Origin of the sequence: Paenibacillus sp. V4I7 (genome assembly GCF_030817275.1) — a bacterium.
Taxonomy (GTDB): Bacteria; Bacillota; Bacilli; order Paenibacillales; family NBRC-103111; genus Paenibacillus_E.
Genome location: NZ_JAUSZD010000001.1, coordinates 57,672 through 173,014 on the forward strand (window position 1 = coordinate 57,672; position 115,343 = coordinate 173,014).

A 115,343-nucleotide genomic window follows, 5' to 3' on the forward strand; every position below is an offset into this window, starting at 1 on the left:
GATGTTGTTGTTGATGTTGTTGTTGATGATGTTGATGGTGACGATGTTGAATTTTTTTTAGTCGGTGATTTTAACTCTTCACTTTGTTTTTTACGAGCACTATCTATTGCTTCTCTCATTTTACGATCAAGATCGTCTTCTGTAAGGGTTGTGCTTTTAGGAGTTTCAACTGCAACCACGTTTGTGCTTTTAGGAGTTTCAACTGCAACCACATTTGAGCTTTGGGTGGTACCGCAACCGCTTAAAAAAAGAGTTGATACAAGTATGATAGCATAAATATTAGTTCTCATCATTGAACCTCATTAGCAGTTTATTATACTGCTTTCCATTACTTACGAGTAAATCATGAACAAGCATATACTGTTCATGCGCTTTTTTATGAGTCAATTTTCTTCCCATTCCATATTCCCCCATTTATCATTTAGGAGATTATTGTATATGTATAAGTAACCAATATCAACTTCTTATTTATAGCAAGACAACAAAAAGAGGGCCGACGATCCCCGCTCCGATCGTGCCGGCAGGTTTTCTGGGAAGTTTTAGATCACATTGATACAAATCAGTTGGTAGGAAAGAAAACAGATTGGGGATCATGGACTGCAAAGGCTAAACCAAATGCAATTCTACATTTTATTGATCAGTTCTATGCAACAAACGAAGGTGAAAATATAAGAGAATTTATAGCAACATTAGATAAAGACACTGAATATGGGCTGGTAGCAATAGAATTTGACTAATAACCGTACGGTTGTCATAAATGATATTTTAATGAATTTGGCTACATTGTCTTAGATGATAATAAAGTCTTAGACAGGACTGTTTGATATTACGGGTAGTTTGTCACTTCAAAACATATTTGTCATCCAATAAGAGCAATAGATAACTTTCTTATAAGCATGTTAGCAACAAAAATAAAGCGTCCCTCGGAATAAGATTTTAATCCGAGGAACGCTCTTTCTTTCTGTTCTCCTTCTGTAGCAGAAGCGGGCCATCATATGTTTAGACTATCTTCCGGTACAAAGCCATCCGGAGAAAGTTCAAGTAAGAACTCATATTTAGACAAAGGACTCTCAAACTTAGTCCAGCCAGCCATCTTCTGCTTGCGCATTTGCTTTTTTAATTCATGCAGCTGCTCTGCAATAAGAAGACCCTTTTCATGGAAGGAATCCGCCTCGATCCACTCCCCGTTGTATATGGCTACCTGCATCCAGTTTTTAATCTCCTGCAGTTCTTGCAGTAGAGACATTTCCTTAAATACGAGTCTTGCATTGGACTCGGTGAGCTGAAGCAGCAAAAGATTTCTTGATTTGCTTCTCCCAATTTCAATAAATCCACTTTTTTTATAACAGCACCCTTTATTCTGGGATTCGACATGGGCGTCGGATACATATGTAATAAATCCGTCCGGCGGCATTGCCCCCCATTGCTGAATCGTTGCAAAAACCGCCCACTTAATCATGGACGAGCTGAGGCGCTGTGATTCATTCCTAAATAGGGATGATTCATATGCCTCGTATCCGTCCTTCCTTGGAAATTTTGAACGCCACGAAATCCAGCATGTCCCCTTCTTTGGTTCTCATAGTTAAGTTATAGCCTGGGCGTTTAAATTGCGCTTTGCCAATGCTGGCTTTCGGACGTGAATAGTGACGATCATAAAGCTGTCTCACCACGTCCTCATTACCTTTCACGATCATCCATAAAAAAAAATTATTATATCATGGTCCATACTCCCGTATACCGGACTCGAGTAGCATTTGCATCATAATAATGTTGCCTCCCTTGTAAAAGAAAAGGCTACCTGGGCAGAGTACCCGGCAGCCATCATCCTTTTCGTTATAATTCTTCAGCCATATCTTTAACAATCTCCACAAAGGGCAACGGCATCTCTACGTTCTCGCCAGTCTTCTCATCCTTCAAAGCTGCTGCATCAAAGACATAGGTGGTGGAGGTCTCAGCAGTAAGCACACCTTCTACAATGAATCCCAAATATAGAAACTGGTAAGATTCACCGAGTTTTTTCATCGTATGGATACTCATAAGGGTATTCTTCACCTCCTAATGCATACATAATGGGCCTTAGCTCCATACGAAGCAAGTCATCTATTCCTTTCGCGATCCCATTCTTCTGAACAGGATGCCAGGATGCATAATAGAGTTCGATTCCTTTCGGAAGAAACAACTCCTTTGCTTCCTCTACACATTGCTCAACCGTCTTTCCTACATCCGCAACCTTCTCCTGAGCATCTGAATCAAATGCGATGATGACTCGCTTCGGATTGATCTGAAGAGTCGGTTCAAAGAGTTGCCGATAATTCCGTACACCAGCAGCCTGCAGATGAATGGCGTCGGTTAAGTCTGCGGAAATATCACCCTTGAGCGGACCCTCGCCCCACCATACCTCCGTAACATCACAAACGTTGCTCACTAAATCACCGGATTTCCATATCTCAAGCACTGCAGAGGGAACGGCAACATGGTATGGAGCGGGTGTCGGATGCCCAATACGAGCTCCTTGCATAACTCCCCTCTGAACATCTTTACTGGTGGAGAGCCATACATACTTGGCTCCAGGTTCCAGCACAGCGGTTCCCCGCTCTAGAGACACTGGAAAATCGTCCCTTACTCCCTTCCAGACAACGGATTCACTCTCTTTGTCGATGATATCCACCTCTCCGTTATTCAGACGCGCTGTATACCCAGGAGGTAGTTTGATCATTCTTGGGTCATCGACTCTAAGTTGAAAGCCGCAAATCTGGTTCCATAAGTTTCGGAAGGGGATGAGGAACCCGTTCCTTGCAACAAGTGTCCAATACCGCATATGGTCTTTTTGCATAAGGACAAAGCCTGGCACACCGACAGGGTCCTCCTTCAAAGAATTAATGAGTTCCTTTGTTAGCATATACCGACTTCGATAATTGTCGGTTACCGAACGATATCCTCGAATTTGAATCTCCTTTGGAGTAAAGCCCCGCTCCTGCTTAAGGTGATCTCTATGCATATCCCCGAGATCCAAAAGATCTAACATCCGCCGATAATAGAAATCGAGCCAATTATCTTCACGTTTAGCGTCTTCTTGGTCGTCTCTCTCAACAATTTGTGAATGAGAAACTCGCCTTTCTCCATCGGGTTCAAGAAACGTGCCATCCTGAAACTTCAATGGAATCCCTGCAATACCACAGACTTGTATACAGGCTTCCACGAATCGTTCTCGGTCTTTTAGGGAGGTTTCGTCATACAATCGATAGGCATAATAGGAAAGTACATCGTTTCCGCCAACACCCTGACGGGTAAAGTCCTGCCAATTACGTTGCGTTGGGTTGATTCCGACAGAAGGCGTGCGTTCTCCACCATTTCGATACGTCATATACCATTTTCCCACACGTCTGATCTCGTCTCCCATTGCAATGGCAAATTCCCTTAGGTCGAGTGATCGAATTTCCTCTACGGTTTCTTCTGAAATTCTCTTTTTAAGCAAACTAGTTAGATCTATAATTTGTTGGGTCATACTCCCTATTCCTCCTTCTTTCATAAGTGAAAAACGCAAAAAAGACCCCATGAGCAGATTTATGCGCACTTCGCACATAAATTCAACCCATAGGGTCTTCGACTTCACACAAACGCCCATCACTTAAGGGGCCAAAAATTCTTATTGCCATTGTATCATGAAATATTAGTCAATGACAACGGAGTTCTTACTCCTCCTCAAGCGTATTAATGCGTACTGAGCCTTTCGTTAAAAAGCGATCTGTTAAAACAAACTTGCCGTTTGTATCAACAAATACATTATTGCCGTTCTCTGATGCTAAATAAGTCGCAACTTTTTGAAATGCACCATAATCAATCAAGCACATTTGACCACATTCAATCTCGCTCATTATGTTCACGCTCGGGATTGTGGATATTAACGTCCTGTTTATAAAGGCCCTATCGTATGAGACAACAACTTCAGGTGCAGTAAAAATTGGCTCCCATGTCTGTTCATTAATAAAGGTCTCAGTCATAGGAGTTTTACCTTCCCTCTCCAGCTCGAAGTCGTAGGCATTTAAAGTACCCACGACGTATGCGTGAACTGAGCGAACCCGCTTCTCCAAGACTTTCGCTCTTCCGCTCTCTGAAACAAAAAAGCGAGCATCGGTTAGCCTCACCGTGTTACAGTACCCGGCCACCAATCCGGTCTTCGCACAACGAATGACAATGGAATCCTTATGCAGATTCCGATACACATGGACTTTGCTCCCGATCTCTACTATCCGATCCTTGTACCACTCCATAGAAATAATCCCTCCAATTTACGCCTTCTGTCTTCAACGACAATGGGGGAAGCCCCAGACGCTCAAGTGCCATATCTCGTCCATAAAAACGCCAATAATTTAAAAAAACAGCTCCAGCAATCTGAGAATCTAGCCGTTTCTCGTCCTTTGCCTTTTGGAAACCTTCACGTGACCAAAATTGTCCTTCACGATCTGCCTGAAATGTTCCCCCATACAATTTTTTGACTCTGTATTCAACCTTGTCCTTATCTTTGAGGTCCCATAGATGGGATTGGTACCATCGACCTTCATGAATATAGACCGCTGTGAAATAATGACAATAATCTCTTTCACCCGACTCAAAGAAAACAAGAAGTGCGTCGGCCGGAACTCTTAATCCAGCATGCACCTTTTTCCTCAGGTCTCGGGCAAAGCGCGGTCGGTAGACAGCAGGCTTTTGAGGTACGAAGTAAATATCCCTAAACACGTTTCCATTAATGGAAAGGCAATAAGTCTCAACAATGAGCTCCAGTATTTGCTTAATAAACTCATCGTGTGGTACAAGAGCCTTCTTTCTGGCTTTGTACAACTCTGCCCCAGCCGCATAGAGTCTATGTACTGCCGCTTCCCCACGATGATCACCGGCATACCCAGCCTCGCTCCTTCGAGTAGTGGTTATCGTCTGCAGCTCGTAAAAATATTCATAAGCTTCATTGTCCAGGTCAGACTGATACGTCAGCAAGTTCATTTGAATATGCATAAAGAGGAACCCCTTTCTTCGTAAAAATAAAATAGAGGATGCCGAAGCACCCTCATATCCTTACATCATACTTGAGCCGGTTCCAAGATCAGTTCCGCAACAGGGCATGAAGCAAACCCAGTGCGTACAGAAACTCCAGTCCGTTTTACAATCCCTGCTTCCTCTAATGCATCTAGGATACCTTCATTTTCCGCATAGTTTTTGATCACTACATGGCTTTCAGAAGGAAGCTCTAGTCCTGGCACACAAATGCTTGCTGTCGCAAACGGTGTACCGTCCTGCGCATCATAGAGTTGAATTGCGGCGCCGCCCTTAACATAGCGGGAAATTTCAACCGTGCACTCAAAGCCAAGAAATTGGACATTTTTCATATTGTGACGCCTCGCCATTACTTTTTTAGCGAGGCTCCCTCCCTTATCAGATAATAGTCGATTACTGTTCTACGCTGACGAACGACAAAATTTTGGCTTTCATCTCTTTAAAAATCGTGGTAATTTCGCTATCTCCTCTAAGGAGTAATTCCTCTTCATCCTTTACCCCGTACATATTGCAAAGGGCTTGAATAGCATCTTGAGCTTGGCTCAATGTAGGTTTTCCGGATTCAAGGAGAGCAAAGAAACGATTTAGTGAGAGAAATGAGCCGAATTGGTCAGCAGAAGATAGTTCGTTCTTTACAATTTCACCGTTAGTAGCCTTATTGTTGTTCATACAAGTATTCTCCCTATGCAGCCCCTATAAGTGGTGGGCTGTGAATGATAGCCCCCACTCTGGGCGATTAGATTTAATTTCGCTTTATGCCTTTGTAATATCTGGACGGATTACCCGTAAAATGAGAAACTTCCCCTTCTCTAAAGCTTCAGGGCAAACTTCGTAAATTCCCATTCCCATGCTGATAACCATGATCCCCATGCCTCCTTTGTTTCCATACATTAGAACTCGGTTGCCATGCTGCGCGCTTCGTTCCGATCGAAAGTCTCAAAGATACATACCGCTGTATCGGGGTCAATGAGAAATCTCCCGCTCCGGATATCTTCTACAAGACTCGGTTGTCGTACATTGCTGCAGCAGAACTTAATCATCGTTCCCTCGTCCTTCAGCCGAGCTTCAAATACCCTATAAATAGGATGGCCCTCCACTTTGTCGAAAGAAGACAGCGGAAGAAAAGATTCTTCCGTTTGTCCGCATTCTGGGCATTGAACCTTAACAGACGCCTTTACATCTACAATTTGAGATTGAGCACGTCCGCAGCATCTGCAAGATAGCTTAATGTTCTCAATGATCCCCATCATGTCGTTACACCTCACGAGAGCGAAGCGGTACAACAACTGCTCGCCTATTGGAGGATTCACCATCTTTTAAGACTGGGGCCAAAATGTAGGGCTTCAGGGGTTCCAACCAGCTAAAGTGGATTTGTTCATATGCTTCCAACGATTTAAGCGTATCCTTCATTACCTCAGCATCGACGCAGCCCTTCATATCACCGGTAGCATCAGTAACGAATATGGATTCTTCCCCGTTACCCAGCTCACCCTTAGCCGTAATATGAAACTCGCCGCTTACGAGTTTGAAGTTGACTCCTCGTTGTTCTTTTCCTGTAACCGACATTGCTCGTTTGAATGCATCTTCGAGCTCCTTGCGGTTAACGGTACATTCAGAGGCAAACGATCTGGGCAACTGCGTTTCAAGATCAATCACGTTGCCGGTGATCAGTTTACTCACAATCATGACACCGATGCCGGCTACCGTAATCAGACTCGGCCCAATTGAAACACGGACTGGCCCGTCTGTCTTATCGAAAACTTCCAGGATTAGCTTCGCGGTCTTGTGAGAGACAATGCCTTCGAAAGGAGTCACTTCAACCGCCAAAAGCTGTAACGAAGCTAGTTTCAGATTGGTGGACTGGAGTAGTACACCACTATCAGTACCTTTTAACTGTACGCCGCAGATTTGAGGTCTCGATTCATCCTTGGAAACCGCATATAGGGTTTCTTTGATAACCGAGCAGAATTCTTTGGAGCGGGTACTGAATGAAACCGCATCTGTTTCTGTCTGGATGTTCGGATACATACTGACATCTTGAGTTGCCAGCTGATACTTTGCTTTGCCTGCCTTTATGGTCAGTCGCTCTTCTTCAAGCTCTAACCTAAAATCACCGGCGGGAAGATTGCTGCAGATTTTAGAGAAGGTTACAGCGGGTATCAACACACTGATTTCTCTGTCTGCTTCAATTACGCTGTTTTCTGCCCCCTCGACGGCTGCCACAGCTTTCACAATGGTTATCGTTCCGTCGCTGCCAACTAGCGTCAAAGCATTACCAGGGACATTTTCCATTTCCCCACTGCCATCGGTCTTTCTTCTCGGTACGGACTTTTTGATCTCCATCTTGATCATCTCAAGAACAGGAATCGAATCCGAAGTGGCAGCTGCTTTAGCGACGTCTTCCACCATGGATAAGAATTGCTTCCTATCCTTGATTTTGACGATAACCGCATTTTTATCAGTACTGGCTTGTACTGATCCTTCGTCTTGTTGTAACAACAAATCCGTCATAGTACTCATCTCATCGCCCCTAATGCTATATGTATATGCTATAGGGGCTTCACCTCCTGAAAATAAAATACACACCCAAGCATCGATCGAGATTCCAATGGAATCAAGAATTACAATGATGCAAATAGGTGTGAGCCTTTTAATTGATACGGGTCGCTACATCCGCCAATAGAGTAGAAAACAAAAAGCCCTATGTGGGGTAGGAATCATTAGAAATGGCATAATACTCCCGTTTCTCATAAATTCCGCCACATAGGGCTTCTGACTTGCGACAAGGTGAAACTACTACTCTGATGAAAATATTACCACAGGGATTCATTAAGAACAAGATTCAAATTAAATCCTCATATAGTTATATAACCTATATAATATGACATCCTTTATAAAGAATTAAATAATAAAACCTTTATGGGAGACTGGGATCCCCTACGTAGTAAGGGATTTGAGTGATTTACGTTGTATAAAGCAAATTCATTTTTAAAGTATATCGACTCAAAATTGCAAAATGCAAAGAGTAAAAATGCACATATTTGTTTTTTTCATATCAGGTTATATGATAACTGAAACTGTTGATGATATATCAGCCTGGGCCTTACTATTACTATTCTCATTGTCGACTTATCCCCCTTTATCCTCAATATCAAGTTCATCCCCAATAATCAATTCGAAAAAAACAATTCATAAGTTTGGCTGGTACATTGATGGAATGTAGATTTTCCACAAGATCCCCATACTTCAGACAATCCACAATAAAAAATATGAAAAAAACAATTTTTTCAGATGAAAAGAGCGAGATTGTAATGTTAAACAATGTCTAAATTTCAGTCCTCCTGAACCTAGAATGGCTTACAGATGGCATGATCGTGAGGATCACCAGGATATGAATGATACGAAAACCTTATGTGGGCAGCACAAATACCCCAATCCTTTTACAGGTCAGGGGTTAGGCCGATTGAGCAGCCAACGCAAACAATTCGTTTTCAAGGCGGAAGTTCTCATCAACAGCTGGTACGAGAATTAGAGTAGGCAACTTATCTATATCTTCGAGGAAATCATCGACTAGACTCCGTACTTCTCTTTGATAAGAGAGAGATTCCAAACGATGATTTCCCCGTAATGATGTGTAACGGTGGCCGTATTCCTGCTCCAGTTTGAAGTAATCTTCCGGATCCTTGTACGATCGTTTAGCTTGTTTGCGAATTGCTTCAATTCCATTTAGCCATGTCAACCGTTCATCATACTGGTACCGGTGTGGCTTTGATGACGGTGGGACCATGAATCGCTCCCTTATCTTTGGAGCAAGTCGTTCGAATAAAAACTTTGCTTTCTCCTCAGATAGATGGCTAAGGGCATTTGCAAATTCGTTATGCCGTTTCTCTTTCTCGCTCTCATCCCACCCTGGCGAGATGAGTCTATACAGGCCGTGCTGGTCTGCAAGTGCCAAGAGGCGAGCTTTAGTCCGATCACGAACAGCATCATAAACAAGCGGAACTACCTGGTGTGGGTATGCTTCCTTCAGGACAAAGCGCTCGTAAATTGATTTCACCACATATTTTACAACGCCTACGCCCGCGTTACGTAGAACCCGAACCATCTTATTGAATTCAGCCCCCTGTTTGTAGGCAACTAGATCGCCGAGTCCAACACTCTCGAGTTCTCTTTGCAGCAGATTTGCTTTTCGTTTGTATGCGGTCTGTGGTTGGATCGGATCATGGCAGTCTTCATCAAGGGGATGTTCATGAAGTGCTGGATTCACCAAAATGAATACCTTACTGAACGTTTTCCCCTCTTTGCGATAAAAAGCTTTACTGAACAAAGGAGCCTTATCAAATAACTTCTCCTCCGCAAGCCGGCTAATTGCGCTTCGGACATATGAAGTATTTGTGTGTAGGAACCGCTGCAAGTCTTGGTATTGTACGTGCTCACTCTTTGTTGGTACGAAGCAACGGAATGTTGCTTCTACCTTATCTGGATTTACACCTTGTTGAATGTATAGGGACAAGAATAGTTTTTGCTCTCTCAGTGAAAGGCTTGTAAATGCTTTTGAGAAAATAAACGGGTGTGCCTTCATGTGGTTACCGATCCGATCCGTTTCTTCGTTCCGGTAATGATTTAATTCCATGCTATATGTATTAATGCCTTCATCATGTTCAACACGAAGAAGTCCTAGTGTTCTAAACTTTGCAAAAGATGCATAGAATTGTGACAAGCATACCGGTTCTTCAAAATACTCGGTAATCTTATCGTAAACATTGGAGAGTGCAGTGAGATCATGAAAGCGTCCCGCTGTGTTGCAGCACTTCTGCAGGATAATACCTAGTTGTAGATCGGATTGAGTTAGGTGATGAAGGTGATATTCACGAGTTTTTTCCCCACCAACGCGATAAGTGAGACCAGAATCATACTGGAGTTCAATATCAAATAGAGCCTGCATAAAGGTTACAGATAGTCTTATTGGAGTAGTTTGAAGCCCTTGTTCAAGACTGCGTTTATTGGCAAGAAAAAACCTCATGAAATTACACCTCCTTCCCCTTAAATCTATTGAATAGTAAGATCATTTATTGGTATAATAGGTATAGGCAATAAGAAAGCAGGCCCTCAACAATCGATTTTTTTCGAAAGTCGGAGCTTCTGTATAACTTATTCTCTTATTGAGATACCTGGTCCGCTAAACCGATCTCTAACACTCTAAGATCATTCGAGAGTTCGCCAAAACTTCTCGAAATCACCCGAAGCTTCCAATTCGCCAAATTGGAGGCTTTTTGCTTTCTATTTCCTTGAAATGGAAGAAGAAATCTCTTCCATATTTCTGCCTTCTTCGACAATAACAATAGTTTCTATGTGTGTCAAAATGGATGCGTTGTATGTATTTTCGTCCTATGTTGTATATTTCGTCGTATGTTGCATGAAAATTCGTCGTACGTTGTATTTTTCGTCCTATGTTGTATTTTTTTTCGTCCTACGTTGTATATATTCTCGTCTTATGTTGCATATAAATTCGGCATACGTTGTATTTTTTTTCGGCATACGTTGTATTTTTCGGCATACGTTGTATTTTTCGTCTTATGTTGTATGTATTTTCGGCATACGTTGTATATTTTCTCGGTATACGTTGTATTTTTCGTCTTATGTTTTATATTTTCGGTGTTACCATTTTTTTCAAAGTTTCTAACCATCCATAACAGTAGATTTAAGCAAAAATTTATTTTTAAAAAAATAAAAACATCGCTACCGTTGACCTTCTCGCAACATTGTAACGATGTTTGAATTCGTTGTTTCAGACAAGAGCAAGCTGATTGGGATGCGGCGTCACATAAAACATCCAATTTCCTACTTCAAGTTTAACATCGGTTACATTCGTAATGACATCAAGCTCTACTAATTGCTGCAGACCCTTCTTGATGACCTGATAGGCTCTTGATTGGTTATCTCGGCTTACATCAACATAACCTCGAAGAGTTGTAAATTCAAACGTGTAGACATCCTTACGTTCTTTCTTCATTTCATTTAAAACAAAACGATAAAGGCTTTTCGAAACACTTAAAGATAAATCGTTCAACAAATACATATTAATCATGGTGTATTCGCCATTGAGCAAAGATTCCTGAATGTAGTCGTGAAATCGAATTCGTGCGCTAGTGAATTTCTTACCTCTCACAGTTAATGATTGCAGCATTCGATGATAAGAGATCGTTGTCGGATCCTCAAAGCTCTCATCCTTAGCGTCCTCAAAAACTAGGGAAGTGCTATATATATCCATTAAACTTTCTCTGATGGACTCATAATCACCACCGCCTGGCATCGGGGTTTTCATGGCTTCCGCGATTTCACGAATCTCAATATCGAATTCAATTTGTCGTCCTTTCTCCTCCCACAACTTACATAGGCATGAGAATATTTTGGAATCCTGTTCCGTTAAATATGTGCCGCGCTCATTTTTAAAATAGATGGCTCTAAATCCATTGCCCCGCTTCTCGATGAGTACATTCCCAGATGAAATCAATTTATCGAGTGTTTTTTGTTTGGGTTTGTCTACGCTAAAGATTGGATAATCGATATGCTTAGTCAGTAAGGGATGTTCGCCTTTTTTCTGACGCGCTAATTTTTTCTGTACGATGGTGTGTTCAAGCAGCTTCATTTGATACTCAAGAAGCTGGAGATCGTGCAGGTGAATTGCGTCCGGATCTTCCTCAGCCCTTTTGGCGTCTAAAAGCTTATCGTTGAGTTTATTAATTTCTCGACCGATTTGAATATAGGCTTTATCTAGATCAGTAGATATGAAATTTAGAATTTTAGACGACTTCTCATCAATAACTCGTGTAACGAAATCATCAATAATATCTTGAGAACAGCCTTCATCCATTAAGGATTTTTGCTTATCAAAGATTTCAAGACTAAAATTTTCGATTGCATTTAGTAGTCTTTTACTCATTCGAACACGCTCCATACGAATTTTTGTTCCTCTCTCTATTTTATGTCTTGGACACAGATATAACAATGGCAAATGCATCGTTGAGAAAACGAAAAGGATCCAAAAAAAAAAAAATGACAAAATAACCTTTGAAACCAAACGTTTATGGAACTAAGTGGAAACCAAAAAAGGCCCACGAACTCTTTCTCCTAAACGTGGACATAGAAATCCCGTTTGAGATAAAGAGCCCATAGGGCCTTTGACTTGAACAATTAAATGCTAATCTGCTGGTAGTTTAGCATAAATTAGCTAATCTAGCAACCCGGCCCCACGTGGATACAAGTAAGGAGCTTTTATTATCGACATTATTACGAGGTTCTAAGTCGTGTACAAGCTAAAACTATTAGGAAGATTTCATTGATGGTATGCCTTCAGTGTTCAGTAACTTCTTGTAACAAAAATTGATTTCCGCATAAAAGGGGGAGTCATAAGAAATAGTAGCTGCCGCGAGAGAGCTACTACGCTACTTTCATATTCTTTTTCAGTTTAGACTTCAGCAATCTTTCCGTCAGGACTGTTGAAAAAGCGTTGTAAATTGCTGAGATCACTGGTAATAGGAAATCATCGAACAGATCAATTCTTATGTTGTTGAAGAAGTTTTTATCATCGTCAAGATTGATTTGGCAAAACCCTTTCATATTACCTTTCATTGTAGCAGTGAGCAGCCGGAACAATTCTTCTACCTGCCTATTTTTATCACTAAATGATATTTTAACGATGGAGTCGTCATCTATTTCCCCACCTAACGCACGGATTTCTTCTTTGCATTTTTCCAGTTGAGTATCATCAAGATCTTCTTTAATGTGAGCTGCTATTAGTCCGTCAACGTTTTGTTGAACAGTAGCAGACACACGGTATTCTGCATTCTGAAAAATGCTATCATCTATAAATTGTTTAATGTCGGGCATGTCTTCGCTAAATTTCTGAATGAAATGAATGACTTGCGAAAACGTTTCTCTTTCATAGATATCAACGCGAAGAAAAGTTCTGAAAACTGGAACCTCTACATTTGGGTGATCGTCATCTACTGAATAACTTACAGTTGAAAAATTAAGCGAGCAATCGACTGCTTCTCCTAATGTAGATTTAATTTGATGGGCGAATTTTTCAAGCCAACTAATTTGGTTGTATAATACACCAATGCCAACATAGGCATATTTAAAATGCTTAGAGTAAGGGTTTCCATTCTGTCCTTCACAAGAGCTGTCGGTCAAAAAAATGCTTGTCTTATTGATCGCTTCAACAACAGGGAGAATGGCAGGGTCAATTGGAAAATCGATTCCCTGTAGAAACTCAAGCTTGTCCTGATTAGTCACTACAATAGATTTTAGCGGGAAGTAGTTATTGTTTTTCATTTTCTTGCCCTCCTATTATTGTTTTAGCCTCTAAATCTTTCCTAAGAGCCATGACTTTGACCTTCTTTGACCTTTTAATCAAGTTTAACTCATGGCTTAGAATAATTCAAGGAGCGGGGAATATGATAAAAGTGGAGCTGACTTAGCCTTTTTCATTCCTGGTTTCAATTGAAGCTCTTTCCTATTCTGATCCAACCAGTTTCGAGGATCAACTTGCGGTACCACTCATAGCGCATCAACATATATTCACGCACCCTCCATTTTCATAATACGCTCATTCACGCAATATTAACTTCAGATATAAACGAACATACTTGTTCTTCCTCTACTTCTCTTTCCCTTGCCTTTATTCGTTCGATCGCTTTTACATCCTCTTCAGAAAAGACATCAACGCCATGTCCTATTGGATACCACAATGGCGAAAACGATGTTTCGCAGTATCCAGGATGAACAGGTAGGAAAGAGAACTACTCATCCCTAAAGCGATTCGTCAAAGAAATGCCGAGATAGGTAGACCAACTAGTCTACTAATTTCCGTTAGTAGTTTTTATTCCCCCGATGTTCGAAAGTGATTACTCATATTAAAAAGTGCGATAGCATCTTGTACATTGTCTAAAGTTATAAGATCTATAGATAAATTAGCCTGTGACGGTTCATCAAAATATGTGCCTATGTAATTAATACCAAAATAATTCTTGATGCGTCTTTCCATGTCTTCTTTGTATTTTGGTTTCCCAAATTTATAGATGATTCTGTTATGTTTAAGATCAATTGCAACATGACTTGTGCTTTTTCTCTTTTTGCGATATTCCATAGTACGTGGATCCGCTGTATTGTAAAATTCAGGATTGAATCCCTGTGAGATAAAATGATTATGCAAGCATCTAACGATCTCTTCTTTCATACCAAATCGTGCAAAAAATGATTCATGATCAGCTATTATACCGAGGGATTCTAACCTAGCGAATTCCAGGAAATTTTTTAGGAGATAATGATTCTTGCTCCCTTCAAACGCCATACTCATTTGATCCTGGAAGAAAGTTAAAACTTCATCCCAAGTTAGGGTTGCGTGGCTTTCTAGCTTTGATGCATTACATATCCCATAGTGACCAGTAAGTTGGTCCTCATCTAGAGTATTTGCAGCTATTTTCACTTCCAGAAGTATAACTTTTTTGATTTCTTTGAAGCAGAAATATGCATCAGGTCTTCCACCCGCTTTCTTCGAAGTGGAAGGATCAATCTTTCCGTCTCTACTTAATCCAATAACGATCGCTTGATCCACATCAAAAGGTAGCTTTTCACACTCCAGGCCCATTGTAACCGATTCATGAGAAAGTGATTGACTTTTCCAAATAAAATTAGCAAATTGTGAAGCGAGTGCGGTTTCTTCAAGGATATGAACCATTAGCTCAGTTATCCGATTTTCGCGTGCTCGAGCTTGCAACATGAATGGATTCGTACGTGATATATGAATACCCCCTTAAAAGGAAGATGGATTAATAACTCAGGCCGATTATTTGTCACCCGATAGTATTTGTTCTTAAAACATAAGGCATCATGTACACCGCCTATTCATTTTGATACATAATTGATAAACCATCTGCAAAAGGGAACACCAAAAAAAAGCAAAATCGATACGCCTATAATCATGTAAAGGATGAAATTTCCTATTTGTTCCCAATATACCGGAGTCATTTATGTACACCTCTTTCAAATTATACTAACGTCATCGTTCAGGTAGATTACTTAAAAAGTCAATTGCTCCCTGTAGCGTCTCCACTGGTACAATTATCATTTTCGAATGGATCCTTGCAGCTGTATCTATTGCTTCTTTCTCATTTGAGTTTTCATAGGTGATATCTTTCCAACGCGCAATCGGGTAATATTTCGGAACAAAAAAGATATCGACCTTTTCACGATCAGCGGTCTTAATTTTCAGATCTATTGAACCAATTGGACCGACCTTTCCATCAAGTTCCATCGTCCCTGTACCGGCAATTTTATATCCCTTTGTCAGACTTCTATCGCTGATCCTTTGAACTAGATTAAGAGCGTGCATGAGTCCCGCTGAATTACCGGCAGTATGATAATCATATTTAAACAACTCATTAATTAAATATGCATGATTTGTATCTGTAATAGAATCTCTAACGGAAATTCCAGTTATAAACTGGTCCCCGGTCTTTTCCGTATAAGTAAAGGGAATCTCTTGTTTATTCCCCTCTCTTAGAACAGTAAATACATGTCTATCCCCATACTGGAGATTCCATGTTTTTTTTAACGAAACATATTCGTGTAAACTGTTCACCTCAACACCGTCAATAGATAATATAATATCGTTAATATCAAATGAATTTTTGTTTTCGTGAAGCTTCGGATCATAAGATTGAATCGTAGGTTTGACTTCAATATCGAAAGAATACAACTCCCGTTTCGCAGAAACCAGGCTATGTAGCACCATTTCGGCATAAGTGTCATATTGATCCAATATATCCTCTTGCAGCCCCGGAGCGGTTAATGTGCTTGTTTTGAGTGATGGGGATCTGCCTTGAAGTTGAAACAACAATACTTCGCACAGTAAGCTCAGCACGTTTTTAGGATTAGTTGTGTAAACGCTCGTCGCATAAATGGGAGGAAGATTATTGTCAAATGGTTTGCCACTATATTTTTCCCAGCCCTGTCTGTCAAGATAACTATCCGTCTCAGATAGTTCACCTACTGCGTAAATGGTTTTATCGTTCGCAGGTACAAAGTACAATATAGTCATCGTTATTAGAATAAGAAAGACTGTGACTGCAACTCTAGTCATTACTTGAAACGCTGTTATTCTTATTAATTTATTAACTATCGCAACAAACACCCCCAAACACCTAATATTGCAAAAAAAGATAGTGATCGTAGAATTAGCGAAAAAAAGAACTCCCTGACCTCTCTCCCTAGTTGTTACTAAACAGGCATGATCCAAACAACTTGTTTATCCGGATACTCTGTATTAATAGCCTTTTTGGCGTCTTTAAGATCCCCACGTACACGAAAATCTATGATTACTATAGGAACATTCTCTGAATCTCTTAACCCTGCTTTATAATCTATAAAATCCGAAAACGTGTCTACTGAATTTTTTTTAATTGGTGTACGGTTCAGATATTGGTTAAGAGAAGGACGAGCAGCTGCTAACGGCTCCCTATAATCAAGATGTTCTTTGGCTGGCCACAGTTTATTCTGGACTGTAAGATAACCTGTCCCATTTTCAATGTTAACTATTCTGATTCTATCTGAAGGCTCGAGCGACATTCTGCTTCTGAACTTAGTTGGTATATATAGATTGCCGGCAGCTGTGATTTTGTATGAATCATTTATTTCATCTGTAAGTGCTTTACGTATACATGTATCGCCTTCTTCTGAATAAAAGAAAACAACACTGTCTAATCCTTTGATAAGACCTAACTGATGCAGAATTGCTTTAGTAAATGAAACCATCATGACGAAAATCTCCTTCTATCATATCGATATAGCAGTTGCTAATTTCAAGGATTTTGTTTTGATCTTTTTCTTCGCTTATAGGTATCACTGCCGTAATACATTCCGTAGACTCTTTCATGCACAATGTTATGAATGCCTGATTTTATGATCAGACCACAATCGATAAAAGACTGCAATTTGGCTGGCTGCCCTTCTTTAGAAAGACAATCTCGTTTAACAGTACCCCGAGACAACTTAAATTTGTTTTCAAAATCACTTGCGACAAGAAAACTGGTACTAAGGGATCTGCAGTTCGGACATACCTTCAACTCTCCCACTATCCGAACATCCTTTTCTGCATACTGCCGTTCACATAGACCACATCTATGCGGAAATTGAGTTTCTCCACCACGCAGGCTAAGAATTCTTTCTTCCAGGCCGGCTAGCTTTTTATCAAGTACGAAAACAAAGCCTTTAACTTCGTGATCCACTTGATCAAGCGTTAAAATAAATTCTTTTAACTCTTTCGTCTGTTGATAGCTAGTTACAAAATGGTCCAATACATTCATACTTTTAACACCACTCAATTCGATTTAAGGTAAAGTAGGATGGTATTTTCTCAATCAAGATGGAAATGTCGATACTAAGAAGCTCTCTACGCTCACAAACAACGCCAGGAATTGGGTGTAACTTCCCAACTGATGTCCCATGCTTATTCTATAATTAGGTTTGTTATCAACCATTCTGTTCTATTAACATTATTCCGACAATCACTTTCAAAAACATCGTCGTATTTTTCGAAAGATACATCCTTCCAACCTGCATACTTTCCACTATATTCCTGTAAGCCTTCATTCTTAATCCGCAAGAAAAAGTAGCCCCCCATCACACTTGACTGAGCAATGATTTTTCCATTCAGCAACTCTTTTTTAGCGTCTGGCCATTCCACAGTTATTTCATTTCCCTCATTATCATGAAGTGTTTCAAATGGATGTAAATCAAAAATCAATCCCTTTTTGGATCTTTTAAAGGTTTTCTCCATAGCATCTTCGCCTTTGTTAATTAATCTTTCCTTCATCGTTAATCCCCCCTGAGAAACACAATAGCGTATTCAACCATATTTTTCGAAGAGCCTTAATAGTCCAGCTCAATTATGCCTATTTCCCCATCCAGCGAACTCGAAGTAAGAACGACAATATTAATATGCTAACCCACCACACCACACCACACATATTTCCATTATACATTAATTAAATCGGGATTAAAAGATAAAAAACGGGATTAAACACCCCCGTGGAACATTGCTTATAACCCCCTAAATAAAAAGAGGGAGGTCGTGAAATACGCAAAGTGTTGATCTGACAAGGCTTATTTAGGGTTATCAGTACCTAAATTCTGAATTCTCGTGAAAATGTTCCACAGAATCACAAAATGACCAGATTTGAGATAGTTATCTGGCCCAAGAAAGTAATAAGACTGCCATCGTCAGTCTTTTCTAAATCAGCCAAGTTTTTATTTTTGGACTTACAAATATGCCTAATAATGATGATATCTTTGATAAATTGCTGTTGCTGCCTCGTTTCCTGACTGAACGAACCGGGGGATCCGAACAAGTTGTTTTGTTTTAAAATTTTATTGCAATAGACCAAGTTTTCTGATCATGCTATGCTTTTATTAGAGAATAATGGTATTGATGATTCCTGCTCGGCATTGGTTGGAGTTTGTAGAAACTGAAAGACAAATAAAAGTACAATAAAGCAATCAATAAAAATACTATGTTATGAGGATGCAATATGAAATTAATTGATTTAGAAAAGTTAGAGGTAGCTTTAGCAGAGGATAGAATCGGATTTCAAGAAGTTGCTGATCAATTATTTAATAAGAGTACAAAACCTTGGCAAACCGCAGAATGGAAGAAAAGAAGAGAAGAATTATTGAAGGATCATTGCGAACAATGCAACAAAAAAGAAGGAACAAAGGTTATTCAACACTTTTGGCATCCACAAGATTATTCAAGTATTCAATATCCGATTGTAGGTAGATATATAGATGAATATTTCGATAGATTTCTAATTGAAAATAATTTACTTATAAGTGAGTTGACTGAAAAACGTTGGGTTGAGGAAGCAGAAGAGAAACAACTGTGTCCTAATTGTTCTTCGATTAATTTTACCGAAAGAAAAACAAAGACACCGAGATACAGATGCAATAAATGTAAAGATGAATTTGATGAACCAGTTATCGGTAAACTTATAGGCTTATCAACCAAAGACGATTTTCAAAGTGGCTTTGCCAGGAAATTTATTAATGAGAAGATATGGCAGACATTCGAAGAAAAAATTAGAAAAGAAGCTATATTAGAAAGTATTAGCCAGCATAAGAAATATATTTCCTTTGAAGGGACTAAAACATATTGTAGTAAATGCGCTTTCTTATGGGATAAAAAAGGGATGAAACTTTGTGATAAGTGTAAAACCAAATACCACAACAAAGGTAGAACCGAGTGTTCAGAATGCAGATGAAAAGATTCTCTATAATGGGGAAAGCATGATTGTTAAATGCTTACTAGGACTAAAAGACTCATCCATTATGAGATTGGAGGAAACTAAAAATGTCGCATGAGGACGAAATTAATGAAGAACAAAAACTATTTTAAAACGGATTTTAAAATCAATTGCTTGACAAAGAGATTGCCCTATTGGAAAAATTTCTCGGTGAAACACAAGAGTTATTAGAATCACAAGGAAAACTATCTGAAACTAAATTAGCTAAGGCATTGGAATTTATGGAGTATACGTTTCTTCATGATCTACTGGACGAAATGGGTGAACGTAAGTTGAATTAAAGCTCTTTAGCCAATATGGTTAAAGGAAAGAAAGTTAGATTTCTGAGGGAGTGTAAATAGGATTGAAGACAGAAATGGGAGAATTAATTGTAGGTGCTTACCTTAAACAAATTGAAGGATGCGATTTTGTTGAATATAACGCACGACCAAGAGGCGGGGGAATTAAAGGTTTAGATGAATTAGACGTAATAGGCATGAATTTTGCCACTAATACAGCCTACTTGTGTGAAGTCACAACACATCTCCTAGGAGCTTTGTATGTTGATAATAAAACTACGGTTGAAAAGATATCTTCAAAACATCTAAAACAAAAGGAATACGCTGAAACATATTTAAAAAACTTTGAGAACATTCGCTTCATGTTCTGGAGTCCATATGTTCCAATTGGGTACATAACCAGAGGTTTGGAGACTTTGCCTGATTTAGAATTAATTATTAATAAAGAATATACTAGTAAAATTAATGAACTTAAGTTCTTGGCAAGAAAAACTACAAATGATTCAGGCAATGATTTCTTTAGAGCCTTACAGATTATTGAGCATTTAAAATAAAATAGCCGATTTCATCCCCAAGTAACATAGGAAGTTAAAGCGAAATTAAAGTAATAGGTCCTTCTTCGAAACAACATCATTGAAAAGGGTATTTGGCTTTTCGAATTTTTAAGCCTCAGACTTCGAAAAATATAATCGAAACAGAGGCAGCAGAATATGAAATAAAGTCATATAATGCCGTTGTTTTATTGAACTATCGTATCCGTTAGTTTAACGACAAGAGCAAGTTTCCGAGGCGTCCCTCTCTCAGGTATCTTTTCCGCTATCGACCCCAAGCCTTAGCTTTGCGATCAGCGAGTGAAACACCAATAAACGCCCCACAATGTTAAACAAAACCTATTTTTGCTTTGATTCTGTTATGTTAAAAGTCCCCGTTCCCTTATTAATATGGTTTCCTTCGAGCCAATCCACTTCTACCGATACAGGTATATTAATCGGCAGTTCTAATTCGGATAACGTTATCTTTTCATTCGGATCTAATTTTGAAACAACGGTTTTTGAATCGGCTTTTACAGTCTTACCTGAAAGCTTTTCTTTTGTATCCACTCGATAATATATAACTACACTTTCAACAGGAACACTCCCTGTATACATAAATTCAATATCGTAACCCTGTTGTCCTAGAGTATTGATTTTTGGAATCATCACTAATTTCCAATTTTCTAAGCCATTTTGATTCGTAAATGCTGTATCGACGGAGAGAATTTTAGAATCTTTATTATCATTATTTTTTGAACAACCCACAATAAATATGATACATGCCATTATGATCAAAGATTTTCTCATTACATCATCACCTCTTTTTTCTTATACGAAAAATAAGTAAAATTGTTTCATTTTTCCAAATTCAAATACGAGTTGAGAATGAGCAAATCTTCCCATTAGCTGAGAACAGTGCTACCACGTGGCAGCCCTTTCGGTGTTAAACTAACGTTCTTCGTTAGCTGAACGCCCCGCATGTATATCTAATGGTAAGGGTTAACAGTTTTTTGAGCAATCCATTATGGCTAAGTTGGCTTGGCACAATTAAAAAAACAACTAGGAGCGATGTAACAAAAAATACTATTTACTTACTGATGGTATCTTGTTAATCTATATACATAGAATTACAAAGTATATGGAGGTGGCATAATTGCAAAAAGAAATGCTTAAAGGTTACATAGATGCTATTATTCTTTCAGTTCTGAGTAATGGGGATGCTTACGGTTATGAAATTACTAAAATCGTAAACGAAAGAACCCAAGGTCTTTTTGAGTTGAAAGAAGGTACTCTTTATCCAGCATTGAAACGCTTAGAAGCTAATTCATATATTGATGGCTACTGGGACGAGAAAACTACTCCTAGAAGGAGATACTATAAGATTGGTGAAAAAGGCAAAAAAAAGTTGGATGAGAGCAGATTATCATGGCAACAAAATACAAGTATTATTAACATGTTCTTAGGAGGATTATCTGATGCAAAGAGTAAGACAATTCTTGGAACAAATTTTGCAATATAGTTTTTTATCAAAACGCGAAAAAGCAGAGTGGCAAGAAGAAATGGAATCTCATATAAACAGTTCAGCTTTATCTTTAAAGGAAAAAGAGGGCATGGGAGAAGAAGAAGCTGTAAAAAAGGCAATAACAAAATTCGGTGAGCCAGAGCAACTCAGAAAGCAAATAACTAAAGAGATGTTTGGATTAGATATCAAATTAATTGGTATTATATCTGCGTGCTTTCTCATTTTGTTTATATTTTCCGCAATCGCACTCCCTAGTCTAAGGGTATTATCACCCTCCTTGATGCTTGCACTGTTACTTAGTGTTGTTACCCTAATAAAAACAAGAAAACGGATTGACCGTATTCTCATACCTGTTGCATTTACCCCATTTATCATAGCTTATTTAACAAATATTTTATTTCCTCATGAAACATTCAATTGGTATTTATCATTTTCTATAACATATTGGTATCCAATGAACCTATTTGGAGCTATATTCCTAGCCTTGTTTGGTCTTGGATTGTATTTTGTAACAAGAAATCAGTTTATAAGTTTGCTACCGTTAATATTTTCTGTATGTTACAATGTATGGCACTTAGTCAGGCATTCCATAAAGTTTCTCTATTGGTCGGCAACGGATTCACCAATTATTGCGAAGTATGGATTTAGATTCCTATCTACTACAGCTGATAAGCAACTTATAGATTTGTTAATAAGACTTTTAATGATTGTATTCCTCATAACCATAATTCAAGTATTTAATAGATATGTCATAAGAAAGGCTTCACCTGTCACTTGAATAAGTTTCAACTTGGTTCATTCCTTTCATGTCATTAGTTAAGAGACGTCAAAGAATATTCTAACGTTATGCCCAAGACCGCCGCTTTATATGGCGGTCTCTTATTTAAGAAAACAATAACTATTATGTTAAACTGCCCGTTTACTTCAACAGACAAAGGCAGCCGATCGTGTGCCGGCTGCCTTCATGGCTTGATTGAACTATAGTTTCCCGTTAGCGTAACGCGGCTGCCATTCCACGATGACTGCCTGGACAAACATATCACATTTTTCTGACATTAGCTCGAACAAACAAACCGTAATCCGTTTTACTCGAGAGGATGCGATCTTTGACCGAAAGAAAGTTTTTGACGTTTAGAATCATTTTGTCCGAAGCTTTTCAATAACAGAGAATATCTTCTCCTCGATCCCTTCTCTACCGGTAATCGAAAGTAACTCAAATCGAGTAAACAATGTCTCCGTGAGCCACCAATACGTATTTTCAGGCTTCTCCTTACGCATTGTCCCCCGCGTGAAACCATCCTCGGTCTCTTCAAATATCATGTACTCTTTGTTTCGAGTCCCCAATGCTCATTTACCGCTGGCAGCTTCCCCCATCCAGTTAATGTCTTGTACACATATTTCACCACTGTAAGAGTGGGGAATGAATACCCTTCGTCGGACAATGTGACGTCTACACCATAGATCGGCCCGTTGTGTAACCCACCTGAGCCAGGAATCTCTGGATCCTCTTTTAGTTGGTACAGCTTAATAAACCCGCCGACCATCCATCCAGTAATATCGTTATCAGATTTATACCGGAGAAATCTCGGGGTAATAGTGACAAACCCCGCTCGGTTCGCGATTTCATCTAGGTCTTTAAACATCCGAGATAAATTTTCATACGTCCGCTGGATTACCTTGACTGCATTCGTTATATTCTCACCGGTATTCATACGCTTGTCCCTCCTGAATTGGTAAGGATAAATAACTATAACCTTTATTGTATTCATAATACTTGTTTGCATTTACGGATACCGAAACAGCATCGAAACCATTAAACATCTCGAACCCTTTTTTCCTCAGTAGGTCAATGATATCTTCAGTTGCCAAGCACTGATAACGATCCGCCGGCGGTTGTGCTTCTTCAAGTGCGTGTAATACATTTTCCCATGTAAGTAAACCAAAGAAGACTTCGTCCCGTATAAGTTTCCTTCGTACAACGTCTTGATACACTGTGACGCCAATATCAGCCGGTGCCACGAATAATAGCATGCTCCCTTTCCCCAATTTGGGGGCATCACCCAGGAGCGACTGGTACCTAGCCAACTGATTGTCGCTCTCCATCCATACCTCGCTGTCTGACAAATCCATATCGTCGTCTGAGGAAAGACCGCTCCTGTATTTTACCTCTATCCCAATCATAAGCTTCGGGGCTTCGATGATCAGGTCAATTTCTCCGTTTGCATGACGCGGCCAGAAGTAATAAATAAGCTTACAGTCATCAGAAATCTCTCCCAATGCCGATCGAACGGTATCACGATGTGATTCGTTTTCAAAATACGCTTGTGATAAGATCGGCTGCAGCCCCATTGTATATGGAACATACCTCAATGTTCCGAACACGTTCCCGGTGAGCTGATCCTCCAGTCTCTCGTGGAGATTACTACCGGTAGAAGATATCTTGTTGTGGATTTCAGCAATCATCATTTTGTCCCCCATCGGCAGTAGCCTAATATCTAACGAAGCTGATTATAGCAGAAATTCCCTGATGCCGGTTTTGTCAGGGGATAAATGTTCGTTTTACATTCTACTGGCGTTCCCCGTCTACCCTTTTCGCTTTTGCTCCACACTACTCACCCTTAATCTTGAACTAGGTATTCAACAAACATTTTCAAAATAAATTATTTATTCCATCCTTGTGAATCATTTCACACCTTAAATATATTAAAATAACTGTCTTGACATCTTGTAGTACCATATCGAAATCGTTAGGAACTTCTAACCAGAAACTAAGTTCATGTCATTTTGAGCTAGTCAATTACAACCACAAATTTAATTCCGGCCCATTTGCGAAGACCTTTCTTAAACAACTGCTTTTTTTTCATGGCAGTTCATTTAGCCAAGCAAACTCTCCAAAAAGCTCAATAGCCTTAGTGTTGTATGCTTTTGCAGCATCTATGTCAGTTTCAAATGTCCCTAAATTATAACGCTTATTATCTTTACCTATAGACGCGATCCATCTTCCTCGTCGCTTCGAAACCCCTTTGTAATTAGAATACCTTTTATTCTTGCTTACTTTTCGATTAAAAACAATTTGTTGTCTATTTGCAATTTTTAAATTCTTTTTTCTGTAATCATGCTTACCCTTTTCGATAAAAGACACGCACGTACCAACTGGTGGATGCATGATTAAATTATGCATTAATATTTCTGTTCTTTCCCCGTGAGTTATTATTGTTGTACTCGCATAGCCAGCACCATCAATACGCCAAGTATACTGCTTTAAAATATCATAATCATCGATATCTACTTTAGCATTAACTTCTAAACTCAAAGGAATCCATCTAAAATCAGATTCATTATTTGCGCTATTTAATTCATGCATAAGATTTTTCTTATCGTTCTCTTTTCTTGAGCAGCCACAACTAGCACTTATTCCAGACTTTAAATTACTCGATCTAACAGAAATTTTCATTCCGCAATCGCATTTGCACAACCACATAGGTTTTAGAGAATTTCTTTGCAATTGTGTTTCAAAATCCCTTTCCAAAACGGTGAGCTTTCCAAATTGTTTATTGGTTAAGTCTACAAGCTTTGGCATTAGAAACGCCCACTTTCGATTAAGTTCGTTTCATTTTATTAGATATTCTCAACCGATAGAGCAGGTTGAATTAGCTCTGTAACCACAACTGCGTATTTTGTGGGTAGTTTTATGTCGTTTGACTCTGATCCCTACAACAAAGCCAGATCAATAAGGGCCTTACGTAAATCATGTGGGATTGGATTTAGATTTCGATTTGGCCCCAGCACCATTCGAGCTTTTGCTCGAATCTGTTCAAGGGTGGGTTTTGTGATACTGGATTTCCTTGGGCTTAAAATTGAATGAATTCGCCTAGCTTCCGCAGCCGTCATCTCCAACGTTATCTTCTCGACCAAGGAAGCGATCTCCACAGCAGGCAAGCCAAAGACCTTGGTTGAGGCGGTTGTAACGGATCGGGGTTGTAAAGCAGTTGTAGGTACAGTTGTAGGAGCTCGTCGTGTAAGGTTAGCCGCAAGCTCCCTCTGACGTTTCATTCTCTCCTCATACTCAGCCGCCTCCTCCCTCTTTCGCTTTAAAGCTTCCAGTCGATCAGCCTCACGTTCTGCAATAGCCGCCTGTTCAGCCTCATACTGATGGGTTAGCCGCTCAAGACATGCCCTCATATCTTCTGTTTCATCTAACCCCCACCACTGGAATTCGTCCAACTTTTCGGAAAGGGATGTTGCTTTCTCCAAAGAGATAGACGCTCGGTGGATATGGTACCCAAATTTCTTGTTTGTCGGAATGAACCTTTCTATCCATGCGCGACCCTCACTCGGGTCTATATAAGCGAGGCTAAATACATCCTGCGCTTCCGGAGTGAGACGTTGCTCACCAAATGACTTTACCCCGAACATCTCACGGAGAACAAAGGATGCATCAAATGTTTCATAAAATTCCTTCACAAAAGCGCTCCACTGTTGGTCAACACTTGATTGAATTTTCATCTGAGATTCAGCTAAGTAGAGTGATACGATGGAACGATCAGGTACATCAGCGATCCAATCGGCATTTATAAAATAAAATGGCCTGAAGCCGGCTGCCTGGTACGTAGATGTACGTTTAGAAATGTAATTATTATACGTGTTGTCCTCACGTTTGCCAGTCACATAATCTACCGACCATTTGGTGCCATTCGGAAACGTCAATATGAAGTCAGGTACAATCTTAAGGGCCGAACGATACATATACCCTTCTTGAAGAATAACACCGCGAGGTTTCAATTGCCCCTCGAGATAGGCACGAAGGATGGTACGACCTACTCGATGCGTAAGAGTGTTCTCGCCACTTCGAATCCGGTGAATATATTTAGTGTAGTTCTCTGCACTGGGACACCGGTCTCCATGATGCCGAAAATGAGGGGATTCTTCTCGAAGAACAAGCCTTACAGGTTGATTGCAGCAAAGGCATACAAATGCATCCTTCTGGGAATGGATGCGGTATTTGTCTTCTAAGGAACGAACGATAGTTTCTCTGGAAGATCCATCTGTAGCCTGCTTAAACCATTCTTCTGCGATATTAATTTCCTGATAAACAAGTTTGGCGATCTCCATATGGTTCTCCCGAGATACTGATTATATTTTTTCTAAGTATTTATCAATTTCCCGTGTAAAACTGTCTCGTCCTTTGCATGTAAGAATAACTAAGTTCTCGGGATTTTTACTCTGGATATATTTTTGTATGCGATGCTGCGTGTACGTCCTAATATAAAATATGAGGTCAGCGCGCCGGATTGGTCCGGCAAGGAGATGAATATTGGTTTCATCGTCGGTAGCAGGAAAGAATTCACCAAACCCACCTCTCTTTGCTATCTCCTCTTCGTACATCTGCTTTTGATCGCGGTGTCCCACAACAAGTACATGCTTGCCAGCAAGAGGCTTCGGCTGCACAGCGAGAAGTGCTTTATATTCATCGGTAACCCGCTCCTGCTCTGATAAGAGACGCTGCAGCAGTTCGTTGTGTTCTTCAAGCTCCTTAATGCGCCGCAGAGCCTCTTCCAATTGCTCCTCTGCGGATTGATTGACCCGCTCCAGTTGTTGCTGCAACTCTTCAGTTTGTAGACGCTCGAATTCATAACGCTCTTCAAATTCTTTCGCTTTTTGGAGAGCCGTAAGATGAGAGGTCATTCCCTCCGCCTTGCCGCCAATACGGCCGCCATAGACGAAATAATATCCATTTAAGATCTCTGTTTCATAGACCGCCCAATCTAAGGGCGTGAATGAATCCATAAGAAGGGAGGCGTCTTCCTTACGATCAAGTATGACACACGATTCATAGACAGCTATCTTATTGACTGCCTGGGCATAAATCTTATGTTCAGGAGAGGTCTTCCCTTGTCGACGGAGAACTTCATAGAATTCAAGCTTCTGTTCGTTGCCAAGGTTATCTAAGAAACCCTTAAGATTACCAAACGCCCCTGTGAGACGGTCGACTACTCTTTTACTTGCGCCGGCTGCTAAGTGAAGCAGATATTCACGAATGACAGGCTTCGTTACGCGAAAGAGGACTTTCTCCAGTAGAATATTCTTCCAATCGGACTTCTTAAGCAGCTTGTCATGAATGGTTATTCCCGCACCGCGGGCTATATCGCTGAAAAGCTTCTTATCATCCAAGCTGATTAAATAACCGGCAATACACGAACATAGGAGCGGGTCAAATTCGCCAACCTCTTGAAGGGTAAAAGCAACGAATTTCCTTCGTTGCATGGCACGGTCCTCATCCTCGTTAATCATTGCTCTTAGGGATATCCCCATAGCGGATATGGACTCAAGGGTAGTAAAGTAATGTGCCACACTGGGGTCTACCTGTATATAGCGTTCAGGAATCATTGCGCTCTCCTTAAACTTTTTCAATATCGTTTCCGTCAATCATCATGAAAGTTTCACGGGAGAAATCAGTTTCATTCACGAGACGATGCGATTGTAACCGCAAAGATTTTTCATACAGGTTGCGGACATAACGTCCATTCCCGAACTGAGAATCATGGCGTACTTCATCAAAGATAGCTCTCATCTTTGAAATGGCTACCTCTGTTAATTGATAATCCGACTCTGTGTACATTCGAGACGCGATCTCTAGCAGCTCGTCCGTATTATAGTCTGGAAAATCAATGACGTTTGGAAATCGGGATTTTAATCCAGGATTAGTTTGTAGAAAATCATCCATTTCTTTACTATAGCCGGCTAAGATGACAACAATACGATCACGATTATCATCGATTTCCTTAACTAAGGTGTCAATGGCTTCCTTACCAAATCCATTCTTTGAGTCAGCATCTGATGCAAGAGAGTATGCTTCATCAATAAATAAAACGCCATCCAGCGCGCTTTGAACGGCCTCACGGGTTTGTATCGCCGTTTGCCCGACGTATCCGGCCACCAACTTAGATCGATCCATCTCCGTAAGTTTTACCTGTGGGAGATATCCGACACTGTGCAAGACCTCAGCTACAATTCGAGCAAAGGTTGTCTTCCCCGTACCCGGATTCCCTTTAAAAATCATGTGCACCGTTTGTGTACTCTGAGTTGCAAGACCCAACTCTTTCCGTTTCTTTTGCACAGTAAGAAAGGAATATAAACTGCGGATAAAATCTTTCACTGTTTTCAGACCGATAATACGATCCATTTTTTCAAAAATAACGACAGGATCTTCAGGAACAGAATTGGATATTTGACCATTCTTGTTAAGGTTAAGCTTGTCCGAAGGTAGTTCTATTGTCTCCTTACTCCTATTTGGAAAGACAATATCCTCGATCTGGATTGAAAAACGGGAAACAATCGCATGTTGGAAAACTCCATATTCTGTGTCGGTGTAAGAATAGTATTTATGCTCACCGTTAACCATTGCTAAGAGATCATCTCTATAGACACGCATTAATTCCGACAAGGCCATCCATTTGATAGATGGTAACTCATTAACAATGGATGTAGCTATTGAGATAAATTCATCATTAGATCCATTAAGATCTATAAAATAATCTGCGGCATTCATCAGACGCCCAAAGCATCGAAGGAGTTCAGGATCATTATCAACGGCTGCTAACGCTCTAAAATACTGAATTTTACTCATATTGAAGACTGCCTGATAAATGCTTCTGTTTTTCACAGAAGGCTCCTCGAGTTCAAGATGGGCCAACTCATCGAAGAGTGAAAATATATCTTTTGGAGAACAAATAGACTCAGTTCTTAAATAATACTCTTCTAAGGTTTGCCAATCATAGGACTCTAAGTTGTCAATGTTCTGTAAATGTACACTTCTATTGATTAATTCTTCCAGGTACTGTAGACGTCCCGAAACGATCTCATCACTAAGCAAATAACATGAATCTGCATTCTCCTCCTCTAGGAGCTTTTCGACGGCGCTTTGAGCATCTGCAAAATTTCTAATCATCATCCCCATTTATGCCGTCCCTTCGTCGATCTCGACTTCCTTATCATCTTGTGTAAACCAAGCCCCCATACGTTGCCATAAGCTACCTTTCTTCCGGGCCCGAAGCTTTTGCATGACTTCTTCACCAAGGATCAAGTCCGCTAGTTCATCCATGACCTCTTTCATGGCATTTCGCTTCTCATCTCGAATAAAGCTAGCTTTCCAGAAGGAGTCCCCTTCCATGTACAACTCAAATAGTTCAGTCATGGCCGGTACATGGGTAAGGTTGTTTACGCTGTAGATCGATTTAATCTCTCCAGAGTGTAAACGTTCCAGGCGAGGAGTACTCTTATTCATAACAACATGAAGCTTATCATAGTAACGGTGAAGGTGCTCCTTAAATTTAGAATGCTCCCTCTCCGTCCGGACCACATCATAGCCTCCTACCGCAATAATGTGGTCCGCGCTGCGAAGCAATATCTGTACGCTGGGATCATCATAATCTGTACTGACATCACATAATAAAACGGACAGATTACGGCTGTACGCCAGCAGGTGTGCTGTATCGGTTTCCGTCCAACCATTCAGATCGTCCTTCGGTCCACGAATGATATATTTGACGTGTTCATGAGTGAATACTTCCGACCACGCAGGGAGCTCCTCGTTTCGAAGCACGGTTTCGTGCCAACTCTCCCAAACAGGCAGATCGATCGGTTGTTTTTGTTTTTGCTTCACGATCGCTTCTTTACGGCTGATGTATCCTTTACTTCCGTCAAATAATCCCCAAGCATTGATAATCTCGAACCAAGCGGAAGGGGCGATTGGTGATTCTAGGACACCAACATCTACTTGCAGTTCTGAAACATACTCGGCCAACATGCGTGTCAACAGAGATGAACCCGCTCCTTCGAATAGTGAAAGGACAACTACACTCCGTGATGGGACTCGTACCTGCTCAACGACAACCTGCTTCTCAACTATTCGTTTTTCAACAATCTTGACTTCGGTTTTAACTTCACTTTTCGGTTCAGCGGGCGCTGGGCTTAGCTTCTTCTCCTGTTGCGGGATATGTGCTTGTTCCAAGATTTCCTCTGGAGAAGAGTTTTCTCGTTTTCGTTTGCGTAGTTGCTCCGTAGCTTTCTCCTGCTGCTTGCGAAACCGCTCAGTAGAGTCAAATTTCGGAGGATTCAGGAGTTGCTCTTCCCATTCAGACGAAAGCTTACCTTCATTAAAAATATCGGTTACGCCTTGAAGTGCAAGCTTTGCCAGAAATAGATCTTCTTCCGGGCGCTTACACACAAACACTATGCGCATATACATGTCTACTCGGCGTAGCTCCTCGATAATGTCGAGCCACTCCTCATCTGTTTCCTTGTCGCCAACTAAATCTTCTCCAACAATAACCATATTGGCAGCAAGTTCAATAACCCGATCCACAAGTTTTTTCCTCACCATAGCGACGCCAGCCACGCGGCCGACACCTGTTTCTTCAACAGCTTCTTTAATAATTTCATTCATGCCTTCCGTACCAAAACCGACAACGATAATCTGTTCTCTAGCCAAACTTACACCTCCATCGAATATGAAAAAAACCGCCGAGGGAAAGCTCGGCGGCAGCCTTACAGAATATCCATATTAAGCCGCTGCAGCTCAACTTCCCCTTCTCGTTTACCTTTCCTTGCTACAAAGAAGGACTTTGGAAACTCATCTAAGCATTCATCGGGCAAAAAAACTTGAACAAAGGAATCCGACATAAAATCAATGGACCCAACAACTGCCTCGATCGCTTCTAGGGACCCTACACTCCATACAACCATCGCAGCACCAGGTTTAACCATGGGGAGCTTACCGTCATTTTCTTGGACCATTTTTTCATACATTTCTTGTTTTTTCTGCATAAGTCGGAGCGGGTTAGATTTTTGCGCCAACCGCTCTACATACATAGTAAGCGGCCCTTTATCCGACTGTACAAAGAACTGACTAAAAGGGCGAATTGGATCACCTTTGGACCAGTTGGGGGCGTAAACCACTTCGGCATACTTGCCTCGTTCCTCAAGGATCATACGGAGTTCGTTGACCGCACATATAGAAAGCGAGTAGCTCTTGTACTTATGAAGTTGCCACGGCTCTAGGAGCTGCATGCCATGCATCATCGAATAAAACAGAAACGCTCCCTGTCCTAGCATCCATACGTGTTCTTTTTCTGGTATACCATGGCGATTGAACCAATATCCGTCGAACCAATCTAGCTTCTGTAGTGTCCTTAGTCGAGAGCCTATATGATGAGCCTTTTCAAATGAATTTGCAGCAAGACGCCGGATTTGACGTTCGGTTAAGCAGATCCATTCTTGGAAGAACTTCGTCAGGATGAGGTCTGGAGGACCAATTTGGCCAGCCGTTACGCGATTTACAATGGTTTGAAAATGAAGGACAGACGGCTTCTCACTCCGTTGCGCGGAAAACTGTAACGTTGGATCATCTAAGGGCGGCAGGCTGCCATCCTGCGCCCTCCAAAGATCAGAATACTCCAACGCCGAGGAGATAGCTGCTCCACTATTCAAGCTATTCAAATCAGAAGCCACTGCCAAATGCGCCTGCTGTTTGCAGCGTAGGGTCAATTCGGTAAATCCGCGCTCTTCCGACCCGTTTGATCTTATCTAACGAAGTAACCTGTGCTTGCACACGAAGCCCAAGAGGAAGGCCATAGCGGAATTGTTGACTTAGCGGATACTGAAGATTGCCAAGAATGACAATACCCGTTGACGCGAGCTCAATCAAATAGGTGTTAGGGCCATTTTGCGTCTTTGCCACAACTTTCGCTAGGATATGATCCCCGACCGAGTGGTATTGCTCGATCTGGTCCCATTTCTGAGAGCGGTATTCTTTCTGAATTTCTTTTCGGGACAACCGGAGACGATATTCAAAATCGCTATCTGCACCTTCATCCCCGTCTTTGTTAATCTTTTCAACGGCCATTACCTTAAGTTCTACTTCTCCGCCAATCATGACGACTTCTCTTAAATCTGTGATACTGTTTAAGTCCCACTCTCCAGGAGGCACCATGCAGGGGACGCCTTGTACCTCAACAAAAACGAGTTTTGAATCGTTTCGTACGCCTGTTACGGTACCACGTACGATGTCCCCCTCCTTGACGTTCTTCAGAAATTGATTTTGAACGATCGGAATTGCCTGAACTCGGGAAACGATCGCTACACCAGTCTCGCGGTCGATATCCGTAACAAGGAATGGTACAGGCGTACCCATAAAGCCTGTAAAACTCGAAACCTTTCTTGTAGTAAATTGTTCACGGGAGCAATATACGGGAACGCCATTGAAGTTGATGACAATGACGCTGTCTTTCACTCCTTTGAGCGTAACTGGCTTTACGTCTGCTACAGTCCCCATTTGCACGTATTTACGAATCATAGATTCTCGAAGTATTTCTAAAATAGCATCGTTGTTCATCAACATGGAAATTAGACTCCTTTATCCCTTAAGAATTATTTTTTCTTCCTGTTCTGCTTTTGGATCATCCGCGCAATAAATTCATTGTTAGGTGGATCCGCTATATTGTATTTATTAATAGGTGGCTGTTCCTGCTTTGTGGGCTTACCTCGCCTAGCCGCATTAATTTCCTCATCACGTTTAGGGTTGGCTATTGTCTGTGTGGCTTCTTTCTTTGATGGAGTATCATTTTTCTCAGTTCCACGATCCTCAGAAACTATCGCTTCACTCGGCGTATTCTCTATTCTTTCAATTGTAGGAGTTGAAATAGAAAGTTTCTCTTCCTTCATTGGATCTTCTTTCGTTGGAGAAGGCCCGCCGAATAGAAAATCACTGGCTTGAATAATTGGTTCTGCAGATAGAGGCGCCGAACTGGGAGCTTTCGTTTCCACTACATGAGTCGGATTAGACGCTGCCGAGTCCTCTCTTTTTTCCTCAATGGTCACTTCTTCTTTTTGAGAAGCTTGTTTTTCAATTTCGCTGTATGCGGAAGGCTCTGAACCAGGGGCGAGAATAATCTCCGGATCTATTGTTCCAGTCTGCCGCTGTCCACTTACGAGTTCGATTTCAGCGAAACGTCTCCTCGGAACATCCACTTTCGGAACTTCCTTGAATGACGGATGACCGATGTATTCAGGTTTACGCTTAATTTCCTGCGTCTCGGTTGTGGCTGCTGCTTCCGAAATATTCGAAGAGCCATCACTTAAACTGGTAGAGGTACTTTCACTTTGACCTGGCAGCCGAATTCCTTTTTCAGCGTCGTCCTTAGATTCAGCACTATCTTCGATCCAGTCCATATCGAACTGTTCGTCCTCTTTAAGGGCAATTCGCCAATGTTCCATAAAGGAATTGAGCGCGTCGGCTTTCAGTGCCTTATTCCACTTGTCGGCCCGACCGAAGTCAACAAAGTCACCCATTGCTTTAATGGCTTTTTGCGTACTTCCTTCAACAACTAGTCGAATATAAGAATATTTGAACTTGTTATACATGATGCTATCCGACGTAACAAGCTCCATCTCCTTACGAGTAGTCGTTTCAGCAAAGGAGTAGTTCGGACTGGTCATATTCTCTGGTGTTATGCTTTCACGGCGGGAAAACTCATCTACTACCGTCGTACCGAAAATCTCTGACAACTTTTCTGCGTCATATTTCCCGACACCGCCGTAAACGATGTAGTTACGAATTGTACCCATCATTCCATCCACGAAGCCCCGACCAAGTTCAATATCGAACTGAGAGAGCGTTTGTGTAGCAACAAGAGGTGCATACTTATACTTACGACCCTGGCTTGTCAGTTTCAGGAACTTGGCATTCATATATTCAAGGAATTCATCCGCATACGATGAGATCAAAGGTCTTGTCTTTTCTTCACCTTTTCTCCGGAAGACCGCGTTCTGTACAGACATGTACACTAGTTTCCCGAAAGGTGAACTGACATCACCTAATTCTCCGTTCGCCGTATTACAAAGCAGGATACCCCCGCGACCCATCAGCTTATCCAGATCCACACGGTTTTCGCCAAGAAGGACACGTGCACAATAAGGATTCTGCAGCAAGTCGGCGATTAGATTACGGGTGGTTCGTGTAAACTCAAACTGCTTGTCCACATATTTGATTTTCCCTTTGTGAGGACCATCGTTAAATCTAACGAACACACCTTCGCGAGTCTTTTCCGGTTCAATACCGTCATTTCGGAACCATTGAGCAGTACGACGAGCAAGCATCCAAAAAATCTGCCGATCCCGAGACATTTTGGCGACAATTGCTGGCTCAGGAAGACGCCGTTCAAGTTCTTCAACTAAATCAGCTGTATAGCGAGGGTCTTGGTACATCTGGTCAAGATCGAGAAGTGTACATTCGTTCTTCTTGATGAACTTAAGTAAGTATACATACGCTTTAAGAACGGTACGGCATGATTGGCGGAAAAAGTCATCGCTCGACTCACTCATACTATCCAGGACGGCAGTCAATGTCTCTGCTACCTGAGATAGCGGACCAACCATACAGTTGAATCCAGGCGTATCCGGATTCGATGGATCAAGGTAAACAACAAATTCTTCGGGAATCCCGTGCTCGAGTGTAAGCTCATACGCTTTATCACAAAGGTCTTTAGCTGGTTCAACAATGATACTCCCGATCAGATGATTACCCCAAGCCTTCTGGAATTCCGGCGTTCCATATCCATACTTTTTAACGTAAACCGGAAATGCATTAATGGCTCTCTGTAAGTGGTCAAGATCTTGACGGAAAGCTTTGATGATTTTCAAGCTCGTTTTACCAGATCCCGGTGGACCAATCAGCATGGTACCAAGCTGCCTAGAATCTCCCGTAAGTACGACCGGTGTTTTTGAATCAGCCTCTAGCGCAAGCACGATGTCAGGCATTACGTTAGCGCGCTCATCTCCAAACCTTCCGATCCATTTCCACTGGAACTTGTAATTCTCAAACCATTCCTGCAATACGGGGTCGGAACGATATTCGCCGACGATTTTTATCCAGTAACGAATAATTGCGTAGGATGGAAGCAACAGCAGGAACCACCCCATCATCTTGAGCCCACCTGGATGGAGATACTCCCGATATTCTGGAGTTTTCACCCAACCATCGAATTGCCATATGATATCGTACCCAATTGGCTTTACATAAGCAGCCGTGACAAGCATCGCTAGTAATGTGAACGTCCCCCACGTATAGATGAACGCAATCGATCTTCTCAGAACAGAGCTATTCGTTAATTTCACACGAGTGCTGAATAACCAGGTGCCATTGCAAAGGATTCCAGTAAAAATCAGAAGGCCGATCGGTACAGTAAGCGGTGGTTGATAGAATGGCATGAGTGGTGAGAATACAAACAACATTCTTCCCATTTGCTCATGTGTCAAATTTCCGTGACCAATGATAAATCCCATCCACATTCCCATCGTCGACATTAAGATGAGCCAAATGATTATGAAGCCGATACAGAGTGCAATGACTGGTAAACGTTTGGTCAGAACGGCCATGACGGCACCTCCCCCCATTTCACACCGGTTCGTCGGTCATATGTCCTCTGATGTGCAACACGTTTATCCTGCCGGATATCCTCAAGAGTTAGACTAAGTACTTCCATGTTTGCGATATGCGCGTCTGTATCAATATCGCATCTATCAGGATATACCAGCACACATTTCAAATCGGGAATTTTGTTTCCTATTAGATGATTCACCTTAATTTGTGGATTCACCCAATGAGGTAAGGCAAAATAGAAGGCGATGATCTTACCCGCTCCCCTATCGATCAACCCTACATCTGGGAGTCCAGTTTTTATCGAGTATGTAGCCCAGTCCCGCTTCGACATCATCGTATAGGAAGGGAACAGAGTCTTCCATGTATCATCCGACACATGAAAGTATGATTTAAGCTCTCCTTCTGCAGATATGTATTTTTCAGTCGTAGGGGTGAGCGTACTTTCCCATCCAACCAACATCTGCAACGTATCGGAAAGCAGTTCGTCTTTGATTGCCTTTTCTGCAGCCTCTGCAATGGTTCGAAGTCTGATTTTGTTTTGCCGACTTTTTCTTTTTGCCTGATCGCGTTTGTCCTCGTCGACTTTGACCTTACCCATCGAACCCTCAGCGACCACGAAGGCGATGCCTTTCGGAAGGGCTGGCAGCACGGATTGAATTTTCTTGAACTTTCCTTCCAGCTGCGTTGAACTCATGGTGCCTGTATCCGACTCCACGGATATTAATGGCTGGTAGTATTCTTTTACAATCCGGTTGTCCTCTTCGTTCCGTGAGTTGACTGGTACATTTAAGATATCCTTTCCTAAGTTCCCGCTCCTGACAAGATCGTTGTAATACTCATTTGGTTTGAAGATAACCCAGTCAGGTCGATATGGAACTTCGGGCTTCTCTCCTTCTTTATCGACAGGTGCCGGATCCAAGTAAAGGAAGCGGCGCCACTCAGAACTAGGAAGATAGACTTCTTTTCCCCAGAAGGAACCCAAGAGCGCGCAAAGGAAAGCTTGTAAAACATAATGGTGGACATCTTGATCTCTGATTAGGAGGTCTTTGTAAAGGTAATGCTGTTTGGGCAACTTATCCGTACTTGAGACTTCTTCATCATAGAGAGAGATATCCATAACAGCTCTGGCATAGAGCCGAATTCCAAATGAAGATAATGAATAATGAATTGGAAAATCGCCTTTTTTCTTCGCTAATGTGAATATGTATTCCCGCTCGAAAACACGGTAGTTGTTCAGCTTGTTCAACAGATATTCAAAGGACTTCTCATTCTTACTTCTGAAGAACAAACTCCGGATCTGGCTGCTGGTTAGACGACGATGGACGTAAAGCGAATGGAGAACCATGGCTGTTTCCGTGTTTTTGAGAACTAGATGGACAAGTTCTGCTTCTGTCCTATCTATAGGTTTACCACGGCGCACAACTGCGTTGTTTCGTCGCTTTAGTTTCTTCCCGCTCCCCTTATCGTCGGAATCGCTATCTTCTGATAAGGAATCCTTCTCTTCCTTGGAATTGCCGTCTGACTCCGTCAGCTCAGATTCGATATCATCTTCCGCAGCTCTCTTTTGATTGGTTGCTTCCTTAATGGTGGAATCTTCGGATTCAGGGGCAATCTTTGTTCGGGTGGATTCCTTTTCACTACCAGAAGATGTCTCGTGTTCGTGAGTCGGATGACCTATAACACCCGCTCCTGTTTCAGTAATATCAAGGGATGGCTTAACATTGGGAAAAGGTGTCTCTTTTGATGTAAAAGGATCAAACTCTGCGATAGGTAAGCTTTCTTCCTCTTCTATTCCGTAAGTATTCTGAACTGAAAGTAAATCCTCATTCTCTAGATGGCTTCCCGCCACGGTAGGGTACCTCCCTTCTCTACCAAAATTCGACATCTTTCATAGTTCTAAGATACCATAATCTAGGATACGTAGGTAGCTTTTTTTGGAAATTTTGATAGCTTGTTCGTAACTGAGAAAACTAGGGTCAAAAATAAAGAAATCTGTGTGCAAATCAGTGCATAGTTAGTCGCCCGCTCCACGCTCTGATAAGGTGCCCGATTTACTTCTTTGAATGTGTGGATAAAACGAAGAAAAATCCCTTATTTTAAAAGGGATTGTGGATAACACTATAGAGTGTTTTTTATATAAAAATGATTAATATTTCATTAGGAATAAAACCTGAACAGTAAACCTAAGATTTAAACCTGAGAATCTAACCTAAATAATTAACCCTAAATTTGTAAAAGCTTTATTGGTTACGAACAATCTAGACGAATGGGTATGAAGTCCCCCCTAATCATACATCCACCCCAGTAACATTCACTCATGAAGAACTCATTTGTTTCTGCAAGCAGTCATCAGTTCTGCTTCAGATAAGGCTTCATCAAAATTAAAATAAACTATCGATAGTTTAAATTAAACCATCAATAGTTTATTAATTTGTCTTATATATTCCTGGATGACTATTTCTTCGAAGAAGCAACTTTCGGCGCCCCTACCCTAGTTGAACTTTTTAACATTGCAGATGCGAGTTTCATGGCTTGTTCTTTTGAAAGTTCATTTGATGCCAATATTGGCACCTCCCCCGTGATTAATCCTATTATCCATGATTGACTATTTGATTAGAGATTAAACATAAGGATCATGTGTTCTAACACCATGGTCCTCCCCATATACTTGTCCTATAAGATGGAATAATGGAATTGTGGAATTATGACCGTAGACATAATAGACCTATTTATCATAAATAACGGGAGGGAAGAGGATTGAGCTCAAGCCTAAACGCTATATTACGACCAACGGATCCTGTTACAAAGAAACCAGGATCGGAAATGAATGAACATCGTAAGAGTGCAAATATTTCTGAAACGAAGCAGGTAATTGATGTACCAAAAGTCAAACCCACATCCCCACCGAAGCATCGAACAAGGAACGAACGAGCTGATAAGAAAAAGGATATTAAATTCCCCGTAACGCCGGCTCAACGCGAAGAATTAAGAAAACTGGCCAAGGAACTTCGGATTGAAAATAAGGATCCATCGAAAAAATATGAAACAATCTCTAATACGCATGTCCTAAAGAAGGCGTTAGAACAATACAGTATCTTTCCGGAAAGGTATCCTCCACTCGTCTACAGTGATACCGGCCAGTACATGCATGCTGAACTTCTTCTGAGGGATTTTGATTATATTGAGGAGCTAGCAAGAAAGATGAATTTATCTATTCGGAAGACCGTTTATCGACTTATTATGAACTACATTCACAGAGGGGAGGTTGATAGTGATGCGTATCGAGAAGGCCGGTGACGTAGTAACAGATAGATTAAGAAAACTGGGTGGAATATCCTGGGGAGACCTATTTTCACGGAACAAACGATTCGTAAAGATTGAGGTGCGAGCGGAAAAAATTGATATCGATCGAGCTGCAGTCTTCATTAGTGATTTGAATAAAATTACAAAAGGAGCCTTTGCTGAACTGTCGATAGACCATTTGATACACTTACTATATGATGACTTTTTAATGACTGTTCGGGAAAATATGACTGATGTAAAGGTCGATGCAAATAGCATTACTCAAGAAGAAGTTGTCAAAAGCCTAATTGATAAGCGCAAAATTTACTTCCCCCGAACGAAACGAACTGAAGTTGGCGAGTACTCTCTCGTTCGGAAGAAATGGCTTATTTACGATATCCACTTACGCAGGGATGCAGCTCAGAGAGGTGATGTTTTCTTGAATGATGCGGCATCCGAATACCTTGATTTCGAAATGTCCCTTGCCGAGTTGATTTCCATTCTTTTTGTGGATTTTGTTGCTCAGCTGCGTAAGGGGAATCAAAAAATGCTGATCAATGCGCTTTTAGATCGCTTCTATTCACATGATTTTGATTAAAGGATTATTCACTTCGAAAGTGAAATTGTTCTGAAATCGATCCTAATTCAATTTAATGTCGATAGTGTGGTCATATCAACGTTTCAACAACTTCGAGTTATAGATACTCTTATACCACATGATCTTCGTCTTCAAATGATAATAATAGTTAGGTCAAGGGCGAGTTCGCCTTCGTTGCTTCACATGTTACTATTGACGACGATGCTCGGATCCACCGCCCAATTTTCAATCAAATTAATAGTGATCTCAGTAAGATAATAGTAAAAAAATAATGCCTAAGCACTTCTCTTGTCGGGAGTGCTTCTTATTCTTCTTCATCGATCAATAAGTAAACTTCCATCTTCGTATCAAAAACAATAATTTGACCGTTATCACCGTAAACCATATCGTTTACTTCATTGTGATTCAGGACCAACGTTTCGCCTGTTTCTTTATGCTTTACGCGGTATTCCATGATGTACATCCCCTAAACAATAAATTCCTCAAACACTGGCAGCCTCATGAGACCCGACTTATACCAATCCCGATACTTTACCTTGCAGCGCACTACCGGCTGCACATAGACATGATCCTTGCTCTCACCGCTCTTATAAGCCTGGAATACAGGCCACATCGATTTACGCGCCGCGGGAGTAATACCTAACTCTAAAGCACCGATAGGTCGAATACGGCCATCATCTGAATACCCAAGGAGCCACGAATGCTCCTTCTTGCTGTATCCCGTTATGTAGACCTCTGCTCTTTGGAAATTTATCACCTTTTGCCATGACCAGGAGCGCGTGTCTTTCTCATACTTGGAGTTTTTCTTCTTAATGACTATGCCTTCTAATCCGTGTTGGCAGACGATATTAAAGAAATCTGTAGCGCTGCCGTTGATCGGACGGACTACTCGATAGTGATCATTTTCTTGAATAGCCTCTTCAAGTAATCCCTTGCGAACTTCCAATGGTAATGCGGTTACGTCTACGCCGCGGTGGTACAAGATATCAAATGCGAAGTAGACAACCTTATGCTTGACCTTACTGGACTTAAACCGAGCATTACAGGCTTCGAAATCAGCCTTACCATGTTCATCTAACACTACAATCTCACCATCGAGGATGGTCCCCTTCTGGATCGGCGGATTGTGCAACTCCGGATATTTTGATGTTGCATTCGTGTTCTTTGTATATAGGTTTAATTCATCTAAATTAGAAACGATCAACCTTATGCCGTCCCACTTAAGCTCGGCAAATGTGGAAGAATCATCAAATGGTTCGTTATTTTTGGCATATTGTAAAAGCATTGGAGGAATAAACATTATCTTCACCACCCATAATAATGTTACACCTTAGAGCTATACATGACTAATGGTACTTGAAGGAAACAGCCCAAGGATACTCCTCCCCTTGGGCTCTCATTATAGATACTGGTCTCGGTAGTTTAGTGATGAATCTCGCATATCCCCACTCACCAGCATTAGAACATCATTACTATTGTTGAAAGAAAATAAAGTATTAGACTGCATGTACTGATCCTACGTGTCTTTTCGAATTACATTCTCGTCTGACTTCGAAAAATAAGTATTAGACTGACTCCAATAAAAGAAACAGCGGTAGCCATGGACGAGAAAAAGTCCTAGACTGCCGCTGTTTTATTGAACTATCGTTTTCCGAGGGAGCGTAACAAATGTTTCACATGGTAGTCGCACAATCCTGCAGACTCCAAAACTTATTTAATATTGCCTATCCACCAAAGTCTACATGTGGTCTACAAAAGTAAAACTCCCTATTTCAACAGCACAGAGAGTCGAGTGCCCGCCTTTATCCTATCCGAAATCCTTTAGTTTATGCCGAAGAATCCTAAAATTCCAAGAAAATCCTTGTCATAATAAGCGCGATACAGGTAGCAGATAATGATTAGTCCGATGGTATTCTCGAAAAGTTGAAATACGTTGCCAAGTAAAGACGTGAAATAGGTCGATGTTGCGCTCGCGGCGGCTTCATTCTTGGATTTCTCCCATATCAGAACGACCGTTGCAAGTATCGTCAAAGGTAAGTCCAGAATCACGTACTTCACAATATTGATTCCGATTGGAATTGCGATAATAATAGCCAGAATTAATCCGAAAATCCTCCACTCTAGCCCAGTGATTATGTACGCCACGATAAGTGCCGCAACTCCAAAGAATATGGAATTCCTTACTGCATCTTTGAATACTTTTCTTACTACTGCTTTGGGATTGTTAATGTCGACTGATTGGCTTAGACCTGGCAATTTGATTCCCCCGAGTTCATTTAGATTAGTCCAGGTATTCAACAAAGGCATCAATAAATCCGGACCTGAATGCATTGACCGGCATATTCTTGGAGCCCCAATCAGCACCGAACCACTTTTTAAGCTGCTCTGTTGTTGGAAGGTCGCCGCAATCATCAGCCCCCCAACAATAAAAGTCCAATTTTCTATCGTCCAATAACATTCCTGCCAATTTGCGGTACTCTTCGACCGACATTTTCTCATAAAGGATATCGTCTATACCGCCAGCCTCATATCCTTCAGCCGTGACATCTCCCCATAGACGACCATTTGAATATGCTCTCTTGGCTAAATCTTCATGTTTTTCTTCGCTAAGCTCATAGCCTTTATAACGGTCTAGCTTCCCGTAAATGCGTTCGGATACATTAATCCCCCAGGATAGTACCTGAAAAGCTCCAAGAAGGACAAAAATTCCGATTGTCCAAGTCTTAATTGTACTTCTGATGTGAACCAGTCCGTCCTTTAGTAAATTGTGTTCTTCATGTCATTCAACAAAATTAGCTGAATTCCTCTTATTGTATTCACCATATTGCAGTTATCCTGCCCGTTCGTATTATGACGCATTGTTAGTCTAATATAACTATCAATGTTGATTTTCCCGTGTGCGCGGTCCGATATGTATTAACGGTAGATTCTTGTATTCCTTATCTGTATGAATTGGAACGGTCTGTTATATATGATCGAAGTCAATTCACAGACTTCCTCGCTTCCTTTCTATGGAGCTCCCCCTCCCTCTTGCTTTGGAACATTCATCTACATCTGAATAAAGCCAATAATAAAGAAAGGTGCAGTCTGGAGTGGGAAATCACTCCGACTGCACCTTTCTATTGGTTGGTCTTTTTCAATGCCATTCTAGTCAGTTCTTTTGCAGCTTTTTTTAGTAAGTCCATTTCATCATTGTCTGGTTGTTCCGGATTTCGTGGTTCCTCATGTTGGTTTATTACAACCTCAGGAGACCGCTCAATGAGCGTATCAGAGGACGGAATTGAAGATCGGTCAACAGTGATTCCAGCTGCTTCATTAGACTTCTCTCTCATCACAGGAGCGACCGAAGACGGTTTATCCAATAGAAGATCCTGTAGAATCGTTGAAGGTGCCGCACCATGCATAATCAAGTAATAGTCTTTAACCAACTTTTGCATAATCGGATTTTTTAAAAAATCGATTTCTGCATCATTGTAGAAGGTTGTTAGCCCTGTTTCCTTGCCTTTTCGTGCCATTAATCCGTCACGAATCAAATCTTCGGTCATTTCATTTCGACTTTTTTTCAGAGAGGACATCATTGAATTAAATTCTTCTATCCATTCTGCGCCAGCAGAGGGAGTAAACGTGCGCCCTTGTCCTGCTTCGTAGCCTGAGTTACCTGCTTTCGGGTGTCTTCCCAATCTAACCCCCCCTCACATTTCTTGGTGAGATTAGCTATTCTGTCTGATATAATTCGCGATCAAGTACGAACGTGAAGTGATATATGGAGATTCCTTCAGAAGATCCGTTTCAGGCAGCATGTAGCCCTTTGTATCTTTGAAGTAGTAGTATGCAAACAAGATTCCGCCGCCAACTAATGGGAATGTTTCGATTTTTGGAGCTTTCTCGGCCCAGAACATTTCGAGTTTATTATAAACCGCATCGAAGTATTCCTTCATACGCTTAAGTACGATCTCGGTAACATCTAGGTTCTTCACGCGTTGCCAAGATACTTTGAAGTAAGGATTATCGCCTTTAATGATAATATCAACACCTGGAATGATTACGTCGTTAAGGAATTCTTCGCGATTAGTGTACATGACAGGGTCTTTACCGTTATTAATAAATAATTCTTTAACAGCATCAAATTCCTTTAGTTCAAAGATGTCTTGAATCATTGCATCAATGTACTTATTTGTTCCTATCTGAATATTCGTGCTCACATAACCATTTAAACCATCTACATCGTAGAGAGCCAAATCGGTTGTTCCTGCACCCAGGTCCCCTAACGCAAATTCTTCGCCGATCTCGTTTGCGCGTGGTCGAGCTACCAATTTGTTCTTACGGATATCGTACTTTAAGCCAAAAGAACTCGTAACGCCTTCTACATGAACCTGTCCATCTTGAATATTTAATGTGACTGTTTTTCCGGCATATTTGCCGTCCATGAAAGAGATTGTATGAGTGCCGATATAACGTTCCAGAACATGAGATGCATCAATTCTTTTATGCTCCTCAATTGGTAAACCACCTGAATAATCCAAATCTGCTTCTGTCTTGCCGACTTTAAGTGCTGCGATTGCAAGGCCTGTCAAGGTAGTAACCGTATGTAATTCACTATTGTGCTTATCAGAGGATTCCGCGTCCGGTTGTAACATGCCTTCTTTGTTCCGAGCCCAATCACCTACGAAATAATATGTACTGTGTACGGACTTTGAATGAATCCGAACCTGTAGTCGTTCTGTATCACTATATTCCTTTTGCTGGGTATTGCTGCTGAAAGGATCACTTTTTTCGTTGGCCGGCGCACACACCGTAGAAATCGCAAAACTTTCAATAGTCCCCTCTTCATTAATGTAGCTAACCTTTGTGCTGGTGTTGCCCGGATCAATTCCTGTGATTAATTTTTTCGCTACCATATGAAGGCCTCCCTATAAAAACTGGATAAATTAAGCAACTAAATGCAATTATAGCATACAAATAATAGTTTATCTATAGTTTAAACTAACAATAAACTATTATAAACTATTAATAGTTTAAACTATTAATAAACTATTGTTAATTAAGGAATATGGACGTGCGAGCATGATTCTTTACGCTTCCTTGCCCCCCCTTCTTCTTCTTATTACCTGATTGTTTGCCACTTGCAACCCGGGATCAAGTAAATCTGCAGCTTGCTAAGCCTAACTTCTTCCGAACGCAGCAGCTATCCGTACGGGGCATAACCCCAATAATCGAAATAGTCTAATAAAGATTGATAACCTATTGGAATGTGGAAGCCTTCTAGAAAGCAGAATGATTGGAAGATACGCCCTGCTCTTCCCTTTTTGAAAAGATCACGAACTAAACAGTTTCCCAGGATATAGATCCGTGTCTTTCATGGTGATTGAAAAGTTATGGGTGGTCCTCAAACCTCCCCTCCCCTCCTACTCATCACATTCACAACCGAGAGTCCTGTTGGTCAATGCGCAGCTCTTACAATGAACTAGCCGAAACTGAATGCTACTGGAATGTGGAAGCCTTCTAGAAAGGCAAAATCATCTTGAAAGCCTTGTGGATTGGTAACCTTCTGGAAAGTGGAAACCTACTAGTAAGTCAATGGTATCCTACTATAAAGAAAATGGTAGTCTTCCATGCATATTTGTTAATCTACTAACGTGTGATGTTAACCTGCCATTCAATATTTAAAGTAGATTGTTGATGATTATGAGGCTACCAAGGTAATTATGGTAACCTCTTAATAGAAGTCTTCTGGAAGGTGGTAGGTTTCCGTGAAGTCATTCTATGATATTGACAGGGGTATTTAGATATACCTCTTGGAAATGTGTTAATCAGGTGGTAAACTCATAGAAAGTGGAAATCTACTAGAAAGTCGATGGTAGATTGCTAAAAAAATATAGTGGTAGTCTTCCGGAAATGATTAGCATAGTTAATTGTTTATTAAACAAAAATAGAGGAAGTGAATAGATTGGATTTAGGAATGCATTGGACCATCGGTAGGGCGAAGGAGCATCTTGAGAAAGAGGAGGGGATATCGATCCCGGCCCAGACCCTAAGAAACTGGTTTAACGAATTACACGAATCTAAAGTACATACTTTGAAACGGAACCAGAGAGGCGAGCGAGTACTTGATGAAACTGATATTGCTATAGCAAAATATATTCACGCAGCGAGAGAAAAAAGTTTATCGGTAAAAGCACTAGTTCCTTTTATCCAGCAATCTTTTCCAGTGCAATACGTTAGTGAAGATGATGAACAGAAACTATCGGTCTATCTGGATCAAGAAGTCGTCGTCGAGCAACTTGGACTGATGATGGAGGAAAGACTGCTTCGATTTAAGGAAGAAATGGAGGCTAAACAGAAGTTGATGCTTCCCGCTCCTAATGTTGTAATTGCAGAACAACGAAGCGCAGCGGTAGATGTTAGGCTTGCCGAATTAAGTATGAGAAAGCGTCTTAGAGATCAAGCAGAGAAAGAATGGACCAAAAATCCTGTTAAGAAGTGGTTTCGTGAGGACAAAGAACAGAAAGCTAAGTTCATAGAAGATTATGTTGAGTCTCACCTGGAAGTAGAATTAATTAATTATAAAAAAGAAATTCAAGCGGCAATTACTCAAGTGAGTACAGTTCTTGAAGAATAACTCATTTTTTAATAGAACTAGTTAAAAGATCGAACCTAGACTATTTAATATAGTTAATTCATAACAAATATTATGTAAACTTATTTTAAAGAGTGCTTCAAAGGATCGGCAATGCTGATGGGGAGGATATCCAAAGTTCGAAAATAGCGTGTCTTGATTTCTTTCTTTTTATCGTGATAAGATAAAAGCGTAGTTCAACTAATCGAATAGCGTGACGTTCATTTTATATGAACGCTGCCAGCATAAAGATGGAAGCACCATCTCATTCGCCGAAAGGCATGAGACGGTGCTTCCTTTTTTATTACCAAAATTTTACACGCGAGAGGGGATTTTTTAACAATGGAACAATTATTACAACACAGCGGTAATCAAAAAGAATTACTTGAAATTGCAGAGAAGCACGCTCGATTGATCCAGGGAGTAGTAATCGGAGAAGTTGGGCGAGAAGCGTCGGTGAACTTCATTTCATACGGCGTGGGCGGGGTATATATCCATTTCACATTCCATGCCCTGTTTACCGGTGCAGAGACGCAGTTTTATATATCGATCGCTGACAAGGAATCAGATAAAGGAGTTCTTACTGGCTACAAAGGGGACTGGAGCTGCCCCATGGCCATGATGGATGCTTCCCATACCGTCAATACATTGTTCCCCGTTTTGCCGTATAAACAAAAACGCGGAATACTTAGAGAACTTGGCAAGCTGATGTATAAAGTTCTTTCCGAATTTGATTCAAAAGCAACATTAAATCTTGATTCAGAGTCCATACGTGCAGTTTTAACGATCGACCGATATGAGGTCTTGACTGACATTGAATGGATCGAAGAGATGATGGATGCCAATTCTAGCAACCTAGAGTATCGTGTGTTGATTGAAAAAAACACTGGCGATTCTGAGTATAGTGCTTATATACCGGCGATCCGGAAGACTGTAGAAGGCAACGAATTGGGAGATGTCCTTTTAGGGGCGAAGAACCTTATTACGAATTGCGTTCAGGACGCTCTCAGGGGAAATCTAACACTCCCAGAGGATAAATCATTCATTGATACCGTAATCATCAATGCAGACGTCCTTCGGAAGCATTGAATAGGTCTTAGATCATGGCAATCGTTATTAAGAGTAGTGCGAATAGGGTGATAGCAAGCGGGAAACATCTTTAAGGATAACCGAATTTCGTTCCCGCTTCATAATTGGATGATAAGAATGCAATCCAGACTATTAAAGAAAATTGCTATTAAATGTCCAATAGTTTAATTAAGTTTTAAAACATAAGTATAAAATGGCAATAAACGGTGATCATGGATTATAGAAGGATTGGATAAATCTTACTATTATTAGGTGGTGATTATCAGTGAATGACTCTATTTATGAGGATAATAATAGTTTAAATGAGTTTAATAATCGTAATAAGTATCCACATTGGAGCAGTAATGATAAAGAGATTCTCTTTAATCGAGTAAATGATGCACTATCCGCCGGACGTGAAGCTCAGGATATTTTTGAAGAGATAGCCAAAGAGCGTAAAATCTCCTGGACAACAGTTCGTAATCATTTCTATCGAATTAAACGTAAATCTCGAAATAAAAAAGCTAATAAATCCAAATCAGCGCATTTTGGAGTAAAAAAACAGATGGCGTGGACACCCACTCATGATCTCATGATACTCGATGCACTCAAGGTAGAATCGAAAAAAGAAGATGCCTATCGAAAATTAGCTCCGATTATTGGTCATAGCATACAAGCAATCAGGCAGAGATATTACTCTGTACTTCGTAAAACTATCAAGGACGAAAATAAAGATTTAAGTATTAGTATTTTTAAACATGACAAGCACGGTCACTGGAGTAAGTCGCTTGATCTAATTAGGGTAGAAATAGAATCGTTAGAAGCTGAAAACAAAAGACTGAAAGAAAAACTTCACAATGTACTGGAAGAACTTGATGAAGCTAAAAATGAAACTAATGAATGGCAGACTAAATATAAAATACTTGAACAGGATTCTGCCGACATTCTTCGGATTATTAATCGGGCGCGTAAAATTGAAATGGCTCCAGATGAAGCCAATACAGTTTTTCAAATGGATAAGAACGGGAACTTAGAAAGGGTAGGTCCCTAAATAGATGCCGTTCTACTAGATATTTAATGGCCGTTGATTGACATGCGCAAAATATTAGGAGGAAATCCCATTGATCTCGAAAGAGGAATTTTTTCAAAAGATTGAGGAAAGGAAGGCTAATACAGCTAAGTGTGAAAAACTCGCATCCGAAAATCTAAATAATGTTTACTTCCAAATTTCTATGATCCGAGAAGGTTATGACGGGATAATTCACAAGATTATCGAGAATGGAGGGTTGATTGACCTTAAAGATAATCATGGGAAAACTCCTTTAATGGCAGCCTTTGAAGTGGGGAACCTTGAACTCATAAAGAAATTGATAGAAGCCGGAGCAAACCTCAATCAAAAAGATAATAATGGACTTCGGCCGTTTTTATATGCAGCGATGAACGATCGCATACATTGCATTGAAGGTTTTAGACAATATTTAACTTATAGAATGATTAAGTTTGAATTTGGTGGATATTATAGGGAATTTTTAATAAACCAGTATAATAAAAAGGATAATTCAGTGAAAATTGATAAGGAGTTATTTAATCCTTTGGTCTATAGTTATAAGATTGAAGTCATACTTAGAAGCGGTAAGAAAACAAAAGCTCAAATCAAATCACAATATACCTTTCATGATCTGGTCGATCATCTAAAGTCGATGTCTGACCATAAAAAAGATGAATTTTTTACAGGTCCTGATTATGCTTTCAGACCAAAGGATGTAGCGTATATATCACTCCTTTAACAAATTACATACTTCTTCAAAAAGTAAGTGAAAGTTCAAATAAAAAAAAGGGCGCCGTAGGCACCTTTTTTTATTCAAACATCGACTCAACATCAATAAGCTCTACTTTAATTAAATCTTTAAACCTAACCCATTCATGTTCTTGAACCGTAGCGTCGATATACAAGCGAAATGCATCACGCTGATGACTCGTAACACGGCCAGTCAATGTCCGCGACTGGTATTCTCCGTAGATAGTAACCTCTACCAGCTGACTGTAAACTTGTGACTGCGTAAGCGCGGCAGCCATCGTGTGAGCTTCTTGTTCGTCCATCCTCGGTCTTTCGATACGTGTTTCTTCTTTTTGTTGCAGTTTAATGGCTTCGCGATGTTGAGGGAGCATCATCCTCGAAGATTCCCACAGACCGTTGTTCTGCAGCTTTTTACTCATTTGAAATGTCCTCCAATTTTGCTACCTCTATCTAATGCTTGCCCGGAATCCAATAGTGAAGAGGCTCTCATTATCGCTGTGCTGCCAAACCTATCCTTGATTGTATCCGTCACTTTTTCGAGTGCTCGTATCTTCGGCACATCTTCAAACATGTTGAGTTGATATGTCTCGTCATCGGCAAGCTGGCTTAATGTAACGCCAACACGTCTAACGGGTAATGTGTTCCAGTAGCGATAAAATAGGGTCTTCGCGGCGCTGTAGACCGCATTCGTGCTGTTTGTTGGGTCTGGCATTTTTTGTTGCCTACTGAAGCCTGTAGGAGCATCAAAGGGGCTACACATACAACTGACAGACACGACCGATCCCATAAAACCTTTCCGCCGCGCATCCCGGCATATCTCCTCTGTTAGCTCTAAGAGAATCGTGTCCACCTCACGAGAATTTAAAAAATCTCTTGGTAAAGTCATCATGTGCCCTATACTTTTAGGCGCTATATCGAATGTATTGGGAGTCACTGGACTGTTATCAATTGAATTGGCAGTTCTCCACATGATTTCGGCATGAATGTCTGATTGTTTGCCGAAAAGTACGCGGAATTTATCTTTGAGTTTCGGCAGTGGTGTTCTGGCAATATCGCCAATTGTATGCATGCCGAGTCTTTCGAAATGAGATGTCATCCGGCCGGCTACTCCGAACATTTTCTCAACCGGTTGAGGCCAGAGTAGTGTTGGAATTTGATCCTTCTCCAGTGTGAAAATACCACTTTCGTTTTTCTTCGCCCATATCGAATTTGCCATTTTGCTCATCATTTTGTTGGATCCGATACCAACTCTGACCCTAACCCCTGTCTGCTGCATTACTTGATTCTGAATCATTCTTGCAATTGTATCAGCATCGCCAAACTGATTAATAGAACCTGTCACGTCAAGCCAACTTTCATCTATGGAAAATATTTCCACTAGGTCGGTGAATTCTTGATATATGCGCGTAATTTGCATGGAAACGTCGATGTAATGTTGCATGCGCGGCTTCATTACAATAAGCTCCGGGCACTTACCTAATGCCTCGCCAAGCCGATCCGCGGTCGTAACGCCAAAACTCTTTGCGATCGGACAAGCAGCTAAAATTATTCCGCTGCGCCGTTCAACAGAGCCTGCAACAGCTACGGGTCGATAACGAATATTCGGGTGATCTGCCTTTTCGACTGAGGCATAAAAAGACATGCCATCCGCGAGCATTATAACTTTTTGATCCTTCATAGTCGGCTCCGCAAATCTGAAAGAGTGGTCATGAGCTCTGCTTTTACTAAACTGCGGAGCATGCTGAAATGATGCACATATCCACGTATTTTATACTCAACGTCTATACCTGATTTACCCGGCGTTGTGCTAAGTATTTTAATTCCGCGTTGTCGCATCTTTTGCTTAATCTCCTGAATAACTCGATATATTGTGCCTTCGATATCCTGTAAATAATGAATTACATGGTTGTAAATGATACGATCTTCAAATGCCTTCATTTCGTTCATGTCACGAGTAAGCATGTCAAGCAGAATAGGAAGGAGCGTATATTCTTTGACGAGTTGTAAATCATCGTTTGTAATAGCCTGTTCGTCTAATGACATATTTCCACCACCATAATAAGAACATTTGTTTGTATCTTATTATATAACGAAGACGGTTTGTCTATGCAAGTTAAATTTTTGGAAATGCTGAATGCATTTACATTCTCTTTGATAACGGCGGCCTCGAGGGATAGATGGAAGGTTCAGCATCACTCGAATCTCTGGTTTTAAGTGGTATCTAAAATCGGAGAACTAAGTAGCAGCCGCGTTGCCGCGAAGAATGAGAATGTAGTTTCCGCGGATTATATGTTTATGTATGAATTAATAGGTTAATATTAGAAATATATCTTAAATTGGGGGCGGGAAAGTTGTCATTCTCGTACTTGAAAAAGCAACCGCTAAGTTCTGTTGGCGCTGCTAAGGAAAAAGGGGTGTGTACATTTGAAACGATCACTCGATACTCTTGAACATGATCTTCAAGGAAAGATTTATCGACTAAGTAATGAAATATTAAATTTAGAGAAAACCCCTTTTCCTGCCGGCTTTGTATACGAACCGAATACTGTAGAAATGTCACAATTATTTAGTGAGGTTCGAGGTAACAATTCAATAAGCAAAGAGCAGTTTGTTGCCTATCTAATTAAAGAAAAGATGAAACTTCAGGAGATTCTAGTGTTGATTCAAAACTATAAAAACGATCCTACATTCATGGCTCCACATGTTCTCTGCGCAAAACCAAAGCTTGTTAGAAAAGACAGTTTTGAGAGGATTGGGTCACCGACACAATACATAGGGCATATCGTTAAAGACACTGGATATGTATCCAATTCGATTGTATTGGAATACCATCCAGAAGAAAGATTAGTTTATTTGAAACATACTTATAGAGGGAAAGTTAGAGATGAGGACGGTGGGTTTCTGCTATCAGAGGACGATTTTGCTACTTCCGTTCTTTCTCACATGCTCAGAATAGTGGATCCACACTTCAAAAAACAACAGATTCCTTTAAAAGATCTTACTGTTCTAGCAGTAGATGTTGATGATGTAGAATACATTTTGAATGTTGTGTCAGAGACCACTTCATATACTGTTGGAGTTAATAAAGAAAAAGTGTTATTTCAGGATGAAGACAGATAGCTTCAGCTAGAGATGTTGACTAAACATGAACAGAAAATAAATGACGAAAGATGAGCTGCAGCGCAGCGCGCTACAATTCTATTTTTTTGCATAATTCTCTCAGGTTAGTAAGGCATGCAACTCCAAGTTGTAGGTGATGCTTTCATGACCTTTGATTTTTTCGCTTTTCCGTAATCTTACAATCCACGCACGGAACCATTTTATTGATTATAATTAACATGCGGCTTGGAAGCACGTGATCAGCACAGATGCCACAGATCGAGATTCTGTGGCATCTGATGATAGATTAATGGTTTGTTTAATTTTTATCCAGCCAAATTATCCATTACCTGCGAACGCCATTGAATCGCCAAACGTTGCGCTTCTTGGATATCGAGACCTAATAAATAGATTTTTTTGGGCTTTTTCGGATGGATGATCAACAAGGCACTTGAGTTACCGACTGGGATCTCTTTAATCAAAGCGTCTCCAGGTTGAAACTCATGAAGATCCAGACTTAACATGTTCTCCCGAAAGAAGGTCATGACATGGGAAACCTGAAAACGCGACCAACCATAAAACACTTCAACGGCATGATACATATCCCCTTTGGCTTTTTTGAAGTAATCCAAAAGTATCTTCTTTTTCTCTTCAATATCTACAATCAAACGACCTGGTATTTCCGGTAAAGATGGTGCAGGATCTTCATCGCAGATAGAATAATCATTTCTCTCTTTTACCCACATCGCAAACTTCGTCGGCTCGTTTTCGATTACATTTAATTCTTCATCAAAGTTAATCTCCGGTCCATTCTCAACCTTTACCCGCGACTGAATGTAAGTAAGCAGCTCTTTTGAAGAATCTATTTCTCCTTTTTCTGCTTTCAGGTAAGCAAGATAGAAGTAGGTGTAAAAATACCCTTCTTCAGTATGTAGGACATAGCCTTCCATTTCGGTAGGGATAAGAGTCTCATATTGCTCTTGTGCTTTGGTGAAGTAGCATTCTGCAGTCTCTAGGAAACCGTGCTTCAAATAAGTTGACCCCATGTAGTAATAGGTCTCAGGGCAAAAGTGAAGTCTCTCAATTAAGAAGTTACCTGCAGATTCTACTTCGGCTGGTGTTACGCATTTATCTAAGTTGTGATTTATTGAGAAGGAATAGGAGCTCGCCGTATCTTCAATCCAATAAACGCGTTCTGTTTCGTCAGGTTCATTTAGATTTTCACAACCGAGACTTACTTCTTGCCAGTTCAATTTCCAATCTAAAGTTTGCTCTTGCATGGAGGACCAATCACCACGAATTTTAAGTACCTTGCGGGACTCGATGATTCGAAGAAAGTTCTCCGCTTGGCCAAGAGTCCAAATGGGTGTAGCACCTAATAATTCCACTGGAGCCGGCAAATTATCACCGTTGGATCGAAACGCCGCCAATTGACGCTGGCTCCAACCGATGATCGAGGCAAATTCCTTAATACCGATACGTTGTGTAAGTCGATTGAATTGCTCATTGTATACATAATGGAGGTCATCACGTACATGTTCTTTGTGTACTAAATTCGGAGCTTTAAGAAGCAGTTCTAATAACTTTCGCGTATATTCGGTCCAAGACACCCAAAGCTCGGTTTTCAAGATGTCATTATATTCCTCTAGGATTTCATATAGCTTTCCTATTGAACTGCCATGTACAACACGAAAAATCTGTCCGTCCAATCTAGTGATTTCTGCGAGCTTTGATAAATCCATCCGGTTTTTTATACTCTCCGCTAAATTAGGGAGTGCTTCGGCAGAATTTTTCTTTGCATTTGCTGCCCATGCGCGGACGCTCAATTCGTGTTTTATGTATGCGAAATACGTTCCTAAATCATTAAACTCCTTGTACTGGGTAGTGGGGTACCCGGTAGTCATTTTCTCCATATTATCCCTCTTTTCTATTGAATAGTGTAATTTACACTTATCATAGAGTTATTTTTGTTTAGTGTCAAATACACTAGATGATTATGATACTATTTATTTCCAAATAGTAAGCTATACAAACATTCTTGCAACCAAATAAAAAATTAAGGTTACAACCACCAAGAAGATGATATCAAGTGGGATTTAAATGATCTGGATGCAGTGGGCGAAAATTAACGGATTGGTACGCAGCGCGGTTTTACGATCGTGGATATGGGACATGGCTGCGCGATGCTTCTGCGCTATAGCTGTGTGTACAACATAACCCTAGAATCGTTTGCTGGATTCAGAGATAACAGGAGAGTTGAACTTACCAAAACTTAGTGTTTTTAGTGGAATAAACAATCTATTAATGGGTTAGAATTAGTAGTAATAGATTAAGATCTGAAATAAAATAAGGGGAGAATATGTAAAAATGGATAGAAAAGAAGTATGGGAGATGACTCTTGAAGAACGTCTAGCCAGGCTAAAGAAACGTATACCTAAAACTGTTTGGATGAACCATGGAGTTGTAGAATCAGCAAGACTAATTTCAATCGAAGATAAAGAACGCCTAATTAACGAGCTCCAAGGATTATTAAACAGACTTGATGCACACACTCATTATTGGGAAGATGTATTAGTTGAGCTGAAGAAGCCTCCAATTTTATGTGTAGTAAATGAGTAGCCTAGATTCAAAATGATAGGATTTACTTGTTCTTCCGTTTCTTACTCATACGGACTATATTGACGATCGGAAAGCCATGTACATTGGTGTAATCATTTGATACGGAACATGGGTGGTAACCGTGTACCGGTCTGACAAAGGCGTCCGTAAAAGGCAGAAAGAGGATTGTAGCCGACTACTAGTTAGATTGAAGGAGAATGAGGAGAATATGTTGATTTCCAAGCAGCTTAGGGAAAAGTGTAAGGAGAGAGGGTATACCATTGCGGCCGGCAAAGATTTTGTTTTTCAAAAGCGTACAAATTTCCGAATCAAGGAGACAAGCACTGGGAATCAGTTGAAAATGGGGATCCTGAATACAATTTCAGAATTGGATTTTGCATGCTTCGATGATACATCATCTTATAGTCCCGATTTTAAGGAGCTCTTAATGGAGCTGGTTGAACATATCGCCGTGAAGTATCAGGCAAAAATGGTTTCATTCAGCTTTCACGTTGATGTTGATTTTCTTTCTAAGAATGGGTTTATCCCAAAAAAAGAAACTAAGGGCTACAGGGAATGGGAGCAGCTATTTGCCGGATCGTTGATATGGAATGGCGACGCTCTGGTGAAGGTATATGATACAGAAGCGAATTTCGAACGGATAAACATTCACAAATCTATTGTCGACATTCTCGAACAGGCAGGAATCAAAGATTTTAAAATTAAACACCAATGGTTCTCTATTTGGGTTTGGTGGTTATCAGGGGATCAGCTTCGGCGCGTCGATATTTATCCTTCGACTCAAGGTCATTTTGAATTGTCTTTTGACAGCCGAACTTCACACGGTATTATCCGGTATGCAAAGGACCAAGATGAATTGTCCCGGTACATAGTTCAATTTACAAACACGTGTAATATCGAAGATATTGCAATTTGATAGGGGCGGCTGTCAATGAAAAAAATAGATTTCGGTTTTTTTCTAGGTCGAGGATAAAATAGATACTTATAATAGGGAGGATGAAACAATGATTACGTTATTTAATAATGGGGACCCAATGTATAAAGAGTTCAACGAACTAGGCAGTTACTTCGCGTTTATTAAACACGATTTGCACGTACGCCAATGGCAAAATACATCAGTCAAAATGACTAATCATGAGACGATCTTTAGATATATGCCCAATTTTCATGATAGACACATAAATAATTTGCAAGCTATATATAAAACAAATTGGCTTGATCGTTCAATTTATGACATTGTTCATAAAAATAGCCTTGAGATACTTAAATATAGGTTAGGTCAGAGCGAAAGAGATGAAGATCGGATTAATTATTTCTTCTGGGATACATGGACTGCAAGAATTGAGAATATAATAGATGCCTTTCTTGGTATGCCTGAGAGTTTGACTTATAATCACATAAGAACTGACTTAGATTTTGTTTACAATACACAATATCAAAGGTTAACTGAAAGGATAGGGGATAAAGAGTTCGCAAAGATACTTGGAGTATCAAGTAAAGAGTTTAAGGAAATTAGTGAAAAGATCCCTCTTCCAGTACAATATATAAACGGTGGATTAGTGCCTTTATGGACTTTAGGGCAAGCAGAGTGTACAAAACTTACGTATGATTATCTTCATACAGGGCGAACATTAAAGCCTGAGGATCCTACCGAAAAATTCACGTTCCAATTTACTATGGTCGAGGATAACGGTTCCGAAGAAGAGAATGTATATGAATTCGAAAATAGCGCTTACACTTATATGCACAACGATACGTACCATCTCTGGGCACCTGAAACAAGCCTTGATGATGCCATTTTAATTGCAAAATTTATATTTGATCGAGTAAAGGTCGCTCCGGAAGTATACTATTCATTAGGAGATAAGTTACTGAGGGCAGGTTACTTAGAGGAAGCGAAAGAACAATTAATCAAGTCTAAGGAGATTCATGAAAGATATATTCCTGATGATTTCCAAGGATGCATTTCAGCAAATTCGCATGAAGAATACCATTATACATTGCTTGATTTAGCTTACATATTCTCAAAAGAGGGAAATTATAACGCAGCTGAAGAAATGATAAGTAAGGCTGCGTTTTATGGTAGAGAGGAAGCTATCGGCAGTGAAGAACTCGAGAAATTTAAAAAGAGCTCTGAAGATTTTATCAGATCGTATGAGGAAACCCATGAAATACCAGCCTAAAAAATAATCAATAAACATTTGTATCATTAGTAATAGACAAGCAAGTGTTTGGTGACAAGAACATTATCTCATTGAGAGCCGCGTAGTTCGCGGCTTTTGTATTTTATGACATCAAGTTCTTGTCAACCGAACAGCAAAGAAGCAAGTGAACAAGAGAGAACGTATGTTCTATAATTAGACATATGTATAAAATACTTCTTTTGTGAAGTAGTGCGTTAAAGCGATAAAGTAATTAAATATTTAAAAAGCTGCTCGTCAGCAGCTCTACCGATCACCAATATGTTTTTAAGCATCAGGATCATAAGTACACTCTGGTACAACACCATTGCTAACAATACTGTTTGTGACGGTTAATATATAAAATTATAACACAAACAGAAATATAAAAAAAGCGCATCGTTTTTTTCTACTCATCCTCATCTTGCTCACGCGGAAACTTGATAGACCGATCAACTAATTCTTTTTCTAGTTGAACCCAAGCATCTTGCGGAGAAAGCGGCATGAGCGAGTTCCTCAGTGTTGAATTATGCTCTATAAATATTTTCTTAGCCTGCTCCAGATCGAACTTCAATTCCCACAAAGTATCCTCAACCATTCCCAGTACCCCCGGCGCCAGAAGAAAATTATCAGGTGTGAACATCGGGGACAGACCTACCAAATTTGGTGAGGAGTTTCTTGGACCATTCAAATCTATGTAACAGACGTACAGTAACATCCTAAGACCGTCCGCCAAACGATGCTCGTCTAGGAGTATGTTCGCCATATCAAGTCTGACGTTACGGTATAGTCCCCACTTCATTTCTGTAGCATATTTCATGGTTCTTTGATTTAACTCGCCCCATTTGGGATCATTAGAGGTCGGGACTTCCGAGGGTTGCGCATCGTTCTGTACTATTTCTGTTCCTTGTTCGACGTCGGTTCTCTTAAACATATTTTTTAATGTGCCTATTAATTTCATTAGATTTTATTCTCCTACTTTCTAGTTTTTGTTTGGATCGAACCAGTGTAGAAATTCTTGAATCTGTATAGGGCCTATTGTATAAATAAAATTGAAATTTTAATAGCCTAATGTTTTTAGAGCTTCTTTTAATCCTACAGGAGAAATGGCTCCAGTTATTGTTGAATTAATTGTTAGACGACCTACAATCGAACCCTTTTCATCAATAATAACTGGTGGCTCAAACGCAAATTCGTTGAAAGCACTAGTGGATGAAAATTTGCTTCCGTATGATCCGAATTCGTTCCAAATGCTATCAGTTGAGTATTTGTTTCCATATGTTCCGTAAGAATTGAAAATTGAATCAACATCATAGACATTTGTAGTAAGTTTTCCTAGATATGTTTTCCCATCATTAGAATAAATAGAAAGGGTTTTTGTCGTTACAGGTGGAGTTAACGAAGATCCTGTCCTAGGGGTACCATTTGATGTTGGCGATGATACTATACTTCCATCAACCCAGTAACCTTGTGTTACTTGCCCATTGGAAAAGGTAAAAGTACCGTAACCATTAAATTTAGCATTCGTAAAATCTCCAAGGTATTTATCACCGTTTGAAAAAGTTAGAAGTCCTTTACCATTAGCTAAATCATTTGAAAATTGCCCCTCATAAATGTTGCCAAAAGCATCTTTGTGATTCCCGAAACCTTGTTTTAGTCCTTTTACCCATTCCCCATCATAAATCTCGCCATTTGGCCAAGTGTATTTTCCTTTACCTGACCTATAACCGTCTAACCAAGATCCTGAATATTGATGTCCATTGTTCCAAATAATTACTCCCAATCCATTAGGATTGCCATTTTTCTTATCACCAACATATATGCCATCGTTGTACTGTATAACGTGTTCATAATTATAAACAGAATCAACAGTCATGTTTTTATCAATATGTCGTAATACACCTATTTCGTTTATGGGTATAGCAAAATTCAAATCTGCTTCACCAAGACCATTTGAAGTAATCCCTACAACTTCAGATTTGCTATTTAGAAGTGCCCCTCCGCTGCTACCATGAGTTATTTCTGCGGAAATTTGGATGAATGTCCTATTTCCGTCAGTTCTACGTTTATTACTCACAATTCCCGTTGAAATCGTATTTTGTAATCCTTTTGGACTACCTATAGCAAATACCGGTTCACCATTTTCTAATTTATCAGAATTCCCAACTTCAATTGTCGGAAGTTTTTCGCTAGGTGTTACTTTTAGTATTGCAATATCTTTTTCAGGATCGTAATTAATTACTTTAGTGACGGCATACTTTTTACCGTTAGTTAGGGTTACGACTGCTGAATTAGCGTAATTAATTACATGATAGTTAGTCACTATTACGCCTGAACTTTCAATAATAAATCCACTACCACTTGCGGTTAGTGTATTTTTATTATCAAACACCTCTACGTATACAACTGCCGGCGATGCTAATTTCGAAATTTCCTTTGCCCCTAAAGATTTTCCGATATGAATTGAATTGTTTTCCTGATCCCATTTAACATCTTGATTAAATGATTCTGAGACAAATCTTAGAGGAACATACGTCTTGTCATTAATAATGTTTGCTGGTTCTTCGAGGGTTATTTCTTTACCATCCTTTGACACCTTGTTACTCCCCACTGGTATAAGCAGTGTCGTATCGCCTTTAGTAGCCCTGATCGTCCTGCTTTGATCGTCCCAATAAACGGAAGCTCCTAATGATTCAAAAAGCACTCTAAGTGGCACAAGTGTATTACCGTTTACTATTATAGGATTATCCATATCAACTAATTCATCATATAAATAAACCTTTATATTACTACTAGCATGGGCGGAACCTATCAATAAGAAATAAAAGAGAGAAATAAGTATTACAATTTTCTTCTTCATACGAACCTCTTTCACAATTTGAACAAATTGAGTAAATTTTACCATACGATATAGGACTTGTATATCAATTTTGTCGAATAAAAAACTTTATTTGAGGAAACATAAGTCTAAAAAGGATGTTTGCCATGTATATACTAGACGAGTATAACAAGGTTCATCAAATCGAAGATGAGGACATTGTATGTTTAGAAGTATCGCGGTCAGACATTCATTACCGAAAGAAAACAGGCGCCGATTCGAGCAAAAGTGGTTGCATTGGGGAAGCAAAACTGGTTGCACTTCCCCATTTGTGTATTAAAAGAATTCTTTAAAGAAATTGCTCAAAGCACGATTCAAGCCGGTTTTTTTGGTTGTTTTCCGTGTTCGCGTATTCTTCTTTGGTTGCACCTTATTTCTTATCGGCTTATTCGTTTGATTTTTTTTCTTTTCTTCTAGGGTTTTGACTGCTGTTGCTTCTTTATTGTTTTTTATGTTCATTGTACTATTAAAACCCCAACTAGATTCTCCATTTTGAAGTGTTTTTCGAATGATATAACCGCCCTTTTCAAGCTCGGTGAGTCCCATCTTAATAGAACGATCACTATCAATTTGACTCATTTTCTTAATCATGCCCATGGTTAGATCCAGTTCTTCATTTAAGAAAATCATATTGAAATAGAGTCCCTTGGCTTTAAGTGAAAGCTGATTATCTTTTAATATCGCATTTGTTAATAGAAGAATTTCAACATTTTCGTTTTCACCCATATGTTTTCCCTCCATCAAATAACTTTACCCTAATCATTTAATGATATATTTTTATTAGACCCAAAGAAACCACTCTATCATTAGGAGTGGCTTTTGGCATATGTATGTAAACGAAACATGTATTTAGAACCCTTATTCTGCGAAGTAAAGAAACGTCAGAGCTTGCTGCAGCAACAAATATATAAAAGCCCGAAGGATCATCCTTCAGGCTTTAGTTCGTCTAACAGGAGAACTAAACTCATCAAGCAGAGTAATCTATCTTTTTTGGTTTTGCGCGTAACTCATCTCGTATCTCGATAAGTACAACGTAAATCTTCCATAAGATCACGATGAGAACACTCGCACAAATTGCTCCGATAATTGCGGCGATAATAAAATTATTTGAAATAGAATTCAATAGTCCCATCAACGTCATAATAAGTAACCCCTTTCCGTCCTAATCGAAACCGCTCTCTTCCCCTCATCGCTTCCGACTTATTGTTCGGACATGCTGCTATTATATCCGGAAGCTAGGCAAAGCGGATGCAACGTTATAGAAAATATTTGTAATCAAACGATAAAAAAGCACCCAAATTGGAGGCGTATGTTACTTGTTTGGATTAATCTTTGTTGAAAGAGTTGTATTGTCATCAGTACTTATTACTACTTTTTGAGCCTTATATGATTTTTGAGTCTGGTCATTTACAAAACCAAGCACAGTTGAAATAATATTTGGAGCTTTGTTCGGATCAGCTGATGATTTTACTACAACAGTAATTACTGTTTCTTGCTCTCCAATTTCGACGTTATAATCTTTAATTAAGTCGTACCAAGTGGTTTTGTACCCTTCTATGCCAAAATTCTCATCTACATATTTCTTCAACGCAGCTTTAAATTCATTCTCTTTGCCTGAGTTATCCACTTTCTGAGGAGCAGGAGATGGAGTCTGCTGCGGAGTTGAATTAGCTACAGCTTTAGGTTGTTCACTCGGTTTGACACTATTTGTTGGTGTACTTGCCTGTGTTGAAACCGTGGATGTTACGTCGTCTTTAGAACCGCATGCTGTCAGTCCTAAAGCAAATGTCGAAATTACTATAAACACCTTTAAATTTTTCAAAATCATTTTATCCCCTCTCTAATACATAACAAAAAATATAGCACGATTTGGTTATTTATGGAATAAGGGATTCGGGATGGACATAAGGCGAAATTGATGTAGACTAAACGTACTCCTATCTTATGTCCATCTTGATGAGCTGCTCCGTGTCTATAAGATTGGCTGTTTCGTCTTTTTTTTCGCTTTCAAGTATTGGGAAGTGGACCTCCAAGTTACTTCATATTTAATTTTATCAAATTAGAATTTTACGTAAATAAAATGAAAGGCCGGCATCCCATAGATGCCGACTTCTTCTATAAAACGATACTGCCGCGCAGTGCGAGGATCCTAATGGATGTATGTTCTTGTCCTCTTATAGGGAACTAAAATTACAGCAAGGTAAGCATTTTTTCTGATTTGATCTGCTGCTGTTAAAACGAATTATCTGGACGGTTTTGAGTCTTGGTTAAGTCCCCACGGTGGTCGTTTTTAGTGAGCCCCCAGTATTACGGTTTATCCCCTAGTCCAATGACAGAAGCGAAAAACCCTCTATTGTCATGTTTAAGGATAACAATAAACGTACCGTGTTTCACTGGTTTTGAACTAATCCCCAGTGATTTATATGACTCATCAACCGCCGCGTAGTATTCTACTAAACGGTCTGCTAAAGCCTTACTTTCGTATTGAATAATGTCTCGATTTTCATCAACTTTATACTCTTTTACCTTTATAGCATCCGTTGGAATCGATTTTTGAACTTCCGCCATTGCTTCATCTTTAGTTCTTCGCGGCTTCTCGGTGGCTTCGAATTGGAGAGTTACGTTATGGGCTATCTTTTCCGATTCCGTGTACATAACAAGAATCCTGCCCTTGTTATACGCGGATAAACTTGTATCAGGGTTATTTTCGTTTTTGCCATAATTTTTTTCAATTGCAGTCAGTGTATCACCAAGACCACCTGATTGCGTTAACATTGGAAGATCATTTTTAGGTTGTTCTTCTGCATGTTTCGGTTGCTCCGATTGTTTTGGAGACTCTACAGGATTAGGGGGTTCTTTTGCTGGTTCACTTGTTGCAACTTTTGCAGCTGCTGGCTGTTCTCTTGGTTGCGAGTTGTTCGCGCACCCAGCTAGTACTAAAAAGACAATCACTGAGACTATCCATTTTTTCGCAAATGGCTTCTTAATTTGATACATACTGTCTACCCCTCATCTTATGTAAGTTAATACAGGAATACTAGATTTCAAGTGAAAATATGGGTGTTTCCCGGCCATTGAATGGCCGGTATTTATTAGGACTAGTCGTCAATTTTCGAAAATGGTTTTCCTGTGAGATACAATGCCCCGAAACAGAACAACATAGTAGAACCGAGCGATCCAAGAATATCAAAACTTTCTGATTCTCCAAAATATGAATTTAACCCACTAATCCACGTTAGAAATGCCACAACACACATAATTATTCCAATAATCCGTCGTGTGCGAGAGTACTTATCTTGGTAATTAATGTTCAGTTTAATATTCTCTACTTTTTTGTTCATCATTAAACCAAAAAAGAGCCAAGTTAATCCTGCTATCAGGAGGGGCATAATACCCCATATTTTTATATGAACATTATCTATCTGATCAAGATAACCAAATAGGTTATATGCTACAATTGGATATCCAAACCAAATCACAAAATACAGACCGAAACGAATATACATTCTCATTTTAAATAGCCGAAATAACGCCCGGAACCCCAGAATGACTCCTAAAATGATAGCTATAATCATGCCCCCACCGCGCATAGATAGATCCCCCTTGCCCCTCGATAAATTGTATCCGCAGACACCCCGCCGATCGCGGCTGCTGATTTGCCTGATTGTTTTTACCAGGCAGTTCACCACGGGGATTTTTTTCCACATGAAAAAACCTGCTTTGTGGGATGCAGGTCGGATGCACGTTTGTACTCTATATTTCTCGAATGCTCAAAATGCGGTCAGCCCCGATACTGACCTCTTCTTTTAAGTAGATCATGGGGTTGTTATCGTCGCACCCCTGGAAGTGAAACAGAAGTTTCTCAAACGCCGCGGTGATCAACTTACTTTTCGCTTCATCTGAATCTTCGGTGTCAAACGTGCTCGCATCGAGTTCAGAGAATAAAGCCTTGAATGTAATCACGGACGGGGTCGCACGAGACTTCCACGCTTCCTCTAAGTCTCCCGACAAAAAAATATGACGCCCAATGTCCAAGACAAACTCGGGACATTTGAGCATTTCTTCAACATCATCGATTGTTTCGGGGTTGTCGCCAAACAAAAAACCATTGATGCACCGATCCCCCGTCATGCGGAGATTCAAATGGCCCGAGGAAACCTTGCAGTCTCCTCTGCGAATGGAAAGGGAATTATTATCCTCCACCAAAAGGTCAATGCCGAAATCCCGCAAAAAAGCTTTAAACGGCGTTTCGATAACGAAAAGATCCTTTAGGCTCAACATGCCATGGTCGTAAAAGGATTGGGGGTCCAAGATTGCCGACACATGACTCACGGTAATCCCATCAATCGAAAGGTTGTCGATCTCCATCTGGAAATGCTCTGCAATGTCTTCAAATGCCAAATTATCATAATAAATGCCGTTGCCTTTTGTTGTGATGCGATACTGCTGACTCTGCACAAAATCATGTATAGCTGGCGTGGACACCTGTAAAATGTTTGCAAGTGATTCCGTTAGTTGCTCAATGGAACTTCCATTTATAAGCTTTTCCATTCCGAACTCCTCTCTTATCGCTTACCTCATGCGGCTCCATACGAAGATTTATAACGTCCTCATCAGGCACAATATCTGGTCTTACCATTGCAATAAAAAATATCTTTTGAACTTTTTTTAAAGTTAAATTAAACAATAATATGAGTCCTATAATAGCGATTATGTAAACATTTTAATGAAGTGGTGCGTCCAACAAGCTTCTTATCGCAAGTTCAGGTTTATCTCGAGCTTTTGCCGCAAGAATTTCAATCCTCGCTCAGCATAACGGGCAGTTTATTTTGCTGGAGTTTATATTTCTAGTGCCGCGCGCAGCCGTTCAACAACTTCTGGTTTGTGAATCGGCAGATCCATAGAGCTGCCGGAATAAATGACGATGGGCAGACCATCAGGATGATGAACCGGCTTGAATTTGAAAATTCGATGCCCCACCTTGCCCTTTTGTCCCATCAAGAAAACAGGTTCTCCTTCCATTATGAATGTCTCCGGAAAACTCTCTAAAACATGCGCCCAAGAAAGACCAATCCCTAGAATGTGTTTGACGAGTCGGCGTGCTGATATGTCTTCCATTAAGCCGATTGCAAGCTGGGTGGAGATCAGATCGCGAAACCAATCTTCCCGAGCAACATAGCCTGACTTCCATCGGTCGGAATGGAAAGGGAAAAATTCGATCGTATGCAAGAAACCTGCGTCACCAATTAAGCTTTTAACCTGATTCATTTTTTTAAGCCGCCAGTGTCTAGGTCCGAGCACTTTATCATAATGGCTTTCTCGCTCGTGGAACTCGGCTTTGCTCCACCCCCTAGTATGGCGATCACGGATGACCTCGTTCCAGAGTCGCTTCGCGTCCGGATATGGATACCCATTGAACAAGTCGGTAACATGCTTCTCTTTAACAGGTCCCGGATTGAGCAGCGGCATAAACACATCGTCTGTCATATCTTCGGTGAGATAGCCGTAAAAGGGCTGGGGAAAAAGCTCCAGACGGAAATGTTTTATAAATTTCTGAGGTACTGCAGCAAACTGTTTCCCCGGGTCGTACAAGTCGAGATTTGATTGTCGCTCAAACTCTCTGTTCCAATGTTCCATCACGTTGTATATAGCCGGTGATGACAAAATATATCGCTCCTTTTCTCTATCTACCATTAACTTTTCATATGATGGACTGCCTACCGGCTTTCCGCTCGTACCTGAAGGCACCAGCTATGCTTCATATAGTCCAACATTAGAATTAAGCTGCTACAAAACTGAAACCACAATTAAAAGCCATGAAACATCAATGAAGAACCTGCGCAGTGTATCAGGTTCGGATTGGGCCAGCTCTACCATGGACACACCTCTGCTATGTTTTTTCGACGAGTTACTATTCAAACGGTTGCAGTACGTTTCTCTTATCTATCTTTTTCTTTTAAGTATACTCTTAAGTCCTTATACATGGTTTGACTTTTTATTATTTCAGCTGCGTTTCCGTAGGTTGATTGAATATAGGGGTCTGCTTCATTATCCAAAAGGAACTTAGCAATTTCCACGTTGCCCTCCGAGTAGAGATTAAGATTTGAATAAAGGGCTGTTTTACCGTGAATATCATAACTATTTACATTTGCTTTGTACTGAACCAATAGTTTTACAATCTCAAAATTATTACTACTTGCAGCATCTATTATTAATGATCTTTTATCGCCAGCTTCGAACACAATATTAGGATCTATCCCCTTATTTAGCAGAATACTAACAATCCCAGCTAATTCTTTTGATTGTCCTTTCATTTGGGATCTGGTAATAATATTTAGGGAATTCAAGTTATCAGATCTTTTATAATTTACATCTGCACAAGCATCCAGGAGTGCTTGAACCATTTTTAGATTTCCTAGAATAACAGCAGACATGAGCGGTTTGTAATCGCTATAACCAATGCCAGAAATATATTTGCCGTTATTCGGGTCAGCGCCTTTTTTTAATAAGGTAATGACTTGATCTGTAGCATTTTTTTTAATGGCTTGAGCAAGTTGTTCTTCTAAATTTTCTCGTACAGGTTCTCTCGTTGCCTGCGATACTACTGGTTGGCTGTTTACAGAACTAGAAGGTTTAACTGGATTTTCCGACACCTGTGTTCCTACAGGTGCTATTTGTTTATTTGGTGGTTGAACGTTTTCAGGCTTATTTACACCTGTTACTTGTTCCTTTACGGGCGTTGATGATAAAGATGATGGAATCTTGCTTGACTCTTCGACCTTTACCGTAGGTTGACTGTTTTCAGATTTGGTATCAGTCATTGGTAGGTTTGATGTATTCGCGGAAGGCATAACTGAAGCCTCGATTTTTTGTTGTGCTGTGTTGCTTTGTTCATTCAAGTTAACATGTGAATCATTAGCAACAGGTGCTGAAGTCTGGTTCATAGTTAGTTTGCTTTGTTTTTCGGTAAAGAAGATGGAGAGTAATATAAGGAAACAAACAAAAGAGCCTAATGATATAAGTTTGTAGATCCGAATGCTTCTGTTTAACTTATCTTTATTGCCAACTAAAGTTTTTTGTTCCTGTTGTGCAGCAAGTAGCTTTTTATCAAATAGTTCATGAATTTGATCGTGAGAAAGAACGTTATTGGCAGCAAGTAGGGACTGATCCCTGCGACTACGAATTTCTTCAGCTGATAGATACTCCTTCTGCAGACGAATCAATTCGGATTCTACATTCTTGAATTGTTGTTCATACTGCTTCGATAACCAACTCAATTGATCTTTTAGATCAATTTCTGAATTCTGTTTTAGCGGGAGTTGATAGGACAAGATCTTTAATGAAGAATCCCCGTATACTCTAAAAAACCAAACAGCTAATTCATACGCCTGTATCAGTAATGATTGTGATAACTCAAAAGAGTCTGTAAATTCATGATGAGCCGGATTAGAATCCATACGTAAACGATGCAGTATATTTACCACTTCGGTTGGTATAACACCCTCTTTTGAAAGTGTATTAATACGGGATATTTGGTCTTGATGTGTATCCCGGATTCGCTCTTTCGCGAAAATATATTTTGTTAGTAATTCTGCGAAGACCCGAACTTTCATTTGAGTTGTATGAGTATCCTGATAAATGTTTTTCTCTGCCTGTGCTCCAAGAGTAGCTAGTACTGGCCACTTCTCTTGTAGAAAAACAAAGTTGCTGTCCATTGCAAACTTCCCCCGATTGTTTCAAGTTAACTTTTATTTTCACTATTCCATGCACCTAGTTTTCAAAAATTAGTTATTAGGTCATAAGAACTATACTACATGTGGAGAATGATAGAATGCAATACAATAATTACCTAATTCGGAGGTGATACAATACGAGAATAAATCGGTTACCTATTCCATTCTGGCGTTATCAGCGAAAGCAGTGTATCCCTTTGCATCAGTTCAGCAGAAGCCTTCTAATCTATGCAGATCATCGATAAGTCCTTTCCACCCTCAGTGGGATTCGTGTGTTAAACGGCTCTCAGATAGTTCTAGGAAGCCAAAAACGGAATGAATGGAACTTTATAGTAGGATGCTCGTAATAACCTATGATAGCATTAGTTTTGTAACTGACACTGGGAGGGTTAAGGTTGAATTTAAAACGAAAGATTCTTACGGCAACATTATCCTTGGGACTAGTATTCAGTTTGGCGCCAGTCGTTAGTGCTGATAGCACGGCTCCAAATGTATTCATCGATGGAAGACAAATATCATTCGAAGTTCCACCAACCATCGTAGACGGGTCAACACTCGTTCCGATGAGAAAAATTTTTGAAGAACTCGGCTCAGAAATTTCGTGGAATGGTGATACTCAAACCGTTAAGGCTGTTAAAGGAGAAACATTAATTACATACACCATCGGGCAAAAATCTGCCACTAAGAACTCAGAAGAGCTTAATCTGTCTGTTCCAGGTGTCATTATTGATGGTTCAACAATGATGCCTTTGCGATTCGTAGGTGAAGCACTTGGCGCAACGGTTGGATGGGAAGGAAACTCGAGAACAGTCACAATATCATCAGCAAAAAAGGTCAAAACGACCGTTTCCTCTGTTGTTGATGGCGATACGATAAAAATCGATTGGAATGGTAAAACCGAAAGCATTAGACTCATAGGAGTCGACACACCGGAGACTGAGCACCCGAATAAACCAGTCCAGGAGTATGGAAAAGAAGCTTCTGAATTTACAAAAGCGCAACTAACTGGGAAGACAGTATATGTCGAAGTTGATGTTGATCAGCGTGATCGTTATGGACGACTCCTCGGATATGTTTATACGGAAGATAGCGTGATGTTCAATGCAAGGTTAGTCGCGGAAGGTTACGGTCAGGTAGCTACGTTTCCACCAAATGTCCGTTGGGTTGAATTATTTAAATCATTACAGACTAGCGCGCGAAATAACAGTCTAGGTCTTTGGCAATCAGTTGATTCTGCGCCGAAAGCGGTTAGTCTTGGGGATATTGTGATAACTGATGTTGACAAGGTAAATGAAGTTGTCACGATCTCAAATGTTGGATCGGCTGATATAAACCTTACTGGATGGAAAGTCATAAGCGTGACTGGTAATCAAACGTATACTTTTAACTCTGATTTTATTTTGAAGGCTGGCGCGAGTGTTAAGCTAACTAGTGGATCAGATGCAACGACTACAGACAATAATTTGCTTTGGACAAAGTCTAATATTTGGAACAATACGTCTTCAGATCCAGCTGAATTGTATGATAACGAGGATACATTAGTAAGCTCATTCGAGTGATGCAATAATATTTTCGTAATTAATCGATAAGAGACTATAACGAAACCCGCTCCTTTCTTTTGAGAAGCGGGTTTTTTATATGGAGTATTTTCCTTTAATTACTTGAATCCCGAACACTTCGCTAAACATCTTTCTGGATTATATTGTGAAGATGCGCCAGATTATCAACACCATCCTAGGAACCTCGATTTCCTGGACGGACCGGTTTTAAGCTTTCCAATCCCACTCAACCCATTTTGTGTCACAGGATGAAGGCTTTTTATTCACCAAAAGGGATGCGAAAAGCACCCTTAGTGTTTTGCATATTTTTCTTTTAACTCTTTTAGTTTCATATTTGGTTGATCTAAATTCATTTTTAGTGGACTATTTCCATTAAACTTTCCATCATCATTTAGATTAATTAATCCAACATCAAAAGCAGCTTGGACCATATTTCCCCATGCTCCAGGCATATCGGCATAATCTTTAATAGTTGAATTCTCATTTCTTTCATATGAGTATGGAAGATTTAAGACCGTAGTCAATGTTATTGCGTATTCAAATCTTGAAACTGTTCGCTCAGGTCTAAAATTATGATCTTCATATGCATACATAAGCTTATTCTGAATAGCAGATGCAATGTCTTTGTAGAATGGGTTATCATCCGAGACGTCTAGTAATTCAGCATTCGCTTTCTCATCAAACAGTCCCAATGACCTTACTAAAAATCTACTGACTTCTGCCCTCGTTACATCCTTCCCTAAAGTTATTCCTTTCCCTTTAATATCTATTCTTCGATTATTGCCATCCCATGAAATTTGATTTCCGCTAGATTCGCCAATAAATCTTAATGGAACTAATGTGCTACCATTTACTATCATCGGGGGAACTTCAAGTATTATAGTTTTTCCATTTACAGTAGCACTCGTATTTCCAATTTTCATTTGGATGTTCAAGCCATCTTTTCTTCCAATAATCGTTTTAGTTATTTCATCCCAACCTACACTTAAGCCTAGTGTTTCAAATATTGTTCTCACTGGAACTAATGTTGTACCATCTTGTATAATAGGCGCGACTTCAAAGTTAAGTTGCTGCCCGTCTATTGTTACCACAATAGGATTTTCTACAGCCATTGCCATATTTGAAAAAGAAAAAATTACTAGTAGAGAAGAAGCAATTATCAATTTATTAATTCTTTTTTTCATCTTTTTTTCCCCTCACAAAAATAAACTTTATTTCGTAATAAAACTGTCCATTCTTTATTTTATTAATCATTTTTTAACTGTGGCTGTAACTTTAACACTTGAAGAGGACTCAATTTTATTATCACTTAATAAAAAAGTAATTATTCCACCAACGATTATGGTCGCTCCAATTAGAAATCCATAATTTGAGTTTTGCCGTGATTGCGCTGCTTTATCAACGACTGTAGCTCCAAATAAAGACGACGTAGATCCCTCTTTGCGAGGTAACACTTTAGTTGGAACTGTAGCATTTAAGAATGAGAATATCTCTATTGCAATAATAATTGATAGGATTATCGCGGATAAGCTTCTCTTAGTCAAAAAAAAACCTCCTTAACTCCGAATTCCTTTTCTTCTTTAAACTTGCATTTCTCTCATATAGAATATTGCATACTTATTTGAGTTACAACTAAATCAACAAAAATTTAGAAAAAAGTCCCTAAACCCATGATATTCTTACTATAAAACTGCCTTTTATGATAATTCTGGATCATAACCCAATTCAACTCTTGCCATAATAGGAATATCGTCATCCTCAAAGAGTTCACCTAAAGAATCATAAAATAGCACTTCAACCTCAATTTCCTCATCATTCACTAAATTCAATCTATAAACTTTTTTATGTACTACATATGTCTGCTTATCTGTTAAATAGATGGTAAAGGTTGCTTGATAATCTGCAAATTCACCCTCCTTTTTCTCTATTAGGAATTTCCCTTTGAAAGTTATGATATCTGTTTCGCCATCTAAAAAACCACCAACGCGAATAGTACTCAGTACTACATCTTCGTATTCTGCCAATTAGAACACTCTCCATTCACCTATGGTTAATGCTGTCCTATCTGATTGCGTGTCATTAAACTTTATTATTTTTTACATCAACCAATTGGTTCTCCAGAAACATGAATAATCCATCTAATTGTTGAACCGATGCTATATTTTCGAATTTTCTCATAAACACGTTGCAAAATTCCAGAAGTTTAAAATCTTCAGTGATAAATGCAATGCCATTTTCAGATCTCATCAGAATTTTTATTAAGAGGAATTTTCGATGTTTATGATATAGGATAAATTTTTTATCCCATTTGCCCTCTTGCCACTTTGAAAATAGGATTTCCGCATAATGATCATAATTTAATACTTCTGAGACCTTTTGCGGGACTACAATATGATCCATGAGGATATTAACTAATATCTTATTCTGATACTGTTCATAGTGAAATTCAAGAGAATCACCCACTTCCATGTATGTATCTCGATGCCATTTATATATTTTTAAATCTACATATTTATTTGAAAAATCAAATATATTTTCAGAATTCTTGATATCTTTTAAGAGAGCACTTGGTTTGAAGGAGAGTTCTTTAATTTTTATCTCGAATACAAAACTCAAATCTTGTGACCTATTAGCTCGATGAACTTCCTGAAACCAAGCATAGAGTTCTTGCATTTTGTACATAACGTCTGCTTTTTGTTTATTGTCTTCGTAGGCAAAAGTTTTTACTTCTACGACTGCATCTTCATCTAATAAATCATCTCTGAAAAGTGCCTCTGGCTGCTTGTTTGTCTCTCCACCGATTCTTTCTATATCCAGAATTTTTTTAAATTCATAATTTGTCCCTGAAATTTTGTTAATTGACTCAATCAAGAGTTTGGCCTCTACTATATCATACTCTTTGGATTGTTTGATAACTTGCTGTTCTTTCAATATATCCAGTAAAATAATCATTCGATCTTGCTTCATTGCCTACCTCCAATTTTATTTTACACATGTTAATATCATAGCATATTTTTCCATTTTTATTATGTTTGCATGCCCCTATCCGCTCTCTCGATCGCGATTTTCACTATTTAGACCTACTAATTAAATTCGAATATATGTAAGATATTATAGGGTGAGTATCTTGTTAAAAAACTATGAGAATAATTTTTATACGCATGAATATTTCTTATTTACATAGCGCTTATTGATGGATATTAGGGTCGAGTTTCGACTGTAACAGTCGAACAGGTTTACCACCAAAATCGCTTGATTGATCATAGTCTATAGAGAAAACACCGTTAGTAGAGTACAAGTCCCCTTTCGGAATGACAAAAGCTGTAATATAGTCCTGCTCTTTCAAGGTTTCAAATTCATGTCCCAGATAGTTAATTTCAATCGCAGCATCCCCTCCTTTCGAGACTGAGTAAGCAGGCTCCAAAGCAAGAAGAGTATCTGGATCACTCGCATACGCCGTTTTCAGATCAACATCCTTTGGCTCAATACGGCTACTAGGCGAAAATCTACCAAATTGATAATTTGGAGAAATCCCATATTTCTTACTCACCTTAATGTGATTCAAGCCTAAGATCACATATGATTCACTAGGAATCCACTTACGTTTATGATCCCAACCCCTCCACATTAAATCATCCGGGACAAGCTTTCGGTTCGGATCGTTCAGGTCCGACATATCTACGACGACCAATTGCTTAATCTCGTTGACAAAATTACCGTCATCCGCGGTGAATTTCATTCTGTCAGCCTTGAAGTCATTTCCTTTGAACTCACCGATGCCATTCGAGAAATATCGCGGTAGCATTGTGACGATATTCGTCTTGTGCCAGTTGATCTCTGCCGTCGATAGCGCATATTTATCAGCCTTGAGCTGCTTTCCGTTATTAAATTGTTTTACACGAGCAAGAACAGCGAGTGCCTGAGCTCGGGTGGTTGCATCATCAAGGGCTATATCCCCTGCAGCTTGTCCTGTAAGCAAGCCTCTTTTAAAAACTTCATAAATCATTTGTTCTCTGGGAAGTATGGTTTTGGCATGAATACGATTTAGTGCTCGATCAAGTTGCTCAATTCCTCTTTGCACATAGTCTCGTAGGGCGCTTGCGCTATACGTTACATTATCGGTGCTTAGTTCATTGCGAATGGTCGGTAAATAATCAGTTAATTTCTGCTTCATTTCCTCTAACGAACTCGCGTCCTCCAGATGGCCATGGATATCGATTTTTAACAGCGGATTTAGGTTTCCGCTTTTGATACTGTCAATAAAGTTCCGTTTCTCTTCATTTCGAAGTTCTTCTTCGATTCCTTTTTCCGTTGCACGAAAAAGTGTAATGGCCATGTCGTTGCGAAGAAGCGGCTCGTTCCAATCATGAGTGTAATCATCTTGATAAATCCCGACGGATCTTGCAGTTGTGATATAAGGTTCATACCATTGCGTTGTCGGATTCGAAGATAGTACTGACAAATTCATGGATTTTACCAGTAGCGTCATAAATTCAGCGCCCGTAATACCTTGATTAGGTCGGAACGAATTGTCGTCAAAACCTTTAAGTAAACCATCATTAAACCCTTCATTTATGTACTCTATAGCCCAGTGATTTTGGGGTACATCAATAAAGATTGGTGTTGTGGATGCCGCCCAAACGTTTGGAGATACGAGTGTTGCAAATGCAATGATCGTGACCAGAAGTAGTTTAGTGAACCGTATCATATTGCGCTCCCCATCTATATGTCATAATTGTTATTCACATACTTATTTCAATAAAACGTAATACCCTTCCATGTTTCGACAGCACTGCCCGTAGCGTAGCGAGCACGTCGAGCCAATTTCATTCTCGATTATGCGCATATGTTTGTGTCGTAAAACGATTATGCACCTATGTTTGTATCGCTCTCAAAGCACCTATGTTTATGCGCCGGACATCGGACGACAAGAACTTACTGTCCGTTTCTTTTTTCGGTTTGCATTAAAAAAAGCCTGCACACTTCGCTCATTAGACAAAATACTCTTTAAGTAAAAATAGGACGCAAACTCACGGCTTCGCGTAGGCTGCGTCCATATAAATAAAATACTATATCCCTATTATTTTACCTACTTTTAAGTAGTAAATTCCAATTGTTGAAACTCCACTCTGTTTCGGATGTGCCTGCTAGAAACAACTACTCTTCGCTTTCCAGTACCATCTGATTCGAGATCCAAACCATAATAAGAAGGGAACCTTTCGCTGACTTCCATTTTATTAACCAATTCCGGAGGCGCAACAACAATCCATTGAATACCGAGAGCATCTGCAACACGGAAGATTGGGTCAAGTACGTGCTCAGATACAGCATTGGCAAATGGGTTGTCGTTAATAAGCACAGAGCGCTTCGCATGCTTATCACGTCGCCTTTTCTGAGTCGTAATCATGATCGATAAGAGCGTAAAGGCTGCAAGTCGTTGTCCTCCACTGCCTGTCGCTTCCTCATCCGATCCTTGCAAGAATACTTCCCAATCCTTGAAATACTTTTCATAAGGCTTGTCTACCCAGAACGAGTTTTCAACGTTCATGTTATAAACTTGCATCGTTGGAAATGCATAGTTATAAGCTGCATACACAATTTCGCCCGGGTCTAACCGATTACCTAATTCATTTTTTTGGAGCCTGCTAAACTCAACCTTCTTATCTTCAATAAATCGAAGAGTCTGCCGAAATAGCTCTTTCATACTTGCTTCAATATCTTCAATCCGCGGCATGCTATCATCTTTGAGCTTCATTAGTGGAAAAGAAATGCCATAGTTATTGCGGATCGACATGCCTTTTACCATCTCACTAATGTGACTGATGATTTGCCGGCTATGTTCTGTTGCAGTTTGTACCCATCTGAGTTCAGCTTCTTGTGCTTGATTAAGATTTGCTTCCTCACGTTCTAGAATGCCTTCATAGATCATTTTGGCCTCAGAGATTTTTTGCCGTACATGAATGGCCTGATCCATTACAAGAAGACTATCAAAAAAGTCATCCCCGTGCTGTTTCATCTCATTATCCCATTTGGCATCCTTAATCTTCTTCTGAACACCCTTAACCGCTTGAAAACATACATTTTGTACTCCAGCAAGTGCCTTGTCTAAGTCAGCCGCTTTCATTACCCAATCCCTGACAACATTCCTCGCGTTACTGCCGACTTCTAAATATACATCCCGCGGTACGCGATGGTTACTTTCTTTAAGGTGCTGCAGCGCTTCGCTAGATCGTTCCCATATCGATTTATTATTTAAAGTTTCACTAATCAAGCTTTTAGTGCTTTGTAATTTTTCACTTGCTTGAGATAGCTTAAAGTTGAACTCCTTTCGCTCGTATTCCACATCAATACCACTTTTAAAGTCGACTTCCCGTGGTTTGAATACATTCTCAATCTCAATTTTTAAATTTTCTGTGCTAGTAATCATCGTTCGTACCGAGCCATCTAAGTTCGATATTTCAACTTCCAACTGCTGCCTTTTCTGGTCAGCAGTCTCATACTCCTCAGATATCTGTATTCGCCTTTGTTTCAATACGTCGAGAGATTCCGTTGGAGCGACCTTTTGAGCCCATTCTTCATTTAGTGCAAAAAGTTCACGCCTTTTGTCCTCTTGCAGCTTGGCGTAGATTCCTTTCTCCGCTTCGAGTTTCGCTAACTGAGCATTAGCCTGCTCAAGTGTCTTTTGGCAAATTTCCCAGTTGATGAAGTGTGTTTCTAAACTCTTCGGAATGCTTGGCCACGTTGCAGGTGGGAATATACTAGGAACTTGTGACTGGAAGTCAAATGCCGGTAACGATGGGATTGACTCCCGATAGCGATCAAGCTCCCGTTGAGTGCTATTTTTCCAATCGGAATATGCTCTCCTCTGCTCGTCCAACTCATTCTCTGCATCCCGCTTGTTATCCGAGATCTTTTTAATTTTGTCGTTGATTAAGTCTTCGAATGCTTTTAATTCAATTAATTTGTTTTCATTAGATTTATGTTCATTCCAAGATTGATACAACTCTTCAAGTGCGAGCTTTTTATTTTCAAAACCGTTTAATTCTCCTTGTAGCTTCTGCAGGTTAGTGCGCACTTCGGATAACTTGCTCTGTAGAGTATCGTCTTCGTAAGTATAATTCTTCAACTGTTTTTTCTTGAGCTCACAGGCATCTTCAAGGACTTGGCATTCTTCCCCTAATTGTTCAGCGCATTTCTCAGCATCAAGCGCTTTTTCTGCAAGCTTAAGTGCGCCTTTAAATGTATCCATTTCAGCTATTGCATGCCTTAATTTCTGATTTCGACTTACCAGTTCTTGTTCCGCTTCAACCAAGAATGTCTCTAAAGCTTCAGGACTAAATCCGATTTCATCGGCACGATTAGATAACATAATGAAGGATGGTGCATCCATAATGTCGATAATCTCGACAGTAAATAATGGAACAGGTTGGAATAGGATACGATTTTTAAAGGCAGCAGCAAGTCGAAGTACATGCTCTCGCTCTTTCTCAAGAATAATCAGTCCATAAGGTAGGAGCTTCGCAGTTTGTTTTAATCTATCTCGCTCCGACTCTGATTTCTCATGTATATACTCTGTTCCCAAAAGACAAGTGTAGCCGTGACTCTTTATTATGTCCCTTAATTGTAAGATGGTTGGATTTGGCACCCAAATGCCACCTTCAGTAATCATGTGTTCACTTTCTAATCGTCGTATTTCCTCTTCTTCCCGTCTCAAAACTTGTTCTTTTCGGGATGCCTCCGCAACTAGCTCCGGGAGTTGTTCCTTTAGCCAGTACGCGTATCTTTCCTGATGAGCTGGTAACGCCGATCCCGAGAAGAGTTGAAGTTTAACAGCTGCATCGACTTCAAGCTTCAACTGTTTCGCGTAGTTATCATTAATCGATTCGATAACCACTTCATCCTGTTGTATTTGCGTCTCTAGCTTTGCAGTTTCTCGTTGAATTTCGACATACCGCTGGTTTAATTGACCTTGTACTTCCTTTTCACGATCAATTCTCTCAATGCACCTTTGATGGTCCTCAGCTGCTAGATGAATGAGTTGGGTTAAAGTAAATGTTTGATTCACATTGTACTTAGTTTCCATTTCATTTAACTTACTTTGAAAAGACCTGATCTTTTCTTGAATAATTCCAATTTCTCTACTTATATTCCGACTTTCAACATTAGCTTCTGTAAGCTCGTTGTCAGCCATTTGAATGTTCGTCTTTAGTACGCTTTGATACCCTATAGCATCATTAACCGTTTGACGAAGATTTTGAAGAAGAATGGGCCATTCTTTATAGATGTTATTCTTCAATTCCTCCTGTTGCGATTTTACGTCTTTGAGCTGATCTCTCATCATCAAGGAATTTATTTGAGAAATTGTAGTATCAAGTTGTCTTGATATATCCTCGTATTCCTTACGAATAATTGCGAGCTCTGCTTCCTCCATATGGAGTTTCTTTTCACTCGCGTTCGATTTTTCGGTTTGGAAAATCTCATTCATCTTACGAATCTGCTTATTGAGATCTGATATCTGATATTGCTTTTCGATGTATGATAGGTTCTTTATACGGAACTGAGCATCGTTCACAGCATCATCTGCATCTTGTCTTTCTTTCCCTAGCGTAGCCAGGTCACGATCGGCTTCCTCAATACGTTCAATTAACCCGGACTTCAGATAGCTACCGCGTTGTGCGTGGATGTGTAGATCCTTCTCCGATTCCTCCACCTTTTGGTACATACCATCAACTTCTTCAAGCATGACAAGCAGACCCGTCATGGAAGACTTTCTCGCAAGAAGTGTATTTAAGTTATGTGCTATTTTGGCAACCTCGATAAACAGCTCTTTGAGATCCCTTCCATCTTTGCTCATTTGACGGCGAAGATTGGACTCAATGGATGGAATAATGACGTTCTTGAATAAACCGTCATTATGATCAGCACCTAATTTCTCAAAATGAATTGTGGTTCCCGCTTCATTTTGATTCATTTCATACATTTCATCCCACTCATCAGCGAATATCCCGTTTTCTTGCAAGTATGCTCTAAACTTACGAAGTTCGTCTTTATTATAAAGACGGATCTGCTGTTCAGACTCTTTTGCATGATCTTCCCATCTGCTTAGCGGCCAAGACTCCCCTGTCTCCTCGTCCCAATACGGAAGTTTTTCTAGACGGTATTCGCTCGATGCGTCACATTTAATAGTGAAAAGCTTATAGTTGATTTCTGTTTTGGGGCCACTATCATCTTCTTTCACGCGTTTTGCAGTCATGGCAATTCCCGTGATTAGATATTTTTCTTCGGCACCGTCAAGTTTCCATTCGAGTGCTGAATAAAACGTATAAGGGCTAAAGCCATGGGTCGAATGAAAAAATTGAGTTACGCGACCTTTACCTTTCTGCCAATCCTTGACTGGTTTAAAAATTTGAAAAATCAGCTGGAGTATGACACCTTTACCAAAGCCATTGGGCATGGTAGCTAGTGCATGAACAAGATCAGTATCGTTGGCGAACGTTAGATAAAGGTTATCCATAATGAATTGCTGTTTATTGTATTTAACGTTTGTTGCTCGAAATGCATGAATTGCACTCATTACCTTTCACCTCGTCCTGCTGCAGCATCGATTAATCGTTTCCATTCCTGATAACGCTGCTCACTATGATAAAGCATCTCCACTCTTTCATGTAACGCTTCTAGTGCTGAAACACGTTGATCTGTAATTTTCACCAACTTCTCCTGCTCAAGAAGACGCATGGCCATTTGTACAATACCAAACTTCGTCCTGTTGTTCGCACGGAGTTGCTCATCTTCATCCGGCTGCAGTTTGGTTGTTTCCCACAGATTAATTAATTGAGGCATCGCAATCTTTTGCCTTTTCCCAAACTCCGGATCATTCTCTAAAAGCTTGCTCCAATATTCAATCACTTCTGAAACCCGAGTAGTTAATTCAATATATCGAATGCCGCCATACAAATCGATATGAGACCCTTTCACGCTCTCGCCGTCCACTTCACTTAAATAGACCATGATGACCAGATGAATCACATAGAGCTCAAGCCTTGTTTCCAACCTGCCATCGCTTTTACGTTCTTTCATCTGTTCCTTCATCTGTGTAAAGTTGGTGGCAAAGATAGAGCCTTTCGGCTTTGTCACTAAGTGTACATTCATATTGCCAACAAGCACCTGCGTGCTCGATGTATCGGCGAACCGTTTGACGAGCTGCTGGATACTCATATCGTGAAAGTATTTTTCTAAAGCTGTATCAGTTTTCTTAGCCACCTTGTGCTGCAGTAAATGCAAAAAAATACTATGTGCTTCATGAATCTGACTAATATCGTACATGCGTAGCCTCCAAGTTATTCTTTGGGAATCAGCGTAAGGGTAAACGGAGTGATACTGACCAAATCATTTTGAATCCTTTCCCCACCATCTGTCCGTACTCTAATTTTATATTGATTCGTTATTTCGATCATTTTGGGATCACGCTTTACGATTTGTTGCAATAGTACGGCGCGATCGTCTTCATACTTACGAACCGGGGACAGGGATGTTTTTAATTCAAATTCGCCGTCACGGAACTTCATCCACATCTCAAGCGCGTCGATCGTCCACTCCCCTATATGGAAATCACGAAGAGCACAGATTTTCTGAGGATTCTCAAGCGCCGCCTTGAATACCGGCATCCATAAGTCTGCTATAGCATCCCAATCAATTGGCACCCTCTTTGCGCTCTTCTCTTACAGGGGGTTCTTCAATTTCCTCCGCGGCCGCTGCAACTTCACTTTCTATCTCGCCAACTTTATGTTCGTCCCACACCCAGCTAAGCGGATAAATGAATTCCTGTTTTGGAGAGAACAGTGGTTCCAAGATACTTTCAAACCCATCCTCAAAAATAAATCCTTCAGAATATATATGCTTTTCCCAAATATCTTTTACAAATGACCGGTTATAGTTCAGGAGTCGTTCAATCTCTCGTTGTAAAGCTATTTCCTGAGAATAGTTCTGTACAACCAGCTCCGTTAACTTCGAATGCTCGCCTACACACTCATCGACTTTTTCTTTCAGATATTCTATATCCCGGATGATTTTAGGATCTGTCGTATCTTTTAGTTTCTCGTGCAAAATGTTGTCCATATCGTAGAAGAGTTTTTTCTGTTCCTGGAATTGCTCCTGCAGGCTTTTACGACGTTCCATTTGATCTTTTTCTTTTGAGAATATCGATCGTGGGTCTCTTCTCATCCGTTTGGCATAATCTCTTTCTTGCGTGGCTTTAGCCCGGACCGCTGCTTTCACGTGATCCAGGTTACCGAGTGCCTTCTGGAAATTGCCTTTCCGTATGAAGGACAGCGTATAGAGCTGTTGAATCTCGATGCCAAACTCATCAGCCATTTCAAGACTCAAAAAGATCAGTTTCTGTCCCGATTCAGATAGCTTCCAAATCTGAGCATCTGACTTTGAGCGTAGCATCGCTTCGGTGTCTTCCGTAAGATACAAGAAGCGCTCTTCCTCAAATGATGATGTTGTTTCATTGTAATACGAAGAAAGAAACGGCTCACGGTTTTGTCCAGTACCGCTCGATATTAGTGCAACTGCTAACCGGTCGGTAAAATCCTCATTTGCCTGTACCCCTATCTTATCCATGACCTCTTTTGCAATCTCCTTTAAATCACGATCGGTGCGCTCGGGGTTATCGCGCAGCTCGCGGTAGAAGATTTCAAGGAGCATGAGAAAGAGGATATCTTTATAAACCTTTGAGAATTCTGTAGGCACCTGAATCCCGGTTCCGAATTGAAAACATGGGTTCAATGTCATTTTTCTTTCGTGGTACCGTTCAAAAATTTCCTCATAAATAGCCATGAATGTACTCCTTGCTGATCTTTTCGAAATTTACTGCCTCTTGCGGTATCCGCCTCTTACTCCCCCACAAAGATCGAATTGCTCTATTTGTTTCCTCATCTGTATCCAGACGCGAAATGAAGTCCTCAAGTACACTATCAATAAACTCACCATTGGCCTCAGTTGTCCTGGTGTGATTCCGAATCATCGCCCGATACAGGTTTTCAGCTGGTAGAATCGGGTATTCCGGATACTTCTTGCACAAATCTAAGAATATGGAGAGCCCGTATGGATCTAGGTCTCCGGCATAGTAGATCTTCTCCGGACTCCCGATTTCATCAATAAATGGAAGGTTCCGAGTAATGTGATATCCCTCACCGTAGATTAAGACATCCACCTGTATATCATAGATGTGAGTGAAGGTATTTAACGCTCGCTTAATCGTATGGAAAGCAGATAAATTTTCAACGATCAGCGCATGTTTATATGCTGCCGATTGTGGGTTTTGCCAGAAAACAAATGGCTCTCCGTATGACTTAGCATACAAGTCATCAAGTGTAATGCCAATCCGCTTTAGAAACTTATACCCGTCTTCGTTTTTATCCAGCCACTTTTCCTGTCCAAACAACTCATAGGAACGTTCTTCTTTGGATACAAATTCCCTTGATTCGCGTGTTGGTAAAAACTGAAGTACAGCTTCAATGTGTTCCCATTCCAGTTCTGTCTGCATCTCTTGATGTCGTTTGTAGAATCCTACATTCAGGTTACTGGCTTCAGCCCGAACAAACTGTAAATCACCCCATGTATCACTGACCTCGATGATTCGTTTTTTCCATTTTAAAGGCAAGCTTGGCACCTTGCCGTTTTCGACGTTTGCCTTAAGAGGTGTAATCTCACCTTCATCTTGAAGACTTTGAATCGCTTGAAAAAAGCCACGGTATCCTCCGGATCTTTCATATTTATCTATGCCGCCAAGCTGTCGCATGACTTTATCTTCAAGTTCATGGATGGTGAATTTATTTTTAGTTTCTAGTAATAGATTTGTAATTGTATCACGCATTAATAATACAGCCCCCACGATCGATCATCATTAACAAGCTGGACATCTTATTCTAATCCATTCATGAATTGTACCATATTATTGAAAGTTCCATATTAAATGTGACCTAAGTATTATCAGGAAAATTTATCCGCAAACCAAAAGCCCCGCTTCAATGGTCATATATGAAGCGGGGCTTTTGATTAACTGTGACTAACGGCTAATGTCGCATTTATGTTATTCTGATTGTCCAAGTGCTTGTCGATGCAAGGCCATATAAACCCGCTTCCTTCCACTGAGGTCAATTCTTCGATACCTATCAATATTCAGGAACTTTTGGTCGTCTTCAGTTAATTTGGTAGAGATTATAATAGTACCATCATCCTCAAAAGATATTAATTTTCTATCAAACAATCGATCATGATTCGGACAGAGCAAAAGACCATTCTCAGGATCTAATCGTTCAAAGTTGCTCTCACAGCAACTCCATTCCTTAATATGACTCGCTGTAAGAACATTAAGGTTTGATACCGGGCACAAATCACAACGTTGTCTTTGTTTTAACAGTCGGTCTCTAAATAACGATTGTCCAATTCGCGAACGAATAATTTGTTCCCTCTCCGTTTTTGGAATTTCTTGAATACCTCGTTCTACTACCAATACAAATTCATCAGCAGCATCATTATCTATTTCGTTTGCTCGATGTGGATTTTTCCTTGCAAGTAATATTAATAGTGCTGGAACATCTTCACGGTTGATGTACGGCATATAGCTTTGAAATCTCGTGAACCTTGCAGATACCTTTTGTAAATCTTCGATAGTGATAGGGTCTTGGTAAATCGTTATTGATGAAGTACCAAAGTAACATGCAAACCTATATTTTTCATGAATGATCTCTTCTTGTCTAACAAAAATAGCACTTGCAATAACACTGGATTTATAATGAAATAATACAAGAGTGGTATACGGGTTTAAATTGCTTCTATCGAAATTTGACAGGTAACCTCTCATAGGGAGTACGCCTAAAATAAACTCATGCTGGACTTGTGTAATACTCATCCCTCTAAAGGCTGGATTCTTACTATCCATAGAAATAAAAACACTTAATTCAACTTGATTATGATATTCCATGTAAGGACCACCTTTTAATAAATTATCGTGGCTCTCGGTCTAACCTTCCCCACTCATCAGAACTAATCAATAATGTCACTGCTGTTAAACTATTATTGTAAAGCAACTAAACTCCTGCTTGTTTAACAAAAAAGTCTCGGTGTCCCCAAAAAAACAGCCGCGCATGCCGACCGCCGTTGCCGAGCCGGCGCGGCAGTCTAAACCTATTTTTTCTCAGTAATACTTTTCAGTCTAAAACTTTATTTTCTTCTAACACTCGAACCTGGCCACCATATCCCCATAGGCTTTTATAAGCGCTTTAATGATCTCAATAGTACTGGAGCTTGTGGTATCTTCTCTGATGTGGAAAATTCATGAGTTTTTGTCTCAGTAACACCCGGTTGTTTTGTTGGTATCAGCTTCACCTGCCCCCAATATCGCCAACTAAGAAAAAGAGCCCGAGGTCTGATTAAACCCGGACTCCTTTTTATGCTTTGTATACCTCTATCTTTAAAACCATATCGAAATCTTCTAATTCAAGCATTCCAGATATAGCAGCCAGACGTTTCACGATTGATTCTGGGCTGCCTTTGAACTCCCGACGCATGTAAGACTCACTTTGCTCTATGGACAGTCTAGGGTTAGATTCATGGGATGCTGAGCAGGTTTGAGCGAGTGCCATTGCTACCTCTTGCTCAGTTATCTCCTTGTTATTACTCTGGCCATTATCCATGGACACTACTGAAAACTCTGCATCGATGATCTTGCGACCATTATTGACTTGGTCTTGTTTCTTCTGCGTCTTGGCTTTTGCTTTCGCTGCCTTCTCTTCTTCAGTCAAGGATGGCCGACCTCTCCTCTTCTTTTCCTGAGACGGGAAGACCACTGATTCATTTTTACCCTTGAGTCCTAAATGATATAAGTGCATATAAAATTTTTTGTAATCCATGCCCCACGTTTCGCGGATCACCTTCTCGGGAATCTCCTTGCGCATGTGCATCATGATGTCGATCCTATCTTCGCGTGAAAGCTTCTCATACTCTTCGTATGATATCACATCACTCATTTGTCGCTGCCTCCTCCTCCGTATCGAACAATTTCCCAACACAAGGCTCGCATATGTATCCACCCATAAATTCGTTTAGGTCATTTTCGCTTTTACAAAAGCGACACCATTTCTCCTCTTTGTCCAGCTTCTCAATGATGATCCAACTTCCCTCTACGTAAATATCTAGCTCCTCTTTATGCCCAATATTCATAGTTCGGCGCAGTTCCATCGGGATTACAATACGGCCAAGCTCATCTACAGCACGTACTACACCGGTTGATTTGATCTGTCTGGCCGCAGTGCTTCCTTCTACTGCTTTGGCGGGATTCCGTAATTTATCTAGTTCCTTCGAAACCCATTCCCTATCACGTAACGTTTCCATTCCATCGATACAACCATTGAGGAAAGTCATCATAGTTTGTCTGACTGTTTCAGCACTCCGCGGCATTACTCTTTGATTCTTGGACATAATTTCCTCCCAGACATCTAGTATATCAAGCAATATTTTACCAGATTTGTTGCAACTAGCAACAACAAAAATGACCCTAGATGTATAGGATCACAAAATTTGCGAATGATTTCTCAGGGGTTGGCCCATACCTTATTCGACCCCAAACCCCAAAGAGGATCATCGGAATCCGGAAAGCGTATATCTGTATTAAACTTATATATACGGATCCTTAATTACTCGCATATACTCTATACGGTCTTTTATGCATTAACTTTGAATAAATTTAATATCATAGGCAAGAATGCATAACAACAATATATTGAAGTAGGTGGAGTAAAATTGAAAGATAAGAAGCGCGAAGATGCTTGGAATGATAACCATGATGCAATTCTAGCTGAGATAGTGATAAACCATATTAAAACTGGAAGTACTCAGTTACTAGCTTTTGAAGAAACTGGAGAAAAAATAAATCGTACCGCGGCAGCTTGTGGTTTTCGTTGGAATAAAGAATTAAGAAAAAAGTATGAGAACAAAATTTTAGAAGCAAAAGCTTATAGAAGTAAACATAAACAAAAAGCACAGAAAAGAGAACTATTTGTTACTGTATCAAATACAGCTATATCGGATAATCCATCTCAGCAATATGATGATAATCCATTCGGCCAAATTATAAAGATAGCTCAAGATCAAGCACATATATTTGAACAATTATTGCAAGAGAATAAAAAACTTAAGGATCAAATACTTGAACTGAAATCTATAAAGAAAAATTCTGATATAGCAAAAACTAATGATCAATTTGGAGTAGATGATATTCAAACCTTTCTCAATATCATGAACAGAGCTAGAAACTTGACATCAGTAAATTTAAATGTATAAGAATTCCTTACACTCCACATCATAATATTACACCTAGAGAAGGAGTTGCATAAATGGCTAATAACAACACTTTAGTAGTTCCCCAAGCAAAGGCTGCCTTAAATCAGTTGAAGATTGAAATAGCTCAAGAACTTGGAATTCCATTCCAACCAAACGCATACAACGGAAACATTGCCACACGTGATGCAGGTGCCATAGGTGGCAATATTACAAAGAGATTAGTGCAAATAGCTGAGCAACAACTATCCAGCTTCCAACGCTAATACTTTGATGTAGGAGCAAGCACAAAAAAGATTACAATACCTTTTTCTCCTCAGGGAATTGTAATCTCTTTTTGTTGTGATGTAATATATATTTATTATATCTTTAATCCTATCACTTTTGCCTGTTTTTCTAAAATCGATGCCACAGAGTTTGCATCATAGCTGTCTCTCAATTAAATATTTAGTGTTCAAGGCGGCAACTATCAAATGTTTCAGTACCATTTTTGACGTCTCTCGTTTCTATGTAGGATCAGCAAGTTAATTTTATGGGACTATTTTAATGTCATTTGCCGAGAATGGTTCAGATCACTGAACAACAATTGGCAGGTTCAACTGCAGGATTTAGACTCTAATTTATACTAGCAAAAAACCGCAAAAAAGACTGTAATCACCTTTACCTCCTCAGGTTGATTAAAGTCTTTTTTATTTTCTCTTCCGGTCCGTCCTCAGAGTATCGAGTATCTTATTAAAGTTAATCAGATAGCTTGTCTTTAGTGAGTCCCAAGAAGTGAACTCGCTTCACGACGTCATGTAAGTGCCTCTGCAACTCTTTCCTCGCAATGTCAATTCCCTCTTTAACACCTGCATCTTTAATCAAGGCAGTTAACTTTTGATCATGTTCCTCGCCCCATGAATTTTCGAGTTCTTTCTTGATGTTAGTTATCTCTTCTCTATATTGTTTTGCAAGGGCCGTATTCCAACGATTTTTAAGCTTATTTGAGGGTATGTTTATCAACGCTGACACTTTTCTTACTACTTGCTCTACCGTTTGACCAGTACGAGCCCCATCGATCATTTCATCAATTAAAAGTTGGTCATGTTTGGAATCCCACTCTGGATAGAGTTCAGAACGGATTTGCTCAACCGTCTCTCGAATCTTAGGCAGTAAGATTAGATACCAGTATTGTTTGCACCTCTCGGGAGGGATGACAATTAATTCGGCTACCTCGTTGAAAATATTGTCCATTGAAGTTCCCGCCTTAATCCCATTAAGTGCATGGTTTTTGAACGTCTCCACATTTTGGGGGTCATCCCACACATCTGGAGTATGAGGGTGCTCAACCGCAGTTGCTGTTTCACTTATATACCGGTCATTAAAAACATATCTATGAATTTCTGATAATAAATTTTCTTCATGCACTGGATCTTCAAGCCTGAGGAATCTAGTAAATTCTTCATCATATTCGGACTCGAAGTTCATCGTTCGACTCAACTTGCAATCATCTAGATGAAGTTCATGCTTTATAGCGAAATTATAGAGTACTAAATCCTCACTGACTTGTTCCCTAACTGCTTTATTGTGATACTCCATGAAATCAATCTTCAGTTTATGATCCCATCTTCTCCAATCAAGCCGATTTGGAGGATTTTTCTTCCACTTGATGAATTGAACTAAATGTTGTTTACTTACTACCCACCGATTACCGTGCTTCGTCGCGTAAAGTTCCAAGGATTTGATCCACTTTTTTACGTCATCATAGGTTGAGTGCCGCAACGACTTATCGATAGATGGATCATTCTGCAGAAATTCATGAACCTCAGAAGCGTAGAAAACCGCTGTATCCTCATATCGGTCAAGGATGCATCTTTCCCTTCTCTCCCGCTCCTGTTCCTCGAGTAACTCCCTTTGCTCCTTTTCCTTAACCAGTTCTTCTTCTTGATACGATACTGCCTTTCTCTGCTGATTGATCTCGATGCAATTAGCAATAAACATTCGATGAAACTTATCGCCCTGGAGAAACTGGTACAACCTTGGAGTTCCCTTCAGTCGATAAAGAACCGGCAGTTCTCCATATGGAAAATGGATATATGTCGCTTCAGGGTCTGCTAATATGTGATAGATAATTTGAAAGGGGTCGCCCTCACCGACTTTGATCGATATTGCTTTTGAGTTCGCTGCAATGTTCGCAAGGCTCGTTGGAAATGTTATCTCATCGTCGGAGATTCCTTGCGCTCTTAGCCAGTGATATGCGCACCATTTCATGTATTGTATAGCACCATTACCACGACCATGGAAACATTCATACACAACTCGAGACAAGTCATTCTCTTGCCATTCATCAGGATCTTGGGGTGGATCAACTTCCACATAGAAATGAGGCTCAATCGTGATGTATCTTTCGTTTAAAAATACAACCAGTTGATCCCATGTTTCCTGAGTACCACGCTTACGCCACCAGCCGTCATGATTGGCAAGGATCGACTTAAGACGATCATCGGTCCACTGCATGAAGCCGCGACGAACCGTATTTACAAAATCCATCGCTTCATGTTCTCGTAGACCTTCTTCAGATTTTTTATATTCTTCAGTTTCCTTAAATCGTTCCAAAAACATATTACTTTCTTTTTCATTACTAAAGATGACAGTAATAGATGCAGAGCCATGTATAAAATATTTTTCGTCCACTCTGCCGCCACATTGATCCATAGATCTGCATATCCTGGCTAACTCTAGTTCGGATTTGCAGGTTTCATAATGAAATGAAAGGTGGATTTTCTCATGATTCATAAATCACCCTTGTACGAAAGAAATTTTAACATAAAGAACTTATACAGACCGTAGCTAAGCGACCGTAAAGCAATGACACTGCCCTAAACTTCCGCTGATGGATATTCAGCTTTTAATTCTTCAACGGTGCCGAATTTAGGAGTTTCAAAGATCAATTTTGCCGGTGCCTTGTCGGTTTTATTTTTGACAATATGACCATAATATTTGCCTGATTTTTCAAAAACGAACATAGTCTTATCCTTTTCCTTGAGTAAAGGTATTTATCGATCATGAGGGCATTCTCCTCTCTTTATTAGGCTTCTTTAATCAGATCCGGATCGTTATTTCTCACATTCCCTACACGCGTCGTAACGGGGTAAGCTTTCATTTGGTCTGAAAGGAAGGGAACCATTAAATGTCGGATCAACTCGGGTTCATTCGTGCCACGATCTAACCATAGCGCCTCATCTTCTCGCTTAAGAATCACAGGCATTCTGTCGTGGATGTCCTTCATTAGATCGTTGTAAGAGGTCGTAACAATGGAATATGAATTAACCTGTTTTCCTTCCGGGTCTGTCCATGAGTCATGAACTCCAGCCATGCTAAATAATTCACCCGATTTTCAAAGTAATCCGCATCGGCTGCTTGTTTGCCCCGACATTTTTCCATTCATAAAAAGAGCAGGCAGGTATTATGCATCTCTTGCGCCGGATAGATGTGCGGAATGCGGGCTTCTCAGCGACAGTTTCTGCCCGAGCATTGATGGTTTTAAATGCAATCTTTGGATCCTTTGCCCACGATGGGATAAGTCCCCATTTCATAAGCTCCAAAAAATTATTGTTCTCATCGTTAATGACAACCGGGAGCATCTGTGTAGGAGCTGCGTTAAAATTTGCTCGATAATTCTGGATGGGTGTGTCGTGAACTCCATAGCGTTCTAGCAATTCGTCTAAAGTGGCAGTAATAGTATACCTTCCGCACATGAAAATCGCCTCCTAATTCCCATCATCGGAAAAATGGACCCCGAATAGCCTTAAATTGATCTCATAAATATCACTTTACCATTATCATCACTTTAGTTCCATCAGGATAATTCTCTAATTGGTTTCCTACCCATGATCCTGCTCCACGATTGTCTGATGGGGTTACATAAGCAATATCTGCACCAGCACCACCCTCTGCACACATTGCCATTGGAAACTCATCTCTGTCTTTATTAGGTTTTGTAGGGATACCTTTTAATGACTCCTTGCGATTCTCTTCTGCACCTTTGCGGTCAATTGTACATACTGGAGTTTCACCATGTTCAATAGCTGCTTTGACATGTGCCGCGGTTTCTGGGAAACGATCTGATGGTATTATGATTGTGTATTGAGTTGATGCGTCTTGATTAGTTGAGTAAGATTCTTGTGGGAGTAATCCTATTTTATATAGATAAGATACGCCTATTATTAGAAACATGATTAAGGATAAATATAATATTTTCTTTTTCATTGAACCTACCTTGTTGTTTTTTTGGTAAAGTATGATGCTTAAATATGAGTATCTTTCGTTCTATTTCTTCGTCGGATTTCGTTATATCCGAAATCTCCATTGTTGCTATAGAAAACGCCCCAACTAGAAGAGCAAGACCCACCTATGTGCTACTTACAAAAAAAGACTCCAAACGCACTAAGTGTTAATTTTATCCAATAAACGCATTACACCTGCTCCATCTTCTAATAAAAGAACATGATTAATTACACTCTCAGCGTCTCCGATCCAATAATAATCATTATTTTGAAGTCTAAATTTGTTATCGATTATACTAATTTGAATATCATTTATTGCTCCGATGCGTCCCAATTCGAACTCAAATACCTTTTGAGCTACCTGAAGTTCTACTGCTAGTTTCGCTGCCAATTCAGATCGCAAGTCTTTGAGATGATCGAGGTGGAATATAACTCCCTTTCTGGTGGGAGCCACGTAATCCAAAGGGTTTTTCCTAAGCTCTTTAGTTAAAGAAGTAATGACGGGGTTTTGGGCTATATCCGATGCTATTCCGTACTCAGGGTTGCTTTTGTATAGATCGATTAATAAGTAGTCCAATCTTTCAATTAGTGTTCTATAGTAGGCTGCTTTGATTTCTAGCATAAAAAGTTTAATCACCTCTTCGAGGATTGAATGGGACTTGAATGGAAACCATTGATATTATGTACTGATTCCCACATCCCCCGCTTCAGTGATCAGATAAATAATGTTGCCTTCTTCTTCTTGGCCTACTACTGGCGCAACGTTTACATCCTGACCAATTCCCAACTCTATTATCAGGACTAGCTTGATAGCTGTGCTGCTTTTCGGTACACAACCACCAGACTTTATCGCGTTTTTTCGGTTTAATTGCGGTGGGTAAAAGTGGATAGTTCTTTTCGTAATCCCACTCTTTAGCAATATGAGGATATAGCTCAAGCAGGGAACCATCGATGGGCGTAATCATTTTCTCACAGATCCTGCAATCAACAAACTTTATTCTACTTTTCACTTTCATTCTAACAGAATGGTTTAAGCGACATGTCCACCATACATAAACTTCGCTGTTCGGAAATAAGTGCCTCGGATTTATGCCAGTATTCTTTTCATAATCCCAGTACAATTTTAGATATGGGTATCTATTTAACAATCCCGCCTTAGAATGAACTACTCTTTTATATCCTGAAATTAAACGAACTTTTCGTTTCAAATTCTGATTTAGCTTTAGTATGTCATTAGGGGATAAATTAAAAGAATTCTTAAGATCCCTAAATTGAGGAGTGCCTAGTTTGACCATGAATTATCTCCGCCTAAATTAATGGTTACGAATGACTAATACAATTATATCAAATTTTTTTGTAAAGTTCTGATCAATCATAAATTAACGGTGCCTAGCGGTACAAACCGCTGCTACAGCAAAACTGAATTTCGCAAGCACTCTTCTTCTAAATGAATCACCTTTTCTTAGTTATGTGAATTTGCTAATATCGGGAACAGTCAAAGAGCAGCCTGAATTGCAAGTTACATTTATGCTGCTCACATCGCAAAATATTTTATCAATCAATGGCTTTGATCCTGGCGGACAAGGACATTGTACACGGCTACGACCTTTCATATAACCATTCTTTAAATTATAATTATATATAACTTAAGAAGGTTTGGTGATACGTTATGTACAAGGACAACATAGATTCATCGCTTCCTAAAAGGGAATGGAATCAAAAAAATGAGATGGCCATTAAAATCGACGGGAAAGGCAAAAAAATGCGTGATATTGTCGTGGTTTATTTATCATACATGGATACCGGGTTTAATCTTTCTCTAGAGGAAGCGGGTGCCTACCTGGGTTGCTCCTATGTGTACGTATTACAGGAGTTGAAACCGAAAGTGCCACATATTAATATCAACTCGATTATTCGCAAGGCAATTCGGGAGTCTGAGGAATTTGCGGATCTCTCCGTGGATACTATCTCACTGTTACAAAAACGGATTTTACTTCACCGATCATCATTTGAGGAGTTTCTGCAGGTGCATGTTGAGCGAGAACACCGTTACGATCTTCTTACATATATGGCGTTCCAATCACATGCTATGTTTGAAAGTTTTGCACAATTGGCTGGCAGCCAATCTAAATTAGCTCTTTTGGTTGAAGCTTCTTTAAGCTTGTTCAAGAAAGAATTCCAAGAGAACACGATACTACTTTCTGTCAATGAAATTCCAGACAAACTTTACAGTCTTCAAGAACTAAAACAACAATTTATGTATAAGCATAACGCGCAGGTCTATAATTTATTGCACAACCAAGGAGTGAATAAGTATAGATATGAGGGGATGGTTCGGTACGACTTGAAGGAGATCGAAGAAAATAAAGATATAATTCCGATTCCAAGAGGTTACGAGGTGGAGGCATGCGTTGAATCTATAATTGCCCGAGCCTGCATGACTATTGAAATGCGAGAGGCATTAAAAGGTTCTAAAAATAAGTTTTAGAACTACTTCAAATTAAGAAACAGTGGAGGTAGCCTTGGACGAGAAGAATAAAGTCCAAGACTGCCGCTCCATTGAGTTAATACTTCTTCATAAAATGAACGACTTGATTATTCGGGAACTTCTTCTCTTCATCTGTTCATCTCATTGCGGAATTGAACAGCTAAATTGCGAGCAATCTGCGCATTGTCCATATCTACGTTATTGTAAAAACTATCCTGATTGCCCACGAAATCATATACATTGGCACTGCCTGCATCCAGTCTCACGTGGTATTCCGGATTGGAACGCCATGCTCCGACTCCTGTGTTTTCGTCATGTCCGTGAATCGTGACATGGGGATTGCCGCTCCCGTACATGATGCCGTCCGAAACCAATCCAAGCAAGGCGACGCCTCCGTTGAAATTGATTTGATCCGGCCAACCGTTACCGACATAATGTGCAAGCTCTCTAATGTACTCCGGGTTATTTAATCTGCGTGCAGCCAGCGCTGTCCAGGTCGCAGCGTCATTGCCATAATCATTATTGCCGAAATGTTGGGCAATCGCCAAGATGGAAGCAGCATTCCAACCAGGAATCTGCGCGAAAGAGATAGTATCGGCATGAGCATTGTTGCCCATGTATCCGGCCAACGTAATCCAATTGGCTGCGGTCAGCCCGTTGGCGTTATTGACGAATGCCTGCGCCAACGTTCCGATCTCAGCCGCGCCCCAATTGGCTAACTGGGCGAAAGCGATTGTATTTGCGTGCTGATTATTACCCAATATGCCAGCAACCGTCACCCATTCGGCTGCCGTCAGAGTGTTAGCATTGGCGGTAAAGGCTTGCGCCAATGCGATTATTGCGACCGAGTTCCAATTCGCAATTTGCGAGAATGCGACAGCGTCGGCAAAATTGTTGGCGGGAAAGCGGGCCGCAATGGTCGCCCACTGCTGCAGCGAAAGCCCGTTGGCATTTGCTGCGTAGGCTTGCAAAATCGAGTCGATACTAAGAAATGTCCAGGCGTTTAAGGAGGTCAATTGAATGACGCCTGCGGACTGTTGCTGACTAAGAGATATGTCGGGATGCTGCGTCAGAACCCCTATAATGGTCGCATAAGGTACATTGTTTTGCCTCATTTGCGCGGCGTAACCGACCGCTCTACCTAGCACAGGCTGTCTGTCGATTACTGGAAACATAGCAATTAACAATCCTCTTGCTTCTTGTGCAGACATTCCGGAATCAATTAAATTTTGCGCACTTGAGGCCAAAAATGGAGCATCGTTATAACTTCTTCCGTTTGCGATTATGGATTGAGTGATCAAATTGTACGAGCCAACACCAAGAACAAAATCGACCGCATTGCTCAGTTGGGCGACAGAGGCACTGGTCTGCTCTGCCTGCTCTTTTGGCTTCCGTTGCGCAAAGGAAGTCTCCTCGCTCTGTAGAGACATGGAAATAGCCCGTTGTCCTTGCTCGTCCGCTTCCCGCTCGAGCTCAGGATCGTCATTGATAGCTGTTCCTCCGACCTGAAGGCTAGGGGATACCCTGCCCTGCCGTTGCTGCACGATGTGCCACGCTTCGTGTGGCAGATGCTCCTCTTGACCGGGACCAATATGTACTTCATTTCCTTGGGCGTAGGCAAGTGCCTGCAGCTGTGCCGGTTTATCCGATCCATAATGAACCCTCACATCGGACAGATCTATTCCCGATAAGTTTTCTACTCCCGTTTTCAATTGTTCCGGCATACCCGTTTTATTTTCTTTTTTTTGAAGCGGTTCGTTCATTCGGGATTGCATGAGTTGAGTGACCGCTCGATTGCCTACTGTCTTTTGCAGTAGCGAAATATGTGCCGGACTAATGGGCGTTGATGGAGATAAAGCTCTTTGCAGTTGAAAATTTGATGTAGGGGCGTGTGTCCGAATTTCTTCGGGTGATTTGTTAGATGCATCTTCGGGTTTATTTTTAATAGAGTGTGCGGGATGATCCATTTTCAAATATGCCTCCCTAATTAGAATGAAACTATTATAATTAGATTCGACAAATTAGCAAATATTTCCTTTGTATCAGTTTTAGAGAGACATTTGACTTTGATCACCCTCAGTACGAGTTCGCATTCGCATCGTCGAGCCCTCGACACAAGCAAGATTGCCTACTGGGACCAGGAAGCACTGACGTTTCATTTGCTCATTCAAGGGATGTTTCCTTATCTAAGGCGACGGCATATCTAATTACTGTTTTCGTGTCATTATATCCCATTAGAGCTGCCAGTTCTTCTAAAGGTGTGCCTGTCCGCAAAAGTTTCATAGCATATGTGTGACGCAATTTTATCGGCGTACCTACTAAACCAACTTTCTCGAAATGTTCTGTTACTAGACCAGTTGTTGACCTTTGAGAATAGGGTTTCGTTCTATCTCCGAAAGTAAGTGGAATAAATAAATACCCATCGTTATCTCTGGACCATTCGTTACAACCAGAGTAATTCAAATAATCAATAATGGTATCTTTAAGAGAATCACTCATAGGTACTTTTCTAGTTTCAGCAGACTCTCTAATGGGCAATGTAATAAGATTATTCTCGATATCAAAGTCACGGACCTTAACTTGTGATAGTTCTCCTGAAAGACAACCGGTCTCAAGGAAGAATTTTATTATAGCGTGACGTTTAGGGCCCGTCAGTTCAGCGTAATACTCTCTAGGATTCAGAAGTTTGGCAACTTCGCTTTCAGTAAAATATTCGATTTCGTGCAGTTCAACTTGTTTGGGATCAATTCCGTTTTTGATGTAAGTTATTGCAAGGTCACTCTTATTTACAAATTGAAAAATCAAATTAATAAGCGCTCGATAGAACTTGATCGTATTATTTTTAGCGTTTGGGATCGTTCGCATAAACTCATCGAAGATCTCTTCATTGAGATACTCTAAGTTAAGGTTCTCTCGTCCAGTTTCAGCTAAGAATTTGAGTATTTTTTCAAGATTCTGTATATACGATGTTACAGTTTTTTTAGATAATTCACTTCGTTCCCCACGTTGCAACGTATATGACTTGAATTTTTGAATCACTTTGATTGCATGAAGTGATTCTTCCTCGTTCTCTCCTGAATTTTGATTCTCTCGACGAATAATAATTTCTCCTGTTACGGCGTCAAAATGAAATCCCAGGAGGTCATTTACAGATAGTCCGGACTCCTCCCATATAGCGGGAGGGACAGGTATTTGAAAAAATTCGCAAATACGTTCCCCAGTTAGAAACTCACGATTGTCCATACAATTCCTGTTCCTCTCTATTTTACGTAATGATAGTAGTCGTAAAACGTCGTCGTCGGCGTGACAATCAAGCTGCACGTCGTTCAAATCGTGTCATATTGTTCTGCATTAGTCTGAAAAAAATCTTCTATAACGAATTTCAGTTTCAGCTCTGTGAAAGAGACTGTGACATTACCAATGATCTTACGATCACTAAGAAATCTTGCATAACCAGCGATCAGTGCCCCATCTCCGAGTAAAATCTGTTCATCGCAATCACACTTTTGCACAGAGACATCCGTAACGTACAAGGTCCCCCCGTCAAATTGGCGTATATTTGTTGACGTCTTTGTTTCGATCTGTTGATTACACTGGTTACATTGCAACATAGGTTCTCCCTCAATCTCCGAGTGTTTATTTTAATGCAAGAAGTAGGCAAGAAGCCAGAGCATCATTAAGTGCACCGGATAAAAGCTCCTCCAGAGCCACGAAGGAACTTTAAACTTAGGTGAAATCTCTGCTTTACTGAGAGGTACCCAAGCCAGCGCGAGTGTTGGAATGATACTCCACACCTGTAAAGGCATATGAAAAGCAAACCAAGCAAAAATATTGATTAGAATATGTAAAAAAATCGCTTCAAACCCACGTGTATAACGGTAAATTGCGACTAGCAACAACGCATATGATCCGTAATCAGTTCCTGAAATATCAAGCAGCAGCCCCGCTCCAATAAACCAAAACAGCTTTTCTCTTAACTTCTCTGCAGCTTCTACACGGTATAAAGCAAATACGATAATAGTAAAGGCGGCAATCACATTTATTGACTCGTTCTTGAACAAGAGCGAATATGGTAGTTGGGATATGACTGCCAGGAATAATAAACGAAAAATATATTTTTGGGGGTCACGAGTAAACGACATCCCTCTTGCCACACCGAAGGCATATATCGGGAAAGCTATCCTTCCAATGATCCTCCAATCGGGGATATTCGGAAACCAGACATAACCTATATGATCGATGATCATCGTAATCATTGCTAGCCACTCCATAAAAAATAACCCCTTATTGCTTTAAGCATTAATAATTTGCGGGTATTCTCGGACGAATCCTCGATTGTGCCGCGGCTAACTGCTGCGTATCGACGTGAGTATAAATCTGCGTAGTTGAGATATCTGAATGCCCAAGGAGCTCTTGCAGAGTTCGTAGATCCGTGCCGCTCCGGAAGTGATTAGTAGCAAAGGTATGCCTTAATTTATGGCTACTAATTTTTTTGTCCTTAAGAGTTGGGCGGGCTTGTTTTATGATGCTTGTAGCTCGATCGATTATACTTTGTATCGTTCTACGTCCAATCCGGCGGCCTTCTTGTGAAATGAAGAAAGCTGAGGAATCTCCATCCTTGGGATTTACCCGCTCCTGCAGATATGTTTCAAGTATGACTGCAACACTCTCATGGAGCGGTACGGTTCTCCATTTCCTTCCTTTACCCATAAAGTGAAGTGTCGGATTTTCTCCAGATTGAAAATGTTCGATATTTAGAGCGTGGACTTCTGATACGCGCAGACCCCCATAAGCCATAAGAAGACATATTGCAAGGTTACGGATTTTGTGTCGTCCATCTACATATTCAAGAAAATCCGCGAGCTCCTCCTCACTCAAGAATACCGGTGACCTGTTTTTCTCGACTTTTGATTTGGGAACGGTGATGGCTGGATTAACCTGGATCTTTTCGAATTCGATAAGAGCCTTATAAAAGCATCGTATAGATGAGATCATTCGGTTAATTGCTCCGTCACCGGCGCCTCGATCTCGCATTACTTTTTGAAATCTCATTATATCCCCTTTAGTTACTGAGGCGGTCGGTGCTTTAACATAATCCAGAAATGCGATAACCTCACGAACATATTCATTTTGTGTACGTAGGGTGTACCCTCGATTCTGAAGATAAGTTTGAAAATCGTCTATATCTTCTTCGAAGTACGTTTGAAGCTTTTCGCTCAAGTGTATCCCCTCCTGTCATCAGAAGATGTGAGATAGAAACAAATCTCAGTATGGATCGATCTTTTACTTCTTCTCTGATGACTTGCCGCCGTCGTCGGACTTCGGCTGCTTAAGCTTGGCAATTTCTTCTCGGAGCAGATCACGTTGTTCATATTGCTCGCGGAGTTTCCCGGTTGCGTCCTCACGTTCCTTCTCAAGCTTTGCTTGATACTCCGTCCGGATTGCCAGCAATTCACGTTCTTTCTCCATGTCCTTTCGCTCCGAAAGTCTTTCTAGTGCTTCCTTGTGACGTTCTTCGGCTTCCGTAAGCTGTTTCTCACTGATAGCTTCCAATGTTGTGACTTGCGTCTCCAAACCGGCTATACGTCCCGACTGATTATTGACAACTTCCGTTAACCGGGATATTTCCGTTTTCAATTCCTTGTTCTCATCCGCAGCTGCCTTGTACTCGTTTACGATTCCGGAAAGCGTAGATATTTCTTGTCCGCGTTGCTCAACGATTAAGCCCTTATCCCGGACGGACTCTTGTAGTTGCTCAACTAGCTTTGCTTGAGATCCGTTCTCTTTTATGAGTCGCCCCATCTCGTCAGCCAGAGCCTTCACTTCTTTCTTCATTTCAGTAATCTCTTGCTCTTGCGCGAATATAGTTTCTGCGCGGTTTGCTAGAGCATCCGTATGCTGCTGAGACAGATTGAGCCGTTCTGCAGCCTCCGTATTAATCATACCGATAAATATCTCTGCGTTCCGACGTGTATGATATTCCAATTCATCTATTTGTTTTGCGTACCCGCTTCCTGTACCTTGCTTGAGCAATTGCAGCTCATACATCGACGCCAACTGCTCTATGAAAGCCTCCTGAGTCTCTAGGCCACTCTCCTCCGCCAGACGTTCAAGTTTCACTTTTAAATCGTTGGTAATTTTGTATGCTTTAGTTGTTTTAGCTTCGGTCGACGACATCTAAAAACTCCCCTTTTTTTTCGTAGGTTTACTTATAGACCTTATATTATCATAGGTTAACCGAGTTTACTAAGGTTAACTTGTCGTACATTTATCTAGTGGCTGACTAGGAGCGGGTGCCGCTGCGCGGCAGAATATGCTCGATCGATCGCCTTTGTGGCTTCATCCTGAGTTGTATATAAATCTACCAAAATGGTAAGGATAGGTACATGAGCTGAATGAACGACAAATCAAGATAGATGCTAATGGTCACCCTCTGGAAACATTGTAAGCCCGGGAAAAACGGGGGGCGCTCAGAACCTAAAGCTTGGTGGCCGAAAGGCCTGTTTGGTCGGAAGGCTTCACGAATATAACGCGCGCGCACAAGTTCGGTACATATAGCTTGTCTATTTGATATTGTCTACTTGGCTCGGAGGTCGCACCTACCGAGCTATTCGTCATACCCTCTTCTCTTTATTCTCTTGATTATACTACCAAACAAGCGACAAATGTGTATTTGGTGCTTGTTTATTCAATCAAGTCCCCCCTTCGTACCGATACACAACTAAAAAAACAAGAAAAATGATGCATTATGTCGTTTCTATTATCCTATCATAAAATTAATAGGTTAACTTTTAGTTCCCATTATTACAAGGGTTTACCGAGTTTACTAGGTAAACTAGCCGTTGTGCCACAATATTCGAAATTCTCTAGGCTCAAATGCTTTGAGGCACTGCTATATCAAATTGAATGGTTTAGCATTAATTAGGGGGGGCATCAAGCTTTGGATATGCCACAGAGCCGAAGCAATGGGCATCCACAATTCTTTATAAGGTGCCTTCATAACTCAACGGAACGCAACTTGTGAGCCTTGTTTTGCTCCACACTGGCCGCAGCTAGTAGTTCATGATTTATCGTCCCGTTTGACTTTACATTCCCATTTTGATCTTGATGATTCCAAACTGCAATATCCAATCATTTAGACTTACCCCAATAAAAGAAACAGCGGCAAGCCTTGGACGAGAAAATAAAGTCCTAGACTACCACTGTTTTATTGAGCTATCATTTTCTGTTAGCGAAAGGGTGCTGCCGTTCATTTTGACAGCCCGCAAATAAATAAAAGGAACCTTACTTTTTCGCTTTCTTGCTTTTTTTTCTCTCTTTTCTATTGTGCTTCTTCAAAATGTGGGAAGGATCATAGCTGCCATTTTCCCTTTGATATTTTTTCAAGCTTAGCAACATTGGGATTGTCACGACTATAAGCATCCAAAAAGCAATCTCAAAACCTGATTGCATCAAAAAAGGGCTACTTTTAATAGCACTATGCAAAAAGTAAAAATCAAGAAGTGTAAGAAATAATAATTTCTTAGTCAATTTAAGACCAAGTTCTTGTTCCCTGTTTGAAATGGTCATGAGTTCTAAGAAATGCAAGAAAAGATAATATCATAAATATATATCCGTTAGTTTTCATTCCAATATAAGATTGAGCTAAAAATTCTATAATGTGAAAGAGAATAAAATGCCCTACTAGCAATTGATCTATTGTTTCATTATGTTGGTTCGCTATCCACTTTAATACAATCGCAATCGTTGGCATTGAAAGAATTGGTAAAAATAAGTACAACCTAAGTAAGTGGAGCTTTTTCCGCTCTTCCCATCTAGGAATGATGAATAAGATATCCAGATACTTTGCGATATTCTGGCGAAATTTCAGGATTGAAATACCAACACTACTTTCATATTTATTCATCATTGTGCCTCCTATTCAAATTGGGACTATACCTAATATATCGTCAGATATCTGATTAAAATCAAGGCGTATTTATCATATTCTACAGCAGAGGATTAGAAAAAAGAAGTAACCGCATGGAAGCAGTTACTTCATTTTTGCCCTGGATCATCGCTTAAGCGATATAATCATCTTTATCGATGAAACTCTTGTCACCGCTTCTTTGACTACTACACATTTTGCAGTAAGTTTGTTGTTCCGCAACGTTTGCAGGAACACTTATATTTGTTTTTTTCGCAATACAGGTGCGATGCTGGCCACCAGTAAATGTGTAATGGCCACATGCAGTGTTATGCTGGATATCTACGCTACATTGAATACCTTTCTGTTGAAAAGACTGTAGCAGATTCCTGCAGTAAGAGACGGATGAGTCCGAACGATTATCTTTGTCTTGAATTAGATATTCTTGGAGTTCCTGCGGACTCAGCTCAAGCGAGCACTTACCCGTTCTCCTCATAAAACAATCATGCTCTGACAGATGATAAACAAATTCCTTGTTCGTTGGATCCAGCATCGTTTTATAACGATCGGATCCAGTTAATTGATGCAGTTCAGTAGATGCTTCTACTATACTTTTGGACTCACACAATACGCTAAAAATGATCTGGTATCCCTTTGCCACCTTATTTGCAGCAAGATGCTTTGCAATTATACCGGTGAGATAGCTAATTACTTCAACTGGTTTAATCCAACCCTGCATGGTTGAATCCATCTTACTAACTTTTTCATGGATGGATTTTAATTCTATCAGTCCATCTTCATAATTGAGCGTTGAGTAACGAACATGTTGCTCCATATTCCATATTGATTTATGGATCTCCATGTAAAGGCTAAGTGCATCGACATCTTCCTCTACTAATGGCAGCATTTTCCATTGCCGTCTTCCTTAACGCATAAAATGGCGCCAGCTTGCTTTGTTAGCGTGTCGTTGGGACCAACTAAGGCATACAGAATCTCCCGATCACTTCGGCCTGTGCCATATTTATCCCAGAGGTACACACGCTTATGCTGCTTGTACTTGCTCTTGAATCGCCACATTGAGACTTTTCCGTTAAGTGCTTCCTCGAGTCTTTGATTCCCTTCAAAAATCAGAACGTGCATACAATTCTACCTCCATAATATTTTTCCCAATTGGATCTCCTGAAACGCAAAAACTCCCTATGGGATGATTGCACCTTAACGGGTATAGCAAAAACCCGTTTAGCAATAACATCCCATAGGGAGTCGAACTTGCCGCATATGCGGAAATGACGTGAGATCGTCTGAGTTACATAATCCCATTTTACAACATTTACTATACTTTGAAAAGATTCAATACGAAACTTCTGTTGTAAGACTTTGGAGTTTATAAAGGGCTTCATAGCTTGTCGTTTGTCTCTTTCGCAACTCTTTGACTATACTTATTTGAGGGTTCTCTTTAGTTGCATTATTTCTGTCTTTAGGGATTCCACATGATGATCTGTAGCCTTACCTTTTAACTCAAGTCCGTTCAGTACGGTATTCCCCTTTATGCCCATTGTTGTGATGCTCGACCTAATAGCTATATCTATATCTAACTTAGGATCAAACAGTATTTTTGACCACTTTTTGTCAAGGACAATAGAAGCCTCTGCAAGAGCCCTCAGATCACCATTAATATCAATCAATTCAAGATCATTATTTATCTGTGAAAGTATACTACTCTCCGTGGTTTCAGACGGCGCCTGTGTTGGTTTGGACGATTGAATAACAGCAGGCTTCGATGTCGCCGATGCTTCCGTTGGTTTGGACGATTGAGTAACAGCAGGTTTTGATGTCGCCGATGCTTCCGTTGGTTTTATTGTTGGGGAAGGCTGGACCGGTGCCTCTGTTTGTGTGGCTGTAGGCGTGGGTTCGGCAGGATTCATAGTTTGTGTATTAATCGGTTTTGGATCAGGATTAAATGTCACGGGTGTTGATTCAGTTGTGATTTCAGGTGTTTTAGAAGCCGGTGTTGGGCTTGGTTGTCTCGAAGAAACGGCTGCTTGGTTTTGACTTCCAGAGTCTTTACGAATCGAATTGGCGTATGTTTCTACTCCAATTGAAGCTAAAATACATAATGTTCCGATGATGACAAATATGTTCTGTTTTCTCATCCTGCGATATCCTTTCTTTCCTCAATCGATTTTTCGATCAGCCTCACCAAGGTTTCATGAAGATCCGGTGAGTAACCTTCGTAATGCGGTAGGTCTTGTATGTATGAGATCAGGGCAGCATCTTTTATTACATCAAAGTTTTGCGGCTTCCCTGCGACAGTAGACCGATCGTTTGCGATACAAAGCACTCCTAGGATGGGGACATTCGCTAATCCATTATCATTCAACAATCTTTGAAATAAAATATCGTGATGAAGCATTTGTGCATTTGGATCTTTTATCACATCTTCTTTAAGTAGGTTTCCGTATGAATCTTTTTTTGTTCGTTCAATCCCGTTGGGTGTAAATCGAAGTTCCCCGCTGTAATTTTTCGTCTCAACATGAATCAAACCTTTGGACCCAACAATTAGATGATCAATCTCATGTCGCATTCCTCCATGTACTACATAAACGCCATTCCAAACGAAGTATTGCTTTTCATCCAAATACCTGAGATGGAAGCTGACCTGTTCTTCCGCTCGATTCGCAGCTTCTTTTTGAGCAACCTTTATCTCTTGCCTTTTTTTCCTCTCAGCTGCAGCCTTCTGTTCCTTGTTTGTTTGTATATAGTGATTTAAGAATGATCGGAGTTTAGGCAGTATACCTACTGATAGAAAAACAAAACCAATCAAAAATAGTACTAACGCGAACCCATCAAATATATTCATAATAACCTCCTATGAGCAAGTAGTTGTGTCACAGCTAAAGCATAATGGCATGGAAACTATGACATTATGCTTTAGCTATGGTAGAGGAGTAATACAGACTCAAGAATACCAGTCAAATACTTTTATTTTCATTGAACAACATCTCATATCAAGGCTGCCGTACAACACTTTTAATATACCAACTACTTTTACCAGTTGTGGCATCGTTGATGATGTTGTCTAGTAGGACCGTGTAAATCTGATCTCCACCTTTTTTCATCTTTAATTGAACTTTAAAACTCTTCTCATTTGTGCTTTTGGAATCAATTGGAGTCGAAGTATACGACACCATATCACCGGGACGAAAGATTTGAACGAAACTTTCCATGACTTGGCGTGAATCTTTATCCTTTTGATTTGAGATGGCAACCATCAAAATATTGGGATCAAAAAGAGCAGCAGCTCCATCTAATTTCCCCTCATTTATTAAGGTTAGAAACAGATCAACCTTGTCCAATGGACTATTTGGCTGCACAATTTTTGATTGATCCACTTTTCCGGTATTTACATCAGGAATTTTACTAAAGCCGGGATCAATTTCCTGATTTGCTTCAGCCTGCTTAGTTATTAACCAAAATTGTTCCTTTTGGTGACCATCATCCTCTACAAGAAGCTTTAACGTGAAAGAAAAGCTTTTCGTCTGCAGAGAGTTAAATTTTACATTCACATTTATATTTGCTTCAGTTTCGCTGATGTTAGTTCCTGTAATTTCTAAGTTCGCTGCTGTCTTTTTTGGAAACAGAGTTACGTATTTTTCTACTGCAGCATGCGCGCTTAATCCCTTTTGATTTGATGTATATTCAAGTAGCTTGTTTGGTTCAACTAAGCTGGCTGCATTATCAATATCTCCATCATTGATGTATTGAAGATATCGGGTGATTACTTGACCTGGCGTCTCCTCTTTCTTGATTTCATCACCGACAACAGGCCCACCTTTTTGTATCTGATCCGATGAAATATCGTGTTGTTGCGGCGATTTCAATGAAGTAGATGAATGTGGGGAGTGGCTATATATAATAAGACAGATGATAATTACGAGCCATAATCCACCTATACCGATTACCCATTTCATTTTCTTTTCGGCCCCTTTATTTGTGTAAGTAGCCAATGGGATTCACTGGCGTATTGCTTTCTCCAACTAAAACCTCAAAATGTAGATGGACACCATTAGAAAGACCTGTTTGCCCCATTATACCGAGCGATTTTCCTTTTTTCACTTGATCACCGGCCTTTACTTGGAGGGATCCCGCTACCATATGGCTATAACGGGTACGTATGCCATTCCCATGGTTAATAAGAACACTATAACCATAACCGTCATTGCGGTCACCTGCACCTTCAATTACTCCATCTTCAACGGCATAAATAGGGTAGCTTACATTGTTATTCCGATCATCGGGGGTTCGAGAAATATCTTGCCCTTTGTGCAATGCTTCCTTCCCTTTCGTATCATCGTAACGCCAGCCATAAGGGCTTCCAAGAATAGCTTTGGTGAGCGTTGGGAAGATCCAAGTGTTACTGCCTGGAATAACAGGTGCATCTGCTATTGATCCACCGGAAGAACCACCGCCGCCGTAACTGCCACTTGCATTTAACATTTTAAAGGCATCCTGATAAAAACCGTTGTAGCTACTTATAAGTGAATGACCAGGATCATTTTCATTGATCGATAACATGGCCATTGCTGCATCATCAGTACCGAAGTTAAGTTTCTTGAGAATCGCATCGAATTTCGTAAAGTCAGGAGTTCCACATCCGGGCGAAAGTCCACCTGTAGTATCACCGATCGGTCCCGAATAGCCTACATCTTCGTAGGGCTGACCTGTTGCTGAATCAATACCTTTATCGAGATCGTACTGGGTTAAGTTATATTCGTGAATCAATGACCTAAGATTATAAGAGTAATTTACATCGGTTGCATAACCTGCCGCTTGTAACCCATTCGCAAAAGAATACGGATTTTTTTGAGATAGTACTGGCTTATATCTGCCATTGTCGAGCAAAAACTTAGAATGTCCATGGAACCCTTCCGTTGCATTTGCATAGACTCGGAAATTTGCATTGATGGTATATTCGTTTCCGTATTTATCCTGTTCCTTTGTTTGATATGACACAACGGGCCCTGTCCAACCATCTCCATTTTGTGCTTTAATCCCGAAGAAATTGTAATATTTTGATGCTAACTCACTGGGTTGCCAGCCACTTTCTTGAACCAGTTGAGCCAAAGTGATGGCAGCAGGAATACCGCTTTTTCTCTCCTCCTCTGTAGCAGCGGGACCATAAAGGATAAAAAGGGGATGTGACTTGCCTGATGGTTGTCCGTTTACCGTTCCACCGCTTGCCGAACCAGTTGATGTTGAAGGCATAGAGCATCCTTGTGCGTCTCTTACCCAAAATGTTTTGGTGACCGTTGTGTCACCTGAAGATTCTGTAGTAGTCTCTTGATGATAGGTTATGATCTCTATTCGATTCCAGGCATGCGCCTTGACCAAAAGTTTAACGATTTCCTCACTTGTCGATGTTGTTGTGTATTCACGCTCTTCAGTATGAGATTCACCATCTCCATCATCAATAGTCACCGTCTCCGTATGTCTTGTCACGGTTGTGGTGGTATTTGTAAATTTTTGATATGTAAGATCAGGCTTCAAAGCTGAAGCAATGGGATTAGGGTCTATATCAGTATTTTCTAAATTATTTATAGTAATTCGAATATTATCGATCGATTGAACAACAAGCGTTGGTGGGCGATACTCTGGTAAATCAGTTGTTCTTACGACGGCCGACTCATACTGATTTCTTAGTTTCTGTGCGAGTTGACCGTTATCATCATCACTTAGCCATCCAAACGAGATTGAGGCATATATGATGCCCCCACCTACGATGATAACAAGCAGCCCTATGATAAGAGCGGGAACACCCAAATATATTAGGGCACCGGCAATTACCTTTGCAATAAGCTTCATGATTATTTTTGCTAACATCTTAACAAGTTTTTTTGCGATTTCCTTTAGTGCCTTCTTTGCCATCGATTTGGCAAAGTCTTTACCGGTCTCTAGCACTTTTCTGCCTACGGAAGGCGCCGAGGACTCTTCTTGATCGTTGTGTGCCGCCATTCCCGCCTCACCTCCCGAATAAAAGCCCCCCGTCCGGACTGACGGAGGGCAACATATAATTAATGATGGTTACCGGAAGGATCAAGTCGTTTGAGCTTGCTTCTTAGGAACAAAATTCCGGCGTCTTAAATCCACTGAGGCATCTTTTTGCGACGGACTGATAAACAGGTTGGCATCCATTGTCTTCCCGTTATAGGCCGACTTTCCTTGCTCATTATGCAAATAAGAAGCATTGACATATTCAACCTTGTGCCCTCCATCCTTACCCGCTCCAGAAGTGCCGGGCATAGGAACGGCTTCTTTAACAGGAGTAAGTCGTACAGAGTTCCCTTTTCCTTGAATTTCATAAGGAGTAACAACGGTTTCTCCCTTACTCAGAGTAGCGTTTCCGCGACCTAGATTAGAGATAGGTTTAAATTCACCTGTTGCTTGATCTTGAAAAGCGAGAACACTTGAATTTGCTGTTTCAAGTGCGAATACGTTTTTGATTCCTGCCTGATCTCTCATATCCGTCAGTGTCGAAGGAGTAAGCTTTCTTCCAGCTTGGGAACTGCGAGCCATGCTATCGCCTATTGCATATCCTCCTCGGCCCAATACCATCTCGCCAACTGCGCCTGCTCTTTCAGCAGAACGTTCACGTTTTTCCCCCAAATTAGCTGCTTTTTGTTCCGCTGTCAAAGGCTGAGGATTGCGCTTCGCTTCGACTCGTCCTAAACCACCCTGGGCAGCAACATGGGCGGATTTGGCAGTTTTGGCTGACCAATCACCGTCTCTATTGGTCATCTGTCCATAGGCATCACTGAAGTTCGAAGGGAATTCTGCGACCCTCTTACCGGCTGCAGCAGCACCTTTGCCAGCGGCTCTACCTCCGACATATCCTGCTACTCCTGACCGATAGCCGGCGCCATCCCCTACGGTTTCCCCAATCTCGCCTCCGATGTATGCACCTGCACCACCCATACCTGATCCTGCAAATCCAAATGCCATTCTACCTGCAGCTCTTCCGAAGCCGGCACCAATCTCCCCGGCTGCACGTAGTTTACGTTGTTGCATCGAAATGGGACGTCCAGCTCCAAGATCTGCCTCACTGCCTCCGTATGAGGCTCCAGCTGTACCTCCTCCTCCTGCGGCCATGTTGCCACCCATACCAGGAAGCCCATGACCTCCACCAGAGGACTGTTTATTATCGATAGGTAAACCTTTATAAGCTTTAAAGCCGTTGCCTAATCCCTTTCCGACTGTCATCATGCCTTTTGTCAGGTTCATCATACCAGCTGCTCCGACAAGTGTGCCTGCAGCTGCAAGCTTCCCACCGGTTTGTGAAGTCGCTCCGAAAATAAAACGAATACTTTCGGATATCGGGATAAATAAACAGAGTCCGACAACCATTTGGAACCATCCCATTTGGTCATCTATCATGTGAAAGTAAATCCAATACAGAACGGCGTGAATCGCTTGTGCAACGATCTGTGCCCATAGTTCTTTCCAAGCAGTCATAGTAACCCCATGTAACATGGGATAGAACATACAACTAATCCATAGCGGAGCAAGAATGATCAAAATCGCAATCATAAACTTGCGCTGTAGATAGAATACTTCCCACCAGATAGATACCCCACGAACGGTTAGTGAACAGGCGGAGCGGGCAATAGGAGAAGTCAGCTCACTCGTATTCTGACAAAGGCTGTTCATTTCGACTCGGCCGGAAATGCTCCGTCCATCATTTGGAATAGCATTTCCCATATTATCAACAACGGCCTGAGGGGCTTTTAAATCGTTAAAAGCCATATCCCTGATGCCGTTGTTCAAAGCAAATAACGAGGATGTAATCGTAAAAAACTGTGCAATCAGGATGGTAGCTACCAAAGTTTTTACTAAGGCATCATTAACTTCGAATTTTAGTGTAGAAGATATTCTGCTGTAAGAAAGTAGCACGCCTGACTTAATAACTGAGGCACAGATGAATGCGAATGATAATCCGGCAAACATCCAAAATCCCCGATATATGACTGTATTAAATTGCTGTGTCGTAAACATTCCCCAGACCGATCGATCAGCACATGACTTGAAAAAGGTCCCCGCGATTCCGCAACCGTTATAAAATATGTGATCGGCAGGGTCGTGAATTCCGCCTAGTACTCCAAGTAAGAAATCCAGAATCCAAGTAATCGGTGCCGTATACCACGGATCGCCACTACCTGCGAGTGCGACAGGGGCAAAGATTGACGAAACTATTGAGACTAGTCCCAGGGAGATTATTAATCTCTTCGACTTCTTATTTCTCGTTTTTAATCTCTCCGGTGGCTCCTTGCTTCCTTTTTTTAAAGACTTGGCCATGTTAGCCCACCTCCGGAAGCAGTCCTTGCTCTTGCAACCAATCGGGGTCCGTGTCGATAAAGCGTCTCATTTCTTTGCTGACGGTTACTTTAATAAATGCAGAACTACCACCTACTCGCATGATTCCTTCTCCGCGTGAGTCATCTTCCTCCCGCTCCGGAGGACGGCGGCATATAACCTCAAGCTCTCCTTCGGATAAATTAAAAATACTCTTCAATTGCAGCTTTTCATCATTAGAGATTTGCCCGATGCGGAGGAATAATGCGGTTGTAGCATTTTTTACCAATGCGATACCACTTGGATCCTCTAAGAAAGGAGTAAGGTCTTGCGTGATAATGTCGGCACCGGCATTGTACTTACGAGAGCGACGCGCTAAATCCTCGATAAACTCCATCGCTCCTGGAATCCGTTTCATTTTCCATGCTTCTTCAATCTTAAGTCTCTTACGGAATTTACGAAGGCTTGGGCGTTTAATGAAGTATTCCCATCCAAGCGTCGTAATGACAAGCATCATGATATCGAAGATGCGCGAACTTTCGATTGCTTTAATGTTAAAGTTGATCCAGCATACATTATCCAACATATTATCAACTGGTAGATCATCCCCGAAATTCGTTTGACCGTCGATAAGAGCGCCATCCGGAAAATCACGTAAGTATCCTCGAATAACGGTAAGAAGACGTTCGGCGTACTTTTCTTTTAAATCTTCGAATTCGAGAGTTTCCCAATCTACATTAACGGCACAATTTTTGAGTAATCGCTTGTACATATCAGTTAAGGTTCGTTCTGGTTTGCGCTTGCGTACTTCTTCGACCTCGCGTGTAAAACGGTTAAATTCTGGAACGAGCCCTGGTTCATAAAGGGTGGACGGATCTTCCGTGATGCCAGCATCTTGGTAAGTATCGAGAATTGCTTTTTTGAGATGAGTTTCTTCTTCACTAACCATTCCACCGAGTAGGCGGTCAAAGAATTTGAGAAGTTGGCCAATTTTAGGACCAAGAGGAACAACTACAATCGCTTTTTTTCGGCCGACTTCGTCCGTGATTTCAACCTCTTCTTCGGATATTGCAAACGGGTTAATGCAGACATCCCCACCTTCGCGAATTTCCACTTCACGTCCACCAAGGAGTCTGCAAACAGGGCCATTCTCACCATCGGGATCTATCGAGAATATCCGATAACCGAGGCAAATCTGGGAACTGGAGATATACTTATTACTGAACGATTTCCCCGATCCACTTGAACCGACGATCATAGAGGAATAGTTATCGAGATACTTCGCAAAAACGTTAAGAAATTCCATGGTTCCAGAGTGTTGGTTGACACCGAGTGGAACACCACCGCTAAATGGAATTTCCGAACTGTAGAAGGGTGAAGCCGCTACAATTGCAGTACGGTCGAAAAACCTCCGATCGTTCCGGTCATCAATCTTGTTGTTTGCAATAGGCAACGTAGAAATATATCCACTTCTCTGCCTGTTATAGAGCACTCTCAGGAAATGATCGTTACCAAGCAAATCATCCTGCATGTGCATACCGACATTATCGAGTCCCTTTTCGTCCTTAGCGAATACGGTAACAAGACATGTTCCTAGGAATCCATCGTTATAACCATCACTCAACTCATCTAGCAAACGACCTGCAGCATCTACAGACTTTTGAGCCTCCCGAGCTTCGATTTCGTTACCTGATTTGAGCATGTTAATCAAACGCGTTCCTTCATCGGTCGCCGCGTTTTTATATGTACGAATCGCTTGATTGCGTGTCAATTTCGTTATATAAAACATCATATTGACGGGGCCCGAGCGATATAAAACATCAAGGGCACCAGTTGTTAATGTAGTAGTTCCGAATTCTATAATAAATGAACGGTAGGGGTACCCTCCTGCAGGGCCGTCAAGAACATATCCAAGATCACGAGGGTGTACAGGAACTTCGAATCCCGTAGGTGCTACAAAATCAAAGTAAGACAATGCTGGCACTGGCGAACCGCTTTTCAGATCTTGAGATTGCAGTTCACTTGAGTCAACGGGAGATGGTTTCTTCTTGAATATTTTATTAAGCAGATTTTTCATCATCTTTTATCTCCTCCGCTTGCTCTTCCAAATCCTCATCTACAAATCTGTTTGCAGGACGAGAGTAGTCAGACGTTACGATGTTTCCTAGCCGTCCGGGATTGGCTAGAATAGATCTAAATCCTTTAACGGTACCCGACTGTTTATGCGTTGCAAAGTATTGTGATTCAAGTAAGTCCTCAATAGATGCAAGCTTGGCAACTCCGCCCATGCGACCATAGCCGCCAACAATCGTAGATCCAAGTCGGTAATATTCATTGGTGGCTTTGGAATAAATGAGGTCGTCGTCCAGATCTTCGATCAATTTAGGTGGGTATTCTAAAATAATGAAGAAGTAGCGAGCAAAATTATATTCATCTGTGTTCTTCTGCCAGTGCTCCATAAAGGGAAAAAACATGCTTTCGGCGTAGCGCTGGGCGATGGGTTGTAGAGATGGGAAAGCATCATAATATTGTTGCATCTGATCTACGAGTTCAATAGGGCGAGATTGTACATGAATACCGAGCTTTACTTCACGACCTGGACCAAGTGATAACTGGGCAAGCAGCCGCTCATAAGCGCGATCCGTATCCTCTTGTTCAATAATGGAGCGCAGCTGATAGTTGATCGGTTCCGTCTTGACAGCTCCCACGAAAGTTCGAATGTCCCCTCTTTGCTCCAGCTCTATTAGATTATCACCAACGATTTGTTTTACGCCGATTATATTCTTCCAATCGCCTTCTAATTCTCTAGTTTGTATGGATGCTTTCTTGTTTTCTGTTTTCTTCTTCTTTTTACTTAAGGGAATGATAGGTTTATTGGTCATGACGCGAAATATCAAATAACCAATAAGTCCAAGCCCCAAAAACATAAAAATATCACTCATTTAGAATCTCCTCCATAAACCACTTTCTTTTTTCTTATGTCGTATTCTATATATGAGATGACGGTCTAGGAATAATCCGCTTTGAGGATGTTTAACAAACGAGAGCAGAACTGCTGGCACGAAGACCATCGCACACATGAAGAAGACTACGAACGATAATGCAAATGGAAAACTATCGTTATATGAATATTGAACCAATTGGATAAATGTTAGAAGAGCGATTGAGAAATAAGCGGTTTGTCGCCATGAGAAGCTTAGTTCCCATATCTTAATCGGTCGACGTTCTTTTTCTGTGTCAAAGGGCATTGCAGTACGCATTATCAGATGACCCCCTTTTCCTGTGACCCTAAAATTTAAGCCCTACGCTGGGTAGGGCTTAATTCTTGAAGTTATCTTATTGGTTAACAATCCATCCAGCGAGTGAATTCATTTTCGCAAGAACGACAATACCGAGACCGGCGGATAATAGACAAGCAACTGCAATTCCCCTTTTTTGTGCATTACCCATGGAGAAGCCAAGCATAATCGCTCCAACTGCAATCGGAATGAGGATTAGGCCGATACCGATAATACGGAGATTGGTTACCCATCCATCTACTAACTTATTCACGTCTGTACCTGAGGTTCCCGCTTTAAGGTTGTCCATGGTTGGAACAACAGTGGTATCTGCAAATGCAGAAGTAACGGCAAAAACGTTGAATGCTACAAATGCAACAAACAATAAAACTAATACCTTTGAACTAAAACCCTTCTTTTTCATCTGATAGTCCTCCTAGATAATGTGTCTTTCATCCTGATCTGTCTACATTTCATTCACTATCATCCTAGATAACGACAAAATTTGCTGGAAATGTAGGAAAATTAGCCCAATCTGCTTTCTATCATATACCATCTCCCCATAATCTGACAATGCTTATGTGTGTAAAATACACACATAGCAAGTGCAAATTTTACATTTTTATGAAAAAATATATTGAAAACCTAACCCTCCAGACTTATAATAAGGAATACAAACATATGTTTGTAGGGATTAGGGAGGAGAAACTTATGTTAGATCATACATTCTACCAAGCAGTAAAGGTTATATATGCAGCCGGACCAGATTGGGCGGTCATCAGCGTATTTGTCCTAATTATATTGATTGCACTTTATTGTGTGCTTGCCTCAAAGGTAAACCGATTACTTCATGCTGGGATTGCCGTGTTCGTATGTTTGCTGGTGACGTACATGCCATGCGTATGGTTTCCACAAATATTAGAAGGTATATATTTGAAGTTGGGTTTGATTACGCCTTGGTATCTCGAGACTGTCCCTAAAATAATCGTCTTCCCTACCCTCTGGCTACCAGCTATTTTAGTACCCATTGCGTTATGGACTGTTTGTGTAATGGTGGCAGATACCCTAGGAGGGAAGCCACTTTTGACAAAGAAAATAATCGCTCGTAATCATGAGAATGCACTTGATATTAATCGTCAAATGGTTGAGCAATGGCGTTTAGAAAAGCAAGAACGTGAACGATTGAAAGAAGATCCGGCCGGGCTTCATTAAGAAGTCGGCCGTTTCTTTTTTTTGGCATTCAGACTTTACGGCTGAGTAGAAAATCCAATCACCTATTGTTGCTAACAACCCATACTTCACATGTGTTGCAAAGGTCTGATTGTGAGGGTATTAATTTCTTTTCCCCGCAAAAGTAACAATGTTTGAACATATATACTTTTTTCACTCTGTATTGAGCAATGTTTTCACACAAAAGAAGGAATCTTACTATAAACACTTCAATTCTTTTGTTCACATCAATCACCTCTGTGAAACATGGTTCTCATAAGAGAAACCTTGATCAATCAAATTGGTTAACCATGTTGCAAGAAATTCGTTAAGCTCCTCTTGCTCATGTAAGTCAACGACATCGTCTTCATCGTATGCGTCCCGATAACTATACATATCCTGATATGTGGCAGCATCTGCCGTCTCATCTTCGGGATTGATGCGTATTTCCATATCGGGGTCAGCTATAAGATCACCGTTTAAGCGGTAATAGTGCGTCATACTAATGATATTTGTTCCAATCACTTCAATAACCAGATCCATAAATGGTGTTGATCGAAGTTTGGTAGAACCCGATTCCCCTATTAAAAGTTCCTTCAAATTGCCACCGAGTAACTGATTAATTTTTGAATAACGTTCATTTGCGTTCATGTATATTCCTCCAGTAGTCCCCTCTCACACCGAGAGGACAAGAATGTTAACCTTGTCATGCCCGGTGTGAGGGCAATTACCTTATGGAAGATCTGAATCAGTAGAGATTGTTAACAATGAAACGTTCGTTATGTTTATTCGATTACCCCCATCTTGCCTCCGTACTGGCTAGGCATATCTAAGAGCATCACTATGTTATAAATTTCAGTTACGACTAATTCTAAATCGTTGACGTACATGTTAGGCACATCAACATTCTTTAGGTATTCCACATCGTTGATGACCTCAGGTATGAACCAAAAGGTTTGAGCGCTCCCAAAATCCCCTCCAGAAAAGGTGCAGTAAATGCGTCCGCCTGATACTCGATAGGTATTTATGAAATTGCTTTCGTAGGATCGGACAATATAGTCCTTGTCCTCGATCAACTCAGAAACCAAAAGTGTTTTTTCTTCCTCTAGACTCAATCCTTCGATTTGCCCAGTTCCTTTGCACAGTTCACATTCTGAATTAGCAGTTTGAAAATCCTCGTCTTTGCACTCACAACGAAAACTCATTCTAATCATCTCCTGGTAGTCCCCTCTCACACCGAGAGGACAATTTTGTCAAACTTGTCATGCCCGGTGTGAGGGCTCTTACCTTATGAAATTGTTATATTCTAGTTGTATTCATCCAGCTGGCCAATGAAATCATCGAGTTTTAGATCGAATCTCTCATCATGCTCATAAAGAATGACATGGGTCTGAAGTGGGTTAAATCCTTTAACTGAAGCCGGCCCCCAGCCTGTTAAAATTTGCTTTCCAAAATATGAACGAATGCGTTTTTTCATTTGTGTAAGTTGGGAGTTTGGTCCAAGCTGCTCAACGATCTTTAGGAATAAGGGAAATGTAAATTCATATACTCCCTCTGAATTAGATGCAATAAACTGATCTTTCTTCAGTTGTAAGAATGTATATATACCATCCTTACACTCGATCGTATCTCCATTCTTTAGGCTCTTTAGTGCTACCTTAATCTCGGCAATAACGGAATCTGCATTTTTACTGACGAGTTCAGTAATGATATTCTTGTTAACAACCAGTAGCTGAGTTCCACCGTCAACTGGTTTACAAATGACGGTCGATTTTTCGGTACGTATGTAAATGTATGTCTTGTTGTTTCTCAACCGAATTAAATCGCCTGGTTCTAGTGTTTTTAGTATCAGCTTATCCATACTTCATTTCCTCCTTGACCCCGCCTACACCACGGGG

The 115,343-nt window shown here is 40.4% G+C and carries 111 protein-coding genes (1 of these 111 only partly in view); 21 read left to right on the forward strand and 90 right to left on the reverse strand.

Going from position 1 to position 115,343, the window contains the following annotated elements; all coding sequences use genetic code 11:
* Positions 1 to 290, reverse strand: the beginning of a protein-coding gene (locus QFZ80_RS00270) for a hypothetical protein (RefSeq protein ID WP_307556807.1). The gene continues 310 nt to the left of window position 1, outside the view; 290 of the gene's 600 nt are visible here — the first part of the coding sequence; its start codon is at positions 288 to 290; its stop codon lies beyond the left edge, outside the window.
* 273 nt (positions 291 to 563) lie between these two features.
* Between QFZ80_RS00270 and QFZ80_RS00275 the strand changes: the two genes are divergently transcribed.
* Positions 564 to 737 carry a hypothetical protein gene (locus QFZ80_RS00275; protein ID WP_307556809.1) on the forward strand — a complete coding sequence of 58 codons (174 nt, stop codon included), beginning with the start codon at positions 564 to 566 and terminating at the stop codon, positions 735 to 737.
* 254 nt (positions 738 to 991) lie between these two features.
* Here QFZ80_RS00275 and QFZ80_RS00280 read toward each other — a convergent pair whose 3' ends face one another.
* The 18 genes from QFZ80_RS00280 to QFZ80_RS00365 form a co-directional block, all read right to left on the reverse strand.
* On the reverse strand, positions 992 to 1,459 hold the full coding sequence (locus QFZ80_RS00280; protein WP_307544593.1) for a hypothetical protein: 468 nt from the start codon (positions 1,457 to 1,459) through the stop codon (positions 992 to 994).
* Between the two features lie 43 nt (positions 1,460 to 1,502).
* Positions 1,503 to 1,667: a hypothetical protein gene (locus QFZ80_RS00285; protein WP_307544591.1), complete on the reverse strand. Its 165-nt coding sequence runs from the start codon at positions 1,665 to 1,667 to the stop codon at positions 1,503 to 1,505.
* A 166-nt stretch (positions 1,668 to 1,833) separates the two neighbouring features.
* On the reverse strand, positions 1,834 to 2,037 hold the full coding sequence (locus QFZ80_RS00290; RefSeq protein WP_307544589.1) for a hypothetical protein: 204 nt from the start codon (positions 2,035 to 2,037) through the stop codon (positions 1,834 to 1,836).
* Positions 2,006 to 3,505, reverse strand: coding sequence for a hypothetical protein (locus QFZ80_RS00295; protein WP_307544587.1), 1,500 nt, complete (start codon positions 3,503 to 3,505; stop codon positions 2,006 to 2,008). Before QFZ80_RS00295 ends, QFZ80_RS00290 begins: the two co-directional genes overlap by 32 nt.
* A 187-nt stretch (positions 3,506 to 3,692) precedes the next feature.
* The gene (locus QFZ80_RS00300) at positions 3,693 to 4,223 is read right to left on the reverse strand and encodes a hypothetical protein (RefSeq protein ID WP_307544402.1); all 531 of its coding nucleotides are present in this window, start codon (positions 4,221 to 4,223) and stop codon (positions 3,693 to 3,695) included.
* Positions 4,204 to 5,010, reverse strand: a complete 807-nt coding sequence (locus QFZ80_RS00305) for a hypothetical protein (RefSeq protein ID WP_307544401.1) — start codon at positions 5,008 to 5,010, stop codon at positions 4,204 to 4,206. Before QFZ80_RS00305 ends, QFZ80_RS00300 begins: the two co-directional genes overlap by 20 nt.
* A 65-nt stretch (positions 5,011 to 5,075) precedes the next feature.
* Complete coding sequence (locus QFZ80_RS00310) at positions 5,076 to 5,381, reverse strand: hypothetical protein (RefSeq protein ID WP_307544399.1); 306 nt, start codon at positions 5,379 to 5,381, stop codon at positions 5,076 to 5,078.
* A gap of 61 nt (positions 5,382 to 5,442) precedes the next feature.
* Positions 5,443 to 5,718, reverse strand: a complete 276-nt coding sequence (locus tag QFZ80_RS00315; protein WP_307544397.1) for a hypothetical protein — start codon at positions 5,716 to 5,718, stop codon at positions 5,443 to 5,445.
* A gap of 221 nt (positions 5,719 to 5,939) precedes the next feature.
* On the reverse strand, positions 5,940 to 6,299 hold the full coding sequence (locus QFZ80_RS00320) for a hypothetical protein (protein ID WP_307544396.1): 360 nt from the start codon (positions 6,297 to 6,299) through the stop codon (positions 5,940 to 5,942).
* A gap of 4 nt (positions 6,300 to 6,303) precedes the next feature.
* A complete protein-coding gene (locus QFZ80_RS00325; protein ID WP_307544394.1) occupies positions 6,304 to 7,569 on the reverse strand; it encodes a DNA polymerase III subunit beta in 1,266 nt (421 codons plus the stop codon).
* A gap of 934 nt (positions 7,570 to 8,503) precedes the next feature.
* Positions 8,504 to 10,072 (reverse strand): hypothetical protein, encoded by a 1,569-nt coding sequence (locus tag QFZ80_RS00330; RefSeq protein ID WP_307544392.1) that lies wholly within the window; start codon positions 10,070 to 10,072, stop codon positions 8,504 to 8,506.
* Positions 10,073 to 10,837: 765 nt separating this feature from the next.
* Entirely contained in the window at positions 10,838 to 11,992 is a 1,155-nt protein-coding gene (locus tag QFZ80_RS00335; RefSeq protein ID WP_307544391.1) for a hypothetical protein, read from the reverse strand.
* Positions 11,993 to 12,489: 497 nt separating this feature from the next.
* Positions 12,490 to 13,386 carry a hypothetical protein gene (locus QFZ80_RS00340; RefSeq protein ID WP_307556811.1) on the reverse strand — a complete coding sequence of 299 codons (897 nt, stop codon included), beginning with the start codon at positions 13,384 to 13,386 and terminating at the stop codon, positions 12,490 to 12,492.
* A gap of 547 nt (positions 13,387 to 13,933) precedes the next feature.
* Entirely contained in the window at positions 13,934 to 14,791 is an 858-nt protein-coding gene (locus QFZ80_RS00345; protein ID WP_307544386.1) for a hypothetical protein, read from the reverse strand.
* A gap of 321 nt (positions 14,792 to 15,112) precedes the next feature.
* On the reverse strand, positions 15,113 to 16,246 hold the full coding sequence (locus QFZ80_RS00350; RefSeq protein WP_307544385.1) for a PDZ domain-containing protein: 1,134 nt from the start codon (positions 16,244 to 16,246) through the stop codon (positions 15,113 to 15,115).
* 86 nt (positions 16,247 to 16,332) lie between these two features.
* On the reverse strand, positions 16,333 to 16,869 hold the full coding sequence (locus QFZ80_RS00355) for a hypothetical protein (RefSeq protein WP_307544382.1): 537 nt from the start codon (positions 16,867 to 16,869) through the stop codon (positions 16,333 to 16,335).
* 44 nt (positions 16,870 to 16,913) lie between these two features.
* The gene (locus QFZ80_RS00360; RefSeq protein ID WP_307544380.1) at positions 16,914 to 17,417 is read right to left on the reverse strand and encodes a hypothetical protein; all 504 of its coding nucleotides are present in this window, start codon (positions 17,415 to 17,417) and stop codon (positions 16,914 to 16,916) included.
* 143 nt (positions 17,418 to 17,560) lie between these two features.
* Positions 17,561 to 17,926, reverse strand: coding sequence for a hypothetical protein (locus tag QFZ80_RS00365; RefSeq protein ID WP_307544378.1), 366 nt, complete (start codon positions 17,924 to 17,926; stop codon positions 17,561 to 17,563).
* 715 nt (positions 17,927 to 18,641) lie between these two features.
* Here QFZ80_RS00365 and QFZ80_RS00370 point away from each other — a divergent pair.
* From QFZ80_RS00370 to QFZ80_RS00380, 3 genes are all read left to right on the forward strand, one after another.
* Complete coding sequence (locus tag QFZ80_RS00370) at positions 18,642 to 19,370, forward strand: hypothetical protein (protein ID WP_307544376.1); 729 nt, start codon at positions 18,642 to 18,644, stop codon at positions 19,368 to 19,370.
* Positions 19,371 to 19,546: 176 nt separating this feature from the next.
* Positions 19,547 to 19,693 carry a hypothetical protein gene (locus tag QFZ80_RS00375; protein ID WP_307544374.1) on the forward strand — a complete coding sequence of 49 codons (147 nt, stop codon included), beginning with the start codon at positions 19,547 to 19,549 and terminating at the stop codon, positions 19,691 to 19,693.
* 62 nt (positions 19,694 to 19,755) lie between these two features.
* Positions 19,756 to 20,244, forward strand: a complete 489-nt coding sequence (locus tag QFZ80_RS00380) for a hypothetical protein (protein ID WP_307544372.1) — start codon at positions 19,756 to 19,758, stop codon at positions 20,242 to 20,244.
* Positions 20,245 to 20,580: 336 nt separating this feature from the next.
* Here the strand turns inward: QFZ80_RS00380 and QFZ80_RS00385 are convergent, their stop codons facing one another.
* Positions 20,581 to 21,030, reverse strand: coding sequence for a hypothetical protein (locus QFZ80_RS00385; protein ID WP_307544369.1), 450 nt, complete (start codon positions 21,028 to 21,030; stop codon positions 20,581 to 20,583).
* A 346-nt stretch (positions 21,031 to 21,376) separates the two neighbouring features.
* Here QFZ80_RS00385 and QFZ80_RS00390 point away from each other — a divergent pair, with 346 nt between their 5' ends.
* Both QFZ80_RS00390 and QFZ80_RS00395 read left to right on the forward strand, forming a co-directional pair.
* Complete coding sequence (locus tag QFZ80_RS00390; RefSeq protein WP_307544368.1) at positions 21,377 to 21,742, forward strand: PadR family transcriptional regulator; 366 nt, start codon at positions 21,377 to 21,379, stop codon at positions 21,740 to 21,742.
* The gene (locus QFZ80_RS00395; RefSeq protein WP_307544366.1) at positions 21,699 to 22,523 is read left to right on the forward strand and encodes a permease prefix domain 1-containing protein; all 825 of its coding nucleotides are present in this window, start codon (positions 21,699 to 21,701) and stop codon (positions 22,521 to 22,523) included. Before QFZ80_RS00390 ends, QFZ80_RS00395 begins: the two co-directional genes overlap by 44 nt.
* 538 nt (positions 22,524 to 23,061) lie before the next feature.
* On the opposite strand, the gene QFZ80_RS00400 is transcribed toward QFZ80_RS00395, so the two are convergent.
* The 11 genes from QFZ80_RS00400 to QFZ80_RS00450 form a co-directional block, all read right to left on the reverse strand.
* Positions 23,062 to 23,457 carry a hypothetical protein gene (locus QFZ80_RS00400; protein ID WP_307544365.1) on the reverse strand — a complete coding sequence of 132 codons (396 nt, stop codon included), beginning with the start codon at positions 23,455 to 23,457 and terminating at the stop codon, positions 23,062 to 23,064.
* On the reverse strand, positions 23,444 to 24,211 hold the full coding sequence (locus QFZ80_RS00405) for a hypothetical protein (protein ID WP_307544363.1): 768 nt from the start codon (positions 24,209 to 24,211) through the stop codon (positions 23,444 to 23,446). The genes QFZ80_RS00400 and QFZ80_RS00405 overlap by 14 nt, the downstream gene beginning before the upstream one ends.
* A 394-nt stretch (positions 24,212 to 24,605) precedes the next feature.
* Positions 24,606 to 25,325: an AP2 domain-containing protein gene (locus tag QFZ80_RS00410; protein ID WP_307544361.1), complete on the reverse strand. Its 720-nt coding sequence runs from the start codon at positions 25,323 to 25,325 to the stop codon at positions 24,606 to 24,608.
* 131 nt (positions 25,326 to 25,456) lie between these two features.
* Positions 25,457 to 26,857, reverse strand: coding sequence for a hypothetical protein (locus tag QFZ80_RS00415; RefSeq protein WP_307544359.1), 1,401 nt, complete (start codon positions 26,855 to 26,857; stop codon positions 25,457 to 25,459).
* 21 nt (positions 26,858 to 26,878) lie between these two features.
* A complete protein-coding gene (locus QFZ80_RS00420; RefSeq protein WP_307544357.1) occupies positions 26,879 to 28,132 on the reverse strand; it encodes a hypothetical protein in 1,254 nt (417 codons plus the stop codon).
* A gap of 10 nt (positions 28,133 to 28,142) precedes the next feature.
* The gene (locus tag QFZ80_RS00425) at positions 28,143 to 29,702 is read right to left on the reverse strand and encodes an AAA family ATPase (RefSeq protein ID WP_307544355.1); all 1,560 of its coding nucleotides are present in this window, start codon (positions 29,700 to 29,702) and stop codon (positions 28,143 to 28,145) included.
* A complete protein-coding gene (locus tag QFZ80_RS00430) occupies positions 29,703 to 31,235 on the reverse strand; it encodes a hypothetical protein (protein WP_307544353.1) in 1,533 nt (510 codons plus the stop codon).
* A gap of 56 nt (positions 31,236 to 31,291) precedes the next feature.
* Entirely contained in the window at positions 31,292 to 32,260 is a 969-nt protein-coding gene (locus QFZ80_RS00435; RefSeq protein ID WP_307544351.1) for a hypothetical protein, read from the reverse strand.
* A complete protein-coding gene (locus tag QFZ80_RS00440; protein WP_307544349.1) occupies positions 32,244 to 33,143 on the reverse strand; it encodes a S1 RNA-binding domain-containing protein in 900 nt (299 codons plus the stop codon). Before QFZ80_RS00440 ends, QFZ80_RS00435 begins: the two co-directional genes overlap by 17 nt.
* Positions 33,144 to 33,172: 29 nt before the next feature.
* Positions 33,173 to 36,178, reverse strand: a complete 3,006-nt coding sequence (locus QFZ80_RS00445; protein WP_307544347.1) for a type IV secretory system conjugative DNA transfer family protein — start codon at positions 36,176 to 36,178, stop codon at positions 33,173 to 33,175.
* Complete coding sequence (locus QFZ80_RS00450; protein ID WP_307544344.1) at positions 36,166 to 38,031, reverse strand: replication-relaxation family protein; 1,866 nt, start codon at positions 38,029 to 38,031, stop codon at positions 36,166 to 36,168. The genes QFZ80_RS00445 and QFZ80_RS00450 overlap by 13 nt, the downstream gene beginning before the upstream one ends.
* Positions 38,032 to 38,939: 908 nt before the next feature.
* On the opposite strand from QFZ80_RS00450, the gene QFZ80_RS00455 reads away from it, so the two are divergent.
* Together QFZ80_RS00455 and QFZ80_RS00460 are read left to right on the forward strand one after the other, a co-directional pair.
* Positions 38,940 to 39,479: a hypothetical protein gene (locus QFZ80_RS00455; protein WP_307544342.1), complete on the forward strand. Its 540-nt coding sequence runs from the start codon at positions 38,940 to 38,942 to the stop codon at positions 39,477 to 39,479.
* Positions 39,457 to 40,062: a hypothetical protein gene (locus QFZ80_RS00460; RefSeq protein ID WP_307544340.1), complete on the forward strand. Its 606-nt coding sequence runs from the start codon at positions 39,457 to 39,459 to the stop codon at positions 40,060 to 40,062. The genes QFZ80_RS00455 and QFZ80_RS00460 overlap by 23 nt, the downstream gene beginning before the upstream one ends.
* 304 nt (positions 40,063 to 40,366) lie before the next feature.
* Here QFZ80_RS00460 and QFZ80_RS00465 read toward each other — a convergent pair whose 3' ends face one another.
* The 6 genes from QFZ80_RS00465 to QFZ80_RS00490 form a co-directional block, all read right to left on the reverse strand.
* A complete protein-coding gene (locus tag QFZ80_RS00465) occupies positions 40,367 to 40,516 on the reverse strand; it encodes a hypothetical protein (RefSeq protein WP_307544338.1) in 150 nt (49 codons plus the stop codon).
* 12 nt (positions 40,517 to 40,528) lie between these two features.
* On the reverse strand, positions 40,529 to 41,362 hold the full coding sequence (locus QFZ80_RS00470) for an ATP-dependent DNA ligase (RefSeq protein ID WP_307544336.1): 834 nt from the start codon (positions 41,360 to 41,362) through the stop codon (positions 40,529 to 40,531).
* Positions 41,363 to 41,883: 521 nt separating this feature from the next.
* Positions 41,884 to 42,318 carry a hypothetical protein gene (locus QFZ80_RS00475; protein WP_307544334.1) on the reverse strand — a complete coding sequence of 145 codons (435 nt, stop codon included), beginning with the start codon at positions 42,316 to 42,318 and terminating at the stop codon, positions 41,884 to 41,886.
* Positions 42,319 to 42,343: 25 nt separating this feature from the next.
* Entirely contained in the window at positions 42,344 to 42,514 is a 171-nt protein-coding gene (locus tag QFZ80_RS00480; RefSeq protein WP_307544332.1) for a hypothetical protein, read from the reverse strand.
* Positions 42,515 to 43,181: 667 nt separating this feature from the next.
* Positions 43,182 to 43,742 carry a hypothetical protein gene (locus QFZ80_RS00485; protein WP_307544330.1) on the reverse strand — a complete coding sequence of 187 codons (561 nt, stop codon included), beginning with the start codon at positions 43,740 to 43,742 and terminating at the stop codon, positions 43,182 to 43,184.
* Positions 43,743 to 43,772: 30 nt separating this feature from the next.
* Positions 43,773 to 44,960, reverse strand: a complete 1,188-nt coding sequence (locus QFZ80_RS00490) for a ParM/StbA family protein (protein WP_307544328.1) — start codon at positions 44,958 to 44,960, stop codon at positions 43,773 to 43,775.
* 1,049 nt (positions 44,961 to 46,009) lie between these two features.
* On the opposite strand from QFZ80_RS00490, the gene QFZ80_RS00495 reads away from it, so the two are divergent.
* From QFZ80_RS00495 to QFZ80_RS00510, 4 genes are all read left to right on the forward strand, one after another.
* Positions 46,010 to 46,681, forward strand: coding sequence for a hypothetical protein (locus QFZ80_RS00495; RefSeq protein WP_307544327.1), 672 nt, complete (start codon positions 46,010 to 46,012; stop codon positions 46,679 to 46,681).
* 339 nt (positions 46,682 to 47,020) lie between these two features.
* A complete protein-coding gene (locus QFZ80_RS00500; protein ID WP_307544325.1) occupies positions 47,021 to 47,767 on the forward strand; it encodes a type II toxin-antitoxin system HicB family antitoxin in 747 nt (248 codons plus the stop codon).
* A gap of 265 nt (positions 47,768 to 48,032) precedes the next feature.
* The gene (locus tag QFZ80_RS00505) at positions 48,033 to 48,797 is read left to right on the forward strand and encodes a hypothetical protein (protein ID WP_307544323.1); all 765 of its coding nucleotides are present in this window, start codon (positions 48,033 to 48,035) and stop codon (positions 48,795 to 48,797) included.
* Positions 48,798 to 48,867: 70 nt separating this feature from the next.
* Positions 48,868 to 49,533 carry an ankyrin repeat domain-containing protein gene (locus tag QFZ80_RS00510; RefSeq protein ID WP_307544321.1) on the forward strand — a complete coding sequence of 222 codons (666 nt, stop codon included), beginning with the start codon at positions 48,868 to 48,870 and terminating at the stop codon, positions 49,531 to 49,533.
* Positions 49,534 to 49,603: 70 nt separating this feature from the next.
* Here QFZ80_RS00510 and QFZ80_RS00515 read toward each other — a convergent pair whose 3' ends face one another.
* The 3 genes from QFZ80_RS00515 to QFZ80_RS00525 are packed head-to-tail and all read right to left on the reverse strand — an operon-like array spanning position 49,604 to position 51,587.
* Positions 49,604 to 49,963, reverse strand: a complete 360-nt coding sequence (locus QFZ80_RS00515) for a YolD-like family protein (protein WP_307544318.1) — start codon at positions 49,961 to 49,963, stop codon at positions 49,604 to 49,606.
* Positions 49,960 to 51,222, reverse strand: a complete 1,263-nt coding sequence (locus QFZ80_RS00520; RefSeq protein ID WP_307544316.1) for a DNA polymerase IV — start codon at positions 51,220 to 51,222, stop codon at positions 49,960 to 49,962. The genes QFZ80_RS00515 and QFZ80_RS00520 overlap by 4 nt, the downstream gene beginning before the upstream one ends.
* Positions 51,219 to 51,587, reverse strand: a complete 369-nt coding sequence (locus tag QFZ80_RS00525) for a YhjD family protein (RefSeq protein WP_307544314.1) — start codon at positions 51,585 to 51,587, stop codon at positions 51,219 to 51,221. The genes QFZ80_RS00520 and QFZ80_RS00525 overlap by 4 nt, the downstream gene beginning before the upstream one ends.
* 381 nt (positions 51,588 to 51,968) lie before the next feature.
* Between QFZ80_RS00525 and QFZ80_RS00530 the strand changes: the two genes are divergently transcribed.
* Positions 51,969 to 52,664 (forward strand): hypothetical protein, encoded by a 696-nt coding sequence (locus QFZ80_RS00530; protein ID WP_307544312.1) that lies wholly within the window; start codon positions 51,969 to 51,971, stop codon positions 52,662 to 52,664.
* A gap of 305 nt (positions 52,665 to 52,969) precedes the next feature.
* On the opposite strand, the gene QFZ80_RS00535 is transcribed toward QFZ80_RS00530, so the two are convergent.
* On the reverse strand, positions 52,970 to 54,556 hold the full coding sequence (locus tag QFZ80_RS00535) for a hypothetical protein (protein WP_307544310.1): 1,587 nt from the start codon (positions 54,554 to 54,556) through the stop codon (positions 52,970 to 52,972).
* 454 nt (positions 54,557 to 55,010) lie between these two features.
* Between QFZ80_RS00535 and QFZ80_RS00540 the strand changes: the two genes are divergently transcribed.
* The 3 genes from QFZ80_RS00540 (at position 55,011) to QFZ80_RS00550 (ending at position 57,445) form a co-directional block, all read left to right on the forward strand.
* Positions 55,011 to 55,262, forward strand: a complete 252-nt coding sequence (locus QFZ80_RS00540; protein ID WP_307544308.1) for a hypothetical protein — start codon at positions 55,011 to 55,013, stop codon at positions 55,260 to 55,262.
* A gap of 208 nt (positions 55,263 to 55,470) precedes the next feature.
* Positions 55,471 to 56,178, forward strand: a complete 708-nt coding sequence (locus tag QFZ80_RS00545) for a hypothetical protein (protein ID WP_307544306.1) — start codon at positions 55,471 to 55,473, stop codon at positions 56,176 to 56,178.
* Between the two features lie 88 nt (positions 56,179 to 56,266).
* Positions 56,267 to 57,445: a tetratricopeptide repeat protein gene (locus QFZ80_RS00550; RefSeq protein ID WP_307544304.1), complete on the forward strand. Its 1,179-nt coding sequence runs from the start codon at positions 56,267 to 56,269 to the stop codon at positions 57,443 to 57,445.
* 406 nt (positions 57,446 to 57,851) lie between these two features.
* Here the strand turns inward: QFZ80_RS00550 and QFZ80_RS00555 are convergent, their stop codons facing one another.
* The 9 genes from QFZ80_RS00555 to QFZ80_RS00595 form a co-directional block, all read right to left on the reverse strand.
* Positions 57,852 to 58,403, reverse strand: a complete 552-nt coding sequence (locus QFZ80_RS00555) for a hypothetical protein (protein ID WP_307544302.1) — start codon at positions 58,401 to 58,403, stop codon at positions 57,852 to 57,854.
* A 99-nt stretch (positions 58,404 to 58,502) separates the two neighbouring features.
* Positions 58,503 to 60,302 (reverse strand): stalk domain-containing protein, encoded by a 1,800-nt coding sequence (locus QFZ80_RS00560; RefSeq protein WP_307544299.1) that lies wholly within the window; start codon positions 60,300 to 60,302, stop codon positions 58,503 to 58,505.
* A 294-nt stretch (positions 60,303 to 60,596) separates the two neighbouring features.
* Positions 60,597 to 61,046, reverse strand: coding sequence for a hypothetical protein (locus QFZ80_RS00565; RefSeq protein WP_307544298.1), 450 nt, complete (start codon positions 61,044 to 61,046; stop codon positions 60,597 to 60,599).
* 586 nt (positions 61,047 to 61,632) lie between these two features.
* Positions 61,633 to 62,142, reverse strand: coding sequence for a hypothetical protein (locus tag QFZ80_RS00570; RefSeq protein WP_307556814.1), 510 nt, complete (start codon positions 62,140 to 62,142; stop codon positions 61,633 to 61,635).
* 485 nt (positions 62,143 to 62,627) lie between these two features.
* Positions 62,628 to 63,317, reverse strand: coding sequence for a hypothetical protein (locus QFZ80_RS00575; protein WP_307544294.1), 690 nt, complete (start codon positions 63,315 to 63,317; stop codon positions 62,628 to 62,630).
* A gap of 101 nt (positions 63,318 to 63,418) precedes the next feature.
* Positions 63,419 to 64,027, reverse strand: a complete 609-nt coding sequence (locus tag QFZ80_RS00580) for a hypothetical protein (protein ID WP_307544292.1) — start codon at positions 64,025 to 64,027, stop codon at positions 63,419 to 63,421.
* A gap of 46 nt (positions 64,028 to 64,073) precedes the next feature.
* Positions 64,074 to 64,871 (reverse strand): hypothetical protein, encoded by a 798-nt coding sequence (locus QFZ80_RS00585; RefSeq protein ID WP_307544290.1) that lies wholly within the window; start codon positions 64,869 to 64,871, stop codon positions 64,074 to 64,076.
* Between the two features lie 288 nt (positions 64,872 to 65,159).
* A complete protein-coding gene (locus QFZ80_RS00590; RefSeq protein WP_307544288.1) occupies positions 65,160 to 65,984 on the reverse strand; it encodes a hypothetical protein in 825 nt (274 codons plus the stop codon).
* Positions 65,985 to 66,259: 275 nt separating this feature from the next.
* Entirely contained in the window at positions 66,260 to 68,035 is a 1,776-nt protein-coding gene (locus QFZ80_RS00595; RefSeq protein ID WP_307544286.1) for an ankyrin repeat domain-containing protein, read from the reverse strand.
* 413 nt (positions 68,036 to 68,448) lie between these two features.
* Here QFZ80_RS00595 and QFZ80_RS00600 point away from each other — a divergent pair, with 413 nt between their 5' ends.
* Positions 68,449 to 69,612, forward strand: a complete 1,164-nt coding sequence (locus QFZ80_RS00600) for a stalk domain-containing protein (protein WP_307544284.1) — start codon at positions 68,449 to 68,451, stop codon at positions 69,610 to 69,612.
* A 290-nt stretch (positions 69,613 to 69,902) separates the two neighbouring features.
* Here QFZ80_RS00600 and QFZ80_RS00605 read toward each other — a convergent pair whose 3' ends face one another.
* The 13 genes from QFZ80_RS00605 to QFZ80_RS00665 all read right to left on the reverse strand — a co-directional run bounded on the left by QFZ80_RS00605 (position 69,903) and on the right by QFZ80_RS00665 (position 85,095).
* Positions 69,903 to 70,796 carry a stalk domain-containing protein gene (locus QFZ80_RS00605; protein ID WP_307544282.1) on the reverse strand — a complete coding sequence of 298 codons (894 nt, stop codon included), beginning with the start codon at positions 70,794 to 70,796 and terminating at the stop codon, positions 69,903 to 69,905.
* 66 nt (positions 70,797 to 70,862) lie between these two features.
* Positions 70,863 to 71,156, reverse strand: coding sequence for a hypothetical protein (locus tag QFZ80_RS00610; protein ID WP_307544281.1), 294 nt, complete (start codon positions 71,154 to 71,156; stop codon positions 70,863 to 70,865).
* Between the two features lie 153 nt (positions 71,157 to 71,309).
* Entirely contained in the window at positions 71,310 to 71,636 is a 327-nt protein-coding gene (locus QFZ80_RS00615; RefSeq protein ID WP_307544279.1) for a hypothetical protein, read from the reverse strand.
* 55 nt (positions 71,637 to 71,691) lie between these two features.
* Positions 71,692 to 72,579, reverse strand: a complete 888-nt coding sequence (locus QFZ80_RS00620; RefSeq protein ID WP_307544277.1) for a hypothetical protein — start codon at positions 72,577 to 72,579, stop codon at positions 71,692 to 71,694.
* Positions 72,580 to 72,799: 220 nt separating this feature from the next.
* Complete coding sequence (locus QFZ80_RS00625; RefSeq protein ID WP_307544275.1) at positions 72,800 to 74,320, reverse strand: S-layer homology domain-containing protein; 1,521 nt, start codon at positions 74,318 to 74,320, stop codon at positions 72,800 to 72,802.
* A gap of 387 nt (positions 74,321 to 74,707) precedes the next feature.
* A complete protein-coding gene (locus QFZ80_RS00630; protein WP_307544273.1) occupies positions 74,708 to 79,186 on the reverse strand; it encodes a coiled-coil domain-containing protein in 4,479 nt (1,492 codons plus the stop codon).
* Positions 79,186 to 79,935: a DUF6063 family protein gene (locus QFZ80_RS00635; protein ID WP_307544270.1), complete on the reverse strand. Its 750-nt coding sequence runs from the start codon at positions 79,933 to 79,935 to the stop codon at positions 79,186 to 79,188. Before QFZ80_RS00635 ends, QFZ80_RS00630 begins: the two co-directional genes overlap by 1 nt.
* Positions 79,936 to 79,949: 14 nt before the next feature.
* Positions 79,950 to 80,312 (reverse strand): hypothetical protein, encoded by a 363-nt coding sequence (locus tag QFZ80_RS00640; protein ID WP_307556817.1) that lies wholly within the window; start codon positions 80,310 to 80,312, stop codon positions 79,950 to 79,952.
* Positions 80,302 to 81,450, reverse strand: a complete 1,149-nt coding sequence (locus tag QFZ80_RS00645) for a hypothetical protein (RefSeq protein WP_307556819.1) — start codon at positions 81,448 to 81,450, stop codon at positions 80,302 to 80,304. Before QFZ80_RS00645 ends, QFZ80_RS00640 begins: the two co-directional genes overlap by 11 nt.
* Positions 81,437 to 82,489: a Wadjet anti-phage system protein JetD domain-containing protein gene (locus QFZ80_RS00650; RefSeq protein ID WP_307544266.1), complete on the reverse strand. Its 1,053-nt coding sequence runs from the start codon at positions 82,487 to 82,489 to the stop codon at positions 81,437 to 81,439. Before QFZ80_RS00650 ends, QFZ80_RS00645 begins: the two co-directional genes overlap by 14 nt.
* 216 nt (positions 82,490 to 82,705) lie before the next feature.
* Positions 82,706 to 83,599, reverse strand: a complete 894-nt coding sequence (locus tag QFZ80_RS00655; protein ID WP_307544264.1) for an HNH endonuclease — start codon at positions 83,597 to 83,599, stop codon at positions 82,706 to 82,708.
* A 466-nt stretch (positions 83,600 to 84,065) separates the two neighbouring features.
* Positions 84,066 to 84,644, reverse strand: a complete 579-nt coding sequence (locus QFZ80_RS00660; protein WP_307544262.1) for a hypothetical protein — start codon at positions 84,642 to 84,644, stop codon at positions 84,066 to 84,068.
* Positions 84,637 to 85,095, reverse strand: a complete 459-nt coding sequence (locus QFZ80_RS00665; RefSeq protein WP_307544260.1) for an AbrB/MazE/SpoVT family DNA-binding domain-containing protein — start codon at positions 85,093 to 85,095, stop codon at positions 84,637 to 84,639. The genes QFZ80_RS00660 and QFZ80_RS00665 overlap by 8 nt, the downstream gene beginning before the upstream one ends.
* 321 nt (positions 85,096 to 85,416) lie before the next feature.
* On the opposite strand from QFZ80_RS00665, the gene QFZ80_RS00670 reads away from it, so the two are divergent.
* The gene (locus QFZ80_RS00670; protein WP_307544258.1) at positions 85,417 to 85,956 is read left to right on the forward strand and encodes a hypothetical protein; all 540 of its coding nucleotides are present in this window, start codon (positions 85,417 to 85,419) and stop codon (positions 85,954 to 85,956) included.
* Positions 85,957 to 86,009: 53 nt separating this feature from the next.
* Positions 86,010 to 86,219 (forward strand): alpha/beta-type small acid-soluble spore protein, encoded by a 210-nt coding sequence (locus QFZ80_RS00675; RefSeq protein WP_307544255.1) that lies wholly within the window; start codon positions 86,010 to 86,012, stop codon positions 86,217 to 86,219.
* Between the two features lie 472 nt (positions 86,220 to 86,691).
* On the opposite strand, the gene QFZ80_RS00680 is transcribed toward QFZ80_RS00675, so the two are convergent.
* From QFZ80_RS00680 to QFZ80_RS00710, 7 genes are all read right to left on the reverse strand, one after another.
* Positions 86,692 to 88,647, reverse strand: coding sequence for a hypothetical protein (locus QFZ80_RS00680; RefSeq protein ID WP_307544253.1), 1,956 nt, complete (start codon positions 88,645 to 88,647; stop codon positions 86,692 to 86,694).
* Between the two features lie 164 nt (positions 88,648 to 88,811).
* Positions 88,812 to 88,958 (reverse strand): hypothetical protein, encoded by a 147-nt coding sequence (locus tag QFZ80_RS00685; protein WP_307544251.1) that lies wholly within the window; start codon positions 88,956 to 88,958, stop codon positions 88,812 to 88,814.
* A gap of 62 nt (positions 88,959 to 89,020) precedes the next feature.
* Complete coding sequence (locus QFZ80_RS00690) at positions 89,021 to 89,308, reverse strand: SOS response-associated peptidase (RefSeq protein WP_307556821.1); 288 nt, start codon at positions 89,306 to 89,308, stop codon at positions 89,021 to 89,023.
* Positions 89,309 to 89,318: 10 nt separating this feature from the next.
* Positions 89,319 to 89,690 (reverse strand): SOS response-associated peptidase, encoded by a 372-nt coding sequence (locus QFZ80_RS00695; protein ID WP_307556823.1) that lies wholly within the window; start codon positions 89,688 to 89,690, stop codon positions 89,319 to 89,321.
* A gap of 70 nt (positions 89,691 to 89,760) precedes the next feature.
* Positions 89,761 to 90,201, reverse strand: a complete 441-nt coding sequence (locus tag QFZ80_RS00700; RefSeq protein WP_307544246.1) for a NucA/NucB deoxyribonuclease domain-containing protein — start codon at positions 90,199 to 90,201, stop codon at positions 89,761 to 89,763.
* A 177-nt stretch (positions 90,202 to 90,378) separates the two neighbouring features.
* Positions 90,379 to 90,840 (reverse strand): hypothetical protein, encoded by a 462-nt coding sequence (locus tag QFZ80_RS00705; RefSeq protein ID WP_307544244.1) that lies wholly within the window; start codon positions 90,838 to 90,840, stop codon positions 90,379 to 90,381.
* Between the two features lie 85 nt (positions 90,841 to 90,925).
* Entirely contained in the window at positions 90,926 to 91,513 is a 588-nt protein-coding gene (locus tag QFZ80_RS00710; protein WP_307544241.1) for a zinc-ribbon domain-containing protein, read from the reverse strand.
* A 374-nt stretch (positions 91,514 to 91,887) separates the two neighbouring features.
* Here QFZ80_RS00710 and QFZ80_RS00715 point away from each other — a divergent pair, with 374 nt between their 5' ends.
* On the forward strand, positions 91,888 to 92,706 hold the full coding sequence (locus tag QFZ80_RS00715) for a hypothetical protein (RefSeq protein WP_307544239.1): 819 nt from the start codon (positions 91,888 to 91,890) through the stop codon (positions 92,704 to 92,706).
* 128 nt (positions 92,707 to 92,834) lie between these two features.
* Here the strand turns inward: QFZ80_RS00715 and QFZ80_RS00720 are convergent, their stop codons facing one another.
* From QFZ80_RS00720 to QFZ80_RS00800, 17 genes are all read right to left on the reverse strand, one after another.
* Positions 92,835 to 94,673, reverse strand: coding sequence for an eCIS core domain-containing protein (locus tag QFZ80_RS00720; protein ID WP_307544237.1), 1,839 nt, complete (start codon positions 94,671 to 94,673; stop codon positions 92,835 to 92,837).
* Between the two features lie 196 nt (positions 94,674 to 94,869).
* The gene (locus QFZ80_RS00725) at positions 94,870 to 95,949 is read right to left on the reverse strand and encodes a tyrosine-type recombinase/integrase (RefSeq protein WP_307544235.1); all 1,080 of its coding nucleotides are present in this window, start codon (positions 95,947 to 95,949) and stop codon (positions 94,870 to 94,872) included.
* A gap of 83 nt (positions 95,950 to 96,032) precedes the next feature.
* A complete protein-coding gene (locus QFZ80_RS00730) occupies positions 96,033 to 96,317 on the reverse strand; it encodes a hypothetical protein (protein WP_307544232.1) in 285 nt (94 codons plus the stop codon).
* A gap of 30 nt (positions 96,318 to 96,347) precedes the next feature.
* Entirely contained in the window at positions 96,348 to 96,977 is a 630-nt protein-coding gene (locus QFZ80_RS00735; protein WP_307544230.1) for a TraX family protein, read from the reverse strand.
* A 28-nt stretch (positions 96,978 to 97,005) separates the two neighbouring features.
* Entirely contained in the window at positions 97,006 to 97,926 is a 921-nt protein-coding gene (locus tag QFZ80_RS00740; RefSeq protein WP_307544228.1) for a tyrosine-type recombinase/integrase, read from the reverse strand.
* 63 nt (positions 97,927 to 97,989) lie between these two features.
* A complete protein-coding gene (locus QFZ80_RS00745; RefSeq protein WP_307556825.1) occupies positions 97,990 to 98,883 on the reverse strand; it encodes a hypothetical protein in 894 nt (297 codons plus the stop codon).
* A gap of 1,354 nt (positions 98,884 to 100,237) precedes the next feature.
* Complete coding sequence (locus tag QFZ80_RS00750; protein ID WP_307544899.1) at positions 100,238 to 100,612, reverse strand: hypothetical protein; 375 nt, start codon at positions 100,610 to 100,612, stop codon at positions 100,238 to 100,240.
* Between the two features lie 154 nt (positions 100,613 to 100,766).
* Positions 100,767 to 101,519, reverse strand: coding sequence for a hypothetical protein (locus tag QFZ80_RS00755; protein WP_307556827.1), 753 nt, complete (start codon positions 101,517 to 101,519; stop codon positions 100,767 to 100,769).
* Positions 101,507 to 101,752 carry a hypothetical protein gene (locus QFZ80_RS00760; protein ID WP_307556829.1) on the reverse strand — a complete coding sequence of 82 codons (246 nt, stop codon included), beginning with the start codon at positions 101,750 to 101,752 and terminating at the stop codon, positions 101,507 to 101,509. The genes QFZ80_RS00755 and QFZ80_RS00760 overlap by 13 nt, the downstream gene beginning before the upstream one ends.
* 299 nt (positions 101,753 to 102,051) lie before the next feature.
* On the reverse strand, positions 102,052 to 102,765 hold the full coding sequence (locus QFZ80_RS00765; protein ID WP_307544894.1) for a hypothetical protein: 714 nt from the start codon (positions 102,763 to 102,765) through the stop codon (positions 102,052 to 102,054).
* Positions 102,762 to 103,472 carry a nuclease-related domain-containing protein gene (locus QFZ80_RS00770; RefSeq protein WP_307544892.1) on the reverse strand — a complete coding sequence of 237 codons (711 nt, stop codon included), beginning with the start codon at positions 103,470 to 103,472 and terminating at the stop codon, positions 102,762 to 102,764. Before QFZ80_RS00770 ends, QFZ80_RS00765 begins: the two co-directional genes overlap by 4 nt.
* A gap of 148 nt (positions 103,473 to 103,620) precedes the next feature.
* Positions 103,621 to 104,583, reverse strand: coding sequence for a hypothetical protein (locus QFZ80_RS00775; RefSeq protein ID WP_307544890.1), 963 nt, complete (start codon positions 104,581 to 104,583; stop codon positions 103,621 to 103,623).
* A gap of 16 nt (positions 104,584 to 104,599) precedes the next feature.
* Entirely contained in the window at positions 104,600 to 106,624 is a 2,025-nt protein-coding gene (locus tag QFZ80_RS00780) for a glucosaminidase domain-containing protein (RefSeq protein ID WP_307544888.1), read from the reverse strand.
* 81 nt (positions 106,625 to 106,705) lie between these two features.
* Positions 106,706 to 108,961 carry a hypothetical protein gene (locus QFZ80_RS00785; protein ID WP_307544886.1) on the reverse strand — a complete coding sequence of 752 codons (2,256 nt, stop codon included), beginning with the start codon at positions 108,959 to 108,961 and terminating at the stop codon, positions 106,706 to 106,708.
* Between the two features lies 1 nt (position 108,962).
* Positions 108,963 to 111,038 carry a VirB4 family type IV secretion system protein gene (locus QFZ80_RS00790; RefSeq protein ID WP_307544884.1) on the reverse strand — a complete coding sequence of 692 codons (2,076 nt, stop codon included), beginning with the start codon at positions 111,036 to 111,038 and terminating at the stop codon, positions 108,963 to 108,965.
* Positions 111,019 to 111,900, reverse strand: coding sequence for a hypothetical protein (locus QFZ80_RS00795; RefSeq protein WP_307544882.1), 882 nt, complete (start codon positions 111,898 to 111,900; stop codon positions 111,019 to 111,021). The genes QFZ80_RS00790 and QFZ80_RS00795 overlap by 20 nt, the downstream gene beginning before the upstream one ends.
* Before the next feature lie 394 nt (positions 111,901 to 112,294).
* Positions 112,295 to 112,660: a hypothetical protein gene (locus QFZ80_RS00800; RefSeq protein ID WP_307544880.1), complete on the reverse strand. Its 366-nt coding sequence runs from the start codon at positions 112,658 to 112,660 to the stop codon at positions 112,295 to 112,297.
* 287 nt (positions 112,661 to 112,947) lie between these two features.
* On the opposite strand from QFZ80_RS00800, the gene QFZ80_RS00805 reads away from it, so the two are divergent.
* The gene (locus QFZ80_RS00805; RefSeq protein WP_307544878.1) at positions 112,948 to 113,448 is read left to right on the forward strand and encodes a hypothetical protein; all 501 of its coding nucleotides are present in this window, start codon (positions 112,948 to 112,950) and stop codon (positions 113,446 to 113,448) included.
* 249 nt (positions 113,449 to 113,697) lie between these two features.
* Here QFZ80_RS00805 and QFZ80_RS00810 read toward each other — a convergent pair whose 3' ends face one another.
* The 3 genes from QFZ80_RS00810 to QFZ80_RS00820 all read right to left on the reverse strand — a co-directional run bounded on the left by QFZ80_RS00810 (position 113,698) and on the right by QFZ80_RS00820 (position 115,306).
* Positions 113,698 to 114,096, reverse strand: coding sequence for a DUF6908 domain-containing protein (locus tag QFZ80_RS00810; protein ID WP_307544876.1), 399 nt, complete (start codon positions 114,094 to 114,096; stop codon positions 113,698 to 113,700).
* 134 nt (positions 114,097 to 114,230) lie between these two features.
* Positions 114,231 to 114,650 (reverse strand): hypothetical protein, encoded by a 420-nt coding sequence (locus QFZ80_RS00815; protein WP_307544873.1) that lies wholly within the window; start codon positions 114,648 to 114,650, stop codon positions 114,231 to 114,233.
* Between the two features lie 101 nt (positions 114,651 to 114,751).
* Positions 114,752 to 115,306: a hypothetical protein gene (locus QFZ80_RS00820; RefSeq protein ID WP_307544871.1), complete on the reverse strand. Its 555-nt coding sequence runs from the start codon at positions 115,304 to 115,306 to the stop codon at positions 114,752 to 114,754.
* Positions 115,307 to 115,343: the final 37 nt, after the last annotated feature.

Excerpts from the sequence above, each read along its gene's own strand:
- QFZ80_RS00280 (WP_307544593.1), bottom strand. The coding sequence starts at position 1,459 with ATGATTAAGTGGGCGGTTTTTGCAACGATTCAGCAATGGGGGGCAATG.
- QFZ80_RS00290 (WP_307544589.1), bottom strand. The coding sequence starts at position 2,037 with ATGAGTATCCATACGATGAAAAAACTCGGTGAATCTTACCAGTTTCTA.
- QFZ80_RS00295 (WP_307544587.1), bottom strand. The coding sequence starts at position 3,505 with ATGACCCAACAAATTATAGATCTAACTAGTTTGCTTAAAAAGAGAATT.
- QFZ80_RS00305 (WP_307544401.1), bottom strand. The coding sequence starts at position 5,010 with ATGCATATTCAAATGAACTTGCTGACGTATCAGTCTGACCTGGACAAT.
- QFZ80_RS00310 (WP_307544399.1), bottom strand. The coding sequence starts at position 5,381 with ATGAAAAATGTCCAATTTCTTGGCTTTGAGTGCACGGTTGAAATTTCC.
- QFZ80_RS00315 (WP_307544397.1), bottom strand. The coding sequence starts at position 5,718 with ATGAACAACAATAAGGCTACTAACGGTGAAATTGTAAAGAACGAACTA.
- QFZ80_RS00320 (WP_307544396.1), bottom strand. The coding sequence starts at position 6,299 with ATGATGGGGATCATTGAGAACATTAAGCTATCTTGCAGATGCTGCGGA.
- QFZ80_RS00325 (WP_307544394.1), bottom strand. The coding sequence starts at position 7,569 with ATGAGTACTATGACGGATTTGTTGTTACAACAAGACGAAGGATCAGTA.
- QFZ80_RS00330 (WP_307544392.1), bottom strand. The coding sequence starts at position 10,072 with ATGAGGTTTTTTCTTGCCAATAAACGCAGTCTTGAACAAGGGCTTCAA.
- QFZ80_RS00335 (WP_307544391.1), bottom strand. The coding sequence starts at position 11,992 with ATGAGTAAAAGACTACTAAATGCAATCGAAAATTTTAGTCTTGAAATC.
- QFZ80_RS00340 (WP_307556811.1), bottom strand. The coding sequence starts at position 13,386 with ATGAAAAACAATAACTACTTCCCGCTAAAATCTATTGTAGTGACTAAT.
- QFZ80_RS00345 (WP_307544386.1), bottom strand. The coding sequence starts at position 14,791 with ATGGTTCATATCCTTGAAGAAACCGCACTCGCTTCACAATTTGCTAAT.
- QFZ80_RS00355 (WP_307544382.1), bottom strand. The coding sequence starts at position 16,869 with ATGATGGTTTCATTTACTAAAGCAATTCTGCATCAGTTAGGTCTTATC.
- QFZ80_RS00360 (WP_307544380.1), bottom strand. The coding sequence starts at position 17,417 with ATGAATGTATTGGACCATTTTGTAACTAGCTATCAACAGACGAAAGAG.
- QFZ80_RS00365 (WP_307544378.1), bottom strand. The coding sequence starts at position 17,926 with ATGAAGGAAAGATTAATTAACAAAGGCGAAGATGCTATGGAGAAAACC.
- QFZ80_RS00370 (WP_307544376.1), top strand. The coding sequence starts at position 18,642 with ATGAAATTAATTGATTTAGAAAAGTTAGAGGTAGCTTTAGCAGAGGAT.
- QFZ80_RS00385 (WP_307544369.1), bottom strand. The coding sequence starts at position 21,030 with ATGAGAAAATCTTTGATCATAATGGCATGTATCATATTTATTGTGGGT.
- QFZ80_RS00395 (WP_307544366.1), top strand. The coding sequence starts at position 21,699 with ATGCAAAGAGTAAGACAATTCTTGGAACAAATTTTGCAATATAGTTTT.
- QFZ80_RS00400 (WP_307544365.1), bottom strand. The coding sequence starts at position 23,457 with ATGAATACCGGTGAGAATATAACGAATGCAGTCAAGGTAATCCAGCGG.
- QFZ80_RS00405 (WP_307544363.1), bottom strand. The coding sequence starts at position 24,211 with ATGATGATTGCTGAAATCCACAACAAGATATCTTCTACCGGTAGTAAT.
- QFZ80_RS00410 (WP_307544361.1), bottom strand. The coding sequence starts at position 25,325 with ATGCCAAAGCTTGTAGACTTAACCAATAAACAATTTGGAAAGCTCACC.
- QFZ80_RS00415 (WP_307544359.1), bottom strand. The coding sequence starts at position 26,857 with ATGGAGATCGCCAAACTTGTTTATCAGGAAATTAATATCGCAGAAGAA.
- QFZ80_RS00420 (WP_307544357.1), bottom strand. The coding sequence starts at position 28,132 with ATGATTCCTGAACGCTATATACAGGTAGACCCCAGTGTGGCACATTAC.
- QFZ80_RS00425 (WP_307544355.1), bottom strand. The coding sequence starts at position 29,702 with ATGGGGATGATGATTAGAAATTTTGCAGATGCTCAAAGCGCCGTCGAA.
- QFZ80_RS00440 (WP_307544349.1), bottom strand. The coding sequence starts at position 33,143 with ATGTTGATGAACAACGATGCTATTTTAGAAATACTTCGAGAATCTATG.
- QFZ80_RS00445 (WP_307544347.1), bottom strand. The coding sequence starts at position 36,178 with ATGGCCGTTCTGACCAAACGTTTACCAGTCATTGCACTCTGTATCGGC.
- QFZ80_RS00460 (WP_307544340.1), top strand. The coding sequence starts at position 39,457 with ATGCGTATCGAGAAGGCCGGTGACGTAGTAACAGATAGATTAAGAAAA.
- QFZ80_RS00465 (WP_307544338.1), bottom strand. The coding sequence starts at position 40,516 with ATGGAATACCGCGTAAAGCATAAAGAAACAGGCGAAACGTTGGTCCTG.
- QFZ80_RS00470 (WP_307544336.1), bottom strand. The coding sequence starts at position 41,362 with ATGTTTATTCCTCCAATGCTTTTACAATATGCCAAAAATAACGAACCA.
- QFZ80_RS00490 (WP_307544328.1), bottom strand. The coding sequence starts at position 44,960 with ATGGTAGCGAAAAAATTAATCACAGGAATTGATCCGGGCAACACCAGC.
- QFZ80_RS00500 (WP_307544325.1), top strand. The coding sequence starts at position 47,021 with ATGGAACAATTATTACAACACAGCGGTAATCAAAAAGAATTACTTGAA.
- QFZ80_RS00515 (WP_307544318.1), bottom strand. The coding sequence starts at position 49,963 with ATGAGTAAAAAGCTGCAGAACAACGGTCTGTGGGAATCTTCGAGGATG.
- QFZ80_RS00520 (WP_307544316.1), bottom strand. The coding sequence starts at position 51,222 with ATGAAGGATCAAAAAGTTATAATGCTCGCGGATGGCATGTCTTTTTAT.
- QFZ80_RS00525 (WP_307544314.1), bottom strand. The coding sequence starts at position 51,587 with ATGTCATTAGACGAACAGGCTATTACAAACGATGATTTACAACTCGTC.
- QFZ80_RS00535 (WP_307544310.1), bottom strand. The coding sequence starts at position 54,556 with ATGGAGAAAATGACTACCGGGTACCCCACTACCCAGTACAAGGAGTTT.
- QFZ80_RS00540 (WP_307544308.1), top strand. The coding sequence starts at position 55,011 with ATGGATAGAAAAGAAGTATGGGAGATGACTCTTGAAGAACGTCTAGCC.
- QFZ80_RS00545 (WP_307544306.1), top strand. The coding sequence starts at position 55,471 with ATGTTGATTTCCAAGCAGCTTAGGGAAAAGTGTAAGGAGAGAGGGTAT.
- QFZ80_RS00550 (WP_307544304.1), top strand. The coding sequence starts at position 56,267 with ATGATTACGTTATTTAATAATGGGGACCCAATGTATAAAGAGTTCAAC.
- QFZ80_RS00555 (WP_307544302.1), bottom strand. The coding sequence starts at position 58,403 with ATGAAATTAATAGGCACATTAAAAAATATGTTTAAGAGAACCGACGTC.
- QFZ80_RS00560 (WP_307544299.1), bottom strand. The coding sequence starts at position 60,302 with ATGAAGAAGAAAATTGTAATACTTATTTCTCTCTTTTATTTCTTATTG.
- QFZ80_RS00565 (WP_307544298.1), bottom strand. The coding sequence starts at position 61,046 with ATGGGTGAAAACGAAAATGTTGAAATTCTTCTATTAACAAATGCGATA.
- QFZ80_RS00575 (WP_307544294.1), bottom strand. The coding sequence starts at position 63,317 with ATGTATCAAATTAAGAAGCCATTTGCGAAAAAATGGATAGTCTCAGTG.
- QFZ80_RS00580 (WP_307544292.1), bottom strand. The coding sequence starts at position 64,027 with ATGTGGAAAAAAATCCCCGTGGTGAACTGCCTGGTAAAAACAATCAGG.
- QFZ80_RS00585 (WP_307544290.1), bottom strand. The coding sequence starts at position 64,871 with ATGGAAAAGCTTATAAATGGAAGTTCCATTGAGCAACTAACGGAATCA.
- QFZ80_RS00595 (WP_307544286.1), bottom strand. The coding sequence starts at position 68,035 with ATGGACAGCAACTTTGTTTTTCTACAAGAGAAGTGGCCAGTACTAGCT.
- QFZ80_RS00605 (WP_307544282.1), bottom strand. The coding sequence starts at position 70,796 with ATGAAAAAAAGAATTAATAAATTGATAATTGCTTCTTCTCTACTAGTA.
- QFZ80_RS00620 (WP_307544277.1), bottom strand. The coding sequence starts at position 72,579 with ATGAAGCAAGATCGAATGATTATTTTACTGGATATATTGAAAGAACAG.
- QFZ80_RS00625 (WP_307544275.1), bottom strand. The coding sequence starts at position 74,320 with ATGATACGGTTCACTAAACTACTTCTGGTCACGATCATTGCATTTGCA.
- QFZ80_RS00630 (WP_307544273.1), bottom strand. The coding sequence starts at position 79,186 with ATGAGTGCAATTCATGCATTTCGAGCAACAAACGTTAAATACAATAAA.
- QFZ80_RS00635 (WP_307544270.1), bottom strand. The coding sequence starts at position 79,935 with ATGTACGATATTAGTCAGATTCATGAAGCACATAGTATTTTTTTGCAT.
- QFZ80_RS00645 (WP_307556819.1), bottom strand. The coding sequence starts at position 81,450 with ATGGCTATTTATGAGGAAATTTTTGAACGGTACCACGAAAGAAAAATG.
- QFZ80_RS00650 (WP_307544266.1), bottom strand. The coding sequence starts at position 82,489 with ATGCGTGATACAATTACAAATCTATTACTAGAAACTAAAAATAAATTC.
- QFZ80_RS00655 (WP_307544264.1), bottom strand. The coding sequence starts at position 83,599 with ATGGAATATCATAATCAAGTTGAATTAAGTGTTTTTATTTCTATGGAT.
- QFZ80_RS00660 (WP_307544262.1), bottom strand. The coding sequence starts at position 84,644 with ATGAGTGATGTGATATCATACGAAGAGTATGAGAAGCTTTCACGCGAA.
- QFZ80_RS00665 (WP_307544260.1), bottom strand. The coding sequence starts at position 85,095 with ATGTCCAAGAATCAAAGAGTAATGCCGCGGAGTGCTGAAACAGTCAGA.
- QFZ80_RS00675 (WP_307544255.1), top strand. The coding sequence starts at position 86,010 with ATGGCTAATAACAACACTTTAGTAGTTCCCCAAGCAAAGGCTGCCTTA.
- QFZ80_RS00680 (WP_307544253.1), bottom strand. The coding sequence starts at position 88,647 with ATGGATCAATGTGGCGGCAGAGTGGACGAAAAATATTTTATACATGGC.
- QFZ80_RS00685 (WP_307544251.1), bottom strand. The coding sequence starts at position 88,958 with ATGTTCGTTTTTGAAAAATCAGGCAAATATTATGGTCATATTGTCAAA.
- QFZ80_RS00690 (WP_307556821.1), bottom strand. The coding sequence starts at position 89,308 with ATGGCTGGAGTTCATGACTCATGGACAGACCCGGAAGGAAAACAGGTT.
- QFZ80_RS00695 (WP_307556823.1), bottom strand. The coding sequence starts at position 89,690 with ATGTGCGGAAGGTATACTATTACTGCCACTTTAGACGAATTGCTAGAA.
- QFZ80_RS00700 (WP_307544246.1), bottom strand. The coding sequence starts at position 90,201 with ATGAAAAAGAAAATATTATATTTATCCTTAATCATGTTTCTAATAATA.
- QFZ80_RS00705 (WP_307544244.1), bottom strand. The coding sequence starts at position 90,840 with ATGCTAGAAATCAAAGCAGCCTACTATAGAACACTAATTGAAAGATTG.
- QFZ80_RS00710 (WP_307544241.1), bottom strand. The coding sequence starts at position 91,513 with ATGGTCAAACTAGGCACTCCTCAATTTAGGGATCTTAAGAATTCTTTT.
- QFZ80_RS00715 (WP_307544239.1), top strand. The coding sequence starts at position 91,888 with ATGTACAAGGACAACATAGATTCATCGCTTCCTAAAAGGGAATGGAAT.
- QFZ80_RS00720 (WP_307544237.1), bottom strand. The coding sequence starts at position 94,673 with ATGGATCATCCCGCACACTCTATTAAAAATAAACCCGAAGATGCATCT.
- QFZ80_RS00725 (WP_307544235.1), bottom strand. The coding sequence starts at position 95,949 with ATGGACAATCGTGAGTTTCTAACTGGGGAACGTATTTGCGAATTTTTT.
- QFZ80_RS00730 (WP_307544232.1), bottom strand. The coding sequence starts at position 96,317 with ATGTTGCAATGTAACCAGTGTAATCAACAGATCGAAACAAAGACGTCA.
- QFZ80_RS00735 (WP_307544230.1), bottom strand. The coding sequence starts at position 96,977 with ATGGAGTGGCTAGCAATGATTACGATGATCATCGATCATATAGGTTAT.
- QFZ80_RS00745 (WP_307556825.1), bottom strand. The coding sequence starts at position 98,883 with ATGTCGTCGACCGAAGCTAAAACAACTAAAGCATACAAAATTACCAAC.
- QFZ80_RS00750 (WP_307544899.1), bottom strand. The coding sequence starts at position 100,612 with ATGAATAAATATGAAAGTAGTGTTGGTATTTCAATCCTGAAATTTCGC.
- QFZ80_RS00755 (WP_307556827.1), bottom strand. The coding sequence starts at position 101,519 with ATGCTGCCATTAGTAGAGGAAGATGTCGATGCACTTAGCCTTTACATG.
- QFZ80_RS00760 (WP_307556829.1), bottom strand. The coding sequence starts at position 101,752 with ATGCACGTTCTGATTTTTGAAGGGAATCAAAGACTCGAGGAAGCACTT.
- QFZ80_RS00765 (WP_307544894.1), bottom strand. The coding sequence starts at position 102,765 with ATGAGAAAACAGAACATATTTGTCATCATCGGAACATTATGTATTTTA.
- QFZ80_RS00770 (WP_307544892.1), bottom strand. The coding sequence starts at position 103,472 with ATGAATATATTTGATGGGTTCGCGTTAGTACTATTTTTGATTGGTTTT.
- QFZ80_RS00775 (WP_307544890.1), bottom strand. The coding sequence starts at position 104,583 with ATGAAATGGGTAATCGGTATAGGTGGATTATGGCTCGTAATTATCATC.
- QFZ80_RS00780 (WP_307544888.1), bottom strand. The coding sequence starts at position 106,624 with ATGGCGGCACACAACGATCAAGAAGAGTCCTCGGCGCCTTCCGTAGGC.
- QFZ80_RS00785 (WP_307544886.1), bottom strand. The coding sequence starts at position 108,961 with ATGGCCAAGTCTTTAAAAAAAGGAAGCAAGGAGCCACCGGAGAGATTA.
- QFZ80_RS00790 (WP_307544884.1), bottom strand. The coding sequence starts at position 111,038 with ATGATGAAAAATCTGCTTAATAAAATATTCAAGAAGAAACCATCTCCC.
- QFZ80_RS00795 (WP_307544882.1), bottom strand. The coding sequence starts at position 111,900 with ATGAGTGATATTTTTATGTTTTTGGGGCTTGGACTTATTGGTTATTTG.
- QFZ80_RS00800 (WP_307544880.1), bottom strand. The coding sequence starts at position 112,660 with ATGAAAAAGAAGGGTTTTAGTTCAAAGGTATTAGTTTTATTGTTTGTT.
- QFZ80_RS00805 (WP_307544878.1), top strand. The coding sequence starts at position 112,948 with ATGTTAGATCATACATTCTACCAAGCAGTAAAGGTTATATATGCAGCC.
- QFZ80_RS00810 (WP_307544876.1), bottom strand. The coding sequence starts at position 114,096 with ATGAACGCAAATGAACGTTATTCAAAAATTAATCAGTTACTCGGTGGC.
- QFZ80_RS00815 (WP_307544873.1), bottom strand. The coding sequence starts at position 114,650 with ATGAGTTTTCGTTGTGAGTGCAAAGACGAGGATTTTCAAACTGCTAAT.
- QFZ80_RS00820 (WP_307544871.1), bottom strand. The coding sequence starts at position 115,306 with ATGGATAAGCTGATACTAAAAACACTAGAACCAGGCGATTTAATTCGG.